General features: G+C 60.4%; 90 protein-coding genes and 1 pseudogene (1 of these 91 running past the window's edge). 61 read left to right on the forward strand and 30 right to left on the reverse strand.

Annotation, left to right across the window (positions count from 1 at the left end; translation table 11 throughout):
• Positions 1–1,350: replication initiation protein (locus tag ACSQ8V_RS18495; RefSeq protein ID WP_213764327.1), on the forward strand; the 1,350-nt coding region annotated here is incomplete at its 5' end.
• 106 nt (positions 1,351–1,456) lie between these two features.
• On the opposite strand, the gene ACSQ8V_RS18500 is transcribed toward ACSQ8V_RS18495, so the two are convergent.
• Both ACSQ8V_RS18500 and parA read right to left on the reverse strand, forming a co-directional pair.
• On the reverse strand, positions 1,457–2,521 hold the full coding sequence (locus ACSQ8V_RS18500) for a ParB/RepB/Spo0J family partition protein (RefSeq protein ID WP_436206688.1): 1,065 nt from the start codon (positions 2,519–2,521) through the stop codon (positions 1,457–1,459).
• 24 nt (positions 2,522–2,545) lie between these two features.
• A complete protein-coding gene (gene parA, locus ACSQ8V_RS18505) occupies positions 2,546–3,208 on the reverse strand; it encodes a ParA family partition ATPase (protein WP_062085299.1) in 663 nt (220 codons plus the stop codon).
• A 1,531-nt stretch (positions 3,209–4,739) separates the two neighbouring features.
• Here parA and ACSQ8V_RS18510 point away from each other — a divergent pair.
• From ACSQ8V_RS18510 to ACSQ8V_RS18550, 9 genes are all read left to right on the forward strand, one after another.
• Positions 4,740–6,125: a GntT/GntP/DsdX family permease gene (locus ACSQ8V_RS18510; RefSeq protein WP_436206689.1), complete on the forward strand. Its 1,386-nt coding sequence runs from the start codon at positions 4,740–4,742 to the stop codon at positions 6,123–6,125.
• A gap of 67 nt (positions 6,126–6,192) precedes the next feature.
• Positions 6,193–6,480, forward strand: a complete 288-nt coding sequence (locus ACSQ8V_RS18515; RefSeq protein WP_436206690.1) for a DUF1272 domain-containing protein — start codon at positions 6,193–6,195, stop codon at positions 6,478–6,480.
• Between the two features lie 188 nt (positions 6,481–6,668).
• Positions 6,669–7,208 (forward strand): formaldehyde-activating enzyme, encoded by a 540-nt coding sequence (fae, locus tag ACSQ8V_RS18520; RefSeq protein ID WP_436183233.1) that lies wholly within the window; start codon positions 6,669–6,671, stop codon positions 7,206–7,208.
• A 78-nt stretch (positions 7,209–7,286) separates the two neighbouring features.
• Positions 7,287–8,324, forward strand: a complete 1,038-nt coding sequence (locus ACSQ8V_RS18525; protein ID WP_436183234.1) for an aldo/keto reductase — start codon at positions 7,287–7,289, stop codon at positions 8,322–8,324.
• Positions 8,321–9,766 (forward strand): NAD-dependent succinate-semialdehyde dehydrogenase, encoded by a 1,446-nt coding sequence (locus ACSQ8V_RS18530; RefSeq protein ID WP_436206691.1) that lies wholly within the window; start codon positions 8,321–8,323, stop codon positions 9,764–9,766. The genes ACSQ8V_RS18525 and ACSQ8V_RS18530 overlap by 4 nt, the downstream gene beginning before the upstream one ends.
• Positions 9,767–9,860: 94 nt before the next feature.
• A complete protein-coding gene (locus ACSQ8V_RS18535; RefSeq protein WP_213764334.1) occupies positions 9,861–11,270 on the forward strand; it encodes an MFS transporter in 1,410 nt (469 codons plus the stop codon).
• A gap of 358 nt (positions 11,271–11,628) precedes the next feature.
• Complete coding sequence (locus ACSQ8V_RS18540; protein WP_436183237.1) at positions 11,629–12,189, forward strand: fimbrial protein; 561 nt, start codon at positions 11,629–11,631, stop codon at positions 12,187–12,189.
• An 86-nt stretch (positions 12,190–12,275) separates the two neighbouring features.
• The gene (locus tag ACSQ8V_RS18545; RefSeq protein ID WP_436206692.1) at positions 12,276–13,019 is read left to right on the forward strand and encodes a fimbrial biogenesis chaperone; all 744 of its coding nucleotides are present in this window, start codon (positions 12,276–12,278) and stop codon (positions 13,017–13,019) included.
• 180 nt (positions 13,020–13,199) lie between these two features.
• A complete protein-coding gene (locus ACSQ8V_RS18550) occupies positions 13,200–15,881 on the forward strand; it encodes a fimbria/pilus outer membrane usher protein (protein WP_436206693.1) in 2,682 nt (893 codons plus the stop codon).
• Between the two features lie 229 nt (positions 15,882–16,110).
• Here the strand turns inward: ACSQ8V_RS18550 and ACSQ8V_RS18555 are convergent, their stop codons facing one another.
• Complete coding sequence (locus ACSQ8V_RS18555) at positions 16,111–16,980, reverse strand: LysR family transcriptional regulator (protein ID WP_436183240.1); 870 nt, start codon at positions 16,978–16,980, stop codon at positions 16,111–16,113.
• A gap of 297 nt (positions 16,981–17,277) precedes the next feature.
• Here ACSQ8V_RS18555 and ACSQ8V_RS18560 point away from each other — a divergent pair, with 297 nt between their 5' ends.
• Positions 17,278–19,662: a GNAT family N-acetyltransferase gene (locus tag ACSQ8V_RS18560; protein WP_436206694.1), complete on the forward strand. Its 2,385-nt coding sequence runs from the start codon at positions 17,278–17,280 to the stop codon at positions 19,660–19,662.
• 105 nt (positions 19,663–19,767) lie between these two features.
• On the opposite strand, the gene ACSQ8V_RS18565 is transcribed toward ACSQ8V_RS18560, so the two are convergent.
• A complete protein-coding gene (locus ACSQ8V_RS18565) occupies positions 19,768–20,313 on the reverse strand; it encodes a hypothetical protein (RefSeq protein ID WP_213764340.1) in 546 nt (181 codons plus the stop codon).
• Positions 20,314–20,509: 196 nt separating this feature from the next.
• Positions 20,510–21,331, reverse strand: a complete 822-nt coding sequence (locus tag ACSQ8V_RS18570) for an IclR family transcriptional regulator (RefSeq protein WP_436183243.1) — start codon at positions 21,329–21,331, stop codon at positions 20,510–20,512.
• Between the two features lie 203 nt (positions 21,332–21,534).
• Between ACSQ8V_RS18570 and ACSQ8V_RS18575 the strand changes: the two genes are divergently transcribed.
• From ACSQ8V_RS18575 to ACSQ8V_RS18595, 5 genes are all read left to right on the forward strand, one after another.
• Positions 21,535–21,873 carry a UxaA family hydrolase gene (locus tag ACSQ8V_RS18575; protein ID WP_436206695.1) on the forward strand — a complete coding sequence of 113 codons (339 nt, stop codon included), beginning with the start codon at positions 21,535–21,537 and terminating at the stop codon, positions 21,871–21,873.
• A 4-nt stretch (positions 21,874–21,877) separates the two neighbouring features.
• Positions 21,878–23,167 (forward strand): UxaA family hydrolase, encoded by a 1,290-nt coding sequence (locus tag ACSQ8V_RS18580; RefSeq protein WP_436206696.1) that lies wholly within the window; start codon positions 21,878–21,880, stop codon positions 23,165–23,167.
• Positions 23,168–23,216: 49 nt separating this feature from the next.
• Positions 23,217–24,317, forward strand: coding sequence for an aldo/keto reductase (locus ACSQ8V_RS18585; protein WP_436206697.1), 1,101 nt, complete (start codon positions 23,217–23,219; stop codon positions 24,315–24,317).
• On the forward strand, positions 24,314–25,156 hold the full coding sequence (locus tag ACSQ8V_RS18590) for an amidohydrolase family protein (protein WP_436206698.1): 843 nt from the start codon (positions 24,314–24,316) through the stop codon (positions 25,154–25,156). Before ACSQ8V_RS18585 ends, ACSQ8V_RS18590 begins: the two co-directional genes overlap by 4 nt.
• A gap of 441 nt (positions 25,157–25,597) precedes the next feature.
• Positions 25,598–26,446: an ureidoglycolate lyase gene (locus ACSQ8V_RS18595; RefSeq protein WP_436206699.1), complete on the forward strand. Its 849-nt coding sequence runs from the start codon at positions 25,598–25,600 to the stop codon at positions 26,444–26,446.
• Positions 26,447–26,800: 354 nt separating this feature from the next.
• Here the strand turns inward: ACSQ8V_RS18595 and ACSQ8V_RS18600 are convergent, their stop codons facing one another.
• Complete coding sequence (locus ACSQ8V_RS18600) at positions 26,801–27,244, reverse strand: PaaI family thioesterase (protein WP_158937053.1); 444 nt, start codon at positions 27,242–27,244, stop codon at positions 26,801–26,803.
• 295 nt (positions 27,245–27,539) lie between these two features.
• Positions 27,540–28,673 carry an AGE family epimerase/isomerase gene (locus ACSQ8V_RS18605; protein ID WP_436206700.1) on the reverse strand — a complete coding sequence of 378 codons (1,134 nt, stop codon included), beginning with the start codon at positions 28,671–28,673 and terminating at the stop codon, positions 27,540–27,542.
• 213 nt (positions 28,674–28,886) lie between these two features.
• Here ACSQ8V_RS18605 and ACSQ8V_RS18610 point away from each other — a divergent pair, with 213 nt between their 5' ends.
• The 4 genes and pseudogenes from ACSQ8V_RS18610 (at position 28,887) to ACSQ8V_RS18625 (ending at position 33,118) form a co-directional block, all read left to right on the forward strand.
• Positions 28,887–29,570: an MgtC/SapB family protein gene (locus ACSQ8V_RS18610; protein ID WP_436206701.1), complete on the forward strand. Its 684-nt coding sequence runs from the start codon at positions 28,887–28,889 to the stop codon at positions 29,568–29,570.
• A gap of 163 nt (positions 29,571–29,733) precedes the next feature.
• Positions 29,734–31,074: a hypothetical protein gene (locus ACSQ8V_RS18615; RefSeq protein ID WP_436206702.1), complete on the forward strand. Its 1,341-nt coding sequence runs from the start codon at positions 29,734–29,736 to the stop codon at positions 31,072–31,074.
• An 81-nt stretch (positions 31,075–31,155) separates the two neighbouring features.
• Positions 31,156–31,707 (forward strand): annotated as a pseudogene (locus tag ACSQ8V_RS18620) (aldehyde dehydrogenase family protein); the annotation flags it as partial.
• 55 nt (positions 31,708–31,762) lie between these two features.
• A complete protein-coding gene (locus ACSQ8V_RS18625) occupies positions 31,763–33,118 on the forward strand; it encodes a DUF3100 domain-containing protein (RefSeq protein WP_213764351.1) in 1,356 nt (451 codons plus the stop codon).
• Positions 33,119–33,238: 120 nt separating this feature from the next.
• On the opposite strand, the gene ACSQ8V_RS18630 is transcribed toward ACSQ8V_RS18625, so the two are convergent.
• On the reverse strand, positions 33,239–35,368 hold the full coding sequence (locus tag ACSQ8V_RS18630; protein WP_436206703.1) for an FUSC family protein: 2,130 nt from the start codon (positions 35,366–35,368) through the stop codon (positions 33,239–33,241).
• A gap of 356 nt (positions 35,369–35,724) precedes the next feature.
• Here ACSQ8V_RS18630 and ACSQ8V_RS18635 point away from each other — a divergent pair, with 356 nt between their 5' ends.
• The 4 genes from ACSQ8V_RS18635 (at position 35,725) to ACSQ8V_RS18650 (ending at position 38,552) form a co-directional block, all read left to right on the forward strand.
• A complete protein-coding gene (locus tag ACSQ8V_RS18635) occupies positions 35,725–35,877 on the forward strand; it encodes a hypothetical protein (protein WP_165101877.1) in 153 nt (50 codons plus the stop codon).
• A 561-nt stretch (positions 35,878–36,438) separates the two neighbouring features.
• Entirely contained in the window at positions 36,439–36,732 is a 294-nt protein-coding gene (locus tag ACSQ8V_RS18640; protein WP_213764353.1) for a hypothetical protein, read from the forward strand.
• 264 nt (positions 36,733–36,996) lie between these two features.
• Positions 36,997–37,935, forward strand: a complete 939-nt coding sequence (locus tag ACSQ8V_RS18645; RefSeq protein ID WP_436206704.1) for a 3-hydroxyacyl-CoA dehydrogenase family protein — start codon at positions 36,997–36,999, stop codon at positions 37,933–37,935.
• Positions 37,932–38,552, forward strand: coding sequence for a flavin reductase family protein (locus ACSQ8V_RS18650; protein ID WP_436206705.1), 621 nt, complete (start codon positions 37,932–37,934; stop codon positions 38,550–38,552). The genes ACSQ8V_RS18645 and ACSQ8V_RS18650 overlap by 4 nt, the downstream gene beginning before the upstream one ends.
• Positions 38,553–38,636: 84 nt before the next feature.
• Here the strand turns inward: ACSQ8V_RS18650 and ACSQ8V_RS18655 are convergent, their stop codons facing one another.
• Both ACSQ8V_RS18655 and ACSQ8V_RS18660 read right to left on the reverse strand, forming a co-directional pair.
• Entirely contained in the window at positions 38,637–40,622 is a 1,986-nt protein-coding gene (locus ACSQ8V_RS18655; RefSeq protein ID WP_436206706.1) for a methyl-accepting chemotaxis protein, read from the reverse strand.
• Positions 40,623–40,661: 39 nt separating this feature from the next.
• Complete coding sequence (locus tag ACSQ8V_RS18660; protein ID WP_436206707.1) at positions 40,662–40,982, reverse strand: hypothetical protein; 321 nt, start codon at positions 40,980–40,982, stop codon at positions 40,662–40,664.
• A gap of 93 nt (positions 40,983–41,075) precedes the next feature.
• Between ACSQ8V_RS18660 and ACSQ8V_RS18665 the strand changes: the two genes are divergently transcribed.
• The 4 genes from ACSQ8V_RS18665 to ACSQ8V_RS18680 all read left to right on the forward strand — a co-directional run bounded on the left by ACSQ8V_RS18665 (position 41,076) and on the right by ACSQ8V_RS18680 (position 45,275).
• Positions 41,076–42,254 carry a quaternary amine ABC transporter ATP-binding protein gene (locus ACSQ8V_RS18665; protein WP_436206708.1) on the forward strand — a complete coding sequence of 393 codons (1,179 nt, stop codon included), beginning with the start codon at positions 41,076–41,078 and terminating at the stop codon, positions 42,252–42,254.
• Positions 42,247–43,149 (forward strand): choline ABC transporter permease subunit, encoded by a 903-nt coding sequence (choW, locus tag ACSQ8V_RS18670; protein ID WP_213764358.1) that lies wholly within the window; start codon positions 42,247–42,249, stop codon positions 43,147–43,149. The genes ACSQ8V_RS18665 and choW overlap by 8 nt, the downstream gene beginning before the upstream one ends.
• Before the next feature lie 90 nt (positions 43,150–43,239).
• On the forward strand, positions 43,240–44,244 hold the full coding sequence (locus tag ACSQ8V_RS18675) for a GlxA family transcriptional regulator (protein WP_213764359.1): 1,005 nt from the start codon (positions 43,240–43,242) through the stop codon (positions 44,242–44,244).
• A gap of 77 nt (positions 44,245–44,321) precedes the next feature.
• Positions 44,322–45,275: a choline ABC transporter substrate-binding protein gene (locus tag ACSQ8V_RS18680; RefSeq protein ID WP_436206709.1), complete on the forward strand. Its 954-nt coding sequence runs from the start codon at positions 44,322–44,324 to the stop codon at positions 45,273–45,275.
• A gap of 1,121 nt (positions 45,276–46,396) precedes the next feature.
• On the opposite strand, the gene ACSQ8V_RS18685 is transcribed toward ACSQ8V_RS18680, so the two are convergent.
• The gene (locus ACSQ8V_RS18685; RefSeq protein WP_436183259.1) at positions 46,397–47,503 is read right to left on the reverse strand and encodes a GlxA family transcriptional regulator; all 1,107 of its coding nucleotides are present in this window, start codon (positions 47,501–47,503) and stop codon (positions 46,397–46,399) included.
• A gap of 289 nt (positions 47,504–47,792) precedes the next feature.
• Positions 47,793–47,927: a hypothetical protein gene (locus tag ACSQ8V_RS18690; RefSeq protein WP_436183260.1), complete on the reverse strand. Its 135-nt coding sequence runs from the start codon at positions 47,925–47,927 to the stop codon at positions 47,793–47,795.
• Between the two features lie 837 nt (positions 47,928–48,764).
• On the opposite strand from ACSQ8V_RS18690, the gene ACSQ8V_RS18695 reads away from it, so the two are divergent.
• Genes ACSQ8V_RS18695 through ACSQ8V_RS18725 form a run of 7 tightly spaced genes read left to right on the forward strand, consistent with a single transcriptional unit; the run spans position 48,765 to position 56,140 of the window.
• Positions 48,765–50,159 (forward strand): L-serine ammonia-lyase, encoded by a 1,395-nt coding sequence (locus ACSQ8V_RS18695; protein ID WP_436183261.1) that lies wholly within the window; start codon positions 48,765–48,767, stop codon positions 50,157–50,159.
• Between the two features lie 40 nt (positions 50,160–50,199).
• Entirely contained in the window at positions 50,200–51,444 is a 1,245-nt protein-coding gene (locus ACSQ8V_RS18700; RefSeq protein WP_436206710.1) for a sarcosine oxidase subunit beta family protein, read from the forward strand.
• 19 nt (positions 51,445–51,463) lie between these two features.
• Positions 51,464–51,766 (forward strand): sarcosine oxidase subunit delta, encoded by a 303-nt coding sequence (locus ACSQ8V_RS18705; protein WP_436183262.1) that lies wholly within the window; start codon positions 51,464–51,466, stop codon positions 51,764–51,766.
• The gene (locus ACSQ8V_RS18710) at positions 51,763–54,765 is read left to right on the forward strand and encodes a sarcosine oxidase subunit alpha family protein (protein ID WP_436206711.1); all 3,003 of its coding nucleotides are present in this window, start codon (positions 51,763–51,765) and stop codon (positions 54,763–54,765) included. The genes ACSQ8V_RS18705 and ACSQ8V_RS18710 overlap by 4 nt, the downstream gene beginning before the upstream one ends.
• Entirely contained in the window at positions 54,755–55,405 is a 651-nt protein-coding gene (locus tag ACSQ8V_RS18715; RefSeq protein ID WP_436206712.1) for a sarcosine oxidase subunit gamma, read from the forward strand. The genes ACSQ8V_RS18710 and ACSQ8V_RS18715 overlap by 11 nt, the downstream gene beginning before the upstream one ends.
• Complete coding sequence (locus ACSQ8V_RS18720) at positions 55,402–55,869, forward strand: dihydroneopterin aldolase (RefSeq protein ID WP_436206713.1); 468 nt, start codon at positions 55,402–55,404, stop codon at positions 55,867–55,869. Before ACSQ8V_RS18715 ends, ACSQ8V_RS18720 begins: the two co-directional genes overlap by 4 nt.
• Before the next feature lie 7 nt (positions 55,870–55,876).
• Entirely contained in the window at positions 55,877–56,140 is a 264-nt protein-coding gene (locus ACSQ8V_RS18725) for a hypothetical protein (RefSeq protein WP_436206714.1), read from the forward strand.
• A 79-nt stretch (positions 56,141–56,219) separates the two neighbouring features.
• On the opposite strand, the gene betA is transcribed toward ACSQ8V_RS18725, so the two are convergent.
• From betA to betI, 3 genes are read right to left on the reverse strand one after another with little or no spacing between them, the layout of a single operon-like run.
• The gene (betA, locus tag ACSQ8V_RS18730; protein ID WP_436206715.1) at positions 56,220–57,908 is read right to left on the reverse strand and encodes a choline dehydrogenase; all 1,689 of its coding nucleotides are present in this window, start codon (positions 57,906–57,908) and stop codon (positions 56,220–56,222) included.
• Positions 57,909–57,919: 11 nt separating this feature from the next.
• Positions 57,920–59,389 (reverse strand): betaine-aldehyde dehydrogenase, encoded by a 1,470-nt coding sequence (gene betB, locus ACSQ8V_RS18735; RefSeq protein ID WP_436206716.1) that lies wholly within the window; start codon positions 59,387–59,389, stop codon positions 57,920–57,922.
• 11 nt (positions 59,390–59,400) lie between these two features.
• Positions 59,401–60,000, reverse strand: a complete 600-nt coding sequence (gene betI / locus ACSQ8V_RS18740) for a transcriptional regulator BetI (protein ID WP_436206717.1) — start codon at positions 59,998–60,000, stop codon at positions 59,401–59,403.
• A gap of 212 nt (positions 60,001–60,212) precedes the next feature.
• Between betI and fdhA the strand changes: the two genes are divergently transcribed.
• A complete protein-coding gene (gene fdhA, locus ACSQ8V_RS18745) occupies positions 60,213–61,412 on the forward strand; it encodes a formaldehyde dehydrogenase, glutathione-independent (RefSeq protein WP_436183269.1) in 1,200 nt (399 codons plus the stop codon).
• Between the two features lie 1,046 nt (positions 61,413–62,458).
• Here the strand turns inward: fdhA and ACSQ8V_RS18750 are convergent.
• Positions 62,459–63,469 (reverse strand): GlxA family transcriptional regulator, encoded by a 1,011-nt coding sequence (locus ACSQ8V_RS18750; protein ID WP_213769131.1) that lies wholly within the window; start codon positions 63,467–63,469, stop codon positions 62,459–62,461.
• Positions 63,470–63,910: 441 nt separating this feature from the next.
• Here ACSQ8V_RS18750 and ACSQ8V_RS18755 point away from each other — a divergent pair, with 441 nt between their 5' ends.
• From ACSQ8V_RS18755 to ACSQ8V_RS18800, 10 genes are all read left to right on the forward strand, one after another.
• A complete protein-coding gene (locus tag ACSQ8V_RS18755) occupies positions 63,911–65,200 on the forward strand; it encodes a serine hydroxymethyltransferase (RefSeq protein WP_436206718.1) in 1,290 nt (429 codons plus the stop codon).
• Between the two features lie 27 nt (positions 65,201–65,227).
• Positions 65,228–66,199, forward strand: a complete 972-nt coding sequence (locus ACSQ8V_RS18760) for a dipeptidase (protein ID WP_213769129.1) — start codon at positions 65,228–65,230, stop codon at positions 66,197–66,199.
• Positions 66,200–66,231: 32 nt separating this feature from the next.
• Positions 66,232–66,768: a DUF5943 domain-containing protein gene (locus ACSQ8V_RS18765; RefSeq protein ID WP_436206719.1), complete on the forward strand. Its 537-nt coding sequence runs from the start codon at positions 66,232–66,234 to the stop codon at positions 66,766–66,768.
• Positions 66,769–66,806: 38 nt separating this feature from the next.
• Entirely contained in the window at positions 66,807–68,870 is a 2,064-nt protein-coding gene (locus ACSQ8V_RS18770; protein WP_436206720.1) for an FAD-dependent oxidoreductase, read from the forward strand.
• Between the two features lie 2 nt (positions 68,871–68,872).
• On the forward strand, positions 68,873–70,792 hold the full coding sequence (locus ACSQ8V_RS18775) for a (Fe-S)-binding protein (RefSeq protein WP_436206721.1): 1,920 nt from the start codon (positions 68,873–68,875) through the stop codon (positions 70,790–70,792).
• 3 nt (positions 70,793–70,795) lie between these two features.
• Entirely contained in the window at positions 70,796–71,983 is a 1,188-nt protein-coding gene (locus ACSQ8V_RS18780; protein WP_436206722.1) for an electron transfer flavoprotein subunit alpha/FixB family protein, read from the forward strand.
• A gap of 55 nt (positions 71,984–72,038) precedes the next feature.
• Entirely contained in the window at positions 72,039–72,830 is a 792-nt protein-coding gene (locus ACSQ8V_RS18785) for an electron transfer flavoprotein subunit beta/FixA family protein (protein WP_436207958.1), read from the forward strand.
• Positions 72,831–72,893: 63 nt separating this feature from the next.
• Positions 72,894–74,192 carry an aromatic ring-hydroxylating oxygenase subunit alpha gene (locus tag ACSQ8V_RS18790; RefSeq protein ID WP_436206723.1) on the forward strand — a complete coding sequence of 433 codons (1,299 nt, stop codon included), beginning with the start codon at positions 72,894–72,896 and terminating at the stop codon, positions 74,190–74,192.
• A gap of 59 nt (positions 74,193–74,251) precedes the next feature.
• Positions 74,252–75,463, forward strand: coding sequence for an FAD-binding oxidoreductase (locus ACSQ8V_RS18795; RefSeq protein ID WP_436206724.1), 1,212 nt, complete (start codon positions 74,252–74,254; stop codon positions 75,461–75,463).
• Between the two features lie 142 nt (positions 75,464–75,605).
• On the forward strand, positions 75,606–76,466 hold the full coding sequence (locus ACSQ8V_RS18800; RefSeq protein ID WP_213769121.1) for a glycine betaine ABC transporter substrate-binding protein: 861 nt from the start codon (positions 75,606–75,608) through the stop codon (positions 76,464–76,466).
• An 82-nt stretch (positions 76,467–76,548) separates the two neighbouring features.
• Here ACSQ8V_RS18800 and purU read toward each other — a convergent pair whose 3' ends face one another.
• Together purU and ACSQ8V_RS18810 are read right to left on the reverse strand one after the other, a co-directional pair.
• Positions 76,549–77,445 (reverse strand): formyltetrahydrofolate deformylase, encoded by an 897-nt coding sequence (gene purU, locus ACSQ8V_RS18805; protein WP_436206725.1) that lies wholly within the window; start codon positions 77,443–77,445, stop codon positions 76,549–76,551.
• Positions 77,446–77,574: 129 nt separating this feature from the next.
• The gene (locus ACSQ8V_RS18810; protein WP_213769119.1) at positions 77,575–78,495 is read right to left on the reverse strand and encodes a choline sulfate utilization transcriptional regulator; all 921 of its coding nucleotides are present in this window, start codon (positions 78,493–78,495) and stop codon (positions 77,575–77,577) included.
• Between the two features lie 155 nt (positions 78,496–78,650).
• Between ACSQ8V_RS18810 and betC the strand changes: the two genes are divergently transcribed.
• The 3 genes from betC to ACSQ8V_RS18825 all read left to right on the forward strand — a co-directional run bounded on the left by betC (position 78,651) and on the right by ACSQ8V_RS18825 (position 82,604).
• Positions 78,651–80,189, forward strand: coding sequence for a choline-sulfatase (gene betC / locus ACSQ8V_RS18815; protein ID WP_436206726.1), 1,539 nt, complete (start codon positions 78,651–78,653; stop codon positions 80,187–80,189).
• 52 nt (positions 80,190–80,241) lie between these two features.
• Positions 80,242–81,192 carry a choline ABC transporter substrate-binding protein gene (locus ACSQ8V_RS18820; RefSeq protein WP_213769117.1) on the forward strand — a complete coding sequence of 317 codons (951 nt, stop codon included), beginning with the start codon at positions 80,242–80,244 and terminating at the stop codon, positions 81,190–81,192.
• Between the two features lie 263 nt (positions 81,193–81,455).
• Entirely contained in the window at positions 81,456–82,604 is a 1,149-nt protein-coding gene (locus ACSQ8V_RS18825; RefSeq protein WP_436183279.1) for a porin, read from the forward strand.
• Positions 82,605–82,620: 16 nt separating this feature from the next.
• Here the strand turns inward: ACSQ8V_RS18825 and ACSQ8V_RS18830 are convergent, their stop codons facing one another.
• Positions 82,621–83,604, reverse strand: a complete 984-nt coding sequence (locus ACSQ8V_RS18830) for a GlxA family transcriptional regulator (protein ID WP_436206727.1) — start codon at positions 83,602–83,604, stop codon at positions 82,621–82,623.
• Positions 83,605–84,865: 1,261 nt separating this feature from the next.
• Between ACSQ8V_RS18830 and ACSQ8V_RS18835 the strand changes: the two genes are divergently transcribed.
• The 4 genes from ACSQ8V_RS18835 (at position 84,866) to ACSQ8V_RS18850 (ending at position 88,381) form a co-directional block, all read left to right on the forward strand.
• Positions 84,866–85,822: a choline ABC transporter substrate-binding protein gene (locus tag ACSQ8V_RS18835; RefSeq protein ID WP_213769263.1), complete on the forward strand. Its 957-nt coding sequence runs from the start codon at positions 84,866–84,868 to the stop codon at positions 85,820–85,822.
• A 14-nt stretch (positions 85,823–85,836) separates the two neighbouring features.
• Positions 85,837–86,766 carry a 3-keto-5-aminohexanoate cleavage protein gene (locus ACSQ8V_RS18840; protein ID WP_436206728.1) on the forward strand — a complete coding sequence of 310 codons (930 nt, stop codon included), beginning with the start codon at positions 85,837–85,839 and terminating at the stop codon, positions 86,764–86,766.
• A 132-nt stretch (positions 86,767–86,898) separates the two neighbouring features.
• Positions 86,899–87,846 carry an L-carnitine dehydrogenase gene (locus ACSQ8V_RS18845; RefSeq protein ID WP_436206729.1) on the forward strand — a complete coding sequence of 316 codons (948 nt, stop codon included), beginning with the start codon at positions 86,899–86,901 and terminating at the stop codon, positions 87,844–87,846.
• A gap of 13 nt (positions 87,847–87,859) precedes the next feature.
• Complete coding sequence (locus ACSQ8V_RS18850; RefSeq protein WP_436206730.1) at positions 87,860–88,381, forward strand: thioesterase family protein; 522 nt, start codon at positions 87,860–87,862, stop codon at positions 88,379–88,381.
• Here ACSQ8V_RS18850 and ACSQ8V_RS18855 read toward each other — a convergent pair.
• A complete protein-coding gene (locus ACSQ8V_RS18855) occupies positions 88,297–90,624 on the reverse strand; it encodes a heavy metal translocating P-type ATPase (protein WP_436206731.1) in 2,328 nt (775 codons plus the stop codon). The two genes, ACSQ8V_RS18850 and ACSQ8V_RS18855, sit on opposite strands and share 85 nt — an antisense overlap.
• Before the next feature lie 78 nt (positions 90,625–90,702).
• On the reverse strand, positions 90,703–91,356 hold the full coding sequence (locus tag ACSQ8V_RS18860; RefSeq protein ID WP_436206732.1) for an FMN-binding negative transcriptional regulator: 654 nt from the start codon (positions 91,354–91,356) through the stop codon (positions 90,703–90,705).
• A gap of 272 nt (positions 91,357–91,628) precedes the next feature.
• On the opposite strand from ACSQ8V_RS18860, the gene ACSQ8V_RS18865 reads away from it, so the two are divergent.
• The 4 genes from ACSQ8V_RS18865 to ACSQ8V_RS18880 all read left to right on the forward strand — a co-directional run bounded on the left by ACSQ8V_RS18865 (position 91,629) and on the right by ACSQ8V_RS18880 (position 101,277).
• Complete coding sequence (locus ACSQ8V_RS18865; RefSeq protein WP_436206733.1) at positions 91,629–93,128, forward strand: DUF1254 domain-containing protein; 1,500 nt, start codon at positions 91,629–91,631, stop codon at positions 93,126–93,128.
• A 1,147-nt stretch (positions 93,129–94,275) separates the two neighbouring features.
• Positions 94,276–98,010 carry a DUF748 domain-containing protein gene (locus ACSQ8V_RS18870; protein WP_436206734.1) on the forward strand — a complete coding sequence of 1,245 codons (3,735 nt, stop codon included), beginning with the start codon at positions 94,276–94,278 and terminating at the stop codon, positions 98,008–98,010.
• A 370-nt stretch (positions 98,011–98,380) separates the two neighbouring features.
• Positions 98,381–99,457, forward strand: coding sequence for a DedA family protein/thiosulfate sulfurtransferase GlpE (locus tag ACSQ8V_RS18875; RefSeq protein ID WP_436184897.1), 1,077 nt, complete (start codon positions 98,381–98,383; stop codon positions 99,455–99,457).
• Between the two features lie 101 nt (positions 99,458–99,558).
• Complete coding sequence (locus ACSQ8V_RS18880; protein ID WP_436207959.1) at positions 99,559–101,277, forward strand: FAD-dependent oxidoreductase; 1,719 nt, start codon at positions 99,559–99,561, stop codon at positions 101,275–101,277.
• Here ACSQ8V_RS18880 and ACSQ8V_RS18885 read toward each other — a convergent pair.
• Together ACSQ8V_RS18885 and ACSQ8V_RS18890 are read right to left on the reverse strand one after the other, a co-directional pair.
• A complete protein-coding gene (locus tag ACSQ8V_RS18885) occupies positions 101,255–102,712 on the reverse strand; it encodes a heavy metal sensor histidine kinase (protein WP_436206735.1) in 1,458 nt (485 codons plus the stop codon). The two genes, ACSQ8V_RS18880 and ACSQ8V_RS18885, sit on opposite strands and share 23 nt — an antisense overlap.
• Complete coding sequence (locus ACSQ8V_RS18890) at positions 102,709–103,389, reverse strand: heavy metal response regulator transcription factor (protein ID WP_436183288.1); 681 nt, start codon at positions 103,387–103,389, stop codon at positions 102,709–102,711. The genes ACSQ8V_RS18885 and ACSQ8V_RS18890 overlap by 4 nt, the downstream gene beginning before the upstream one ends.
• A 257-nt stretch (positions 103,390–103,646) precedes the next feature.
• Between ACSQ8V_RS18890 and ACSQ8V_RS18895 the strand changes: the two genes are divergently transcribed.
• From ACSQ8V_RS18895 to ACSQ8V_RS18905, 3 genes are read left to right on the forward strand one after another with little or no spacing between them, the layout of a single operon-like run.
• Positions 103,647–104,264 carry a cytochrome b/b6 domain-containing protein gene (locus ACSQ8V_RS18895; protein ID WP_436206736.1) on the forward strand — a complete coding sequence of 206 codons (618 nt, stop codon included), beginning with the start codon at positions 103,647–103,649 and terminating at the stop codon, positions 104,262–104,264.
• A gap of 3 nt (positions 104,265–104,267) precedes the next feature.
• Complete coding sequence (locus ACSQ8V_RS18900) at positions 104,268–105,056, forward strand: molybdopterin-dependent oxidoreductase (RefSeq protein ID WP_436206737.1); 789 nt, start codon at positions 104,268–104,270, stop codon at positions 105,054–105,056.
• 35 nt (positions 105,057–105,091) lie between these two features.
• Complete coding sequence (locus ACSQ8V_RS18905; protein WP_436183291.1) at positions 105,092–105,724, forward strand: hypothetical protein; 633 nt, start codon at positions 105,092–105,094, stop codon at positions 105,722–105,724.
• Between the two features lie 16 nt (positions 105,725–105,740).
• Here ACSQ8V_RS18905 and ACSQ8V_RS18910 read toward each other — a convergent pair whose 3' ends face one another.
• The 4 genes from ACSQ8V_RS18910 to ACSQ8V_RS18925 form a co-directional block, all read right to left on the reverse strand.
• Positions 105,741–107,981 carry a xanthine dehydrogenase family protein molybdopterin-binding subunit gene (locus tag ACSQ8V_RS18910; RefSeq protein WP_436206738.1) on the reverse strand — a complete coding sequence of 747 codons (2,241 nt, stop codon included), beginning with the start codon at positions 107,979–107,981 and terminating at the stop codon, positions 105,741–105,743.
• 27 nt (positions 107,982–108,008) lie between these two features.
• Positions 108,009–109,019 carry an FAD binding domain-containing protein gene (locus ACSQ8V_RS18915; RefSeq protein ID WP_436206739.1) on the reverse strand — a complete coding sequence of 337 codons (1,011 nt, stop codon included), beginning with the start codon at positions 109,017–109,019 and terminating at the stop codon, positions 108,009–108,011.
• 13 nt (positions 109,020–109,032) lie between these two features.
• Positions 109,033–109,701, reverse strand: a complete 669-nt coding sequence (locus ACSQ8V_RS18920; protein WP_436206740.1) for a 2Fe-2S iron-sulfur cluster-binding protein — start codon at positions 109,699–109,701, stop codon at positions 109,033–109,035.
• 183 nt (positions 109,702–109,884) lie between these two features.
• Positions 109,885–110,931, reverse strand: coding sequence for an FUSC family protein (locus ACSQ8V_RS18925; RefSeq protein WP_436206741.1), 1,047 nt, complete (start codon positions 110,929–110,931; stop codon positions 109,885–109,887).
• A 298-nt stretch (positions 110,932–111,229) separates the two neighbouring features.
• Between ACSQ8V_RS18925 and ACSQ8V_RS18930 the strand changes: the two genes are divergently transcribed.
• Positions 111,230–112,678: an NAD-dependent succinate-semialdehyde dehydrogenase gene (locus tag ACSQ8V_RS18930; RefSeq protein ID WP_436206742.1), complete on the forward strand. Its 1,449-nt coding sequence runs from the start codon at positions 111,230–111,232 to the stop codon at positions 112,676–112,678.
• 39 nt (positions 112,679–112,717) lie between these two features.
• Here ACSQ8V_RS18930 and ACSQ8V_RS18935 read toward each other — a convergent pair whose 3' ends face one another.
• The 3 genes from ACSQ8V_RS18935 to acnA all read right to left on the reverse strand — a co-directional run.
• Positions 112,718–113,134: a type II toxin-antitoxin system VapC family toxin gene (locus ACSQ8V_RS18935; RefSeq protein WP_436206743.1), complete on the reverse strand. Its 417-nt coding sequence runs from the start codon at positions 113,132–113,134 to the stop codon at positions 112,718–112,720.
• Positions 113,121–113,357, reverse strand: coding sequence for a FitA-like ribbon-helix-helix domain-containing protein (locus ACSQ8V_RS18940; RefSeq protein WP_165102037.1), 237 nt, complete (start codon positions 113,355–113,357; stop codon positions 113,121–113,123). Before ACSQ8V_RS18940 ends, ACSQ8V_RS18935 begins: the two co-directional genes overlap by 14 nt.
• A 176-nt stretch (positions 113,358–113,533) precedes the next feature.
• Positions 113,534–115,343, reverse strand: the 3' portion of a protein-coding gene (gene acnA / locus ACSQ8V_RS18945) for an aconitate hydratase AcnA (RefSeq protein WP_436206744.1). The gene runs 908 nt beyond the window's last position; 1,810 of the gene's 2,718 nt are visible here — the last part of the coding sequence; the start codon falls outside the window, past its right edge; its stop codon occupies positions 113,534–113,536.

Genomic DNA, 115,343 nt, shown 5'->3' on the forward strand with positions numbered 1-115,343 from the left:
ATGGCAACCAAACGCGCGAAGAAGACCGACATAGTGAGTCCGAGTTCGGCGGAGCTGCGAAAAGCCGTCGAAGCCATCGCTATCCAGCCAAAAAGCGGCAAGATCACGCTTTTGACTCGCAAGTTATTCAATGTGCTGCTGGCGGTCGCTCAGCAGGCGGACGAATCCGGGGACACTTATCGCGCGCTTTTATCGGACATTGTCGCGAATGCGGCGTTCGATTCCAACGATACCGCGCTGGTGAAAGAGCATTTGCGCCGCATGGTGTCGGTGCAGGTTGAGTGGAGTACAGGCACGTCGAGTCTGAAGCCTGGGCGTAAGTGGGGCATATCGACGTTGATCGCAGACGCCGAAATTCTCGAAGACCCCGCCACGCGGCGGGTGTGGGTCGAGTTTTCCTTCGCCCCAAAGATCAAGAAAAAGCTGCTTGACCCGGTGCAATACGCGCGCTTGAGTCTGCAGTTTCAAAGTCAGCTCCGCAGCAGCGCGGGCCTTGCGCTGTACGAAATCTGCGTCCGCTATCTGACGAATCCGAGCCATCTCACTATGCGCGAGACTTGGGAATGGTGGCGGCCGATCCTCTCAGGAACGCCCGACACCGAAGCGGGCGACGAAGCCAAGCGCGAGTACAAATATTTCAAGCGCGACTATCTTCGGCCCGCGATCGCGGAAGTCAATGCCGTTACCAACATCTTTGTCGAGTTGATCGAGCACAGGGAAGGCCGGCGGGTAGCTGAAATTCAGTTTCGCGTGACCGAGCGCAAGCAGCCTATGCTTGCACTCGATGAACATCCGAATGTGTTCGACAGTACGTTGGTCGATCGCATGGTGAAAATCGGGATTCCGCTGAAAGATGCGCAAACACTTTACGCGGACAGTGAGGAAAACCGAATTCGTTCAGCGTTGCAAATGACTGAGCAGAGAATGCGAAGCACGTCGCTGCCCCCGGTGCGAAGTGCGGCGGCGCTTTTCAAGGACGCTTTGAAGAAGGGATATGCACCCCAGGTCGAAGCATTGCCGGCAGTAGCGGCTCCAGCGAAAACCAACGGAGCGCCAGCGGACGACCTGAAGGCGCGTTTGCTGAGCGAATATTCCGTGTTTCGCCGGAAGGAAGCACGCTCGTTATACGAGGAACAAGGTGAGTCTGAACGGGAGCTGGCCCGTCAGACCTTTGAGGAAGATGTGTTGCCGGAGCTCGGCACACACATGCGTGACGATTGGCGGAAGCGGGGTCTCGATTCAAAAATGGGCGAAACCTCGTTTTTCGACTGGCTTGCGCGTAAGACTTGGGGGGAGCCGACCGACGGCGATCTGCTGGCATTCACGTTGAATCAGGGTCGTGCCGCCTAAGAACCCCGTTAGAGGTGTTGGTACTAAGGGGGCCGGTAGCTGAAGTCGCGCTTGTGCCCCCTTGGTGCCCCTATTCGCTTTCTCGTGCGCCGTTATCCAGGTTGCTTCATCGTTTTACCGTATCCGCTTGCAGCATCTTCTCTATCTGTTGAAGAATTTCGTCGCGTTTGTCTTTCGACAAACCACGTAAGCGCAACTCGAGCCTGTCGTCTCCATACGTCTTGAGATCACCCACGGCAAGCCCGTCCAGCTTGATTTCCAACCGCTGCGCATAGCGTTGACGCCCTGCGGGTTTGGGCGTTTCTTGTGCGCTTGCACGGCCTTTCACAATGTCAGCGACTTGTCGGGTGCTCAGATCATCCGATGCAATTTTGTTGATCAACCGCAGCGTGGCATCTGCGCCGCGCGCCGTATGAAAGCGTGAGACCTGATAAGCCATATTCGAACCAAATCGATCCGGCCGGGCGACCATCTCATGCATCACGTTCTCGGGTAGCTTCGCGATAGCTAAAGCGACGGCGATCGTCGATTCGTCGAGGCCCAGGTGGTCGGCGAGTTCTCGCTGGCTCTGGAAGTGCTTTTCATCGAGGAAACGCTTCCAGACGATGGCGTTATCGAAGACGGTTTGCGAGTCCCGTTGTACGTTTAGGTCATAACCCAGCTTGTAGCTTTCGATGCCAATAGGAAGGTCGATGACAATCGCCTTCACGGTTTCTTTATTGGCTTCCTTCAGCGCCCGTACTCGGCGGCCACCGTCGCTAACAAAGAAAGTGCCCGGGTTTTCGTGATCGGGAATCACGTGAATGGCTTGCTGCTGGCCTTGCTTCGCCAGATTGACGGCCAATTCCGCGATGGACGCCTTCAGATAAAAATGCCTGGGGTTGAACGGGCTCGGCTTGATGGCCTTTAGCGGCAACTCAATGACCTGGCCGCGTACGTACCTGTTTTTCCGGCGCCACACCTGGAAGTTTTCCGACTCCTGCGCCGCTGGGTCGTCGTGGAATTCATCTTCGGTGTAAGCGCTGGAGCGGCCGGTGACCTGCTTGTCATTCCCCGCCTCTTGATTGACGATTTCGTCGATAGCATTGATGCGATCAAGGGCCGTGCGCTTTTCGCTGCTGGTCGTATCCGGCCGGGCTTTGAAGCCTTTTGCGAACTGGGTAGGTTTCATTCGGGATCCTTTATGCGCATAAAGTCAGGGAAGCATGGCGAGAACTTCGTCAGCGCACGCACGTATTTCAATGGCGGCCAGTCGCGCGCCGCGGTCGCTCATCTGAAGTACGGTCTGGCCTAGCGCCATCGCCTGCTTGTAGCACTCGCGGGTCGGAATCTGGGTCTTCAGCAGAGGGAACCCCAATTCTTCCAGCGCACGCTTCAGCTCGCGCGTCAGCATACGTTTCTCCTCGGTTTTGTTGAGGAGAAACACTGCGCGCAGATCTTCATTCATGACCTGTGCTTGCTGAATGAGTTTGACGAGGCCCACGCTGGACCAATAGTCAGCAGGTGACGACGATGTCGGGACAATGGCAACCGTCGCAGCGAGAAGGACGACGCCCGATACTTTTTCCGTAATTGAGGGCGGGCAATCAACGACGATGATGTCGTAGTCGTTGACGAATTTCTTGATCTCTCGATGAATCTGGGCCCCTGCTTCGGACAGGTTCACGATAGGAAACGGGATGCCGCTGGCCTCGTCGGCCGCAGCACTGGCCCAGTGGACCAGGGTATTTTGCCCGTCCGCATCGACGACGAGCACCCGCTTTCCTTTCTCGTGAAACGCCGCGCCTAGATGCATTGCTATCGTGCTTTTTCCTACTCCGCCCTTCTGCTGCGTGATCGCAATGATTTCAGCTGCCACGTTTTGCTCCCAAATTTAGCTTTTCGAATTTTACATTGAAAACTCAATTTTTCTAGCGATAACTCATCGGGTTGGCCGTTTGGCCGATTTTCTGTGGGGTTTATGCGCATAAAGTCCCCGCGCTGGAGTTGCTTGGCTATGCGCCGATGCTGTTGTCCAGCATTGAAATCTATGGACCCGTCCTGCGAAGCGGTTGAGGGGCTTTTGATATTTGGCCCGTGCGCTAATGAAGTTGATGCGATTCCAGCGCACCGCCGATCACCGTGCCGAGAATCGTCGATCCGACTGTTGCCGATTCAAGCCACGCGTTGGCCGGGATGAGCTTTTCGGGCGGCAACGACAACAATTCCGGCCATGTTTCGAGTCGGATTGAGTCGGAAACCTTGGATTTGGCTGCTGGGCCTCGGTCCGTTCTTTGGATGTTTCGGCAATCCCACCAGCCTCTTCGAGCCATTTGGGTGAGAGTGCGGGCTCGCTACAGAAGGCCGATTGGACTCGATCGATGGCCTCTCACACGGCGACGTTAGTACATGGTCCGTCGGCCCCGCTCAGTGATGATCGACGTTCGCTTGTGCCGGAACCGTTGCGGCCGTGATGAGTACCTCGCCTGGCAGAAAGCGACCGCGAGTCGGCGTGGAGCCATGAAATTCGTCAAGGAGGCGGAGCTTTTATGCGCATAAAGTCCACGTGCGGCTAATTCTGAGGTAGCTGTCCAAGGGACGGAAGGCGCCCGGCTCGGAAGTCGGGACAAAACTTGATCAGTCAGCCCCGATTCGCATCCGATCCGCGCAGATGCCCTATTGGCGGTTGTGGGAATGGAACATCGGCGGAGTGCAAATTGGAGGCTTTGGGGGCATCCCGATTCCGAACGCCCGGGTCAAATTCGAAATGTCTGGAGTGATCCACAGGCCGGAACGTTATCTACAGGCGCTTGTTCGCCGCTACTTCCGACCCCGCCGCCACGGAAATTCGCTATACCCGCACCTCCACTTGTTAAAAGCGTATCTCCCCGTGCAGGCGACCGCAGTCATAATGCTCGCCACAATCGCCGGTTTAGATTGAAATTATAATAGTTAGAATTATTAGACGCGATAAACGCCATATGCGACAGCTACCGCGCTAATTTGGAAAGGTCATTTCGATGAAGCTATTAATCGACCACGGACTTCAAGACGCAAAGAACGGAGGAACGAATCGAACAAAGAGTAAGGAGTAAGGCGCACCCCTTAACCCATTCAACGAGCTGAAGTTGTAAAGCGCGCACTCGCGTCCGTCCCGTATTCGCTAAAAACGTTAAAGAACGAGAGAACGAGACCAAATCGACTACCTCCAATCAAACGCCATCCTCACCCCCTAAAAATCACCTCCAAACCCCTACGACCCGAAAGACCCCCAAGTATTTTGTAAGCATTCACTCGTAAAATCCGGCGACCGTACGAAGCCTGCGACCTGATTTATCAATACCGGCCGTCGCGGACAACCGGGCAACGGACAAACCAGTCACCCTCTCCACTTAGCCAAGGGCATTTCAGTGCATCTGACCTCGACTCTCGCCGCGTGGTCCGCCCACGACACGCGTCTTCTCATCGCATGCGCGCTCGGTCTGGCGTCAATCATCGTTCTTATCAGCGCGCTGAAACTTGCGCCGTTTCTCTCAATTCTCGTCGGCACTTTTGTCGCGGGTTTCACGGCGAACTTGCCGCTGGAAGCCGTCGCGAGCGCGTTCAGCAAAGGGGCGGGCGGAATCCTGGGGGATGTCGGCATCATCATCGCGCTCGGCGCCATGCTCGGTGCGCTAATGGCGGAATCGGGCGCGGCGGACCGGCTGGTCTCCACCATCCTCGATCACTCCACGCCGCGCACGTTGCCGTGGCTGATGGCGCTGGTGGCCATCATCATCGGCTTGCCGCTGTTCTTCGAGGTGGGTCTCGTCATGATGGTGCCGATCATCTTCGTGATGGCGCGCCGCTCGAAGCAACCTATCCTGCGTATCGCGATCCCCGCGCTGGCCGGCATGACAACGCTGCACGCGCTGCTGCCGCCACACCCGGGCCCGCTGATTGCGGTCAGCGCGCTGCACGCGGACCTTGGCATCACGATGGGGCTGGGTTTCATCATCGCCATTCCCGCCGTGATTCTCGCCGGGCCGGTCTATGGCATATGGCTGTCGCGCCGCATGCACGTGGAGGAGCCGGAGGAAATGGGCAAGCTGTTTTCATCGAAAGTCGATGCAAACGGAGCGCTCGACGCGCCGAGCTTCGGCATCTCGTTGCTGACCATTCTTCTGCCTGTCGTCCTGATGCTTGGCCGAACGGTGGCGAAACTGGCAATTCAGCCCGAAACCTTTCTCTTCGATGCCCTCAATTTTCTCGGTGAGCCGCTTATCGCCCTGGGGCTCACCGTTCTTTTCGCGATCGTCGCGCTGGGCTGGTCACGCGGCATGCCGCGCGACCGGGTGGGCGGCATCCTGCGCAAAAGCCTGCCGCCGATCTGCGCTTTGCTGCTGACCATCGGCGCGGGGGGCGGTCTCAAGCAGACGCTGGTTGTCGCCGGCATCAGCACGACGATCGGCAAGATCGCCATCGGCTCGCACATGCCGCTGATCCTGCTGGCCTGGCTGATTGCGGTGGCTTTGCGGCAGGCGACCGGCTCGGCGACCGTCGCGACCACGACCACTGCGGGGATCATCGCCCCGGTCGTGGCGGGCTTGAGCGCGACCCACAACTCGCTGCTGGCGTTGGCGATCGGCGCGGGTTCGGTGTTTTTCTGCCACGTCAACGACGCCGGTTTCTGGATGATCCGCGAGTATTTCGGCTTGCAGCTGAAGCAGACCGTCTACGTCTGGTCGGTGTTGCAAACCATCGTCTCGGTAGTCGGCCTCGCGTTGACGCTTGTCATGTGGGGCGTGCTGACGTAAATCGTGGGCAGATTGGCAAGGCAAGCGGGCACTCCGACCCTAAACTGCAAAAAAGGAGATATCGATCATGCTTGCCTTGCGTCCCTCTTGTGAATGCTGTGGAAAAGCGCTGCCGCCGGACGCGCGCGACGCGATGATCTGCAGCTTCGAATGCACATTCTGCGAAGCCTGCGTGTTGTCCCGGCTCAGCAACGTGTGCCCTAATTGCGGCGGCGGCTTCCAGCTCCGCCCGATTCGGCCGAAAGCCATGCTCGAGCACCGGCCGGCCTCAACCGACGTGCACCCGTCCGGCGTGAATGAACAAGCGCATCGCGCATTCTTCGATCGCTACAGCGCGATCCCGCCCGCCGAATGATAAACGCAAGCAGGCCTGAAGGCCGTCAGCCGATGACGTCGCCTTCGTCCTGATCGTCGTGTTCCCGAGTCAGGGCATTCCCTGATCTGAGCGGCGCTCATACCCATCCGCACGAATCGTCGATTCCTCCTTATCGGCGTGCGCTCGCACAATCTGTTCATCGATCCACTCCATGAACGGAAGCCACCATGCCAACACCCCAAACCGGCCGCACTCTCCATATTGGCGAGGGCTTTGAAGGCCCGGGCGTCAATCTCGCTCACATCAACGTGCTCGTCGGGCCGCGCAACGGTCCCGCGGGCCAAGCGTTCGCCACCGCACTTGCTACGCCTTCGGCCGGCCACGCGCCGTTTGTCGTCATTGCGCAACCTGGGGTGCCGACCAAACCGCTCACGCTGTATGTCAACAAGGCCCCCATTGCCGGTGAATTTCACGGCAACGCAACCTGGGGGGCGTCGCAGGCAGGCATTGCGAAGGCCGTCGCTGAATCGCTCGAAGACGGCACATTGCCGCCTGAAGCGGAAAACGATTGGGTGGTGGTAACGGCGAACTGGGTGAACCCGTCTACCGACGATCTCGACGCCGTTTTTCGCAACAACTACCGTGCGACGAAAAACGCTCTCAAGGCCGCCATGCTCGGCTTGCCGTCGAAGGAAGACGTGTTCGCGGCCGCGCGTGAAGTATCGAATCCCTTCTACACACCCCGCTTGCCGCAGGCAGCCCTCTAATGCAGGCCGCCCTCTGAAAATCAGCGTGCCGGTGCCGTGCGTCGGCAACCGTCGCCACGCCTCATGGAGACTCAAAGAATGGAATACGTCCGTCTTGGCCAGTCAGGCCTGAAAGTATCGCGCCTGTGTCTCGGCACCATGAATATGGGCACCCCGCAATGGAAGCCGTGGATTTTCGACGAACAAAAGAGTGAACCAATCGTCCGCCACGCGCTGGAGGCCGGGGTGAACTTCATCGACCTGGCGGATTTCTATTCGGCCGGCGTCGGAGAAGAAGTCGTCGGCCGCATTCTCGGACGTCTTGCGCGGCGCGAGGAAATCGTGGTGACGACCAAGGTCGGCTATGACATGGGTTTGTATCAGAACGCCGGTGGTCATTCGCGCAAACACGTGCTCGACGGTATCGACGCATCGTTGCGGAGGCTGGGCATGGACTATGTCGACATCTACATGCTGCATTACTTCGATACCGCCACGCCCGTGGAGGAAACCATGGGCGCGCTGAACGACATCGTCCGTTCGGGCAAGGCGCGTTATATCGGGGTATCGACCATGTACACGTGGCAACTGGCGAAGATTGTCCAGATCTGCGAGCGGCATGGCTGGCACAAGCCTATCAACATGCAGTTGCAGTTGAATCTTGCATACCGCGAGGAAGAGCGAGAAATGATGCCGTATTGCGCCGACCAGGGATTGGGCGTGTCCGTCTTCAGCCCGCTGGCGCGCGGTCTCCTGACGTGCGACTCCGCGTCCACGCGCAACCAGACCGACTTCTTCACGTCGCAAATGTACGGCGACGCGGCGTCACGGGAGATTGCGGCGTCGGTGGCGCGCGTGGCGAAACGGCGTGGCGTGAGCGCGGCGCAAATCGCGCAGGCGTGGGTGCTCCAGCGCGATGGCGTCGCCAGCATGCTGGTCGGTGCGGATTCACCTGCCCAGTTCGATAGCGCGCTCAGTGCGCTCGGCACCCACCTGGACGCGGACGAACTGTACGAACTCGAGCGCAACTACACGCCGTGCGATGTCATCAATGACTACACGGCCGGGCGTCGTACCGCACGCGAATCTCGCGCGCCACAAGGTGAATTCGTTCAACCGATGAAGGACGCCGCATGAATCTGCTTCGCAAAGAGCATTACATCGATGGCGCCTGGCACAAAAGCGCCGAGACTTACGCCGTCCGCAATCCAGCTACGGGAGAAGTGATCGCACATATCGCGAAGGCCAGCGTAGCGCAAACGCACCAAGCCATCCGCGCTGCGGAGATTGCGTTTCCCGTTTGGCGCTCACTCACCGCGAAAGAGCGTGGGACGCGCATCAGGCGCTGGGGCGAACTGATGCTGGAGCATCGCGATGCGCTCGCCGAACTGCTGACGCGTGAGCAAGGCAAGCCGCTCGCGGAAGCAAAAGGCGAAGTGGCCTACGCCGCAAGCTTCCTCGAATGGTTTGCCGAAGAAGCGAAACGCAGCTACGGAGATGTGATCCCGAGTTCGAAACCCGGCTCGAAGATTATCGTGACGCGTGAGCCGGTCGGCGTGGTCGCAGCCATCACGCCCTGGAACTTCCCGCTTGCCATGATCACGCGCAAAGCAGGCCCCGCGTTGGCGGCTGGTTGCACGATGGTGCTGAAGCCGTCCGAGGAAACGCCGTTGAGCGCGTTGGCACTCGCTGTGCTCGCGGCGCAAGCCGGCATCCCGGCGGGCGTGTTCAACGTCGTATCCGGAGACGCTGTTGCGATTGGCGCGACGTTGACCGCATCGCCCGCAGTGCGCAAGTTGTCATTCACCGGATCGACGCGTGTAGGCAAGCTACTCGCCGCGCAATCCGCCGACACGTTAAAGAAGCTCTCTCTGGAACTCGGGGGTAACGCGCCGTTCATTGTGTTCGACGACGCCGATCTCGACGCTGCAGTACAAGGCGCGATGGCATCGAAGTTTCGCAACACGGGCCAGACCTGCGTATGCGTGAACCGTTTTTTCGTGCAGGCGAGCGTGTACGCCGCATTCACTCAACGGCTGACCGAGGCAGTACGCAAGCTTCGGGTAGGGGACGCGCTCGAGCAGGAAGTCGATCAGGGGCCGCTCATCAACGAGGCCGCATTCAGGAAGGTCGGCGATCACGTCCAGGACGCGTTGAGCAAGGGCGCGACAGTACTGACCGGCGGACGCCCACATGCGCTGGGTGGGACGTTCTACGAACCGACGGTGCTCGCTCACGCGAACCGCACCATGTTGATCGCTCAGGAAGAAACGTTTGGACCGGTGGCGGCTTGTTTCCGCTTCGAGACGGAGGCGGAAGCGATCACGCTTGCCAACGACACTCCGTTCGGACTTGCCGCGTATTTCTACACGCGCGACCTGGGCCGCGCGTGGCGGGTGGCCGACGCACTCGAGACGGGCATGGTGGGTATCAACGAAGGAATCATATCGACCGAGGTGGCGCCGTTTGGAGGCGTCAAGCAGTCAGGCCTTGGCCGTGAAGGATCAAAGTATGGCCTCGATGAATACATGGAAATGAAGTACATGATGATCAGCGGCCTGATGGGCATTGACCGCTGAACGCCGAAAGGTGCCGGCTATGCGCCAGGCGGTGTCGCTGCCCGCGCATAGCCGGCATCAGCGCAATTGAAGAACATATAGGTAAGGAGACGCAGTGAGTCATCAGGACACGTCAAGCAGTGCATTCCCGATCAGTCCGCCGCCTCATGCGGGCACAACGCCTGTCCGTACGCAAGCGCCGCAGACGCCGAAACCGGTGTTACTCGACGACATTCCGTTAAACCGGTTTCACATGAAAATTGCGGGCCTGACATTTGGTGCGCACTTCACCGAGGGTTATGCGCTCGGCACGGTGGGATACGCGCTGGCATCGATGAACCGGCAGATGCCACTCGATTCATTCTGGATGGGAGCAATTGGCAGTTCCGCTTTGATCGGGATTTTCCTTGGCAGCCTGGTATTTGGCCGGCTGTCGGATCGACTCGGTCGCCAGCGCATTTTTCTCAGTAGTTTTGTCATCATCACAGTAGCGGCGTTCCTGCAATTCTTCGCTACCTCACCTATGGAGCTCTTCGCGTTGCGGGTGTTGATCGGCTTTGGAATGGGGGGTGACTTCACGGTCGGTCATGCCATTCTCGCTGAGTTTTCGCCACGCAAGCATCGTGGTGCATTACTCGGCTCGTTCAGTGTGGTGTGGACAATCGGTTATGTCGTGGCGAATGTGCTCGGCATGTCCTATGGAGACGCATCACCGGACGCGTGGCGCTGGCTTCTTGCCTCCGCGAGTCTTCCTGCGTTCATCGTGCTGCTGTTGCGTATCGGTACGCCGGAGTCGCCGCGTTGGCTGCTTGGCCAGGGACGGGCGAAGGAGGCGCACGACATCGTGCGCAAGCATTTCGGTCCCGACGTGATACTCGACGCAGAGGATGCAATTGCCGGCATCCATACGAAACAAGGCTACGGGCGGCTGTTTCAGCCAGACCTGATCCGCCGGACGCTGTTTAATTGCGGTTTCTTCGTCTGTCTGGTCATTCCGTACTTCGCCATCTACACGTTCCTGCCGGGTATTCTGAAGGTGATCGGGCTGAGCAACGGTTTCGGTGCGGACCTGTTGCTCAATGCCGTGCTCGTGATCGGCGCGGTGCTGGGAATCTGGCTGACGATCAAATTGCCACGTCGACACTTCCTGATCGGATCGTTTGCCGTGACCTGCGCAATGCTCGTGGCCATGAGTTTGCTGCCGTCGTCCGCCACGCTCGCCATGATTGTTGCGTTCGCTGTCTTCACCCTGACCATGTCGGCGTTCAGCAATCTCGTTGGCGTCTTCCCGCCGGAATGCTTTCCGACGGAAGTACGCGCGTCGGGTGTCGGGCTGGCTATTGCATGCAGTCGGCTTGGTTCAGCGATCGGCACGTTCCTGTTGCCGGTGGGTATCGCGGAAATCGGGTTTCACTACACGATGATGGTCCTGGCCGGCGTGCTGTTGATCGGCATGATCGTATCCATTGCATGGGCACCCGAGACACGCAACCTTACCTTGCGTGCCGCGAGCAGTTCGTCATAACGAGCCACGCCACCGGCTAAGCACAGCCTCCCGAAAAGTCTCACCTCAAAAAGGCGTCCGCATTGCGGACGCCTTTTTGCTTTCAGAAACGCGCATCGCCTCCCTCACACACTCTCCATTTCGTTTTTAGGAATTCTCAGTTTTGTCCTAATTCTTTCGGAGAGTTCCGAGGGTCATCTGAGGTGCCCGGTCTTAATATTCATTCACTCGCAGACGAACCGGTTCATCGCCTCCCACACGAATCCAGACGATGAAAAAACAGGTGGCTCGCACTGCGCGCTCAGCATCGTGGGACGAAGTAGTCCTAAGCGCTGTAAGTGTCTACAAACCCACATTCATTTCTCTATTGGAAACGTTCATGAAATCCTTCATCTCTACCCTCGCTGCTGCTGCAACCTTGGCCACCCTGGCGCTCGCTTCAACCGGTGCAAGCGCTGCTGACGGCACGATCACTTTCACGGGCGCCGTGACCGATACGACTTGCTCGATCGATGCAAAAGCGGCTGGCGCCGCTGACAAGAACGTCACGTTGCCGACGGTGACGGACAGCACGCTGGGTGCCCCAGGCGCAACGGCCGGTACGACAGGCGCGACCGATCTGACCTTTGCGCTGAGCGGCTGCTCGACCGAAACGAAGGCAGTCGCCCGTTTCGAGAATGGCCCGACGATCGACCAGAGCACCGGTTATCTGACGAACCAGGCACCGGCCGGTGCGCAGAACGTTCAGGTTCGTTTGCTCAACGCATCGCGTCTGCCCATCAACGTGGTCACAGGCGCAAACAACGACCTGGCAGGCAACGGTGTCGCAATCGTGTCGGGTGCCGCGAACCTGCAGTACTTCGCTGAGTACTACGCCACCGGCAAGGCCACAGCCGGCCCGGTCAACACCTCGGTCCAGTACACGGTCGACTACCAGTAAGCCGTATCAGCAGGCATCTGCGGGGTGCAGATGCCTGTTTTTTTACCGAAATTTCGAGATACGTTTTTCACGGAGAAACATCAATCATGAAGTCCATTAGTCGAATTGCATGTGGTTTGGGTCTGGTCGCAGCCCTCTTGGCCGGCAGTGCGGGCGCGAGCGTGACCGTGAGCGGCACGCGGGTGGTGTATCCCCTTGAAAATCGTGAGGTGACGGTCAAGCTGACCAACAATCGCGCTGAACCGTCGCTGGTGCAGGTATGGATGGACAAGGGCAATGCGGACGCCAAGCCGAGTGAAGCGAGCGCGCCGTTCGTGCTGACACCGCCGATCTTTCGCATGGATGCCAACAAATCGCAGACGCTGCGCATGATGTACACGGGTGATGCGCTGCCGCAGGACCGCGAGTCGGTATTCTGGCTGAACGTGCTCGACGTGCCGCCCAAGACCGCGAAGAGCACCGAGTCCAACACGCTGCAGTTTGCGTTTCGCACCCGCATCAAGGTGTTTGCGCGTCCGAAGGGCTTGCCCGGCACGGCCGACGAAGCGGCCGGAAAGGTGACCTGGAAGCTTGTACCGTCAGCCGACAACAAGGGCTACGACGTGAAGGCGACGAACCCGACGGCGTACTACGTGTCGTTCAGCAAGATCGACGTGGTGGGTGCAGGCCAGACCTATACGAACGACATTGGCGGCATGGTCGAGCCGCGCGGCACCGCGCAGTTCCCGATCAAGAACCTGAAGACGGTTCCTGCCAACGCGCACGTCAAGTACCAGGGTATCAGCGATTTCGGCGGCGCCCTGCCGTTCGAAGCACCTATTGCCCCGTAAGGCCCCGCAAGACTCGCCGTAAGGCTTCGCCCCGCACCGGGGCGAATTGAAGGTGTCGCGGGCCATATCGAGCCGACGCCTTCCCCCAACACTCAACACGCGTTTTACCGAACGGACTGTCCCGAACAGCCCGGTGGGTCAAGTCGCGTCTGAATTGACCTAACCATCGCAGGCTGAATCATGAAACTCGCTGCTCAAACCGCATTCAATGCTCAGTACCCGGTCGCATTCCGGCTGCGCCTGAAGCCGCTTGCCGCGATCGCTTTCTCGATGATGGCGTGCGGTGCGATTTCTCAAGCCGTGGCGGAGGCCGCGACAACGCCGCAAACCCAGACCGGCGCCATCGATGAAGTCAGTTTCGACAACATGTATCTGCGCGGGGACGCGGGCACGGCCATCGACACCAGCCGTTTCACGCGCGGCAACGCGGTGACCCCGGGAACGTATTCGGTCGACCTGATCGTGAATGGCGCGCGTTTGGCGCGTGAAGACATCCGCTTTGTTTCAACCGACGGCAAGCTGGGCTCAACGCCTTGTTTCAACCGCGCGTTGTTGCAGCGCGCGGGCGTGGATCTGGCGAAGGCCGATGCGGCCGCGGGACGTGGCGCGGCAACGACTGCGGCAACAACTACTGCCAACGCCGACACCTGCGCTGAGATTGGCGCCATCGTACCGGGCGCAACGGTCGATTTCGATTTCACGCAGCAGACGCTCGAACTGAGCGTGCCGCAAGCGTTCATGAAGAACTCGGCACGCGGTTATGTGCCGCCCGAACAATGGGACCAGGGCGTCAACGGTGGTTTCATCAGCTACAACGCGAACACGTATCACACGGCGAGCTCGGGCGTCGGTTCGAGCCAGAGCTATCTTGGCCTGAGCGCCGGCCTGAACATTGGCGCGTGGCATATCCGCCACCAATCGTCGATATCGACCGGAACCGGTCAAAAGACGCAATTCGACAACATCGCGACCTACGCGCAGCGCGACGTGACGAAGCTCGGGTCACAACTGACCGTGGGCGATACGAGCACGACCGGCGAGATCTTCGACAGCGTATCGTTTCGCGGCGTGCAACTGGCCACCGACGACCGCATGCTGCCTGAATCGATGCGCGGTTACGCGCCGGTCGTACGTGGTACCGCGGAAACGAACGCCCGCGTGACGATCCGTCAGAACGGCCAGGTGCTGGAGGAAACGAACGTCGCGCCGGGCCCGTTTGAAATCAACGATCTCTACTCGACCGGCTACGGCGGCGATCTGGTGGTGACCGTGACGGAAGCCGATGGCCGCAGCAAGGAATTCACGGTGCCGTTTGCGTCGGTGGCGCAATTGCTGCGCCCCGGCGTCACGCGTTTCAGCGCGACCGCCGGCCAGTTGCGCAACGATTCGCTCGATACGAAACCCGTCTTCGCCCAGTTCACGATTCAGCGCGGCCTGACCAACACGGTCACCGTTTACGGCGGCGCGGTCGCGTCGAGCGGGTACGGTGCAGTGAACGTGGGCGGTGCGTTGAACACGGGTATCGGCGCATTCTCGATGGACGTGACGGGCGCCTTCACCAGCATCCCGAACGCGCAGTCGATGCACGGCACGAGCTTGCGCGTGGGTTACAGCAAGTTCATCGCGGCAACAGATACGAACGTGTCGGTCGCGGCGTACCGCTTCTCGACGGCGGGTTACATGAACCTGAACGATGCCGCGTCGGTGCGGGATATTGCAGATCACGGTGGCGATATCAACTCGGTTTATCGGCAGCGTAACCGCATGCAGGTGTCGATCAATCAAAAGCTGGGCGACCACGGCACGATGTTCGTGACGGGTTCGTCGCAGAACTACTGGAACCACGGTGGTAACGACACGCTGTTCCAGGCCGGCTACACCAACGCGTTCAAGTACGGAACGTACAGCCTGACGGCTGGACGCACGCGGTCGATGGACGGCCAGATGTCGAACGAATTCATGCTGAGCACCACTATTCCGCTGGGCCACAAGGCGCATGCGCCGATGCTGACCACGACCGCCTCGCATACCTCCGACGGCGCGACGAACATGCAGGCGAACGTGAGTGGTTCGCTGGGTGAAACGAACCAGTTCTCGTACAACGGATATGGTACGTATAACGCGGGCGGCAGTTCGGCCAACAACGGCAACGCGGGTTTGAGCGCGACGTATCGGGCGCCTTATGCGACGTTGAATGCATCGGCGAGCGCGGGTGGCGGCACGCGTCAGGTGTCGGCCGGCGTGCAGGGTTCGGTGGTGGCGCATCCGGGCGGGGTGACTTTATCGCAGACGGTGGGCGACACGATCGGGATTGTAGAGGCGCCTGCTGCAGCCGGTGCGATGGTGACGAGTTCGCCGGGAACGAAGGTGGATTCACGCGGTTATGCGGTGGTTCCGTACTTGTCGCCTTACACCATGAACGAAGTGGATATTGATCCGAAGGGCACGTCCACCGATGTCGAATTTAAATCGACGTCAGCGCAAGTGGCGCCGCGTGCAGGCTCTATAGTGATGATGAAGTACGAGACGGTGAGTGGTCGGGCTGCATTGATTCAGGCGCCGAAACTGGGTGGTGGGACGTTACCATTTGGAGCGAGTGTGGAAGACGAACAAGGCAAGAGCGTGGGTGTGGTCGGTCAGGACAGCAGAATATTTGCACGGGGTCTTGAGGATCAGGGAGCGCTGACGGTGAAGTGGGGAAATGGCCCGGTCGAACAATGCCGGATTGCTTATACGCTGCCGAAGAAAGATGCGAAGGCGTATAACCCCGGGTATTTGTCGCTGCAGTCGCATTGCGTGTTGGGAAGTGAAATGGTGGCGGGGGCGACCAACGCTGCGATGCCGGCGACTGTTGCACGGTAAAGCTTGGTCCGGCTGACGTTTGAACAACTGAGCGAAATATAATGACTGGAATCATTCCCCGAGGCTGCTGAATGCGTATGGCTATCCTGCTTATCTGCATGAGGCAGTGCCCGCAGTGGATCGGCGAATGCAAAAGCAAGCTTCGCCATTTCATACCGTCAGGCATCCAGTTGGGCGATGTTTCCGGTTAAGGTCCTTATGTACTTCTATCTTAAGTTGAGACTGCCGTTCAAACGGGCTGGGCAGTTTCGTGGCACAACCAATCGGCGAAGCCGGTCACGGTGCTGGCGTCGCGGTGCGCTTCCGGTACGTCCAGCCAGTATCCGAATGGTCCGCTGATCTCGACGTCCGACATCCTCACCAAAGCACCCTCGGTCAACTCATCAGCAATCATGTTCAGATCCACAACGGCCAAGCCTACCCCGCGTCGCGCCGCATGGATTGCCTGCTGCAGATTCGAAAATTCAATACCGTTCTCGGCATAACGCGGTGGCAGTCCCGCTTTCGCCAGCCAGTCCGGCCAGAGGTTCAGACGCACATCCTCATGAAGCACGTGAAGCGCGGGCAATCGATCCAGCAATATCTCGACCGGTGTCCCGCTGAACGACGCCGATCCCACTAGCGCGTGCCGCTCTACGATCAGCAGTTCCGACCACCCATGCGCCGCAGCGTCGCGCCCGAAGCGCACGCTGCAATGACACTCGTCGCTTTCCTGTGTACGAATAGACAGATCGACGTCCGGCAACTGGTCCGCCAGTGCCGCTAGCCGCGACGAAAACCACTGCGTGGCAAACGTGGGCGGCAATGACACAATCAAACGCTTGCGCTCGACGCTTCCCGTCAGGTGACGCGTTCCGCGCTCGATCACGTCAAATGCCTCTGTCACCGACGGCATCAGCAACACGCCTGCCTGCGTCAAGCGGATCCCTTTATGGTCGCGCTCGAAAAGCTTCACGCCCAGTGACTCTTCCAGTAGCCTGATCTGACGGCTTACGGCTCCTTGTGTGACACACAACGCTCGCGCCGCGCGATTGAAACTCAAATGACGCGCCGTTTCTTCGAAGAAACGCAACGCAATCAACGATGGAAGATGTCGCATAGTGATTCCTGACCGCCCAACCTTCTCGGTTTTCTTTGTGGCCGAGTAGACGTACGTACCTCCACGTGCCTCCTCTGCGAACCAGAATCGCTCCTGTCCCGCGTTTGATTAAATTACCTTGGTTCCCGGTACGAAACAATAGTCCGTTCGGTTGACGCCGAAACAAAATGAATTCTCATATCGGGCATCAGGAAATGTAAGAACGGTTGTTGGAAAAGGCGGGACATAGGCCGTCCGGCCAGTAGTTGGGGACTCGCGAATCGCCTATGCTGGATACATCCCATTTACGGAGGCCGCATGACCGTACGTAATCTCGACGCACTGTTTAACCCGAAGTCGATTGCCGTGATCGGGGCGTCACTGCGTGCGGGCAGTATTGGCGAAATGGTGTGGTCGCGGCTGAGCGCCGCCAACTTCGCGGGCCCGGTCTGGCCGGTGAATCCGAAGCATCGTCAGTTGAACGGGGCCGCGGTGTTTGCGCATATCGACGACTTGCCGGAGATACCGACCGTGGCGGTGCTGTGCACGCCACCACCCACATGGCCCGAGATCGTCAGCCAACTGGGAGAGCGTGGCACGCGGGCGGTGGTCATAATCGGGCAGGCGGGGGAGCCGAAGGGCCGCGACTGGACACACCGTACGCTGGCGGCTGCGCGGCCATTTTTGCTGCGTGTGGTCGGTCCGGCGAGTGTCGGCGTGATGACCCCAGCTGTGGGCGCTGTGCTGGGGGCGCCGTCATGCGCCATTGCGGCGGGCGGGGTAGCGTGGGTATCGGCGTCGAACGCGTTGACCAACGGTGTGATGGGCTGGGCGAACGCACGTGGCCTGGGTTTTTCGCGGGTGGTCGCGCTGGGCGACGAGGCTGACGTCGACGTGGGCGATATCCTCGACTTCCTCGCAAGCGACTCACGGACGCGCGCGATCCTGATGGCCATCGAATCGGTGCGAATGGCGCGCAAATTCATGTCAGCGGCGCGGGCGGCGGCGCGCAACAAACCCGTGCTGGTTTTGCGCACAGGTCACGACGATCCTTTCGACGCGCTTTACAGCGCCGCTTTCCGGCGCGCCGGCCTGGTAAGGGTGGACTCGCTCGACGATCTGCTCGATGAAATAGAGACCCTCGGCGTGGGCCGCGTGGCCGCAAGCGACCGGGCGACCGTCATCACCAGCGATCGTGGCGTGGCCGCGGTCGCCGCCGACGCGTTCGCCGCGGCCGGCGATGCGCTCGCGCTCTGGCCCGAGGCCGCGCGCGTGTCAGTCGCCGCCGTGCTGCCGCATGCGCGTCTGGAGAACCCACTGCAACTCGGAGACACTGCAACCGCCGCAGACTTCGGTGCGGCGCTCGAAGCGCTGGCGCCGCATCGCGAGACCGGGACGGCGTTCGTGGTCCATGCGCCAACACACACCGCGCCTGTTGCGGAAGTCGCGCGCGTGTTGATCGAGCAGCAAAGCCACGCGTATCGCGGTTTGCTGACCTGCTTTTTCGGCTGCGTCGACCAGGCCACGCGCGACGCGTTGCATGCCCACGGCATTCCCGTCCATACCACGCCTCAACGCCTTGCGCGGGGTTTCGCGCGGCTCGTAGATTATCGGCAGGGTCGCGAGTTGTTGATGCAGACGCCCGACGGGCCGCGCCCTCAGACGCTAGTTGCGCTGGACAGCGCGCAGGCTCAGGTCATGGCCGCATTGACTGCGGGCGTCGCGGAACTGGACGGCGAGCGGGCGTCGCGGGTGCTGGCGCAGTTTGGCCTGGTGGTGAAGGCGGGATCAGCGGGGCCAGGGAGCGAAGACACTATCGAAATCGATGTCCGCTTGCTGAACCATCGCGTGTTTGGACCGGTGTTCGAATTCAAGGCTGTTGGCGCACTCGGGCTACCGGACGCGTTGCACGAATTCGCCTTTCCGCCGCTCAACCCGGTGCTGGCGCGTGACCTCGTGATGCATTCACCCAGAGCGCGCGAACTCCCGGCGGAGAACTTGCTGAGGGCGTTGACGGGGCTGTCGCAGGCTGTTTGCGAGATCGAGCAGATTGTCGCGTTGCGGTTGACGGTGCGCGTGACCCGCCAGGCGGTCGTGGTCTACGAACCGCATCTGACGCTGGCTGCGCATCGCACGCCGCTCGCCATTCAGCCGTATCCGCGGCAACTGGAGGAGGCTCTCGACTGGAACGGCTTGCGTATCACCGTGCGGCCTATTCGTCCCGACGACGAAGCCGCCCATAGTGCTTTCGTCGCCGCGATGACACCGGACGATCTGCGTCTGCGGTTTTTCAGCTCCGTGCGCAGTTTCGATCACTCGCAACTCGCTCGGATGACGCAGATCGACTATGACCGAGAGATGGCGTTTATCGCCGTCACGGGTGAACACGACAGTATCGAGACGCTGGGGGTGGTGCGCGCCGTTGCCGATCCGGACAACGAGACGGCTGAGTTCGCGGTCGCGGTGCGCTCGGACCAGAAGGGCAAGCGGCTGGGAACGTTGCTGTTGACTCGGATCATCGCGTATTGCCGGGCACGCGGGACACGCTGGCTGGTCGGCGAGGCGTTGCGCGAGAACACCGGCATGATCGGACTCGCGCGCCGTTTAGGATTCGAGATAACGGCCACGGAGGATCCGGGCGTAACCGGTTTCAGGATGCGGCTCGCCGAAGCAGACGCAAAAGCCGACGCGCTGCCGTCATGAAGGCTATGAAGATCGTGCAGGTGAAGATCGCCGGCATCCGGCCGCCGTAGTGAGCGACCAGAATGCGTGCTGCAGCATGCTTGCCCGCGACCGTTGCTCTTCGAATCAGGCAGGCAGCTTTGCGAGCGCTTCGTCGACCTGTGCGCGCGATACAGCCAGCTCGTCCAGCCACGCATCGGCATAAGTGCTACCGGTTTCACGCTCCAGACGCGCGATCGTCGCCGCGCAACGCGTAGCGTCCTTAGGCGTAGCAATAAACGCTTTCACCGACGCGCCCGACGTGAACGCTTCGAACAGCGGAACGCGAATGTCGTCAGGCAGGGCGCGAGTGGTCCATTGATACGGCTTGCCATTGAACGACAACTGCGGCGGCATCACGCGTTCTTTCTTCGCTGCGGGAATCAGGCCGAAATTGCGGGCTGCATCGGCGATCTGGTCGGCCGTAAAGAGTTCGTCCGCGCTGATGTCGAACTGCTTGATAAACGTTTCGATCGACTGCATTGCGGCCGCGCGGTCGTCGCGCTTTTGCTGCGCGCGAGCGACAATATCGCGCAGCTCGTCCGCTTCCTCGCTCGTGATCGTGAAGCTGGACTGTTTTTGCTGAAGTTCGGAGAAGCGCTGAAATTCGGGATCGGAGAGGAGTTTCGCCATTGCCTTGCGTAGAAAAAGACGCGAAACGTCGCGTGAAGCGACGATCCGCTTTTTGAGAGGGTCGCCATTCTAACGCGTCGCGCGGATCTGGAAGTTGGCGAATCCGCCAACCGGATCGTCCCAACGAAGCGAGCCGACTCTTCCCAACGAATTTGCCCGCCGAAGTTGCTCACCATCTGCCACTCATCTGCCACTCCTAAGCCGCGCTCGAATCCCGCGAATCGCTGAACTCAGCACCCGGTTCGCGAAACATGGATAGCGCCGCCGCCGCTTCACCCAGCAGCGCACTGACCTCGTTTATGGACGGCGCCACGTATTCGTCGATACGCCTGAGATACGGGCACGTCAGCGTCGCGATCGCTTGGCCGGACGGCCCGAGCAGCGGAAAACTCACGTCCATCACACCGAAGGTCTGCTGACTCTCCTTATGGAGAAAACCGTCCGCGCGAATCTGTGTGCAGGCATTGTCCAGCGCGAGCGGATCGAGCGCGGACTCACCTTTTACACGCGTGTGCTCGGCCAGCATGTGCGCGCGTTGTTCCGCGCTTTGGAACGCAAGGATCACGCGACCCGAACCGGTATCGATCAACCCGACCCGCGCGCCGAGCCGCACCGAAATTCCCCATGTTCCCGGCCCGTCGACTTGCGCGATCACAAGCAGATTCCCCCGGTCATAGGCGGCGAGATGACACGACTGCTCCGCGCGATCGGCAAAACGCTGCATGACAGGCAGGGCTTCCGCGATCAGACGGTTCATCGGCGGATGCCGGTGCGCGAGCGCATACAGTTTCAGGCTCAGGGAATAGCGGTCGCCCGCGGGCGACCGCACCACGTACTGGCGCGCGACCAGCCGCTCGAGCATCCGGTACATCTCGCTTGCGTTGCGCCCGAGCGATTTCGTGATCTCGGCACGCGTGAATCCATCCTTTTGCTCGGCGAGCAGTTCAAGGATATCGAGACCTTTATCCAGCGCGGGCGCCCGGTAGCGCTCGGCGTCGGTGGGATCGTCTGCCTGCATGATGGCCTTCAGTTAGGTCGCTCAAAAACAAGATGCTAAGGGAAAACACGGGCCGCTCGGGGGCGCACTTAGCTTGACTTCGACTTGTCCGCATATGAATAATACGTTCACTGATGAATGATTATACTGATGCAAACCTGCGGCAATGCTCATACGACCATCTGAATGTCGCCCGAATTTCGTCCGTTCTCAAGGAAGTTTCTGTGCAGCAAACTCCTCACAAGCCCACTGACGCCCGGCTCATTCTTCAAAGCCCGCAGGACAATTGCCTGATTGCCGGCGCGCGTCTGCAAGCGGGGGAACATGTGGAGATCGAGGGGAAGTCCGTCACGCTGGCGAAGACCATCGACCTTGGGCACAAAGTCGCACGCCGCGCGTTGCGGACCGACGAAAAAGTGCTTCGATATGGCGCGATCATTGGCCATGTGACATCTGACGTTCAGCCCGGAGAACATCTGCACACGCACAATCTCGAGAGCGACTATCTCCCGACCTATACCCACGACGCCGGCCATGCGTTCGTGGATCACCGGGACCGCTAAGCCGATGACAGCCACCACCACTGCGCCGCTTCAAGGATTCCTGCGCGCCGATGGGCGCAAGGGCATCCGCAATGTAATCGCGGTTGCGTATCTCGTCGAATGTGCGCATCACGTGGCGAGGGAAATCGTCACGCAATTTCGTCCGGCGTTCGACGCCTTCGACGACCCCGCTGCCGATCGCGAACCGCCCGTGCACCTGATTGGTTTTCCGGGCTGCTACCCGAATGGCTATGCCGAAAAGATGATGGAGCGGCTGACCACGCACCCGAATGTGGGCGCGGTCCTGTTCGTCTCGCTCGGCTGCGAGAGCATGAACAAGCACTATCTGGTCGACGCCGTGCGCGCGAGCGGCCGCCCGGCCGAGGTTCTGACGATCCAGGAAAAAGGCGGGACGCGCAGCACGATCCAGAATGGCATCGACTGGATTCGCGACGTGCGCGCGACGCTCGCGCAGCAGCCGAAAGTGCCGATGGCGCTCGACGAATTGATCGTCGGAACAATTTGCGGCGGCTCGGACGGCACCAGCGGCATTACGGCGAATCCCGCTGTGGGGCGAGCCTTCGATGCGCTGATTGACGCCGGTGCCGCGTGTATTTTCGAGGAAACCGGCGAACTGGTCGGCTGCGAGTTCCATATGGAAAGCCGGGCCGCGCGGCCGGAACTGGGCCGTGAAATTGTCGCGTGCGTGGACAAGGCCGCGCGCTATTACTCCATCATGGGACACGGTTCGTTCGCGGTCGGCAACGCGGATGGCGGCCTGACCACGCAGGAGGAAAAGTCACTCGGCGCGTATGCGAAAAGCGGTGCATCGCCCATTGTGGGGATCGTCAAGCCCGGTGACATTCCGCCTGTCGGCGGTTTGTACCTGCTCGATGTCGTTCCCGATGGCGAACCGCGTTTCGGCTTTCCGAACATCAGCGACAACGCGGAAATCGGCGAACTGATTGCTTGCGGAGCGCACGTGATCCTGTTCACGACCGGACGCGGATCGGTGGTCGGTTCCGCCATCTCGCCCGTTATCAAGGTGTGCGCGAATCCGGCGACCTACCGGAATCTTTCCGGGGACATGGACGTGGATGCGGGCCGGATTCTGGAAGGTCGTGCCACGCTGGACGAAGTTGGCCGCGAAGTATTCGATGCCACCGTGAGGGTGGCGGCGGGCGCCGCGTCCAAGTCGGAATCGCTGGGTCATCAGGAGTTCATCCTGACCTACAAGAGCTTTGATCCAGTTGGCCCGGCGTGTCTGCCGGCGAGCGCGACGCCGCGGCATGCGGTATCGATTACGTCGATTTGAGCCTGATTCACAGGTCGAACTCATCAGCCCAACTCACAAGTCCAACGCAATGAACCCAATCACCGGAAATCCCGTTGTGAAAAAGCGCAAGGTGGGTAAAACCTCGCTGGAAGTCACGGCGTTGTCGCTGGGCAGTGCACCGCTGGGCGGCCTGTATCACGAACTTTCCGAGGCAGACGCGCAAGCGACCGTGGACGCCGCGTGGCAAAGCGGTATCCGTTACTTCGATACCGCTCCGCACTACGGCCACACGAAAGCCGAACACCGGATAGGCGATGCGTTGCGCCAATACCCGCGCGAAGACTACGTGTTGTCGACCAAGGTTGGCCGGCGCTTTGTTCCGCGCACCACGCCTTACGACGGCAGCGAAGGCTGGTCGGACCCGCTGCCATTCCAGGCGGTCTACGACTACACCTACGACGGCATTCTTCGATCGTTCGAAGACAGCCAGCAACGTATGGGTATTGTCGATATCGACATTGTGCTGATCCACGATATCGGCCGCGTCACGCACGGCGAAAACAACGCGCGCTACTGGCGGCAACTAACGGACGAAGGCGGTTTCCGGGCGCTCGATGAGCTTCGCAAAACCCGGGGCGTAAAAGCGGTTGGGCTCGGTGTGAACGAAGGCGCCGCTATCCAGGAGGCGATGGCGGAATTCAACATCGATTGTGCGTTGCTGGCGGGACGTTACACCTTGTTGGAGCAGGCAGTGCTCGATGACTTGCTGCCGGAATGCGAGAAGCGCGGCGTCAGCATCCTGTTGGGCGGTGCGTTCAATTCGGGCATTCTCGCCCGGGGATTGACGTCCGATACGGCGCCAAAAGCCGACAACCAAAAGTTCAACTATGGCGATGCGCCGCAGGCGATTATCGAACGTGTCGATGCGCTGGAACGGATCTGCCGTGCGCATGGCGTTGCCTTGGCGAGCGCGGCCCTGCAGTTTCCTTATGCGCATAAAGTTGTGGCCACGGTCTTGATGGGCGCACGAAATCCAGCGGAAGTGCGTTTGAATGCGGCTTCGTTCGCTGATCCGCTGCCGGACGCTTTGTGGGACGCGTTGCGAGCAGCCGGTTTATTGCATCGTGACGCGCCCGTGCCACGCAACGATCAAGCAAGCGCCGGTCACACCAACGCAGGAAGACCATGAGCACTGAACGGATCGACGCGCATCAGCACTTCTGGGACCCATCGCGTGGTGACTATGGCTGGTTGACGCCCGAGTTGCAGAGCTTGTACCGCGTCTTCGGTCCCGCTGACCTGAAGCCTCTTCGTGAAGCAGCCCGGATTGCGCGCACAGTGGTTGTCCAGGCTGCGCCGACTATGGATGAAACGCGCTATCTACTCGATCTCGCCCGCGACGACGAGTCTATCGCCGGCATTGTCGGCTGGGTTCCGCTTGATGCAGCGGATAGCTCGGAGTTGATCGACGAACTGGCGCGTGAACCCAAACTCAAGGGTGTGCGCCCGATGCTGCAAGATCTGCCCGACGACCGCTGGATCGAAAATCCTGCACTGACTCCGGCAATCCACGCGCTGATCAAAAACGATCTCGCCTTCGATGCATTGATATTTTCGCGTCATGTACCTTCGTTGAAGGTGTTCGCCGCGCGCTTTCCTGAGCTGCGAATCGTCGTCGATCATGGTGCGAAGCCGCAAATCAAGGATGGTCACGCCGCCTGGCAAAGCTGGGCGGACGGCATAGCCGAATTGGCCGCACTGCCGCAACGGCTGGTTTGCAAACTCTCGGGTCTGGCGACGGAAGCCGCGCCCGGTTGGTCAGTGGCCAAGCTCAAGCCTTATGTCGATCATCTTCTTGAGCATTTTGGACCCGAGCGGCTGATGTGGGGCAGCGACTGGCCGGTGCTGAACCTGAACGGCAACTATGCACAGTGGTTTGACGCAGCGCGGCAATTGACGGCGCACCTCGATGCGTCCGCACAGCAGGCAATCTTTGGGGACACTGCGCGCGAATTTTACCGGCTGTAGAAGTCGAGATAAACGCATGAAGAATGAGCGCGGTATACCCGGAATTGCTCAACTGCAATTGCAACGAAAGCAGAGAATGGTAAAAAGATTGGCGAGATTGGCAATCCAACTGTGTGGCATGCGGTGGTGCCCTGTAATGCTGGCGAGGGCGGCCCTATAGCGCTGAAGAGGCGTGAAAAACTGCATCCCGAGGCATGAGCCGGCGAAATGCAAAGGCGGGATCAGAAGGAAAACGCGATGCTATCGTTGTACCTGCGTTGTAACCTGCGTCGTAACCCGCCTCCGATGAATCATCGTTCACGACCGGCCCGAATCATTTAACCGAAGTTTTGACCGAAAGCGATCGAAAGCAAACTCGAGCGATCTGACCTTTAAAAACGATCGCTTAAACTGAACATCTCGAAACCGAATCAAAACCTGAAAACTGAAGGATCACTCACGATGAAACTGCTGCGCTATGGGCCGAAGGGTCAGGAAAAACCGGGTTTGCTGGATCAGAATGGCAAGATTCGCGATTTGTCCAAGGTAGTCGACGATATCGCCGGCGCGGCGCTATCGGATGCCGCGTTGGCCAAGTTGCGCGCGCTCGATCCGGCCTCGCTGCCTGAAGTGCCGGGCGAACCGCGCATTGGCCCGTGCGTGGGAGCCGTGGGCAAATTTGTCTGTATCGGACTGAATTACGCCGATCACGCGGCCGAATCGAACCTGCCCGTACCGACGGAACCGGTGATTTTCGGTAAGTGGACGAGCGCGATTTGCGGTCCGAACGACGACGTTGAAATTCCGCGCAACTCGAAGAAAACGGATTGGGAAGTCGAGCTCGGCGTAGTGATCGGCAAGGAAGCCAAGTACGTCAGCGAGGCGGACGCACTGGATTACGTCGCCGGATATTGCGTGATCAACGACGTCTCCGAACGTGAATGGCAGCTTGAACACGGCACGCAATGGGACAAGGGCAAGGGTTTCGATACCTTCGGTCCGATCGGTCCGTGGCTGGTCACGAAAGACGAAATCGCCGATCCGCAGCAACTCGATATGTGGCTCGAAGTGGACGGACATCGTTATCAGAACGGCAGTACGAAGACGATGGTGTTCGGCGTGGCCGCGCTGGTGTCGTATTTGTCGAAGGTGATGAGCCTGCAACCGGGCGATGTCATTTCCACCGGCACGCCGCCGGGCGTGGGCATGGGCGTGAAGCCGTCAGCGGTCTACCTGAAGGCTGGGCAGACGATGCGGCTCGGGATTCAGGGCCTGGGCGAGCAGCAGCAACGCACGGTCGACGCGAAGTAAGCCCTTCGAAGCAAATCGTTTATTGCGGCGCAACCAGGCAAGCCGGCGAGCAAATTAACGCCGACCAGGCAAGCTAAAAAAAGGTCGTTCCAACGTCAGTTGGAACGACCTTTTTTACGGCAACCATCAAAGCGATGGTTCATCGGTTCCGGCCGAAGGGATGGTCCATAGTCGTCATTCGAGCCGCCGACGCATCAACGTGGCGGCTTCGCTCCAAAAGCGCGAATGTTTTCGCCGCAGTAACCTTTAGGCGCATAAAGCCGGGTCCCAACACTGCCGCCGTAAAACCACCGCATCGGCGAAGGCATGAAAAGTCCGGTCAACCAATTCACCCGGCCCACGCACTCAGCTCATTCACTCGTTAAACGCCGGCTCAAGTTCAGCAGCCATTTCGCTGATCCGATGAATGGTTCCCTGCGCGACCGCCACGAGTCTTTCGGCGCCGCCGTCGGTGACATACACGTCACATTGGCAGGTCGCCTGGGTCATGCCGGCATAGACCACGCGCGCACGCGCCATCAACGTGCCGGAAACCGCCGGCCGCAAATAATTGATCTTGTATTCGCCCGTGACCACTTTCGGTCCCAGGCGCAATGCACCGGCGAAGGTCAACGCGTTATCGACGAGATAACTCACTACGCCGCCGTGCACGAAACCGTGTTGTTGCCGGAGTTCGTCGCGGATGGTCAGACACAGCGTGAGACTCGAGGAGTCGACCTGCATGAGCTTCGTACCCAGCAAGGCGCTAAACGGCTGCGCATTCAATGCGCCCCGTGCGATATCGACAATTTCGGCCATTCGGACACTCCTACACTTGGTTTCGGTCCAGTCAGCGTGAGTCCCACAATCCGCATCGGGGCAGGAGCCTTCGTCGCGGTCCTGCACAAGACTGTAGGTAGCGTAGGGTCACTCCGCAAGGACGATCTCAAAATCGCGGACAAATTACCGGGTTTGCACGGCTTTTCTCAATGATTTGAAACGAAAGCGCGCAAAGCGTTCGGCATCGCGCTGATTTTTCCAGCCGCAATGAAAACGCCTCGCGGTGTTGGCGAGGCGTTTGATGCGAGAGCGCTGAACGTCCGGCGTTGGGGTGTCAGGGCAACGCGGCGTAGGCGGTGGCAAGGTGATAAGGCGTTGTCGACGGTAATTCCGGGCGCATGACCACGCCTTCTGCCGACTGGCTCTCGATCCACCCTTGCGGTCGAATAAAACGTCCAGCAAAACGCGCGATCTGCGCCGGCAGTTGTGCGCGCACGGACTCGTCCGCATGCGTTGCGAGGGCCCGCAGATATTCGGTCTGAGCCCAGATGCGCTGCGTAGAATCGATCACGCCGCCCTGTTCGTTCAGCGATGCCGCTACGCCGCCAGTCACCGGATCAACGCCGAACTGCTGCGCGAAATCGAATCCCCGGACTAGCGCCCGGTTCAGGCCCGCTGCATCGAAAGCCGGGTGCCCGCTGGCTTTGGCGAGAAACAGCCACTCGAACTGGTGCCCGGGTTCCAGCCAGTTATTGGCGCTGCCGATCGTCAATTCAGCGATGCAGCCCGTTTCGTGATGTACGAAAGCCTGTGCGAACGCGGCTGCGAGCTTTTCCAGCCGGCGATCGAAGATGGGATCGGCAGTCGTTTCACGGGCGGCGAGCCACGCTTCGGTCAGATGCATCAGCGGGTTTTGCAGCGGCGGCCCGAGCACGGTGGAAAAATCTTCCGTCATCGCCGAACTGAACAAGCCGCCAACGCCACCGCCACCGCCGCTAATTTCCATCCGCCGTTCAATCAACACCGACGTTTCTTCAAGCACCGCCAGCGCTTCCTCCGCGGCCGCCGCGCCAGCCCGTTTTGCATACTCCGCGCACGCAAAAATCACGAACGCATGCGTGTACAGGTCCTTGTGGCGCTCATGCGGCGCGCCGTTTGCGTCGACGCTATAGAACCAACCGCCGTTTTTCGTGTCCTGAAAATAGGTCCGAAGCGAAGCGAACAGCGTGTCGGCATGATCGATATCGCCTGCTTGCGAGAACACGAATAGCTGGCGAGCGCAGGCCATGGCGCGATATCGCTGCGGCGGCAAGGGCGTGCGGCCATCCTCGGCCACGGCCTCAAACGCCAGCCGCAAGACTGCGTTGAAGCCGGGTCCACGCCAGATTGGCAGCACAACACGTTTATAGTGCGCACGAAGGGTGGTGGTGGTCGGGGGCGTTGCGGCGGTCGGATGTGGGTCGTGCATACGGCTTTATCGATGTTGGTTGCGCGTGGCGGCGTGCGTGGAACGTGTCCGGTGCGCCACTCGATGCGGGGCACCAAGGATAAATCAAAACGCCAGCGTTTCGGCACAACGATGGTTTATCCGCACCGCACCGCGCCGCGCTGGCCGACGGCTCTTACGCGCGCCCCGCGCCATCATCCCATCACACAACATCTATAAGGAGCAAATCCACTCATGTTAAGCAATGTAGAACTCATTTCCCGCCTGATTCTGGCCGCGGCGCTCGGCAGCGTGATCGGTTTCGAGCGCGAGCGGCTGTCATGGGCCGCCGGGCTGCGCACGCACATGCTGGTGTGCGTCGGCTCGACGCTGATCATGATGGTGTCGGCATTCGGTTTCTTCGATGTCCTCGGCCGCGACCACGTCGTGCTCGACCCGTCGCGGATCGCGGCGCAGGTCGTGTCGGGAATCGGCTTTCTCGGCGCGGGCTCGATCCTGTTGCGCGGCGAGATCGTTCGCGGCCTCACCACAGCGGCGAGCCTCTGGTCCGTGGCGGCGATCGGGCTTGCGGTCGGCGGCGGCATGTATACGGCATCCATCGCCGCGACAGTGATCATCCTGATCATCCTCGCCGGCATCAAGCCGCTGGAGCGGCGTTTCATTTCCGTGAAGCAGCGCCGCCAGTTGACCTTGCTCGTCGATCGGGGGACGCTGAATTTTCACGCGCTGCACGAGACGCTGGGGGTGGGCAGCGTGCGCGTGAAGCAGTTCGTCGTGCAGCAAAGCGATGATTCCCCAGAGCTCGATGAAGTGCAGATCTCGCTTTCGCGGGTATCGTCGAATGAATACGAGGCGATCTGCGCGCGGCTGCGCGCGCTGGATACCGTGCGGGAATTCAAGGAAGAGGGCTCGGCTTGAGGCTGCGCGCGTCCGTAGCCCGGGCGTGCAGGCGTGCGACAATGCGGCCTCGAAAACCCATGCAGCCGCTTTTTCTGTTGCAAGGCGCCAAGCCGGACCGCTTCATCGGGCGTGTTTTTAGCCGCCCGCGGTCGCGTCCGGCCGCGCTGTCAATCATCGACTTATGCCAGATTCCGCCGTAAATCCCGCTCTCCAAGTTGCTGATTCCGCTGATGCCGCCGGTTCGCGTCGTACCGATGGTGCTTCTGCGTCCCCTTCCAGGCCTGCGTTTGCTGGCCGTCCGGCTGAATCGGATGCCGATGCCAAGCTCGCCCGCGCCGCGCGCTCGGCGCAGCGTCTTGCGTTGCTCAGCCGGGCGCCCTACGGCGCGCCCACGCTCGATCTGTTCGCCGAAGACGCTGAGCGCGCCACGCTCCAGGCGTTGAATACCGATATCCGTCAATCGTCGTTGCCAGGCTTCGAGTTACCCGAGGTTTTCATGGCGGCAGTACCGGGCGAGGACGGATCGTCGGGGGCTGTGCGAGCGTGGCGCAACGGGGCGTTATCGGTCGAGGGGGCGGCTGTGTCGAGCGCCGCTGTGTCGAGCGATGATGCGGCGGCGCAAACGGACAGCCAGACAGCCGACGCGGCAACGCTGGAGTTAGTGTTCGACGATGTTCCCGCGCCTCATGACGTGGTTGCCGGGCCGGTCCAGCCCGAACCGTCAGGCGATGCCGCGCAGGGGGTTCCGGTCCTGGCGGCGTTGGGTGAGGGGAACGCGCAGGGTTCGAACAAACGCGCGTCCGCGGCACGCGCCAGAGGCGCTGCCCGGAATGTGTCGACGACCGGACCGTCGCCAGCCGCTGCCGTGTCAGAAGTCGGGACGGTGAAAGGTAAAAGCGGACCGAGCGATGCCGTCACGCAAGTTCTGAACCGTTCGCCGGACGCATCGAATGTATCGAAGGCTGCCACAAAGCCGGCCACGTCCCCGTCCCCTCGCGACGTCGCACGAGCCGCGGCAACTCCTCATCGCGAGCCGCCGCAATCCTTGGCGGCGGCATTAATCGACGATGATCGCCGGACGCGCACGAGCGCCTCAAGCGCCCCTCAAGCATCTTCCCGTGAAGCGTCGGAACTCGATACCGCTCGCGCGACCGCGTACGCGGACACTATCGACGCGTTGTATGCCGTGATCGCGGACCAGCGCGGCGCGGCGGCCGCGTTGTCGCGACGCGTTAAAACGGTCTTGATGATCGTCATCTGCGTGTTGCTCGTGACTGTCGCGACGGGCGTGGCGCAGAGCATCGCGCTGCTTCGCCTGACCCGTGAAAACACAGCGCAGCAACAGCGCATCGAGCAATTGATGCTGACTCAGCAGGCCACGCTGGCGTCTTTCTTCGATACCGATTCAGCGACCATCGAGGTTCCGAACTGGGGCGATGCGAGCGCATCCGTTGCCAACAAGAATCCGGACTCCGCGCCGCATAGCCGTGCCGCGAAGCGGGCTCAAAGCAAATCGCGTTGATATCGAAACGAGCGTGGGCATTGCTGCCGCGCTCAAGCAAGGCGCATGAAAAGGGGCCTTTTCGGCGCGCTCAACTCCAATCAAAAGATCAAGGTCGGCGCGCCGCTTGATGACGCGACTGAAGCCGGTCCGATCAACAATCGCACGCAGTGTAATCACATCATGAAGATGATCGTGAGCGGCGTTCAGGCAGGGGCGACGCGTGCGGCGGGGTCGGCTGAACGCGCACCGGACGATTACTTTGTTTCGCCCACTGTGTCGTCGAACGTGACAAACGTCACGAACGAGATGGACGTCGCGCGTACTGAAATCTTCGGTCCGGTTGTCGCTGCAATTCCCTTCGTTACCGGGCAAGAAGCCCTTAACATCGCGAATGACACCGGGTTCGGTTTGGCCGGTGCAGTGTGGACGAACGACGTGGGCCGTCCTCATCGGGTGGCGGGGCAGGTCAACGCGGGAACGTTCTGGGTCAATGGCTACATGACCATTAACGTGGCGTCCCCGTCCGGCGGTGATGGCTTGATCGGACACGGACGTTCGAGTGGGATTGAAGCGTTGTACGAGTACACGCAGACCAAGAGCGTCTGGCTGGAAACCGCTAGAGAGCCGGCCACGACGTTCGGCAATTTGTAGAGCAACGTGTCCTCCCGCCGCCGATGAAACGCGAGAGGGCAATTCGGAGATAACAATGGAAAGTACGTTGGCCGCGCAGCAACGGGGAAGTGGTGGGCTAAGGAGTGCAAAGCTGTTTCTTTACGCGGCGATCATCCTCGTCATTGCTGAGTTTATCGGCTCGTTTACGTTCAAGGTTGGGCCGGGGAAAGTCGTCCTGCTGCCGATGATCTGGGCGCTGCTGTTGGGCGCCGCGCTGGGATTGGCAAGTGAACGGTGGAGCGGCGCAGCGCGGCTCGACGTGAAGACCCAGTTCCTGGCCGCAGCCATCCTGCAGCCTGCGCTGTTGCTCTTCGTCGCGAAGCTGGGCCTGCTGGTCGGCGGTGCGTTGCCGAAGCTTGCCGCCGCGGGCTGGGCGCTGGCGTTTCAGGAGCTGGGACATTTTGTCGGCACGATTCTGCTGGGACTTCCGCTTGCATTGCTGCTCGGTATCAAGCGGGAAGCGATCGGGGCGACGTTTTCCGTCGGCCGTGAGCCGAGCCTTGCGATCATCGGCGAGAAGTACGGCATGGACTCTCCGGAAGGGCGTGGCGTGCTGGCTGAGTATTTAACGGGCACCGTGTTTGGGGCGGTTTTTATCGCCATCCTGGCGGGTTTCGTAGCAAGCCTAAATATTTTTCATCCGCTGGCGCTCGCGATGGGTTCAGGTGTGGGCTCAGGCAGCATGATGGCTGCTGCTTCCGGTGCCATCGCTGCGCAGCAAACGCCCGAAATGGCGAAGACGGTGCTGACATTCGCTGCGGCCAGCAACCTCATAACAACGACGATCGGCACGTATTTCACGCTGTTCATTTCGCTGCCGATGGCCGTGTGGGGATATCGCCTGCTGGAGCCATTGATCGGCCGGACGAGCCGGGCATCGGATGCATCGGAGGCGATTGAAAAGTCCCGTCCGAAGCCAGGCGGCGGCGAAACCGAGGTTGAAACGGCTGCGCCGCAACTGGGCTATCGGGGCAAGCTGCTCGCCTGGGGCGTCACCGCTGTGTTCGCGCTGGGCTGTGACTGGATCACCCACGGCACCACGCCGCTCATGGGGCTTCCGGGCATGCTGATCATGGTACTGGCGACAATGGTGGGCGACGCCATTTATACGGTGACCGGGCGCAAGATTCCGGCGGTCTGCTGGGTTTCGATCGTTGCCATGTTCATGACGTCGCCATTGTGTCCCTGGGCATCGCAGATATCGACGTATAGCGCGCAGAACGATTTCCTGGGCATAACAACCCCCATGCTGACGTTCGCGGGATTGTCCATCGCTAAAGATATTCCGGCGTTTCGCAGGCTCGGCTGGCGGATCGTGCTGGTGTCGTTTGTGGCGAATGCCGGGACGTTTCTTGGCGCTACGCTTGTGGCTCAGATTTTCCACGTGTAGGACTGCGGTGTTTCGATAGCATTTTGTGCCGGCGCTTCGGCGCGCCTTGCCCGCAGACAACCTGACTGTTTCATTTGCCCCGGGATGCTCCGCAGAAGCACCCCGGGTACGAACGCCCCTTCATACTTCACCGCGTTTCAGACCGTCGGCGTGTTCCATCAACAACCGGCGCAACAGCACGACCTGATTGACGGCATCCGCTTCAAGCAGCGAGAGACCGTGTTTGGGAAAGACTTCCTGAGCATCGATACCCGTGCTGTTCGCGTCACTCCCGATCCGCGCTTCGATGCCCTTGCCGACACGCTCAACCCATGCTGCAAGGTCCCGGTTCGGCGCGGTTCCGGCCCGGCCAAAACGAGCCCGGGTCGCAGTGCCCGCCACACGCCGCAACAAGGCGAGGGCGGTCGAGCCGGTCCGGTCGTCGTGACTCGTATCGAGCTTTTCCAGCCTCAGTCGAGCCAGCACCTCTTCCGCGTTATTGCTCGCCAATCCCGCTGCGCGCCGTAGCCGTTCCAGCTCGATCTCGCTGTCTTCGCCACGTCCCAGCGATGCGCCGAGATAGCCAAGGTTCGCGGACACTGCTTTCGCCAACTGGTCGCTGAAGCGGCTGGGCTCACGGCTTGGCCATAGGAGGAATGTGGCGAGCAACGCAATCACGCAACCGAACACGTTGTTCTCCAATCGCGTGACGGCGTAGACGAGCTCGGCACCGCCCGGCGCCGCAAAGTCGGCGACCAGCACAAAGGCCGGGGTGATGAACAGCACGAACAAGCTGTAGCTGACGGGACGCAAGGCCATCGTCGCGCACACCAGCGGGAACACCACCAGCGAGATCGCGATCGGTGAATGAACGACCAGGCCGATCGCGGCCGCCAGCAATCCGCCGACAATGCTCCCTGCCGCACGCTCGATGCTGCGCGGCCAGCTAGTCGCAATGGACGGTTGCAGGATCAGGAGCGTTGCCATCGTTGCCCAATAACCGAAGGGCAGATGGAGCAGCCTGACGGTCAGGAAGGCTGCCGTTGCGGCCACGCCGACGCGAGCGGCGTGGCGCGCGCCTATTGATTGCGTCGATGCGTTCGCCTTCAACGTTTCCACGCCACGTTTCAAAGTCGTGAGCGTGGCCGACCACACGCTTGCGCGCCGCTGAGCCGGGGATTCGAGCTCGCTGAAGTCGACATCGAAGCGCAGTGACACGGTCTCGCCCAACGCAACTTCAAGCTGGCGGGCGAGCGCCTGCAACCGGTCGCGCAGCGCGGTGGGCGGCTCCCAGGGTTTATCGGCAATGGCCCGTGCGAGCCGCGCGAGGACTTCGGCGAATGCGTCGAGCACACGCACCGCGCGCGGCAGATTGGGCAAGCGATGATGGCCGCGCTCGCAGGCATCGGTGACGGCAATGAGGTACGCGAAGATCCGTTCGCTGTCGGCGAGCGCGAGCAGCAGCATGTTGTACGTGTCCTGCCGGTCTGCCTTCGATGACGGCACGCGTGCGAGCGCCTTGCGCGCCAATTCGATGCTGCTACGCGCCTTGCCCCGAAAACGTGAAGCGTGCGAAGCCCAATCCCCGAAGCCCGCGCTTTCCCGTTTGAGCAGCCGTGCGCCGTCACTTGCGATGTCCGCGAGGCTCGCATAAGCCGATCGCATGGCCGCGCGGCTCGCGCTGAACGGGTGAATCCGCCACACGGTGAAGCTGAGCGCCGTTGCGAAGAGGCAGCCTGCGAAGTAGAGCGCGAGGAAGCGCAACTCGCCGCGTGATCCATGGATGGGCCGGTCCACCATGACTACGCAGGCAGTCGCGGCAAGGATGGAGACCTGGGCGGCCGCCGCGCTCCACACGCGCCCCAGCGCGCCGAGAAATGAAAAGACCAGAACGGCGCCGGCCGCGGCCACGATACCCACGCCGGACGCGTACGCGGTCAGTCCGCCACAAACGGTCGACAGCACCGCGAAGCCGGTCATGGAAGCGAATCGCATGCGGTTCGAGCCGGCGGCATCGGCGAGACAGGTCCAGAACGCGCCGATGGCAGCCCACGAGAACTCGGGCATGTGCAACAGGTTGCCAAGGAGCAGCATGGCGGTCGACGCGAATGCGGCCCTCAGCCCTTCGGACAAATCGGCCTGGCTCAACGCGAACGAAACCATCCAGACGGGCCGGTGGCGCGCAATGGAATCAAGCATTCGGGAGAACGCTTTCGTGCGGCGGCTTGCCGCTTGTCGTGACTGCCGGTGAAAGTTGCGAAGGCGGAGCATAGCCTGGATTATCAAGGGGTGGATGCCGGTAATCGGGTGGCGAGCGCTGTACGCGCACTAATTTTCGGACCAGAAAAATTAAATCTCAAAAAAATGACGTGAATCCAGCCAGAAATACGAAATGTCCGATGTTTTTGGGGAGCGTCATTTCTCGCCTGCGTTGCCGTTCCCGGCACGTCCGGGAAATCCAGTCATTACTACCGATTTCCTACGCGCCTATGGCCTTCAACTGTGGCAGAAACGCACTGATGTAGAAAAACTACAGGAGAAATGCTGCATTGCACTAGGAATCAGCTAGTGGAAACCCTATAATGGCTTCTAAGGGATAACCCTTGACCACCTACCAGGAGTTTGACATGAGCTACCTCTTCGCATTGCTGCAAAAATTCGCATCGTTGTTCGAATCGCCGCATCTTCCGATGGATTCGGACTACTCGTACCAAGCGCGCCAACAAGAAGCAGAGCGCATTCGCAAGTCACGCGGCACGATCATGGGTATTCGTCTGTGAGCTGCAAGGAAGGCAGTGCGGATTGCAGGAAAAACTGAGCGGTTGTCGATTTATGCTTGACAAGGTTTTTTCGTAGTGCGATTCGCCTGCTTTCATTGTTGTGGATTATGTAGTTTTTCTAGCTTTATAGTTTCACCGATCGCCACATTCTGTCCCTACGGGCTCCATGGCTGTCGTGTCGCTTCGCTGCGACATTCCTCTCCGGCGCCGCTCGGCGCATGCTTCCCAGATCATTCCCAGCTTTACCCTCCGGCGCTCGGCTCGGCCAATCCACGGGTTCATATTTTCGTTGCTTACACGCCGCAGGCCGAAATAGTGCCAGGCTGGCCTGTCATTTCGATGAAAAAGCTAGTGAAATCATGGGTTTAGAATATTTCAAGACGAGTCGAACACGCCAGGCTCTTTGATACGAACACTTACAAGCGCTCACGTCGTGCAACCTTACGCCCGGCTAAAGTGGTTTCAACGACGCGGCACCTGACGGCACATCCGCCAACGGCTTTTCGTTCCGGCTGGCCGCGCGTCCTTAAACGAAATCAAGCTGAAAAAGGGAAAATAGTCATGAACACCTCACGCTCAATCCTTGCTGCGCTGCTGACCGGCGGCGCGCTCCTGACCGCTACGACCGCGTTCGCGCAGGTCGATAACGGGATGATCCACGGACCCGTGCCCGCGCAAGGTTATGCGCAGCCACGCATGGTGCAGGCCGCCGTGGTGATCAACCTCGGCTGGCATGGCGACCGCTATTGGGACGGCCACCGCTACTGGCAGCGCGACGAATGGATGCGCCACCACCCGCACGATCACGGTCCGGCGGGGTATCACCACGACGACCACGGCCACGATCACGGCTAATCGAGCCGATAACAGAACCCGTCGCTAACGCCGGCTTCCCGTAAGGGAAGCCGGCTTTTTTTCGCCTTTCGTCCCGTGTCTGGAGGGCTAGGCCGGCCGATCAGCTTCAAGTCATAGGCCATCTGCAGTCCCGCGCGATTCCAGACGCTGCGCTATTCTTGTTGGCGCGGCCTTGAGAGCCGCATCGGACAGCCTGGACGCATCCCTTTGGGGCTGAACCGGCTGTCGAATCGAAGCTCGGAATTTAAGCATTGCGGGGAAAATTTGAATCAAATCACTATCGGCGTGGTGGGCAGCGGCTTGATGGGCGTCGGCATTGCGACGCAAGCGGCGCTGCACGGCTATCCGACTATCGTTCATGACATAGACGCCGCGCGGCTTGCGTCGGTGCACGCAAAGGCAGAAGCAATCCTCGACGAATTGATCGACGCTGGCGTCTTCAATGCGGACGATAAACCGGACGTACTTGCGTGTATTGAAACTACAGATCAACTGGAAAGGGTGGCTACGGCGGGTTTCATTGTGGAAGCCATTCCGGAAGTGCTCGAACTGAAGAACCGCATCTACAGGGCGCTCGAACCGCTACTGCGCGACGACGCTATTTTCGCCAGCAACACGAGCGGCTTTCCGCCCGATCTGCTCGCGCAAGTGCTACACAACAAGTCGCGTTTTGTGATCGCGCATTTCTGGAATCCGCCGCACACCATTCCGCTGGTAGAAGTCGTGCCGGGCACCGATACCGATCCGGACATCACGCGCCGCACGGCTGAACTGATGACGGCTATCGGCATGGAACCGGTTGTGCTGACGAAGGCTATTCCAGGTTTTGTCGGTAACCGGTTGCAGTTTGCGGTGCTGCGCGAAGCGCTCGCCATTGTGCGTTCGGGCGCAGCGACGCCAGAGGTGGTCGACACCGTGATGAGGGCGTCACTCGGACGGCGTTATGGCATGGTCGGACCGCTGCAAAGCGCGGATCTCGGCGGGCTGGACACGTTGCTGGATATTGGCACGCACCTGATGCCGGAGCTGGCAAAGGACGAAGACGTGTTGCAACTGATGCGCGACCACGTGCAGGACGGGCGGGTCGGCGTGCGCAGCGGACAAGGGTTTTATGAATGGGACGACGCGCACCATGCGCGCGTGAAAGAAGGGCGCAAGCGCCTGATTCACCACACTGCAAAGAACACCGGAAAGCACCTATGAGCGATAACAACGCGGTTCATTTCTACAATCCCGACGAGGGTCACCAGCTACGTCACGATCCATTCAAGGCGATCGTCGCGCCGCGAGTGATCGGCTGGATTTCGAGCTGCGATCCGCGCGGCCATGTGAACCTCGCGCCCTATAGTTTTTTCGGCGCGTTCGCGACGTTCCCGTACATCATCGGATTCTCGAGCGAGGGGTTCAAGGACAGCATTTCGAATATCGAAGCGACCGGCGAATTCGTTTGGAATCTGGCGAGCAAACCGCTTGCCGAGAAGATGAACCAGACCTCGGCAACCGTGCCCCACGAAATCGACGAATTCGAGCTGGCGGGACTCACGAAAGCACCGGGCGTGAACGTGGCCGTGCCGCACGTGGCGGAGTCGCCGGCTGCGCTCGAATGCAAGTTGTTGCAGATCGTGCGGCTGAAATCCCTGGACGGCACGCCGATGAACAACTGGCTCGCCCTCGGGCAAGTGGTTGGCGTGCATATCCGGCGCGAGTTCCTGAAGGACGGCCTCTTCGATACCGCCGCCGCGCAGCCCATCATGCGTGCGGGTTATCGCGGGGACTACGCGGGTATCGGCGAAATGTTCGAGATGATCCGGCCGGGCTAGTGATGCGCCGAGGCGCGGCGTTACGAGGCGCGGCGTTAATTCGGCGCGGCGGTGTTCGAATCATCCGCCGCGCCCCGCTCGCCATTACAGCCTGAACACGCTCACGGCGCGGCTCAACTGTTCGGCTTGCTCAAGCAAGCCGGCTGTCGATTGTTCCGCCTCGCCGACCAGCGCCGCATTCTGTTGAGTCGCTTCGCCGATCTGCGCTACGGCAAGATTCACTTGCTCGATACCGCTCGATTGTTCGCGCGATGCCACGCTGATCTCGCCAATGATTGCGTTCACCCGCGCGACGCGCTCCACGATCCCGTTCATCGTGCCGCGGGCTTCTTCGGCGATCCGGTAACCATCGGCGACCCGGCCGACCGAGTCGGCGATCAGCGCCTCGATCTCCTTGACCGCTGCGGCGCTGCGCTGAGCCAGTCCGCGCACCTCCGACGCCACCACGGCAAAGCCCCTGCCGTGCTCGCCGGCTCGCGCGGCTTCGACGGCCGCGTTCAACGCCAGGATGTTGGTCTGGAACGCGATACCTTCGATCACCGACGTGATGTCTGAAATCTTGCGCGCGGACGCATCGATTTCCCCCATCGTCGCGACGACGCGGCCGACCGCTTCTCCACCGGCGCGCGCTGCATCGGATGCCGATGCCACCAGTTGATCCGCCTGCGCCGTGTTGGCGGCGTTCTGTTGCACGGTGGACGTGATCTGCTCCATGCTCGCCGCTGTTTCTTCGAGACTGCTGGCTTGCGTCGCGATGCGCTGCGCGATGTCGCTGCTGCCCGCCGCCATCCGTCCCGTGCCGTCCGACATATCCGACGACGCGCTGCGCACCTGCGTCACGATGCGCGCAAGACCGGTCGCAATCCCGTCGATGGCAATCATCAGCCGGCCGATATCGTCCTCGCGCGTGGTCGCGAGCCGCACGCTCAGGTCGCCTGCCGCGATGCGTTCGGAGGCCCGTGTGAGTTCCGCGAGCGGCCGCCCCACCAGCCGGGCTACCGCGAACAGCAGCACGGCCACGAACGCGGCGATCACCACTAGCCCGATCAGCAGGAAACGGTTGCGCGTGGCGTGCACGCCCGCGAGCAACTCGTCGCGATACGCAATCCCGCCAATCAGCCATTGCCATTCCGGAACCGTGCGAAACACGATTTCCTTCGCCCCGCCGTGCACCTTGGGATCGGCGGCGTCCGCGATCTCGGGGGCATCGAAGGAAAGACGGCCTTCTTTCGCGTCGAGCATCTGCTTGAACGGTGCGATGCGTTCATCGGCGAGCGGGGCAGTGCTACCCGCCACGCTCGTAGGACCGCCCACGCCCGGATGCACGAGCAGCTTGCCGCGATTCGGCCCATTCGATGCATCGACGACGAAGAAGTAGCCGTTCTGGCCGATCGTCAGGTCGCGAATGTTCTGCTGCAGCGTTGCGATTTCCGGTGTGACGTCCACGCCGACAAACAATGCGCCGATCACGCGGCCCGAGGAATCGGTGACGGGTTTGTACTCGGTGATGTACTGCTTGCCGAAGAGCGTCGCCATGCCGATAAAACGTTTCCCGCCCAGCATGGGCGCGTACGCCGGGCCTTTCCGGTCGAGCAGCGTACCGATCGCGCGTGCGCCGTCCTGCTTTTTCAACGACGTCGTCACGCGCACGAAGTCGTCGCCGGTGCGCGCGAACACCGTCGCGATTGCGCCGCTGCGTTCGAGGAACTGATCGGGAATCGAGAAATCCAGGTTCATCGGCTTGTCGCCGGCCTTGAATGTGGGTGTTGCGACGCCGCCGATATCCACCTTCTGCGTTTCATCGAGCGTGAAATCCGGGGGCAGGAAGCTTGAGAACAGCGTCATGTAGCGCTCGACTTCGGCGCTGACGGCTTTGTCGTAGAGGCGGATCATTGTGTCGATCGCGCGGTCGTCGTCGTTTATGCGTTCGAGCGCTTGTGCATCGATTTGCTGACCGGCCAGATGCGTGACCGCAATGGTAAACCCGGCTACGACCGTGGCCGCGAGGGTGCAGGCGAGGATGGCGAACTTCGCGCCGACACTGGCCCGGCGGATGTTGAATAGAGACATGGATGAACTGATCAAGCGAGATGTAGGGAAGATGAATGGTTAACGGCGCCGGCTCGGGGTTCTTGATCGCTCCGCTTCCGCCGCGTCCTGTTCACAAGCGCTGCAAAGCAGCCAAAACCCGACATCGTCCACGCGGCCACGTTCCTGGAATATGATGGCCCGACGGTAAAAACGCCTCCAACCCGGACGACACACCGGCGAAATTCCAAAAAAACTTAACGAAACGACCGTCCACTTGCTCTGGCGCGACATGAAAAAAAGCGCCAAAATCGGCTCGGCACTGCTCGCAAACCCTTGCCCCATAAGCCTCCGGCTTTCCATCTGCCAAAAAAAGAAAAACAAGGTGTCGTATTTCCACATGTGACTGTCGGAAATAGTCGGCAACCCGCACTTTTTTCTGGCAACTATGTATGCAGAGCGCGGACGCACGTCCGCCAACCAGGAGAGCGTTCGATGAATTCCCACAAGGTCGTGGTCGAAAACCTGTGCAAGGTGTTCGGCACGAGCCCGAAGCAGGCGATCGACATGCTTGCCGGCGGCGCAACGAAGGAAGAAGTTTTCGCCCGCACCGGACAGATTGTCGGCGTCCATAACGTGTCCTTCGAAGTGAAGGAAGGCGAGATTTTCGTGCTGATGGGCTTGTCGGGTTCAGGCAAATCGACACTGATCCGCCTCATCAACCGGCTGGTCGAACCGACTGCCGGCAAGGTGCTGATCGATGGCCGCGACGTGGCTTCGGTCCCGCGTTCCGAACTGACGTCGCTGCGCCGCAAAGACATGAGCATGGTGTTCCAGTCATTCGCGCTCATGCCGCAACGCACGGTGCTCTCGAATGCGGCGTTCGGGCTTGAAGTGGCGGGCATCGGGCGCAAGGAACGCGAGAAACGCGCGATGGCCGTACTCGAGCAAGTCGGTCTGGCGCCGTTCGCGCAGAAGCTGCCGGCGCAGTTGTCGGGCGGGATGCAGCAGCGCGTGGGGCTCGCGCGGGCGCTGGCCGTGAACCCGTCGCTGATGATCATGGACGAGGCGTTCTCCGCACTCGATCCGCTCAAACGCAAGGAAATGCAGAACGTGCTGCTCGATCTGCAACGCGAACAGCAGCGCACGATCATGTTCGTGTCGCACGATCTGGAGGAAGCGCTGCGCATTGGTACGCGCATCGCGATCATGGAAGGCGGCAAGGTCGTGCAGATCGGCACGCCGCAGGAAATCATCTCGAACCCCGCCGATGACTACGTGCGGGCGTTCTTCGAAGGAATCGACACCAGCCGTTACCTGACCGCCGGCGACCTGATGCAGACGGACGTGGTGCCGTTGATGAAGCACGGTTCGCAGATCGATGCATCGAGCGTTTCGCAGGCGCTCAACGGCAGCGCCGACTACGCGTTCGTGATGGACCACGAGCGCAAGATCCGCGGTTTCGTGTGCCGCGATGCGATCGGCCAGGCGTCGCCGGAAATCAATCTTATCGAATGCATCCAGCGCACCACGCCGCTTGATATTGTCGTCAGCCGGGTGGTCGCCAGCCACGCGCCGCTGCCGGTGGTCGAGGCGGACGGATCGTATTGTGGTTCGGTCAACAAGACGAATGTTCTCAAGGCCCTGACTCGGCATCGAGGTTCCCATGTCTGAAATTATCCCGCTCGGCACCTGGGTCGATCACGGTGTCAAATACCTGCTCGACCACGATGCAAATACCTTCGACGCGATCGGTAAAGTCATCGAGAGCTTTGCGGCGCTGGTCGAACACGGCCTGCAGGCCATTCCGATGTGGCTGATGATGGCGATTTTTGTTGGCATCGGCTTGTGGCGCGTCGGCTGGCGGTTTGCGCTATTCACGCTGCTGTCGTTGCTGCTGATCTATGCGACGGGCTTCTGGGACGAGATGGTGATCACGCTCGGCCTCACGCTGTCCGCCACGCTGATCAGTTTGCTGCTTGGCATTCCGCTTGGGATCTGGACGGCGAAGAGCAAGACCATCGAGACGATCGTGCGTCCGGTGCTCGACCTGATGCAGACCATGCCCGCGTTCGTGTACCTGATTCCGGCGGCCATGCTGTTCGGTCTTGGCCGCGTGCCGGGGATCTTGTCCACGGTTATCTTCGCGATGCCGCCCGCCGTGCGTCTGACGTCGCTCGGTATCAAGCATGTCAACCGCGAGATCGTGGAGGCGGGTCAGGCATTCGGCTGCACGCCGTGGCAACTGCTTTACAAGGTGCAGTTCCCGAACGCGCTGCCGTCCATCATGACCGGCGTCAACCAGACCATCATGATGGCGCTGTCCATGGTGATCATCGCTTCGATGGTCGGTGCAGGCGGTCTCGGCAACGACGTGCTGGCGAGTATTCAGCGGCTGGACATTGGGCTTGGGTTTGAGAGCGGCTTGTCGGTGGTGCTGCTCGCGATCATTCTTGACCGCATCACGGAAAGTTTTGGCCGGTCGCCGGGTATGGCGCGGGCGCCGTTGTTGTCGGGCATTCGCAGCGTGATGCGCGTGCGCCGTGCGCCGGCTACGCAGCGAGGTTGAGCAGCGAGGTTGAGCAGCAGAATCAAGCATCAGATGAGCGATTAGATCAGGCAGCGAAGTAGAGGCCAGGGCCCCAAGGATAAAAACCCGATGAAACGCGACGCGATGGTGCCGAACCGGATTCATCCTGCTGAGAATTCACCGTTATCGAAGCTGGCGCACTTCGGGTTCCTGACGTTGCCTAATTTTTCGATGATCGCGTTCACCAGCGCGATCGAAGTGTTACGCATGGCGAACTATGTTGGCCGGGCGGAGCACTACACGTGGTCGGTGATCACGCCGGACGGTGAACCGGCGCGTGCGAGCAACGGCATTACCGTGAAGCCGACTAAAACGCTGGCTGAAGCGGGCATGCCGGATGTGTTGATCGTGTGCGCGGGCTGGCATGTGCGCGATTACGTGGATGACAAGGTGATCGCGTTGCTGCAGCACGTCGCGGCGCAAGGCGTGCCGCTTGGCGGCGTGTGCACGGGTCCGTATGCGTTGCTCGCGGCGAACTTGCTGGATGGGTATCGATGCACGGTGCATTGGGAGGACATGTCGCCATTGCACAAGCGTTTCCCCGATGTGCGATTCGCCGATGAACTCTTTGTGATCGATCGTGATCGCGTGACCTGCACGGGCGGGACCGCGCCGCTTGACCTCATGCTGAACCTGGTTGGCCAGCGTCTTGGTCAGGCGCACGCGGCGCAGGTGTCCGAGCAGTTCATTGTGGAGCGGATTCGCGGCACGACGGATTACCAGCATATTCCCGTCGATGCCCGCGTCGGGTTTTCACGTGCCGAGTTGATTGAAGTGGTGCGGCTGATGGAGGCGAACATTGAAGAGCCTTTGTCGCTTGAGGAGCTTGCGCGGCTGGTGAAGCTTTCGCAGCGTCATTTGCAGCGCATGTTCAAGATGTTCCTGAGTGTTTCGCCGACGCATTATTACCTCACGTTGCGATTGCGGCGAGCGCGCGAGTTGTTACGTAATACCGATGCATCGATCTCGCGTGTGACGGCCGTGTGCGGCTTTCATTCGCCGTGTCATTTCAGCAAGGCGTACCGCGCGCAGTTTGGCCACGCGCCGAGTATTGAGCGCAGGCAGTCGGCTTGATGATCCATTTTTAGACGTGGTGCGCTCATTGGGGCGCGGCATCGTCGTGTCTGGTGGTTTCCAAAATAGGGAGAAACATGAAACTTCACGGAATCGCGTCGTCGTGCGCGCTGGCTGTCTTGCTGAATATCACGATGTCCGGTGGCGCGTTTGCGTCTGATCCGGCCACGTGCCAGAACGTCCGTTTCGCCGATGTAGGCTGGACCGATATTGCCGCGACTACGGGTCTGGCGACCACCGTGCTGCAGGGCCTTGGATATAAACCGACGAAGACCATCGCGTCGGTGCCTATTACTTTTGCCGGTATCAAGAACAAGCAGATCGACGTATTCCTGGGTTACTGGTCGCCGACGATGGACCCCATTGTCGAGCCGTTCCAGAAAGCCGGGCAGGTGAAGGTCTTGGCGGCGCCTAACCTGACGGGCGCGAAATACACGTTGGCGGTGCCGGACTATGCGTATAACGGCGGCCTGAAGTCATTCGCCGATATTGCCAAGAACTACGACAAGCTTGACGGCAAGATCTACGGTATTGAGCCGGGTAATGACGGCAATGCGTTGATCAAGAAGATGATCGATTCGAATCAGTATGGGCTTGGCAAGTTCAAGATGGTGGAGTCGAGCGAGGCGGGCATGCTGGTGGAAGTGGGTCGTGCGATTCGCGAGAAGAAGTGGATTGTGTTCCTGGGTTGGGAACCGCATCCGATGAACGTGACGATGAAGATTGATTATCTGAGTGGTGGGGATGACGTGTTCGGGCCGAACTATGGTGAGGCCAAGGTGTTGACGGTGACGCCGCCGGATTATGCTGCGCGATGCCCGAATGTGGCGAAGCTGGTTGATAATTTGCGGTTCTCGACGGACATTGAGAATCATGTGATGACGCCGATCATGAACAAGACTGATCCGAATGTCGCGGCCAAGCAGTGGCTGAAGGCGAATCCGGCGGTGCTGGATAAGTGGCTGGCGGGGGTGAAGACGTTTGACGGCAAGGACGGGCTGCCGGTGGTGAGGGCTTACGTAGCGCAGTGAGGGTTGCTCGCGCCGGTGGACCGAGGGGGTTTGCTGGTGCGAGTGGTCGGGGGGTGGGCGGGTTTGGTGGTTCGGGGGGTAGCGGTTGGGGTCAGTGCCGGGGTGGTCGGTTCTGGGGTTAGTGGTCGGGGTCAATGCCGGGTTGGTGCTTTCGGCCGTGGTGGTCTGCGAGAGTCGGATATTCTCTTTATCACTATTAGCCACTGTGCGTGGCGGCACGTCATTTCTTTGTCCAAAGCGACAAAGAAACGAAGCAAAGAAAGCGCTTTTAAACCACGCTACCCTAAGTGTCCACAGCGTGCAGTTTCTATTCATAGGTGCCCCAAAAGCACGGTGCTCGCCAGAGCGGAGGATGTGTGAACCCCTCCTTCTCGCGAATCCTGACACGAACACGCTTCGCCCCGTACGCTCTCGGGCAAGCACATTTGCTAAGGAATCCGCACGGCCATACGGGTATTTACGGCTCCGGTTTTGACGGGTTAGCTACCTGGTCTGTGTGACCGTATTCATTGGCCACAGCTTGATGCGTGTTTGTGTTTACTGCTTCAGTTTTTGTGAATTGGCTGCGCGTTCTGTACAGCTATTTTCGTCGGTTACGGCCTTACGCATTCTGCAGCATCGTTTCTTGGCGGGTTGGCTACATGGTTCGTTATGCATACAAATTTGGAGGGTGGTTCACGCGGATAGCGCGGGGTGGTCCTTGGGCAGGTTCAATCACTGGTGGCGAAGCGTGTGGGTATCCGTGTTCGGAGAAGGAGGGGTTCACACATCCGTCGCTCTGGCGAGCACCGTGCTTTTGGGGCACCTATGAATGAAAACTGCACGCTGTGGACACTTAGGGTAGAGCGGTTAAAGCGTTTTCTTTGCTTCGTTTCTTTGTCGCTTTGGACAAAGAAATGACGTGCCGCCACGCACAGTGGCTAACAGTGATAAAGAGAAAATCCGACTCAGGCAGACCGCTAACACCGAAAGCACCAACCCGGCATCAACCCCGACCGCTAACCCCAGAACCGACCACCCCGGCATAGCCCCCGACCACTAACCCCCGAGAACCGACCACCCCGACCTCCAACCCCCAAACCATGCCCCCCCGCCCAACCCCCGAACAGTGCGAACGCCCCCTAAATAGCCCGCGCCCGCCCCGGAAAAGTCTCATCAAAATCCGCGGCAAGGTCGAGCGTCGCAACGCTCGCTGCATCGTCCGCCGCTGCCGTGCCACGCTGCTCCCGATACATCATCGGCGCAAGCCCGAACTGCTTCCTGAACTCCCGCCCCAAATGCGACGCATCAGAAAAACCGCAACTCGACGCAATGTCCGCCACCGTCTTGTCCGAACTCGTCAGCAACCACGCAGCCGTGCGCAACCGAACCTGCTTCGCATAAGCCTGCGGTGCCTTGCCGGTCTCCGCCTTGAACAAACGCTCCAACTGCCGCGTCGATAAATCCAGCTTGTGCGCAAGCTCATCGAGCGTCAACGAACGCCCCACATGCTGCTCCATCAGCAAGATCGCGCGCTTCACTTTCGGATGCGTGGCAGGCGCAAGCCCCGGCGGATGCGGCTGCGGCGCATTGCCCTTCTGCATGTCGTCCACCAGCAAAATGCGCAACGCTTTTTGTATCGTGGCAGCCTCGAAATGGCGCAGCAAAATGGCCGCGGCAACATCAATCGACGCCCGTCCGCCCGAACACGTAATGCGCCGGTGATCCATCACGAACAAACGGTCCGCAACCAGCATCTCTTCATTCACACCCGGAAAACGCTCGACGAAATCCCAGTAGTGAAACCAGCTCACACAGATCCGATAACCCTCCAGCACGCCGGCCCGCATCAGGGAAAACACACCCGTGCAAATGCCGACAAGCGTGGCGTCCGTGGTCGCGGCGCGACGGATGAATTGCAGCGTGGCATCGCTCGCGCCCGCGCCGGAATGCAGCAGGCCACCCACGACCACCACATAGTCGAAAGACTCAGCCTTCTCGAAGGTTTCCCAAGGCGTGATCTGGATGCCGCAACTCGCCCGCACCGGCGCAAGCGTTTCCCCAATCACACTCCATGAGCACCGAACCGGCTTGCTGAAATCGCCTTCATCAGCCGACAGGCGCAATAAATCGACGAAGCCGGAAAATGCCGTCAACGTGAAATTCGGCAGCAACACAATGCCAAAACGGATGCGCTGTTTGGACGCCGTGTCGGGCGATTGAGGGGGAAGAAGGTCAGCGGGATTCATGCGCTTGCCATTGATGTGCAGCCGTCATTCGGGCCATAGGTGACGGGCGACATGGCGGCCCGGTAATCAATCAGCATATCACCGTCATTAACTGGTTTGAAATGCCGGAATTCACGCGGGCATCGAGGCGCTCGGGATTTTTGATACCCCTTCCACATAATCCGGAAAGGAAAACGACTTGCCCCCTTGGTCAGGGCAAGCCGTTTCCGATAGCCGGCTGCGTACCCGGCTATTTCCGAAAGCATTAAAGCGGGTTTAGTACGAGCTGGATACTGGCTTGGCGACCTGATTAATGAGCAGCGTGCTTGACGTGCTTGGCCTTCGTGTACTTGTGGTGATGATGCGGCTTTGCATACGACACAGCCGGTGCAGCAACCGCCGCAACAATAAGGACCGCGAGGACTTTCTTCAGAATATTGTTCATGGGGCGAACCTGATGGGCGAGAGTTTGATGACGGTTGATTCAAGCGCATTCAAAAATGCCGGCACAGTGTATCGCAGCGATTCTTCAACCCGGAAAGGGTAAATAAGACCTGCGTTGCAAGTGTTGTATAACCGCCGACACGTAAATCTTGCGCCGATTTTCCGCCTCCGCTCCTGCCCGATTTGTTGCATTACCCCACGTACCAAGATCGAAACAGCGCCATGCTGCGCTTAGCTGCCTGAACCGCTAGCTGTCACCGGGGCTCCCGGTCCGCTCGGCGTTGCGGTACCCATGCCGGTTTGCGTTCCTGTTGATGAAGTCTTGGCGTGCTTCATCTTCTTCTGGTGCGACATGCCAGGATTTGCCGTCGTTCCCGCCGACTGGTTAGTGGTCTGAGCGTTGTCACCAGCCTGTAAGCCTGTGCTTGAACTCGGCGGATTGGTTTGGGCGAAAGCCGTGCTGGAGATGCAAAGTACGGCGCCGATCGCGCATGTCCTTGAGAGTGCCATTGAGAATTGCTTCATGCCTGGTTTCCTTTCTGTAAGACGGGCGAGGAGACGTCCATAGGTTGTCGACAGCGGGCAAGCGGACGCTCACTAGCTTGCTCGACAGCCTGTTCAGCATGCGACGTGCCACCACTATGGCGCCGGGCTACGCGGGCCGCCACCTGCCGGTTTCCGCCGCCGATCATCGCTAAAGCGCCTCGCCATCCACCCGCGTTGCGTTACTGACGCCGCCATCCCACGTGCATGCCGTTTTTGTTCTATCAGCGGAAATTGGCGTGCGGTGCAATGGCTACCTAGCGAAATCCCATGCAGTCCACCAACAAGGCACCTCATGAACGTCAGCGTTTTCGATCTGTTCAAGATCGGCATCGGTCCGTCAAGTTCGCATACGGTCGGCCCGATGATCGCAGCGTGCCGCTTCGCCTCGCATGTCGAGGACGCGAACCTGCTCGCGTTCGTGCGCCGCGTGCGGGTGGATTTGTTCGGCTCGCTGGGCGCGACCGGCAAGGGCCACGGTACCGATAAAGCCGTGCTGCTTGGACTCGAAGGCAATCTCCCCGACTCGATCGATCCGGATGCGATCGAACCGCGTCTGCGGGAGATCCGCGAGTGCAAGAGCTTGAACCTGCTCGGCAAGCACACGGTTAAATTCGACGAACGTGAGCACATCGGCTTCTTTCGCAAGTTGATGCCGGGCGCGCCTGGATCGAGCGTCGTGCATCCGAACGGGATGCGCTTCCAGGCCTTCGATGAAAACGGCCAGCTCGTCGTCGAAAAAGAGTACTACTCGGTCGGCGGCGGTTTCGTGATCAACAGCGAGGGCACGCGCGTGAACGGCGTGCAAACCGGTGGCGAGGTGCCCCACCCATTCCGCACCGGCGACGACCTGATGCGCGTGTGCCGTGAGACGGGGTTGTCGATTGCTGAAATTACGCTGCGCAACGAATGCGCATCGCGCTCAGAGCGTGAAGTGCGTGACGGCCTGCTCGCGATCTGGCGCGTGATGGCGGCGTGCGTGGAGCGCGGCTGCAAGGTGCGAGGCGAATTGCCCGGCCCGATGCACGTGAAACGCCGCGCTGCCGACCTTTCCGCGCAGTTGCGCAAGCATTCGGAGGAGTCGTTGCGCGATCCGCTCTCCATGCTCGACTGGGTCAACCTCTACGCGATGGCCGTGAACGAGGAGAACGCGGCGGGTGGCCGCGTGGTGACGGCACCCACGAACGGCGCGGCCGGCGTGATCCCTGCCGTGCTGCATTACTACGTGAAGTTCATGCACAACTCGACCGACGAGGGCATCGTCACGTTCTTGCTGACGGCGGCGGCTATCGGGATCATCTACAAGGAAACGGCGTCTATCTCCGGCGCCGAAGTGGGCTGCCAGGGTGAAGTCGGCGTGGCGTGTTCGATGGCCGCAGCAGCGCTTGCCGCCGTCATGGGCGGTACGCCGACGCAAGTAGAAAACGCGGCCGAAATCGGTATGGAACACAACCTCGGCATGACCTGCGACCCCGTTGGCGGGCTCGTGCAGATACCCTGCATTGAACGCAACGCGATGGGCGCGATCAAGGCGCTCAACGCGGCGCGCATGGCTATGAAGGGTGACGGTACGCACTATGTGTCGCTCGACAACGTGATCAAGACAATGCGCGAAACCGGCGCGGACATGAAGACGAAATACAAGGAGACGTCGCGCGGCGGGTTGGCCGTGAACGTCATCGAGTGCTGATTTGAAGGTTTTGCAAGACTAACAAGTTTAAGGAAACACCATGAGCCGCTATTCGATATTCAGCCTGTTGCGCAACGGCATGTCGTATCACGAGAACTGGGAACGCCAGTGGAAAAGCCCGGAGCCCAAGCAGGAATACGACGTGGTGATCGTCGGCGGCGGCGGGCATGGTCTCGCGACGGCCTACTATCTTGCCAAGGAACATGGCGTGCGCAACGTCGCCGTGCTCGAGAAGGGCTGGATCGGCGGCGGTAATACGGCGCGCAACACAACCATCGTGCGTTCGAACTATCTGTGGGACGAGTCGGCGGCGCTGTACGAAAAAGCGATGCAGTTGTGGGAAGGGCTCTCGCAAGATTTGAACTACAACGTGATGTTCAGCCAACGCGGCGTGATGAACCTCGCGCATACGCTGCAAGACGTTCGGGATACTGAACGTCGCGTGAACGCGAACCGCTTGAATGGCGTCGATGCCGAATTCCTCACGCCTGAACAGATCAAGCAGATCGAGCCGACCATCAACCTGAATAGCCGCTATCCGGTGCTCGGTGCGTCCATCCAGCGGCGCGGCGGCGTGGCTCGTCATGATGCGGTTGCATGGGGGTTTGCACGCGGCGCGGATCAGGCAGGCGTGGATATCGTGCAGAACTGCCAGGTCACGGGGATTCGCCGCAACGGCAGTCAGGTGATCGGCGTGGATACCACGAAGGGTTTTATCAAAGCCAAGAAGGTGGCGGTCGTCGCAGCAGGCAACACCTCCACACTCGCCGATATGGCCGGCATCCGCCTTCCCCTGGAAAGCCATCCGTTGCAAGCGCTTGTGTCTGAACCCATTAAGCCCGTGGTCAACACGGTGGTGATGTCGAACGCGGTGCACGCGTATATCAGCCAGTCCGATAAGGGCGATCTGGTGATCGGGGCGGGTGTCGACCAGTACACGGGCTTTGGTCAGCGTGGCAGTTTTCACATTATCGAAGGGACGTTGGAGGCGATCGTCGAGATGTTCCCGGTGTTCTCGCGTGTACGCGTGAATCGGCAGTGGGGCGGGATTGTGGACGTGTCGCCGGATGCGTGCCCGATCATCAGCAAGACCGATGTGAAGGGTCTGTACTTCAACTGCGGCTGGGGTACGGGTGGCTTCAAGGCGACGCCGGGTTCGGGCTGGGCATACGCCCACACCATCGCGCACGACGAGCCTCACGCGTTGAACGCGCCGTTCTCCATCGACCGTTTCTACACGGGTCACCTGATCGACGAGCACGGCGCTGCGGCTGTCGCCCACTAACTGGCTTGAGGAAATAGACATGTTGCTGATTGAATGTCCCTGGTGCGGTCCACGCGCTGAAAGCGAATTCTCGTGCGGCGGCGAAGCCGATATCGCCCGCCCGCTCGATACCGAAAAACTCACCGATAAGGAATGGGGCGACTACCTGTTCATGCGCAAGAATCCGCGTGGCGTGCATCGTGAGCAATGGATGCACACGCAAGGTTGCCGGCGCTGGTTCATGGCGCAGCGCGACACCGTGAGCTACGCATTTCAGGGTTATGACACGTTCGCCCGGCCGCTCGCCGTGATGGAATCGAAAGAAGAAGGACAACCGAAATGAGCCAGAAAGACCGACTCGCCACGGGCGGGCGCATCAACCGCGCCATCGCGCTCACGTTTACCTTCAACGGCAAGACATACCAGGGCCATCAGGGCGATACGCTCGCCTCCGCGCTGCTTGCGAACGGCGTGCATTTCGTTGCGCGCAGCTGGAAATATCACCGGCCGCGCGGCATTGTGACGGCCGACGTGGCAGAACCGAATGCCGTGGTTCAGCTTGAAACCGGCGCTTATACGGTGCCCAATGCGCGTGCCACCGAGATCGAGTTGTATCAGGGGCTGGTCGCCACCAGCGTGAATGCCAAGCCGAGCATCGAGAACGATCGCATGGCGGTGAACCAGAAGATCGCCCGGTTTATTCCGGCGGGCTTCTACTACAAGACCTTCATGTGGCCGCGCAAGTTCTGGCCGAAATACGAAGAAGTGATCCGCGACGCAGCGGGTCTCGGCAAAGCGCCCGAACACGTGGACGCGGATCGCTACGACAAATGTTTCGCGCATTGCGACGTGCTCGTGGTCGGCGCGGGGCCTTCAGGTCTTGCTGCGGCGCATGCAGTGGGTTTGTCGGGTGCACGCGTGATTCTCGTCGATGACCAACCGGAACTCGGCGGCTCGCTGCTGTCGTATCGCTCGGAAATCGATGGCGCGCCGGGTCTGAAGTGGGCGCAAAAAATTGAAGCTGAACTGCGCAAGATGCCGGATGTGAAGATCCTGTGCCGCAGCACGGCGTTCGGTTATCAGGATCACAACCTCGTCACGATCACGCAGCGCTTGACCGAGCATTTGCCGGTATCGATGCGTAAAGGCACGCGGGAACTGCTGTGGAAAGTGCGCGCCAAGCGGGTCATTCTCGCCACGGGCGCGCAGGAACGGCCGATTGTATTTGGCAACAACGATCTTCCGGGGGTGATGCTGGCGTCGGCGGTGTCGTCGTACTTGCATCGCTATGCCGTGCTGCCGGGACGCAATGCGGTGGTCTTCACGAACAACGACAGCGGCTATCAATGCGCGCTCGATCTGAAGGCGGCAGGCGCGCAGGTGACGGTAGTAGACCCGCGTCTCGCCGACGACAAGGGCGCGTTGCAGGGCCAAGCCAAACGCTATGGCGTGAAGGTGCTGAACGGATCGGCCGTCACGGTGGCGCATGGCAAACTGCGCGTGGCGTCGGTCGAAGTCAACGCCTATTCGAACGGCACGGTCGGCGTGAAGCAAGCCGACTTGTCTTGCGACCTGCTCGCTGTGTCCGGCGGCTGGAGCCCGATCCTGCACCTGTTCGCGCAGTCCGGCGGCAAGGCGCACTGGCATGACGAAAAACTCTGCTTCGTACCCGGCAAAGCGATGCAGGCCGAGAGCAGCGTAGGCGCGTGTGCCGGTGAATTCACGCTCGCCCGTGCGATCCGTTTCGCGGTCGATGCCGGCGTGGACGCCGCGCGTGCCGCAGGTTTGATCGTTACCCGCCCGACACCCGTGCAAGTGGCCGAGGTCAGCGAGGCGCCGCTCATGCCGTTGTGGTTGGTCGGTGGCCGTGAGCTGGCAACACGGGGTCCTAAGCAATTTATCGATTACCAAAACGACGTATCCGCTGCCGATATCTTCCTCGCCGCGCGTGAAGGGTTCGAGTCCGTTGAGCACGTGAAGCGTTACACGGCGATGGGCTTCGGCACGGATCAGGGCAAGCTCGGCAACATCAACGGCATGGCGATCCTGGCTCAGGCGCTGAACAAGACCATCCCCGAAACCGGCACCACGACCTTCCGTCCGAACTACACGCCGGTTACGTTCGGCACGTTCGCCGGCCGCGAGCTGGGCGAGTTCCTCGATCCCGTCCGCAAGACCGCTGTGCACGAATGGCACGTGGAAAATGGCGCGGCGTTCGAGGACGTCGGCAACTGGAAGCGGCCTTGGTACTACCCGAGGAACGGTGAAGACATGCATGCGGCGGTTGCGCGCGAGTCGCTGGCGACGCGCACCAGCGTTGGTATTCTGGATGCATCGACGCTTGGCAAGATCGACATTCAAGGTCCCGATGCCGCGAAGCTGCTCAACTGGGTCTACACGAACCCGTGGAGCAAGCTGGAAGTGGGCAAGTGCCGATACGGCCTGATGCTCGACGAAAACGGCATGATCTTCGACGACGGCGTGACCGTACGCCTCGCTGACCAGCACTACATGATGACGACCACGACCGGTGGCGCCGCACGCGTGCTGACGTGGCTCGAACGCTGGCTGCAAACCGAGTGGCCCGACATGCGGGTGCGCCTGGCGTCGGTGACGGATCACTGGGCGACGTTCGCTGTCGTCGGCCCGAACAGCCGGAAGGTGTTGCAGAAGGTCTCCCGCGATATCGACTTTGCGAACGCCGCGTTTCCGTTCATGAGCTATCGCGAAGGGACCGTGGCGGGCGCTGCGTCGCGCGTGATGCGAATCAGCTTCTCCGGCGAACTTGCTTACGAAGTCAACGTGCCGGCGAACGTCGGGCGCGCGGTGTGGGAAGCGCTCATGGCCGCCGGCGCCGAGTTCGACATCACGCCATATGGCACGGAAACCATGCATGTGTTGCGCGCCGAGAAGGGTTACATCATCGTCGGACAGGATACCGATGGTTCGATGACCCCGTACGACCTCGGGATGGGCGGACTGGTCGCGAAGTCGAAGGACTTTCTCGGCAAGCGTTCGCTGACGCGCTCGGATACCGCGAAGGCCGGGCGCAAGCAACTTGTCGGCTTGCTTGCTGAGGATGCGTCATTCGTGATTCCGGAAGGCTCGCAGATCGTGCCGGGTCCGTTCACCGGCGACACCGCGCCCATGCTCGGTCACGTCACATCCAGCTATTTCAGCCCTATTTTAAAGCGCTCGATTGCGATGGCCGTCATCAAGGGCGGTCTCGACAAGATCGGCGAATCAGTAATGATCCCGCTCGCCAACGGTAAGCAGATGCCGGCAAAAATCACCAGCTCGGTGTTCTACGACAGCGAAGGAGCACGTCAACATGTGGAATGAAAACAGAAGCAACCAGACGATCGTGGATCGTGCAATCGGGCAGGGCGTGTGGCAGGAATCGCCGCTGGTAGGCGTGGATGGCCTGCTGAAAAAACATCAGGCGAGTGCATCGAAGGCGTTTCGCCTGGTCGAGCGGCCGTTCCTGGAACTGGTCAATGTGCGGGGTGACCTGCGTGATGCCGCGTTTGTTGCGGCAGTTGAGAGCGTGATTGGTTGCAAGCCGCCCGAGAAGCCGAATACGACGGCGACGGGCAACGGCTACGACCTGATCTGGCTCGGTCCCGACGAGTGGCTCGTACGCTCGGCCGCCGCGCATTCCGCGACGCAGGCTGCGCCGATGGAAGCCAGATTGCGCGAGGCGTTCAAGGGCTTGTTCGCAGCCGCCGTTGATATCGGCAGCGGTTACACCGTGCTCGACATCAGCGGCACGCGTACGCGTGATGTACTCGCACGCGGTTGTCCGCTCGATCTGCATCCGCGTTTGTTCGGTGTCGGCCAGTGTGCGCAGAGCCACTACTTCAAGGCCTCCGTGACAGTGCTGCCGACCGGTGACGACAGCTTCGACCTCGTGATCCGCCGCAGCTTCGCGGACTACTTCGTGAAGATGATGCTCGATGCGGCCGAGCCGCTGATGTGGTGAAACCGTACGAACCATTCGAAACATTAAGCGCAGGCGGACGCGGCTGGCGCATTGTTGTCGATGAGCTCGTGGTGCCTACGCGCATTGGTTTGCATGCTCAGGAGTATCTGGCGCCGCAACCCGTTGCTATCGATGCGAGCCTGCATTATCGAGGCGTACCGGCCGAGGAGAACGCGCACGAGCTGATCGATTACGAGGCCTGGTGTGCGGATGTGTCGGGTTATCTGGAGAGCAAGCCGCATACGCGCTTGCTCGAAACCCTGGCGGTGGAGATCGCGGCGCTCTCGTTCACCCGGTGGCCCGCGCTCGATGCGCTGACGCTGCTGCTGTATAAGCCGAAGATTCGCGAAGGCACGCGGCGCGTGGGCGTTGAGATCGACTGGCATCGTGCGGATTTCGACGCATGGCGTGCGTCGGTTGGGTTGCATACGGCGCAAACGGCGCATACGACGGTCACGCGCTGAAACGGCCATGACGTCGACGCGTGTTCAAACCGCCGGACTTTCGCAGCTTGCGTGCGAGCAGCATGATCCTGATGCGGCACTCGCACTGCTCGATCGCAGCCTGGCGCTTGGGCATCGGCGAATTGCGTTGATCCGCTATCTGCATGCACAGTATCTTGGTGCGCCGCTCGAGCCGCGCCATCATGAGTATGTTCACAAGGTGGCGGAGCGCTTGAGCACCGAGACGATTGCGCGCATAGCGATGGCTGCGCGTGCGCGGCTTGAGATGTGACCCGGTTTCCACGGCGGTAGTTGACTAGAACTAAAAGGGCATCGCGGCTGCCAAGCCGAGATGCCCAAAAAATGACGATTTACACCGCCGCGACGGTTTCCCCCTTACGCGCCTTTGCACCATGCGCGACGAAATACGGCGTATCAACACGCGCTAGCGGCTCATGCCCCCGGATCTTGTCGGCGATCTTTTCGGCCAGCATGATTGTTGGCGCATTCAAGTTGCCGGTCACGATCAGCGGCATGATCGACGCATCGACCACGCGCAGCGATTCGAGCCCGTGTACGCGGCCTTCGTTATCGACCACGGCCAACTCGTCGTAACCCATCTTGCACGAACACGACGGATGGTAAGCCGTCTCCGCACGTTGCCTCACGAACGCGTCGAGTTGATCGTCCGTGGTGAGATCAGCGCCCGGATGCAACTCCCGTCCACGATATTTCGCGAGCGCCGGCTGGTGCATGATCTCGCGCGTAATGCGGATCGCGTCGCGGAATTCACGCCAGTCAAGCGGGTCCGACATGTAGTTGAACAAGATGCTCGGGTGCGCGTTCGGATCGCGAGACTTCAGCTTGATGCGGCCGCGGCTGGGCGATCGCATGGAACCCACATGCGCCTGGAAGCCATGCATCTTGATCGGGTTCGAGCCGTTGTAGTTGATTGCGACGGGCAGGAAGTGATATTGAATGTTGGGCCACAGGTCGTCGTCGCGCGTACGTATAAAGCCGCCCGCTTCGAACTGATTGCTCGCACCAATGCCCGTACCATTCAACATCCATTCAACCCCGATCTGCGGCTGGTTCCACCACTGAAGCGCAGGATAAAGCGACACGGGTTCAAGGCATTCGTACTGCATGTACATCTCCAGATGATCCTGGAGATTCTCACCGACGCCGGGCAGGTCATGCACTAAAGGCACGTCAAGTTCCCGCAGCCACGTCGATCGGCCGACACCCGAACGCTGCAGTAATTGCGGCGATGCAATCGCGCCGCTGCACACCAGCACTTCGCGACGTACATGCGCGGTGACACGTTCGCCACCGTGTAAATAGGCCACGCCAATCGCTTTTTTCCCGGCGAACAAGACGCGATCCGTGACGGCATGCGTCGCGATCGTGAGATTCGGCCGGCCTTTCGCGCGGTCGAGATATCCGCGCGCGGTGCTTGAGCGGCGACCCTTAGGCGTCACGGTCCGGTCCATCGGGCCGAAACCTTCCTGGCTGTATCCGTTGAGGTCATCGGTTCGGGGATAACCGGCCTGCACACCGGCTTCGACCATCGCGGCAAACAACGGATTGTTGCCGGGCTTCGAGGTCGTTACGTGCACCGGGCCGTCACCGCCGTGATACGGGTTCGGTCCGGCATCGCGCGTTTCGGCCTTGCGAAAATACGGCAGGCAATCAGAATAGGTCCAGTTTTCAAGGCCTTTTCTCTCGGCCCAGCCGTCGTAGTCGAGCGCATTGCCGCGGATGTAGCACATGCCGTTGATCAGCGACGACCCGCCCAGTCCTTTACCGCGGCCGCATTCCATGCGCCGATTGTTCATGTACGGTTCGGGATCGGTTTCGTAGGCCCAGTTATAGCGCCTTCCTTGCAACGGAAACGCCAGCGCGGCCGGCATTTGCGTGCGGAAGTCGAAGCGGTAGTCCGGACCGCCTGCTTCAAGCAGCAGCACGGTCACGTCGGGGTCTTCGGTGAGACGCGAGGCGAGCACGTTGCCCGCCGAACCCGCGCCCACGACGATGTAGTCGAACTCGTTCGCGCTCATCGCGTCGCTCCTTAGAATACGGGTTGGTAGGGACCGAGTTCGACTTGCACGGACTTGATGCTTGTGTAGTGCTCGAGAGTGGTGATGCCGTTTTCGCGGCCTACGCCCGACTGCTTGTATCCGCCCACGGGCATTTCAGCAGGCGATTCGCCCCACGTATTGATCCAGCAGATGCCGACTTGCAGCGCATGAATCACGCGATGCGCACGCGACAGATTCTCCGTGACCACGCCCGCGGCGAGGCCGTATTCGGTCGCGTTGGCACGCTCGATCACTTCGTTTTCCTCATCAAATGTGAGGATGCTCATGACCGGGCCAAAAATCTCTTCTCGCACAATGCGCATGTCGTCGCGGCAATCGGTGAAGATGGTCGGTTCGACGTATTGCCCTTGAGCGAACGCGTCATGCACGATCCGCGATCCACCCGCGATTAATCGCGCACCCTCTTGCTTGCCGCTTTCGATGAACCCCAGGACTTTATGTAATTGCGCGGCGCTGACGAGCGGGCCGAAGTTGGTGTTGGTGTCCGTTGGAGAGCCTACTCGAATGCGCTTGACGCGCTCCAGTAGAAGCGCTTCGAAGCGCTCGTACACCGGTCGTTGCACGAACACACGCGTGCCGTTCGTACAGACCTGGCCTGAACTGAAGAAGTTGGCGCTCATCGCAATGTCGGCGGCGCGCTCGAGATTGGCGTCATCGAAAATGACGAGCGGGGACTTGCCGCCCAGTTCCATCGTGACTTCTTTCAGCGATGAACCGCCGGCCATCGACATGACTTTCTTGCCCGTCTCCACACCACCCGTAAACGAGATCTTCGCGATGTCCGGATGCGCGGCAAGCAACGCGCCCACGCGGCCATCGCCTTGCACGACGTTGAACACACCTGCGGGAACGCCGGCTTCGGAATAGATTTCAGCGAGTTTCAACGTGCTGAGCGGCGTGATTTCGCTGGGCTTGAAGATCATCGCGTTGCCGGCGGCGAGCGCGGGGGCGGACTTCCAGCAGGCGATCTGGATCGGATAATTCCATGCACCAATGCCCGCGCATACGCCAAGCGGTTCGCGTCGTGTATAGACGAACGAACTCGCGCGCAGTGGGATCTGCTGACCTTCTATGGCCGTTGCAAGCCCGGCGTAGTACTCGATTACATCGGCGCCGGTGACAATGTCCACGGCGCGTGTTTCGGCAATCGGCTTGCCCGTATCGCGGGTTTCGAGCGCGGCGAGTTCGTCGTTGCGTTCACGCAGAATATCCACCGCGCGACGCAGGATGCGCGAGCGTTGCATTGCGGTCATGGCGGCCCATTCGCGCTGGCCTTCGCGCGCCGAGCGCACGGCGCGATCGATATCCGCTGCGCTTGCCTGTTGAACGCTCGCGAGCATTTCGCCCGTGGCGGGGTCGAGCGTGTCAAAGGTTTTGCCGCTGGTGGCATCGACGTAAACACCGCCGATGTACAAGCGCTGCAGTTCGAATACGGGCATGGCGTAGTCCTTTAAGTGAGGGTCCGGCCGCGTGTGTCGAGCACGAGGTCGATGTAATCGTTGGCCAGACGCATGGCCGCTTTCGTGTCGAACGGTTCACCTGAGAGCGCGCCGCGCAACCACAAGCCGTCGATCAATGCCGCCAGTCCACTTGCCGCGCGACGGGCGGTGGCGCGCGGCAGTGCCTTCGAAAAATCAGCGCACAAATTGGAATACAGGCGGCGCGTGTTGACGTTCTGCAGCCGCCGCAATTGCGGTTTGTGCATGCTCTCCGACCAGAACGCGAGCCACGTCTTCATCACGGGATTGCTGACTTGCGCGGCATCGAAGTTCGCCGCCACCACGGCACGCAAGCGTGCTCGCGGTTCGTCTTTCGCAACCCGGCGCCTGCGCGATGTTGCGTTCCACAGGTCGCGCAGCACATGGCGCATGGTGGCTTCGAGCAGGCTGTCCTTGTCGCCGAAATAATGACTGACGATACCCGTGGAAATGCTCGCGCGTTGCGCAACCGACGCCAGCGTCGTGCCGGCAAGACCCGCATGGTCGATGGTCAGCAGCGTGGCGTCGATCAACTGCGCCCGGCGGATTTCGCGCATTCCTAGCTTGGGCATGGGTTTTGTCTAAAGAAGCGTTAAGAAAACCAGGATTGAATCCTATGTATTTTATATTGATTGGTCAATCAATATAAAACCGCCATGTCGGATTCTGTCAAACCCGTGTCGTGTTCGATGTGCGTCGGTGGTGCGGCACAGGACTACGCTCGTTAGGCGGTGCATGGCTATGTTTTGCCGTGCAGATCGTCCACGAGACAAGGAGACAGGCAATGAGCAGTAATCGCGGCGTCGTGTATCTGGGGCAGGGCAAGGTTGAAGTGCAATCCATCGACTATCCGAAGATGGTCGATCCGAGCGGCCGGCAGATCGGTCATGGCGTGATTCTCAAGGTGGTCACCACGAATATTTGCGGGTCGGACCAGCATATGGTGCGGGGCCGCACGACGGCTCAGGTCGGCCTTGTGCTCGGGCATGAGATTACTGGCGAGGTGATCGAGGTTGGGCGCGACGTGGAGACGCTCAAGATTGGCGATCTGGTTTCGGTGCCGTTCAACGTAGCGTGCGGCCGCTGTCCGACCTGCAAGGCGCAGAATACGGGCGTGTGCCTGAACGTCAATCCGTCGCGTGCGGGCGGTGCCTATGGTTACGTGGACATGGGCGGCTGGATCGGCGGTCAGGCTGAATACGTGTTGGTCCCGTACGCCGATTTCAATCTCCTGAAGTTTCCCGACCGCGACCAGGCGATGTCGAAGATCCGCGATCTCACGTGCCTGTCCGACATCCTGCCCACGGGCTATCACGGTGCCGTGATGGCGGGTGTCAAGCCGGGTTCGACGGTGTATATCGCGGGCGCGGGTCCGGTCGGAATGGCCGCGGCGGCATCCGCTCGTTTGCTGGGCGCAGCTTGTACGATAGTCGGCGACATGAACGAAGAGCGTCTCGCGCATGCGCGCAAGGTTGGCTTTGAGACCGTGGATTTATCGAAGGATGCAACGCTTGGCGAGCAGATCGCGGCCATTCTCGGCACACCGGAAGTGGATTGCGCGGTCGATTGCGTCGGCTTCGAGGCGCATGGTCACGGCAGCAGTGGAAGCCATCAGGAAGCGCCTGCCGCGGTGCTGAATTCGCTGATGGAGATCACGCGGGTAGCGGGTGCGATCGGCATTCCGGGACTCTATGTCACCGACGATCCAGGCGCCGCCGATGCAGCCGCGAGGAAGGGTGCGCTGAGCATTCGCTTCGGGTTGGGCTGGGCTAAGTCGCATTCGTTTTTTACTGGGCAGACGCCGGTCATGAAGTACAACCAGAACCTGATGCAGGCTATTTTGTGGGATCGCTTGCCGATTGCGGATATCGTTAATGTGTCGGTGGTGACGCTTGATCAGGCGCCGGATGGGTATCGGCAATTTGATGGTGGTGCGCCGCGCAAGTTCGTGATTGACCCGCACGGGATGTTGAAAGCGGCCTAAGGGGGGCGTTCGCACTCGGGGTTGGGGTTGGCGGTTTTGGGGCGTTGGGGTTCGTGGTCGGGGTCAGTGCTGGGTTGGTCGGTTCTGGGGTTAGTGGTCGGGGTCTATGCCGGGTTGGTGCTTTCGGCGTTAGTGGTCTGCGAGAGTTGGATTTTCTCTTTATCACTGTTAGCCACTGTGCGTGGCGGCACGTCATTTCTTTGTCCAAAGCGACAAAGAAACGAAGCAAAGAAAGCGCTTTTAAACCACGCTACCCTAAGTGTCCACAGCGTGCAGTTTTTATTCATAGGTGCCCCAAAAGCACGGTGTTCGCCAGAGCGACGAATGTTTGAACCCCTCCTTCTCGCGAATCCTGACACGAACACGCTTCGCCCCGTACGCTCTCGGGCAAGCACCATTGCCAAGGAGCCAGTGCGGCCTCACGGGTACTCGTAGACCCGCGCTTGCCAATGAACACGCTTCGCCACCCGTGCTCTCGGGCACGCACGAATTGACCAGGAACCAGCACGGCCTAACGCGTATTTGCTTCTACGGTTCTTCGTGGGTTAGCCGCTTGGTTAGTGCGGTTATTTTCGTAGGCTACGGCCTTACGCATCTTCGCGGCCCCATTTCTTGGCGGGTCGGCGGCGTGGTCCGTCACGCATAAAAATTGGTGGTTGGTCGTCCGCGGATAGCGCGGGGTGCCCCTTTGGCAGGTTCAATCACTGGTGGCGAAGCGTGTGGGTATCGGTGTTCGGAGAAGGAGGGTTTCACACATCCGTGGCTCTGGCGAGCACCGTGCTTTTGGGGCACCCGTGAATAGAAACTGCACGCTGTGGACACTTAGGGTAGAGCGGTTAAAGCGCTTTCTTTGCTTCGTTTCTTTGTCGCTTTGGACAAAGAAATGACGTGCCGCCACGCACAGTGGCTAATAGTGATAAAGAGAATATCCGACTCTCGCAGACCACTAAGGCCGAAAGCAGCAACCCGGCATAGACCCCGCCCACTAACCCCAGAACCTAGCCCCTCGACCCCCAACGCCCCCCCGACCGAGTGCGAACGAAAACCTAAGCGGCGCTTTGGGCGATGACCATCGGAGCAACAACAGCGAGCGGCGGCAACTGGCGCCGCCGTTCCCGCGTAGGCGCTGTGCCGAATGAGTCTCGATAGCTCTTGCTGAAGTGGCACGCCGACTGAAAGCCGCAAGCCATCGTGATGTGCATGATCGACATATCGGTCTGCAACAGCAATTCACGCGCACGGCGCAACCGCAGGGTCAGGTAATAGTGCGTCGGCGTCATGCCAAGGTGCTCGCGAAACAGCCGCTGCAATTGCCGCTGCGACATCCCCGCCAGCCGCGCAAGTTCTTCCCGCGACAACGGCTCCTCTATGTTGTTCTCCATCAGCGAAATCACTTCGAACAGCGACTTGTTCGCCGAGCCCAACCGCGCGACCAACGGCATGCGCTGCTGCGCGCTGGTATCGCGAACGTGCTCCACAATGAACTGTTCCGCAATCTGCGTGACCTTCGCCGACCCCACGCGCGTGGCGATCAGGTTCAACATCATGTCGAGCGGCGCAACGCCGCCCGTGCAGGTCACGCGATCCCGGTCGATCACGAATAACTCTTTGAGAAAGCGCGTTTCCGGGAATTCCTCCTTCAGCGCCGACATGTTTTCCCAATGAATCGCGCATGCATAGCCCGCGAGCAGACCGGCTCGCGCGAGAGCATAGGTGCCGGTGCAGAGACTGCCGAGCACGCTGCCCAGCCGCGCAAAACGGCGCAACGCCGACAGATGCGCGGGCGTGGTCTCGCGCTGGACGTCAATGCCGCCGACCACGAACACAATGTCAGGTAGCCCGACGCACTCGACCGGTCCGGTATCCACAGAGAGGCCATTGCTTGCCGCCACGGGGCCGCCGTCCGGACTCACGATCGACCACGTGTACAGCTTCTGCCCGGTCAGATAGTTCGCCATGCGCAGCACTTCGATGGCGTTGGTGAACGCGATCATCGTGAAATTGGGCAGCGGCATGAACGCGAAATGCGCGAGCGACGCGGTTCTGTCGGGGGACATGGAGGAGGGAATCCTTCGAATCTAGGGTGTGGCTATGTCGTGGGGACACGACTATGGACATTTTGTAGATGTTTGCAACTAGCATGCCATCAGGCTAAACCCTATCGGCGTTGAAGCTTACGAAGACGTAAGTGATTTGCTACGCACCGCGACGGGGATCAGGGCCGCGATTCGCACCGCTTGAGAGCGCGAACGGTTCGCCGCAGTGCAGCATCGAATTGACGTCTAGAACGGCGCATGGGCGACTTGTGTAAAACGGACGCGCATGTCGGAAAAGGCCAAGAACACGTCTAAATTCATAAATTGGCGTGGGGGGTGAAAGTCAAGAATAGACGCATCGGAAAGCGGGTCTCAGCGTGGTTTCAAGTGCCTTTGCATACCGGCCCGCCAAGCAAACCGCCTTTCAAAAAACGACTTGTCCCCGAACCCACGGATGTTTCAATGTCAAATTCCTCGACTCGCCCCGCCGCCCCGTTCTTCGAAGAACCGCTTGCCACCCGCGACGCGCCCGTGCGCAGCGCCATCCTGAAAGAGCTGGAACGCCAGCAGTCGCAGATCGAATTGATCGCGTCGGAGAACATTGTCTCGCGCGCTGTTCTTGAAGCGCAGGGTTCGGTGCTGACGAATAAATACGCGGAAGGTTATCCGGGCAAGCGTTATTACGGCGGTTGCGAATTCGTCGATGAAATCGAAACCCTTGCGATCGATCGCGTTAAGCAACTCTTCAACGCGCAATTCGCCAACGTCCAGCCGCATTCCGGCGCGCAAGCGAATGGTGCCGTGATGCTCGCGCTGACCAAACCCGGTGACACCGTGCTCGGCATGTCGCTCGATGCAGGCGGTCACCTGACGCACGGCGCGAAGCCGGCGATGTCCGGCAAGTGGTTCAACGCGATCCAGTACGGCGTGAACCGCGAGACCATGCTGATCGATTACGAGCAGATCGAAGAGCTCGCTTTGCAGCACAAGCCGACGTTGTTGATCGCCGGCTTCTCGGCTTATCCGCGCGAACTGGACTTTGCGCGGCTGCGTGCCATTGCGGATAAGGCGGGTTCCAGGCTGATGGTCGACATGGCGCACATTGCCGGCGTGATCGCCGCAGGGCGTCATCAAAACCCGGTCGACCACGCACATGTGGTGACATCCACCACGCACAAGACGCTGCGCGGCCCGCGCGGCGGTTTTGTACTGACCAATGACGAAGACATCGCCAAGAAGATCAATTCAGCGGTGTTCCCGGGCCTCCAGGGCGGTCCGCTGATGCACGTAATAGCTGGGAAGGCCGTCGCCTTCGGCGAGGCGCTGCAGCCCGGTTTCAAGACTTACATCGATAACGTGCTGGCGAACGCAAAGGCGCTGGGCGAAGTGCTGAAGGCCGGCGGCGTCGATCTCGTGACCGGCGGTACGGATAACCACTTGTTGCTCGTCGATCTGCGTCCGAAGGGTTTGAAGGGTAACCAGGTCGAGCACGCGCTGGAACGCGCCGGGATCACTTGCAACAAGAACGGCATTCCGTTCGATCCGGAAAAGCCCACGGTCACCTCAGGGGTGCGCCTCGGCACGCCGGCCGGCACCACGCGTGGTTTTGGCGTGGCAGAGTTCCGTGACATCGGCCGCTTGATCGTGGAAGTATTTGACGCTTTGCGCGATCACCCGGACGGTCACGCTGAGACCGAACACCGCGTGCGCCGCGAAATCTTCGCGCTGTGCGAACGCTTTCCCATTTATTGATTACGCCCTCCTTTTCCGGAGCAAGAGATGAGCACACTTCACGACAGCAGCATCATCATCGACGGCCTGAATATTTCCAAGTTCGAGCCGTCGGTATTCGAGGACATGAGAAAGGGCGGCGTGACCGCGGTGAACTGCACCGTGTCGGTCTGGGAGAGCTTCCAGAAAACCGTAGATAACATTGCTGAAATGCGTCAGATGATGCGCGAGCACAGCGACATCCTCACGCTTGTGCGCACCACGGACGACATTCGCCGCGCGAAGCAGGAGAACAAGACGGGCATCATTTTTGGTTTTCAGAACGCGCATGCGTTCGAGGACAACCTGGGCTATATCGAAACGTTCAAGCAACTTGGCGTGAATGTCGTGCAGCTTTGCTACAACACGCAGAACCTCGTGGGCACCGGTTGCTATGAACGCGATGGTGGTCTCTCGGGCTTCGGTCGCGAAGTGATCCAGGAAATGAATCGCGTGGGCATCATGGTCGACCTGTCGCACGTAGGCGGCACGACGTCTTCCGAAGCTATCGCGTTCTCGAAGAAGCCGGTGTGTTATTCGCATTGCTGCCCGTCGGGCCTGAAAGAACATCCGCGCAACAAGTCCGATGAACAACTCAAGGAAATTGTCGACGCGGGCGGTTTCGTCGGCGTGACGATGTTCGCGCCGTTCCTGAAGCGCGGCCCGGATGCGACGGTGGAAGACTACCTCGAAGCAATCGAGTATGTGGTCGACCTGATCGGCGAAGACAACGTGGGCATTGGCACGGACTTCACGCAAGGCTACAGCACGGAATTCTTCGACTGGATCACACACGACAAGGGTCGTTATCGTCAGTTGACGAATTTCGGCAAGGTCGTTAATCCAGAAGGAATCCGAACGATTGGAGAATTCCCGAACCTGACCGCCGCGATGGAACGCGCCGGCTGGAGCGAGTCGCGCATCAAGAAGATCATGGGCGAAAACTGGGTACGCGTGTTCGACAGCGTCTGGAACGTCTGACCCGGCTCACCCAATACAAAGGAACCCACACGATGCAACCGCAACTGCCTATTGACGTCGATCCGGAAACCGGCGTCTGGACGACCGACTCGCTGCCCATGCTCTATGTGCCGCGCCATTTCTTCACGAACAATCACCTGGCGGTTGAAGAAGCGCTGGGCCGCGACGTGTATGCGAAAAGCCTTTATACAGCGGGCCACAAGTCGGCGTATCACTGGTGCGATAAAGAAGCCACGCAGCACGGCATCAGCGGCATGGCGGTGTTTGAACATTATCTGAAGCGCCTGTCGCAACGCGGCTGGGGTTTGTTCTCGATCGTAAAAAGTGATCCGGCTGCATCAACGGCGACCGTGCATCTGCATAACTCGTCGTTCGTGCTGGCGCAGCCGGGCAAGGAAGGCAAGCTTTGCTACATGTTCGCAGGCTGGTTCTCAGGTGCGATGGACTGGGTCAACGACACCGCGACGGAAGGCACGAAGAAAGGTCCGAAGTCGTTTTCGGTCGAGACCCAATGCGCGGCTGAAGGCCATTCGCATTGCGTATTCGAAGTGACGCCGCTGGCAGCGTGAACGCCTAGCACGTAGATATAAATCCGAGGTCGACCGCGATGCGTTACCCCAACCTTTTCAAGCCTCTCACGCTGAACAAGCTGACCTTGCGCAACCGCATTGTCAGCACCGCGCACGCTGAGGTCTACGCGGAACCGGGCGGTTTGCCCGGTGATCGGTATATCCGTTATTACGAGGAAAAGGCCAAGGGCGGCGTAGGATTGGCCGTATGCGGCGGCTCGAGCCCGGTGTCTATCGATAGTCCGCAAGGATGGTGGAAGTCGGTGAACCTTGCGACCGACAAGATTATTGATCCGCTCTCGCGTCTGGCCGAAGCCATGCACAAGCACGGCGCGAAGATCATGATCCAGGCGACTCACATGGGCCGTCGCACGGCTTATCACGGCGAGCACTGGCCGCATCTGATGTCGCCGTCCGGCGTGCGTGAACCGGTGCATCGCGGCAACGCGAAGATCATTGAAGTGGAGGAGATCAAGCGCATCATTTCCGACTTCGCGGCGGCCGCCAAGCGTGTGAAAGATGCGGGCATGGATGGCGTCGAAATCTCGGCGGCGCACCAGCATTTGATCGACCAGTTCTGGAGTCCGCGCACGAATTTTCGTACCGATGAATGGGGCGGTTCGCTCGAAAACCGTCTTCGTTTTGGTAACGAAGTGCTCAAGGCCGTGCGTGAAGCGGTAGGTCCGGATTTCTGCGTCGGCCTGCGCATGTGCGGCGACGAATTCCACGAAGACGGCCTCGATCACACGCAGTTGAAAGAGATCGCGCAGTCGATGTCAGAGTCCGGTCTGATCGACTACATCGGCGTGATTGGTTCTGGTGCTGACACGCACAACACGCTCGCGAACTGCATGCCACCTATGGCGCTGCCGCCCGAGCCGTTCGTGCATCTCGCGGCGGGCATCAAGTCGGTGGTGAAGCTGCCCGTGATGCATGCGCAAAGTATTCGCGACGCGGGGCAAGCGGAGCGCTTGCTTGAAAGCGGCATGATCGATCTGGTCGGCATGACGCGGGCTCAGATCGCCGATCCGCACATGGTCATCAAGATCCGCGATGGCCGCGAAGACGAGATCAAGCAGTGCGTGGGCGCGAATTATTGTATCGACCGGCAGTACAACGGTCTTGATGTGCTGTGCGTGCAGAACGCGGCCACATCACGCGAAGAGACCATGCCGCACGTGATCGAAAAATCGCGTGGACCGAAGCGCAAGGTCGTGGTCGTTGGTGCGGGTCCTGCGGGACTCGAAGCCGCGCGCGTGGCGAAATCGCGAGGGCATGACGTCGTATTGTTCGAGAAGAACGACTACGTGGGCGGCCAGATCATGCTGGCGGCCAAGGCGCCGCAGCGCGAACAGATGGCGGGCATCGTGCGCTGGTTCGACATGGAAACGAAGCGCCTTGGTGTGGATCGCCGTCTGGGCGTTGCCGCCGATGACAAGATGATCATGGCGGAAAAGCCGGACATCGTCGTGCTGGCGACAGGCGGTTCATCGTTCACGCAGCAAGTGCCGGCGTGGGGCGTCGAGCAAGGTCTCGCCGTGAGTTCGTGGGACATCCTTTCAGGCAAGGTCGAGCCGGGCAAGAACGTGCTGGTCTATGACGGGGTCAGCATGCAAGCAGGCGCCGGCGTAGCGGATTTCATCGCGAGCCGCGGTGGCAATGTCGAGATCGTGACGCCGGACGTGAAGGTCTCCGACGATGTGGGCGGGACGACCTTCCCGATTTTCTATCGGCGTCTGTATGCGCAAGGCGTTATCGCCACGCCGAACTACTGGCTCGACAAAGTGTATGAGGAAGACGGCAAGAAGATCGCCGTGATCCGTAACGAGTACACAGAAGAGCAGGAGGAGCGCGCGGTCGATCAGGTGGTGATCGAGAACGGCATTGTGCCGAACGACGAGCTCTACTGGAAGCTCAAGCCGGAGTCGTTGAATCGCGGCCAGATCGATGTGCACAAGCTGTTTGCATCCGAGCCGCAACCTTCCTTGAGTGAAGACCTGGGCAATGGCCGCTTCCTGCTGTTCCGCGTAGGCGACTGCATCTCCATGCACAACATTCACGGCGCGATCTACGACGCGCTGCGCCTCGTCAAGGACTTCTGATAATGAGCCCGGTGTTTGTCATTACCGCGTTGTTGTGGTTGTCGGTGGCGGGTCTGGCATTTGCACTGTTCAAGCGTGCGGCGTATTGGCGTGAGGGCCGCGCGACGGCAGCGGGTGCATACGGCTGGGGCAATTTGCTGTCGATCCCGAAGCGCTATTTCGTCGATCTGCATCATGTGGTCGTGCGAGATCCGTATATTGCGAAGACGCACGTGGCAACAGCCGGCGGCGCAATCGCAGCCATGGCGCTCGTATTCATCAACTACGGGCTGGCTATCTATTCGCCGTGGCTCGACAAGCTGATTTTCTTGGCAGCGCTCGTGATGCTGGTCGGTGCGGTGTTCGTGTGGCGTCGCCGACATGGAGCGAAGGCAGTGCCGGCGCGTTTGTCCCGTGGTCCGTGGGACAGCCTGCCGCTGCTGCTCGGTTCATTCGCGCTTGGGCTTGTGCTGTTCATCGTGTTGCCCGCTGCGGCAATGTCCGGCGCATTGGCGATCATCGTCGCGTTATTGATTGCCGCGGGTGCCTTCACGATGACCTTCGGCGCGGCTCGCGGCGGTCCGATGAAACACGCGCTCGCGGGTCTGCTGCATCTCGCGTTTCATCCCCGGCAGGAGCGTTTCACGGGGCGCAGCCACGAGCATGACGTCGTGCCGCCGACCGCGCTCAAGATGCCCGTGCTCGATGCAAAGGAATATGGCGTTGGCAAGCCGGTGGAGTTTCGCTGGAATCAATTATTGAGCTTCGATGCCTGCGTGCAATGCGGCAAGTGCGAAGCCGCATGTCCGGCGTTCGCAGCGGGTCAGCCGCTGAACCCGAAGAAGCTGATCCAGGATCTGGTGACCGGCATGGTCGGCGGTACGGACGCCGCGTATGCAGGCAGCCCGACGCCCGGCATTCCGCTCGGCAAGCATTCAGGCGCACCGTCGAAGCCGCTGATTTCCACGATGATCGAGGCGAATACGATCTGGTCCTGCACCACGTGCCGTGCGTGCGTTCAAGAGTGCCCGATGCTGATCGAGCACGTGGACGCCATTGTCGACATGCGTCGCAACCAGACGCTGGTCGAGGGCATTGTGCCGGGCAAGGGTCCGGAAACGCTGGCGAACTTGCGCGAGACGGGCAGCGCGAACGGCTTTGATATCGGCGCGCGTTACGACTGGGCCGTGGACTTGCAAGTGCAGGTCGCGCAGCCAGGACGACCGGTCGATGTGCTGCTCATCGCAGGCGAAGGTGCGTTCGACATGCGCTATCAGCGCTCTCTGCGCGCGCTGGTCAAAGTGCTGAACAAGGCCGGCGTCGACTACGCGGTGCTGGGCGGTGTGGAAACGGATACCGGCGATACGGCGCGTCGTCTGGGCGATGAAGCCACGTTCCAGCAACTGGCGACACAACTCATCGAGACCCTTTCGAAGTATTCGTTCAGGAGGATCGTTACCGCCGATCCGCACGTGATGCATAGCCTGCGCAACGAATATCGCGCACTGGGCGGCTTGTATGAGGTGCAGCATCACACGTCATTGATCGCGGAGCTGGTCGCTAGTGGCAAGCTCACGCCGGCCGCTGAAAGCGCGCTCGCTGTGGGCAAGACCGTCACGTATCACGACCCGTGTTATCTCGGCCGATACAACGGTGAGACGGAAGCGCCGCGCAAGTTGCTCAAATCGATCGGCATCAAGGTCGTCGAGATGGAACGCAATGGCATGCGTGGACGATGCTGCGGCGGTGGTGGCGGCGCGCCGCTAACCGACATCCCCGGCAAGCAGCGTATTCCCGACATCCGTATCAACGATGCCCGCTCGATCAACGCGGAGATCGTTGCGGTCGGTTGTCCGAACTGCACGGCGATGCTGGAAGGTGTGGTAGGCACTCGGCCGGAAGTGCTGGATGTGGCTGAACTCGTTGCAGCGGCGCTGGAGTAAGCAATGGATACCATCAAACGAATTGATCCGCGCCGGCCATTTTCGATCACGGCAGAAGGGCTAAAACGCATTACGCTGGGTTTTGTCGGCGTGGCGGGGGACGTTCAAGCGGGCGCCACGAGCGGGCATCGTGACCAGGCAAAGCCGCACCGTACAACAGCCACAGCGCAACGTTCGTTACTCGTGGCCGCGCACAGTGATCGTGGTTCGCTTGACGACCACGCGCGCCAAACGCTAGCGGCAGCCGCATTACTTGCAGACTCGACAACCCAAGTCGTCTTGCTTGTCCTGGGCGAATTGAAGGATGACGCGGCTGCGTTGGGCGCGGACAAGGTGATCGAGATGCCGGCATTTGATCGTCGCGCATTCGCACCCGATGCCGCACTGAATGCGCTCGCCGCATGTGTCGCGGCGTATTCGCCTGCGCATGTTTTCCTCCCCGACAATGCCACCGGTGACGGCGATCTTGGTCGCCGATACGCGGCGCAAGCGAAGGCATCGGTGGCGACACACGTGGTCGAAATCGACGCCGTGCACGTGGCGGTTTATACCCAAGCGCGCAAGGCGTTTGCCGTGCGTTCTCTCCCCGACGTGATCCTGCTCGCTCCGAATGCGGTTGATGCAAGGTTGCCGTTCATCGGCGCAGGGGAGCGGGTTGCGTCAGAGCAGTTCCTCGTTGAAGACCACCAGAAAACAAGTCCCTACAAAGACCTGGGCATCGAAGAAATAGATGCCGCGCAAGTGGCGCTGGAAGAGGCGGATTTCATCGTGTCGGCGGGTAATGGCGTGACCGATGTTCCGGCATTCGAGCGCCTTGCCAGTACGGTAGGCGCTGCAATCGGCGCAAGCCGCGTAGCCGTCGACGACGGCAAGTTCCCTCGCGACAAACAGATCGGCGCAACGGGCAAGACGGTCGATGCGAGCATCTACATTGCGTTCGGTATCTCCGGCGCGGTGCAGCACTTGCAGGGCATCAAGGATTGCCGTCACGTGATTGCAGTGAACCTGGACGCGAGCGCACCGATCGCAAAACGCGCGAACCTGACGATCATCGGCGACGCGCAGGAAACGATCACGGCGTTGACCGATGCCGCTGCGGCCGCACGTAACGCGCGTGCCAACCCGGGCTCACTCACACCGTCCGGCGGTCAAGCCTCGACTACCGCGAAGCTGGAAGGAGCGCTCGCATGAATCTCATCAAGCACGCGCGGGGAGCGTTCAATTGACTAGCGTGAGTAATGCGTCGATCACGAAGCGCGTAAGCAAGATCGCTGTGCTCGTATCAGTGGGTCGTCATCCGGTGAGCGGGACGGCGCGCTATAGCCGCAACGACGCCGCTGCTCTGACCTTGGCTAAGCGGCTCGCCATCCAACACCAGGCCACGCTCGACGTGTTGCACGCAGGCGATCCAACCAATCCCGCATTGCGCGAATATCTCGCGTTGGGCGCGGCAAAGGTGGAAGTGCTGACCGTAGCAGAAGGCGATGAAATCGCGACTGCGCTGAGCGCACGCTTGAAGGGTTACGACCTCGTGCTGACCGGCACGCGCGCCGAAGGCACGGAAGACAGCGGCATGCTGCCGTACCAACTTGCCGATGCATTAGGCTTTGCGCTGCTTGGATCGGCGGTGGATATCGATATTGAAACCGACGTTGAAGCGGCTCAAGTCACCGTCCGGCAATTCCTGCCGAAAGGGTTGCGCCGGCGCGTGCAGGCAAGCTTGCCCGCCCTGGTCGCGGTGCATCCAATGGCCAACGCCACGCCGCGATACGCGTACGCAAAACTGCGCGAAGGGACGATCGAACCGGTACCGGTGAGTGCCGCCAACGCATCGGTAAGCTTCTCCTGGACGATCAAGCCCGCGACGGCAAAACCCGTGCGGCTGGCGGCGGCCGAAAAGCGTTCGGGCCACGCGCGCATGCTCTCGGCCACGACCACGGAAAGCCGGGGCGGCAGCGTCGTAATTGAGGGGACTTCCGTCGAAAAAGCACAAGTGATCCTGGCGTATTTGCGCGAGCATCAACTCGTCGACTACTGATTCGCGACACGAAAATTCCCGCACGTTCAAGGTCGGGCGGCGCACCAAAACACGGAGTACACGATGAAAGTTTCCGCAGACGTTCGCGCAATGATCGAACGCCGCAAGAAGGGTCACACGCTGGAAGCGCCGTTCTACGCGAGCGAGGAAGTCCACGCGCTCGACATGGACGCGATCTTCCGGCGGCACTGGATCCAGGTCGCGGTCGAACCGGACGTGCCTGAAGCGGGCGACTACATGACGGTGGAACTCGGCAACGATTCCATCCTGATCGTGCGTGACGACGACATGCAAATCCGCGCGTTCCATAACGTTTGCCGGCATCGCGGTGCGCGCCTGTGCAGTTCGGAGAAGGGCTCGCTTGGCAATATCGTGTGCCCGTATCACAGCTGGACCTACAACCTGAACGGCGACCTCATGTTCGCCGAGCACATGGGCGAGCAGTTCGACAAGTGCAAGCACAGCCTCAAGAAGATCCACCTTGAAAACCTCGCGGGGCTGATTTTTGTCTGCCTCGCTGAAACGCCGCCGGCGGATTTCGCGGTATTGCGCGCGTCGATGGAACCGTACCTGCTGCCGCATGGTCTGGCCGACTGCAAGATAGCTGCCGCTATCGACATCATCGAAAAGGGTAACTGGAAGCTCACGATGGAGAACAATCGCGAGTGTTACCACTGCGTTGCGAACCATCCGGAACTGACCATCTCGCTCTACGAATATGGCTTCGGTTACCAGCGTTCCGCCGACAATGAAGAAGCGATGGCCGCCTTCGACAAGACCGTTGAAGAACGCACAAAGCAATGGGAAGCGATGAACTTGCCGTCGAAGGAAATCGACCGGCTCGCTGACCTTGTGAGCGGTTTTCGCACGCAACGTTTGCCGCTCGATCGCAGCGGCGAGTCCCAGACAATGGACGCCAAGGTGGCGTCGAAGAAATTGCTCGGCGGTTTCCAGCAAGCCGATCTCGGTGGCCTCTCGTTCTGGACGCAGCCGAATTCCTGGCATCACTTCATGAGCGATCATATTGTGAGTTTCTCGGTGATTCCGCTGTCGGCCGGCGAGACGCTCGTGCGCACTAAATGGCTCGTGCACAAGGATGCGAAGGAAGGCATTGACTACAACGTCGACAACCTGACGGCCGTCTGGCGCGCGACCAACGATCAGGACCGCGCGCTGGTGGAATTCTCGCAACTCGGCGTGACGAGCAGCGCGTATGAACCGGGCCCCTATTCGCCGTTCACGGAAGGCCTCGTGGAGAAATTCTGCGAGTGGTATATCGGCAGGCTCGACGACTACGCGAACACGCCGGATGAAGCGAGCGTGAGCACGCACGGCGAGAAAGTCGTGTCGTTCAAGCGCTGACTTATCGAATACTTAAGCGAACAAACAACGTCGCACTCAAAGCTACAGCGGAGAAACAGATGATGCGCGATCAGGCGACGTTCGAGCCTGCCCCGAACCGAGTGACCCAGCCCGAGTTCTGGGGCACGCTTCCCGCCCGTTGGGACAGCGACACCGACGAGACGCTCGTCTGCTGCCACGTTCGTCAGGAAACGCACGACGTAAAGAGTTTTTTCTTTCGTGCGCCGGTCGAACGGACCTTCGTTTTCGAGCCGGGCCAGTTCATCACGCTGGAGCTGGAGATAGACGGCGAATCGATTAATCGCTGCTATACGATCTCGTCGCCGCCTACACGTCCGCATACCATTTCCATCACGGTGAAGCGCGTGCCGGGCGGCAAGGTGTCGAACTGGCTGCACGACAATCTTCAGCCGGGCGGCAAGGTTCGGGTGCTGGGGCCAGCCGGCGAATTCACTTGCGCGCGGCATCCGGCGCGCAAGTTCCTGTTCTTATCGGCGGGATCGGGTGTCACGCCGTTGATGTCCATGAGCCGCGCGCATCACGAACTCGGCGAGGATCGCGACATCGTGTTCGTGCACAGCGCCCGCACCCCCGACGACATCATCTTCGCGCGCGAGCTCGATCTGATTGCGTCGAACCAGGCGAATTTCCGCACTGCGTTTGTATGCGAACGAGTCGGTGCACGTACAAGCTGGCACGGCGTGACGGGTTTTCTCACGTTGCCCTTGCTCAAGCTGATCGCGCCGGATTTCATGGAGCGGGAAATCTTTACCTGCGGTCCGGCGCCGTATATGAAAGCGGTGCGTGATCTGCTTGCAGAAGGCGGTTTCGACGCGACGCATTATCACGAGGAAAGTTTCTCCTTCGAGACGATCGCGGAAGTCGCCGCGCAACTGACCACGGCGCACGTGGCCGACGCGTTGCAGCCCACCGGGGCATTCAGCGAGATGCGGGAGGCAGCGGTTGGCTTTGACCTGTCGCCCATACCTGCACCCGTGCCTGTAGAGACCACGTTCAAGGTCAGTTTTGCCAAGAGCAATCGCGAGATCGAATGCGGCAGCGCGCAGCACGTGCTGGATGCCGCCAAGAAATGGGGCGTGCGTTTGCCGGCATCGTGTACGCAAGGCATGTGCGGCACCTGCAAGGTCAAGCTGCTCTCCGGCGAAGTCGAGATGAAACATAACGGCGGCATTCGCCAGCGCGAGATCGATCAGGGCATGGTTCTGTTGTGTTGCAGCAAGCCGCTGACGGATCTTGTCGTCGATAAGTAGGGTATTCATCAGGCCCGGCGACGCAGCCGGATAAAACGAGGTCGCATCCGGACAACTGGGTGTCGAAAAACAACCAGTCGGCGCATTTCTGGCCGGTGATTCTAAAGCCTCAATGGTGTGGAACGTAAAGGGGAGTACGACAATGAGACTGATCAAGAAACTGCTTGTTTTAAGCACTTTAAGTGCCGCGCTGGCTGCAACCAGCGCGGGTGTAATTGCCGCCGATGCGAAACCGACCATCAAGATCGGTTACGTGGAAGGCTGGGATGACAGCGTGGCGACGACGAACGTGGCGGCGCAGATCATCGAGAAGAAGCTGGGTTATCCCGTGCAACTCGTGCCGGTTTCCGCCGGCGTGATGTGGCAAGGTGTGGCGCGCGGTGACCTCGATATGACGCTGTGCGCCTGGTTGCCGGTCACGCACGGCGCCTACTGGGAGAACTTCAAGTCGAAGGTCGTCGATCTCGGCACCAACTTTCCTGACGCGAAGATCGGCCTGATCGTGCCGGAAGATGCGGACGTGACGAGCCTGACGGATCTTGAAGCGAAGAAGGCGGAGTTCGGCGGGCGAATTGTCGGTATCGACGCCGGGGCCGGCGTGATGCAGAAAGCGGGCGAGGCGATCAAGGCCTACAACCTCGACTACACGTTGATGCCGAGCTCGGGCAGTGCCATGACGGCGGAACTGGCGCGTTCGGAAAACGCGAAGAAGCCGATTATTGTGACAGGCTGGAAACCGCATTGGATGTTCGCGAAGTACAAGCTGAAATTCCTGGAAGATCCGAAGAAGGTGTTTGGTGAATCGGAGCACGTCGACAACATCATCAATCCGGAACTCGAAAAGAAGGCGCCTACCGTGGTCGCTTTCCTGAAGAAGTTCCAATGGAAACCGGGTGAGATCGACAGCGTGATGCTGGCGACCACGAACGGCGCCAAGCCGGCCGCCGCCGCCGATGCATGGATCAGCGCTCACGGCGATCGCGTGTCGAGCTGGACTAATTAGACATCCAGAGCTTTAGCTTCAACGAAACAACGCCGCTTTTCAGCGGCGTTGTTTCGTTTCGGAGACTTCTTTCAAAGGCTAATCACAGCACCACGGTCCGATCGCCATTGATAAACACGCGCCGTTCAATGAACGCCTTCACCGCACGCGCAAGCGTGATGCATTCCACATCGCGCCCTGTCGCGAGCAGACGCTCCGGCTTGTACGAGTGATCCACGCGCTCGACCACTTGCTCGATGATCGGACCTTCGTCGAGGTCATCGGTCACGAAATGCGCCGTTGCGCCGATCAGTTTCACACCACGCGTATGTGCCTGGTGATAAGGCTTCGCCCCTTTGAAACCGGGCAGAAACGAATGATGGATATTGATCGCGCGCGCGGCCAGTTTCCGGCTCGTCTCGCCCGACAGGATCTGCATATAGCGCGCGAGAATCATTAACTCCGCGCCGGATGACTCGAATAAATCGAGCAGGCGCGCTTCCTGTTGCGGCTTGGTATCGGCGGTGACAGCGAGGTGATGGAAGGGCAAGCCATGCTGCACGGCAAGCGGTTCCAGATCACGATGGTTCGACCCGATCCCGACAATGTCCATCTTCAGCTCGCCCATGCGCCAGCGGAACAACAGGTCCGCGAGACAGTGCTCAAGCTTCGACACCATGATGAGCACTTTCGGCCGCGCGGCTACGTTGTGAATCGCCCACGTCATGGAGAAACGCTCGGCAATAGGCGTGAATTCCTGCTGCAACGCGGCGATCTGCAGCGTTTCATCGTGATCCACGCCGTGAAAGACGCAGCGTACGAAGAAGTGCTGGCTGAGGTCATCGTCAAAGACGGTGAGTTCATCGACGTAACACTGGTGCCGATCGAGAAAACCGACCACGGCGGCGACTTGTCCCGCAGCACTGGGACAGGCCACCGTGAGCACGAGTTGATGAGAAAGGGGGTCTATGACGCTACTAGTGACATTGCTGCCGGCCATGCGGTTCTCCACTATGCGAATGGCAGCGCCGCGAACGCAGCGCGCATGCGTTGCAGTAGAACAAATTGCATGGGGCGGCGGCTAGAAGCTAAACGCCGTGACGCTGGTATCGGAGCGTCAGGCGGGTCTTCAGGCAGTCACGCCGCACTCAGCCAGCAGCCAGTCGCGAAACGCGCATACGGTCGTGGTTTGAGCGCGCGGCGCATTCAAGATATAGCCGCTCTCCGTCGTGACCGGTGTGTCGAATAACTCGATCAGTTGACCGCTCGCGACGAGTTCGTCGACCAGCGGCGCCCAACCGAGCGCCACGCCCTGGCCCATGATCGCCGCGTGCGCGACGAAGCCATAACTATTGAACGTGATGCCACGATGCGCAGGCGGCGCTGCCAGCCCGTGCGCCGCGAACCAGCCATGCCACGACAGCCAGCGCTCCGGGTTTGTGGGTTCGAGATGAAGCAAGGGAAGACTAACAAGATCCGAGGGATGGCCGGGCTTGCCATGACGCGCGAAGAACGCGGGGCTGCATACCGGCGTGACCTGCTCGGGAAACAATTTGACCGTACCGCGTCCGGCCCAGTCGGTTGCCGTCTGACCAAAACCGATCACGATATCCGCATGGTCGTGATCGGCGGCAATGACGTCTTGCGCAGTGGTGATCCTGACATCGACATCGGGCATCAGCGCCTTGAATTGCGACAGGCGCGGCATCAGCCAATACGTTGCGAAGCCGAAGTCGGTGAGGAGATTGAGCGAGCGCTGCGCAGGCGATGCATGGCGCGACCGAATGTCGTTGGTAGCAACGCGGATGGTGTCAAGGCTCTGGCGCACGGCTTCGAACAGGCGTACGCCGTCCGCGGTAAGCGTCACGCCCCGGTGCCCGCGCTCGAACAGCGCCGCGCCGAGGTTCTCCTCGAGTTGCACCACACGCTGGCTGACCGCCGGCTGCGTGGAGCCCAGTTCACGGGCTGCGGCGGTGAAGCTGGCGAGACGCGCGGCGGACTCGAACATCGACAGCGCCTGCATCGGCGGCAAACGATCCTGTCTCGACATAAGTCCCCCTTATGAGCTCATAACGTTTTGCTCTCTTCACAGCCGCGCAACGAACGGCAATAGTGATGCGCGACACGGACCGTTCGCCGTGCGGTACCGGCCATGCTGCGCCCTTTGCCGCGTCACCTTCCTGATTCTATTCGAGCCTCGCCCCGATGCTTAAACGCAAACCAAATATCCTTATTCTGATGGCTGATCAAATGACGCCGTTCGCGTTGTCCGCGTACGGCCATCACGTAACGAAGACACCGAACATGGACGCGCTTGCGGCCCGGGGCGTGGTCTTCGATTCGGCATATTGCGCGAGTCCGCTCTGCGCGCCGTCGCGTTTTTCGTTCTTGTCGGGCAAGCTGCCCTCGGCGATAGGCGCCTACGATAACGCCGCCGAATTTCCCTCGCAAACATTAACGTTCGCCCATTACCTGCGCGCGGAGGGGTACCGCACGATTCTCTCGGGGAAGATGCATTTTTGCGGCCCGGACCAATTGCACGGTTTCGAGGAGCGCCTGACGACCGATATCTATCCTGCGGATTTCGGCTGGACGCCGAACTGGGACGACTTCGAGACGCGCCCGAGCTGGTATCACAACATGAGTTCCGTGATCGATGCCGGGCCGTGCGTCCGCACGAATCAACTCGACTTTGACGATGAAGTGACTTACACCACGCGCCAGAAGTTATTCGACATGGCGCGTGAGCGGCAAGCCGGGAAAGATGAGCGGCCGTTTTGCGTGGTGGCGTCGCTTACTCACCCGCACGATCCGTACGCGATTCCGCAGAAATACTGGGACATGTACCGCGACGAAGACATTCAGATGCCTGCGTACCGAGACACGCTGGATGCCGCCGACCCGCATTCGAAGCGCCTGCGTTATGTGTGCGAGACGGACAAGACGCCACCGACCGACCAGCAGATCCGCAATGCGCGCCATGCGTACTACGGCGCGATTTCTTACGTCGATGCACAGTTCGGCGCGATCCTTGAAGCACTCGATCAGGCGGGAATGGCCGACGACACTATCGTGATCGTGACGTCCGATCATGGCGAGATGCTGGGCGAACGTGGCCTTTGGTACAAGATGACCTTCTTCGAAGGTGGCTGCCGCGTGCCGCTGATCGTGCACGCGCCGGGACAATTCGAGGCGGCGCATGTGAGCGCTTCCGTCTCGCATCTCGACTTGCTGCCGACGCTGGTGGAACTCGGCCGTGGCACGCCGCGACCGGCATGGCCTGATACGCTCGATGGCCGGAGTCTCGTGCCGCATCTGCGTGGCGAGCCGCAGGCACACGATGAAGCCATTGGCGAGTACCTGGCCGAAGGCGCGATTGCGCCGATCGTGATGCTGCGCCGCGGCGACTTCAAGTTCATCCATACGCCCTCCGATCCTGACCAGCTCTTCAACGTCACTGCGGATCCACTCGAACGCATCAACCTCGCCACGCTGCCCGAACACGCGGTGGCGATCTCCTCGTTCCGCGAGGAAATCGCCGCGCGCTGGGATCTCGACGCGCTGCGCGAAGAGGTCGTGCGAAGCCAGCGGCGCCGGCAGTTTCATTTTGAAGCGACCACGCAAGGCCGGATCGAATCATGGGACTGGCAGCCGTCGGTAGATGCCAGCCAACGTTATATGCGCAATCACATTGACCTCGACACGCTCGAAGCCATGGCGCGTTTCCCCGCCGTCAAACGCTAAAGCCCAAGCTGCTGAACCACAACCAAAACCCCACTACCCACAGGAAGCCAACATGAAAAAGCCCTTCAAGCACGCGCTATTCTGCATTGCGGCACTCTGCGCATCCATCGGCACGGTCGTCGCTGCCGAGCCCCAAAGCTGCCTGCAGGTGAAGATGGCGGACCCGGGCTGGACTGACATTGACGCCACGAACGCCATGGCCGGTGTCGTGCTGAAAGCGCTTGGTTATAAGCAGAGCGTCTCGAATCTTTCAGTGCCGATTACGTATCAGGGCTTGAAGAAAGGTCAGGTCGACGCCTTCCTGGGTAACTGGATGCCCGCACAAGGACCACTGGTCAAGCAGTTCGTCGATGAGAAGTCGATCGACGTGGTGCACCCGAACCTGACCAACGCGAAGTTCACGCTGGCCGTGCCGGACTATGTGGCGGCTGCCGGCGTGCATACGTTCGCCGACTTGCAGAAGAATGCGGACAAGTTCGACGGCAAGATCTACGGCATTGAACCGGGCGCGCCGGCGAATCAGAACATCAAGAAGATGATCGATGAAAAGGCCTTCGGACTGAATGGCTGGAAGCTGGTGGAGTCGAGTGAAACCGGCATGCTGACGCAAGTCGAACGCTCCGTGCGCGACAAGAAGTGGATCGTGTTCCTTGCCTGGGAGCCGCATCTGATGAACACGAAGTTCCATCTCACCTACCTCGATGGCGGCGATAAATACTTCGGCCCGAACTTCGGCGGTGCGACGGTCAATACGGTCGCGCGGGCCGGTTACGTGGGTGAATGCCCGAACGTGGGACGGCTTTTCAAGCAGATGACATTCAATGTTGACCTGGAGAACGGCATCATCACCGACGTCCTTCAAAACAAAACCAATGTGGATACCGCTGCCGCAGCTGCGCTCAAGCGCAACCCGGATCTCGTGAAGGGTTGGCTTGACGGCGTTACCACGGTTACGGGCGGAAATGGCTGGCAAGCAGTGCAAACAGCGCTCGGTTCCAAATAACAACGGTGGGTCGCAACTGGACAGGTTTGCGTCGCAAAAGGTCGAGCCCCAATAAATATGGCCTCTTACTTTTGCAAGGCTGGTGCATGCGCGTAAAGCTCAATGCATGCACCAGCATCCCATGCGTCAGATCACTGTAGTTCGCCAGTCTCTGCAATAAAAATTCGAGCGGGCAGCGTTGCGCGATGTCAACCCATCGCCGGAGCAGCGCGGCTCTTGCTTCGTCCAACGAAACATGCAACGGGTATCAGGGAGAATCAACGATGAAGAAGCGAAATGCCGCAAAGCTGGCGGCTCTGGCGCTGAGCGCAGGCGCCGTCTCCGCACCTGCTGTGGTTCACGCGCAAAGCAGCGTGACGCTGTACGGTATCCTCGACGCCGGCATTACCTACGTCAACAACACGGGTGGCTCGCACGTCATCAAATTCGACGACGGCGTCTCGTACGGCAACCGGATCGGTTTCAAGGGCACGGAGGATCTGGGCGGCGGAATGAAGGCGATCTTCGCACTCGAGTCCGGCTTTCACCTCGGCAGCGGCCAATATGCTTTTGGTGGCGCGGAGTTTGGCAGGCAGGCGTATGTGGGCTTGCAGAACCAGTGGGGCACGATCTCGGCGGGTAACCAGCTCGACCTGACGAACGAGTTCATGGAGGGTTACAACATCTCCTCGTTTGGCAGCGGCTACGCGATCCACCAGGGTGACTTAGACCGCATGAACGGCGACCGCTTGCCGAACTCGATCAAATACATGTCGCCCGATATCAGCGGCCTGACTTTTGGCGGCTTGTATTCGTTCGGCGACGTTGCGGGTGACTTCCACGAGAAGAGCGCATACAGCTTGGGCGCGCACTACGCGCACGGTGACTTCACGATCGGTACGGCGTACACGCGCCTGAACAATCCGAACGGGATTTACGCATTCGACCCGTACGCGATGATCGGCACGAAGACGTTCCTCGGCCAGACCGTTGCAACCGTGAGTCCGACGACAGGCGCCGTGACCGACTTGTTCAGCAGTACCGCGTTCAACGTCGACAGCCAGGCTACCTTCGGAATTGGCTCGTCGTATGCGCTCGGCAATTTGATGCTGCTGGGCAACTACACTTACACCACGATCAAGGGTTATGGACAATCGTCGCACATGCACGTGGGCGAAGGTGGCGCGTCGTATAACTTCACGCCTTCGTTGATCCTGTACGGCGGTTATCAGTTCACCGCGTTTGAAGGTCACAAGTGGAACATGGGCTCGCTCGGGTTGCATTACCTCTTGTCCAAGCGTACCGATGTCTATGTGTCGGGCGACTACCTTAAGGCATCGAGTGGTGTGAACGCGGTGATCGGCTATAGCTTTACGCCGTCGACATCGAGCACGCAAAGCGATGTTCGCATTGGTATCCGGCACTCGTTCTAAGCGCTTTCAGTTGGTTTCAGCTGGTCGCGACGGTTTCCCCAACGGGCGCCGTCGCGCGTGGCGAACTGCGGTCCTGGCGCGGACTTGAGCCGAAACGTGCGCGGTAGGTGCGTGAAAAGTGCGAGGGTGATTCGAAGCCGCATGCCACGCAGACCGTGGTAATGGACATGTCGGTTTGTTGTAGTAATTCGCGGGCGCGTGCAAGGCGCAGTCTGAGATAGAAGTGGGTGGGCGTGTCTTTCATTGCCGAGCAGAACAGGCGTTCCAGCTGACGTCGCGTCACGCCGATTTCCTCTGCCAGTGCATCTGGCGACAGCGGTTCCTCCATGTGTTGTTCCATCACGCCGATCACCTGGATCAATTTGCGATTGTGGATGCCGTAGCGCGCTGCGATCTGCATGCGCTGGTGGTCCGAGCGTTGGCGGATGCGGCCGAGCACGAATTGTTCGGAGACCTGGGCGGCGAGTTCGGCACCGTGGCGGCGTCCGATCAGGTCGAGCATGAGGTCGATGGAGGCTGTGCCGCCGGCGCACGTGATGCGTCGCGCATCGATTTCGAATAGCTCCTGGCTGACCGTGAGCGATGGATAGCGCTCCTGGAACGCCGATGCCGCTTCCCAGTGGAGCGTTACGCGTTCGTGCTGGAGGAGGCCTGCTTCGGCCAGCACGAAGCTTCCTGTATCGATACCACCTAGCGTTGCGCCTTTGCGGTCCATCCGTCGGAGCCAGTCACCCATTTCGCGTGTGTATTGGCTTAGCGGGTTGAAGCCTGCGACGACGATGACGTTGGTGGCGGAGTCGACGCTGGTCAGGGCGCTTTCGGCGTTGAGCGAGATGCCGTTGCTGGCGCAGACGGGGCCGCCGTCGAGGCTCAGGATGTGCCAGCGGTACAGGGCGCCCTGGAAGCGGTTGGCGACGCGTAGCGGCTCGATCGCCGACATGAAGCCGATGGACGAAAACTCGGGCAGCAGCAGGAAGTGGAAGTCTTCGGTGGCGGGCATTTACACGGTAGGGATGTTTTTGCAATCGGACTAGCAAGCTAACAAGCGGAAATTGCGGGCGCAATGGGGCCAAATCCTAGGTTTTTCGTTCGCACTTGAGTGTGGGGTTTGGGCGGGTGGTTAAGGTTTAGGGGTTAGTGGTCGGGGTCCATGCCGGGTTGGTCGGTTCTGGGGTTAGCGGTCGGGGGTCTATGTCGGGTTGCTGCTTTCAGCGTTAGCGGTCTGCAAGAGTCGGATTTTCTCTTTATCACTGTTAGCCACTGTGCGTGGCGGCACGTCATTTCTTTGTCCAAAGCGACAAAGAAACGAAGCAAAGAAAACGCTTTCAAACCACGCTACCCTAAGTGTCCACAGCGTGCAGTTTCTATTCATGGGTGCCCCAAAAGCACGGTGCTCGCCAGAGCCACGGATGTGTGAACCCCTCCTTCTCCGAACACGGATACCCACACGCTTCGCCACCAGTGATTGAACCTGCCCAAGGAGCACCCCGCGCTATCCGCGGACGACCATCCACCAAATATGTGCGCGCCTCGAACCACGTCGCCAACCCGCCAAGAAACGAAGCCGCGAAGATGCGGGCGGCCGTAACCGACGAAGATAGCTGTACAGAACGCGCAGCCAATTCACAAAAAACTGAAGCAGCAAACACAAACACGCATGAAGCTGTGGCCTATGAATACGGTCGCACAGACCAGGTAGCTAACCTGTCAATAAACCGCAGCCGTAAATACCTGTGAGGCCGTGCGGGTTCATTGGCAATGGTGCTTGCCCGAGAGCGTACGGGGCGAAGCGTGTTCGTGTCAGGATTCGCGAGAAGGAGGGGTTCACACATCCGTGGCTCTGGCGAGCACCGTGCTTTTGGGGCACCTATGAATGAAAACTGCACGCTGTGGACACTTAGGGTAGCGTGGTTGAAAGCGTTTTCTTTGCTTCGTTTCTTTGTCGCTTTGGACAAAGAAATGACGTGCCGCCACGCACAGTGGCTAATAGTGATAAAGAGAAAATCCGACTCTCGCAGACCATTAAGGCCGAAAGCACCAACCCGGCACTAACTCCGACCACCAACCCCAGAACCGCCCCCCCAAGTGCCAACGAAAAAACCTTGATCGAATGCGAACAAAACCATTCCGTCGCTGACAGTCAACTCCCGGTCGCAACCGGTCGCCTCCCCACCATTATGCGGCGTTACTTTTACCCACGGTCGGACATATCCGAACGCGTCTGTCCCACACAAAAAATCACCGGAACAGGAAGCCAAGCCATGACATCAATCCCGACAACGAAAAAGCTGCTCGCCTGTCTGTTTCTCGCGTTAACCTCAATCGGCGCATCCGCGCAAAGTAAGGAAGACGCAAGTTGCCACACCGTTCGATTCGTCGACATCGGCTGGACCGACATCACCTCGACCACCGCGCTCGCATCAGTCGTATTCCAGGGCCTCGGCTATGACGCGAAGATCACCCAGGCCTCAGTGCCTATCTCACTCGCCGGCCTGAAGACAAAACAAATCGACGTGTCACTAGGCTACTGGTGGCCCGTGCAGGAAAAATCCGTCCAGCCGTTCCTCGACGCCAAGCAAATCGACAAGCTCGACCCGCCAAACCTGTCGGGCGCCAAAGCAACGCTCGCCGTGCCGAGCTATGAATACGACGCAGGCCTGAAGACCTTCCAGGACATCGCAAAACACAAGGACGAACTCGACGGAAAGATCTACGGCATCGAGCCGGGCAGCAGCGCAAACGCCCAGATCCAGAAGATGATCGATACCAACCAGTACGGCCTGGGCGGTTTCAAGCTGGTGCAATCGAGTGAAGCCGGCATGCTCGTCACGGTCGACCGCGCCGTCCGCGACAAGAAGTGGGTCGTGTTCCTTGGCTGGGAACCGCATCCAATGAACATCCAGATCAAGATGAATTACCTCTCCGGCGGCGACGCCGTATTCGGCCCGAACTACGGCGAAGCACGCGTCTATACGCTGACCAACCCCGACTTCCTGACCCGCTGCCCGAACGCAGGCAAGCTGGTTTCGAATCTGCGTTTCACCACGCAACTGGAGAACCAACTGATGATTCCGGTCATGGCCAAAGTGCGTCCCGCCGATGCCGCCAAGGACTACCTGAAGAAAAATCCCCAAGTGCTTGACGCATGGCTCGCGGGCGTAAAGACGGTGGACGGCAAGGACGGACTGCCGGCAGTGAAGCAATATCTTGGCCTTTGAAAGGACGACGCAACATGAACTATGAAGTGATCGTGACCTGCGCGGTAACCGGCGCGGGAGATACCACGAGCAAACACCCGGCGATCCCGGTCACGCCCAAGCAGATCGCGGAGGCGGCCATCGAAGCCGCGCGGGCAGGAGCAACCGTTGCGCATTGCCACGTCCGCGATCCACGCACGGGCCGCGGCAGCCGCGACCCGGCGTTGTACCGCGAGGTGGTGGACCGCATCCGTTCATCGGACGTGGACGTGATCATCAACCTGACTGCGGGCATGGGCGGCGACCTGGAAATTGGCGCGGGCGAAGCGCCGATGCAGTTTGGCGCGGGTACTGACCTCGTGGGTGGCTTGACCCGGCTGGCACACGTGGAAGAGTCGTTGCCGGAAATCTGTACGCTGGACTGCGGCACGCTGAATTTCGGCGATGGCGACACCATCTACGTATCAACCCCCGCGCAACTTCGAGCCGGCGCGAAGCGGATACAAGAGCTGGGCGTGAAGCCGGAACTCGAGATCTTCGATACAGGGCATTTGTGGTTCGCGAAGCAGATGCAAAAGGAGGGTTTGCTCGATGATGCCCCTCTGTTCCAGCTATGCATGGGTATCCCCTGGGGTGCACCGGCGGACGTGGGCACGCTCAAGTCGATGGTCGACAACATGCCCGCGGGTGCGCAGTGGGCAGGGTTCGGAATCGGCCGCATGCAGATGCCGATGGTCGCCCAGGCAATGTTATTAGGTGGCCACGTGCGCGTGGGTCTTGAAGACAATCTGTATCTGGACCGTGGTGTGCATGCGAGCAATGGGACGCTGGTTCAGCGGGCGGTAGAGATTATCGAACGTCTGGGTGGTCGTGCGTTGACGCCGGCAGAGGGTCGAAAGAAGCTGAACCTGCCGGCTCGCGGCGAGCGTTTGCTTGACCGCCGCAAGATCGAGCAGTTCGCGTAAGAGCGTAGAAGATACAAGCCTGAAACCCGCCGACGCAGGCCGTGCGAAAGCGGGGAATTCAGGTTAGAAGCAGGCACAAGACACTAAAACATCGAAGCAAGTTAAAAGCCAAATTAATAAGGAATCCGGTATATGCAAGTCAAGACGTTTGCTGCGTTGGGAGTAGGGGTCATTGGAAGCGGCTGGGTATCGCGAGCGTTAGCGCATGGACTTGACGTAGTAGCGTGGGACCCGGCGCCGGGCGCCGAGCAGCAATTACGGGCGAACGTCGCGAACGCATGGCCGGCGCTCGAGCGAGTAGGGCTGGCAAAGGGGGCATCGCAGGAAAGACTGCGCTTCGTTGCGACCATCGAGGAGTGCGTCGCCGACGCCGACTTCATTCAGGAAAGCGCGCCCGAGCGTGAGGGCCTGAAACTGACGCTCCATGAGAAAGCATCCAGGGCAGCAAAGCCGGAAGCCATCATCGCGTCGTCGACATCGGGCTTGCTCCCAACGGATTTCTACGCGAGCGCCAAGGACGCTTCGCGCTGCATCGTGGGCCATCCGTTCAACCCGGTTTATTTGCTGCCGCTGGTCGAAGTCGTTGGTGGCGAAAAGACGTCGGAAGCAACGTTGCAAGCCGCATCGACATTCTATGAATCGATAGGCATGCGCCCGCTGAGAGTCCGCAAAGAAGTCCCCGGTTTCATCGCGGACCGCATGCTGGAAGCACTCTGGCGCGAGGCACTTCATCTGGTCAACGAAGGCGTGGCGACCACCGGCGAAATCGACGATGCCATTCGTTTTGGCGCAGGCATTCGCTGGTCGTTCATGGGCACGTTCCTGACCTATACGCTCGCGGGCGGCGAGGCCGGCATGCGTCATTTCATGCAGCAATTCGGCCCGGCGCTAGAATTACCGTGGACCAAACTGGTCGCACCAAAACTAACGGACGAACTCATCGACCGGGTGGTGGACGGCACCACGGATCAGCAAGGCACGCACTCCATCAAGCAACTGGAACGTTATCGCGACGACTGCATCACGAGCGTGATGACGGCCATTGCTGAAGCGAAATCCCGCCACGGCATAGCGGACTAGAGAAGGCATACGAGTGACGCACAATCGAACAATCCATCGCGACACGGTGAGGCCCGAATGGGTCGACTACAACGGCCATCTCCGTGACGCGTTCTACATGCTGATCTTCAGCCTCTCGACCGATGCGTTCATGGACCGCATCGGCCTGGACGATGCCGGCCGCACGTCGCGAGGCCGCTCGCTGTTCACGCTCGAGGCGCATATCAACTATCTGCACGAGATCAAGGAAGGTGCGGCGGTTCGCGTGGAGGCATCGGTGCTTGCATTCGATGCCAAGCGTGTCCACTTGTACATGGAGATGTTCGAAGGCGATGGAACGGAGCCCATCGCGGCGAGCGAACAGATGCTGCTTCACGTCGATACAACCAACGGCGCGAAGTCCGCAGCCTTCGATGCAGATATCGCCGGCCATATCGAAGCAATGTTTCGCGACGCGCCGAAAGAAGCGCGTTATGCCGGCCGCGTGATCGGCTTGCCGTCGGGACCGCGGGCGGCGGTGGCGGCATTGGCATCGGCTGTGACCAAGCCGGCCTGAGCACGCCACGTCCGCAACAGCAACGCGTTCGTCACTACGCTCACGCTTGAGAACGCCATGGCTGCGCCCGCGAGCATCGGATTGAGCAGTCCGAACGCGGCAAGCGGAATGCCGATCAGGTTGTACACGAACGCCCAGAACAGGTTTTGCTGGATCTTGCGATACGTGCGCCGCGCGATATCGATGGCATCGGCTACCAGTGCGGGATCGCCGCGCATCAGCGTGATGCCGGCGGCTTGCATGGCGACGTCGGTGCCGGTCGCCATCGCGATGCCGATATCGGCGGCGGCGAGCGCGGGCGCGTCGTTGATGCCGTCGCCGGCCATCGCTACCGCGCCTTGTGCCGATGCCTTCAGTTCGGCAATCACGCGGGCTTTGTCGGCGGGAAGCATGTGCGCGTGAACCGCATCGGGTGCAATGCCGAGTGACTTTGCGACGCTGGCCGCGCTGCCGGCGTTATCGCCGGTGAGCAGGACGCTTTTGATGCCCATCGCGCTCAGCCGTTCGATAGCTGCGCGTGCGCCGGGTTTCAGCGAGTCGCCGAACGCGAGCAGGGCGAGCACTCGCGGATGCAGCGTGACGCTTGAACGACCCTCTCCGCCGAGTTCCACCAGCCATGACACCGTATTCCCAAGCTGTTCCAATTCCGCCGCCCGCGTAGCCAACCGTTGCGGCGCGACCAATTGCAACTCGTCAAGCCAACGATCACTGGCTATCGCCAGATGACGTTCGCCGACCCGCGCCTCAACGCCGCGTCCCGCCACCGCTTTCGCATCGCTCGCGGCAATGGCTGGAATGCGCTCACCGTCGGCGGCAGCAACAACCGCGCGCGCCAGCGGGTGATCGCTGAGCCGCTGCACGGCCGCCGCCAGCCCCAATGCTTCTGCGCGGTCCAGGCCTTCGTCCGCCTCCAACACCGTCATGGAAGGTTTGCCGACAGTCAGCGTGCCGGTTTTATCGAAGGCCACAATCCTGATCCGATGCGCCATTTCCAGCGCCTGCGGGTCCTTGATCAGCACGCCGTGCCGTGCCGCGACGCCCGTTCCGGCCATAATAGCGGCGGGCGTCGCCAACCCAAGCGCGCACGGACACGCGATCACCAGCACCGCGACCGCGTTCAGCACGGCCGTTTCCACGCCCGCGCCCATCAACAGCCAGCCGACCACCGTCACGATCGCGATCACAAGAATTACTGGCACGAATATTGCCGATACCCGGTCCACCAGCCGCTGAATAGGCGCCTTCTCGGCCTGCGCTGATTCAACCAGCCGGATGATCCGCGCGAGCGTCGTCTCGGAGCCAGTCGCGGTCGTTTCGACAGCGATTACCCCTTCGCCGTTGATCGAACCCGCAGTCACGCGTGCGCCGGTTTCCTTCGCCACGGGCAGGCTTTCGCCGGTAATCAGCGATTCATCCACGTGCGTGCGGCCTTCGCGAATCAGGCCGTCGACCGGCAAGCGCTCACCCGGCCGCACGATCGCCACGTCGCCGTTGCGCACATCCGCCAGCGCGATGTCGCGTTCGTTCCCGGTCGCCGCATCGCGAATCCGCGCGCGTTCGGGGCGCAGCGCGTCGAGTGCGCGAATGGCGTCGGTGGTTTGCCGCTTGGCACGCGCTTCGAGCCATTTGCCGAAGCGCACGAGGGTGATCACCACCGCTGCCGCCTCGAAATAGAGGTGGGCAGACTCGCCGGCATGCGCGAACAGTTCGTACACGCTCAAGCCCCAGGCAGCCGAGGTTCCGAGCGCCACGAGCAGATCCATGTTGCCTTCGCCCGAGCGCGCTGCCTTGAAGCCGCCGACATAAAAGCGCGCGCCCAGCACGAATTGCACGATGCTGGCGAGCGCCAGCGAGACCCAGACGCCAAGATGAAGATCCAGCCCGAGCATGGGCAGCACCAGCGGCAAGGTCAGCAGCGCGGACACGATCACCGCCACGAGTTCACCGGTGTGCGCGGGCGCGGCGACAGGCGCGGCTTCCGGTTCGATAAACGTCGCTTCGTAGCCGGCCTTGGTCACGGCGGCAACGAGTTGCTCGCGCGACACGGAGGTATCGGCGTGGACGGTTGCTTTTTCGGTCGCCAGATTAACCGACACTTGTTCCACGCCCGGCACCTTCGCCAGCGCCTTTTCCACCCGCCGTACGCACGACGCGCACGTCATCCCGCCGATAGCAATTTCAGCGGTAGTTGGCACGGCGGCGGCTGCGGCAGGATCGGTGGTCGGAATAGACGGTGCAGACATGACAACGCTTCCTGGTTCAGTGTGAGCCATTAAATTCAGCTCGATGTAACCAGTATCGACATTCCAATGATTGGAAGGTCAAGGCGTATTTTCAATAGGAGGAGGCGCGTTGAACATGGCGTCGGCGAGCGCTGTCGCGGCGTCTGTTTCGCGCTGGCGCACGCCGTTGATCGCACCGATCCGGTCGGCCGCCACCTTGTTCTGGCTCAGTTTTGCCTTGCCGACGAGCCGAGTGACCTCGATTTCGATTCCGACAATGGCTTGCAGCATGGTCTGGATGAAATCCGGCGGCGCGTCGCCCATTTTCCACGGCGCTGCTTCGCCGGCTTCCATTTTCCGGGTGAGGCGCGCGACCACGCCGCGCACGAAAGTCTCGTCGTCGCGGATCGTGATCCGGCCATGCGCGTGCACGACCAGATAGTTATAAGTTGGCACCTGCCGATGTGTTTCCTGCTTGCTCGGATAAAAAGTCGGCGATATATAACCCGACGCGCCCTGGAAAATAATCAGTGTGTCAGAACCGCTTTCAATTTCCTGACAAATAGGATTTGCCCGTGCCACATGTGCGCGCAAAATGCCGTGTTCGCCCTGACTTGCGTCGAACTCGAATGGCACGTGATTCGCATCGAGACCATTTGCGCCATGTGTGACAAGGGCGGCAAGCGGATTGTCAGCCATCAGCCGATGTAAAACCTCGGGGCGTTTTTCTTCGAAGTAGGGGGGCAGGTACATCGGCGGCTCGTGGGCGAATTAGAAAGAACTGGCTAAAAAAACCGAAAAAAATCATGTTACGCGATGCAGGTGCCGGTCGAAACTTTTCTGAAACCCGGCGAAGGCGTTCAAGGGGCGTTACGCGCTCCTTGCCTATCGTCATTGGATAAGATAAAAACCGTTTTCAAGATAGATTAAGCGCCGCGACGCGGATTTGCAGAAGACCGGGAGGCGAGGACCGGTCCGCGCACTCGACGAACGAAGTGAAAGCCTTAAATAGATCCTTAAATTGAATGAAAAATAATCGACGCTGGGCAATTTCGTTGTACACGGCGCTATGGGTGGCCGCTGGTTTGAGCAGTTTGGCAGTATTGGGCGGGTGCGCGACGCAGGCGCCTGTTGTGACCAGCGGGGATGGCTGGCGCAAGGATCAGGTGGCAGACGCTTATGTGTTTGGATATCCGCTGGTGGTGTCGGATATTGCACGGGAGAAAGCCACGGGCGGCGATGCGTCGCAGCCCGGCCAGACGCCCGTGAATACGTTGCGGCATGCCACGGCGTTGCCGCCGGTCGGCGCGTCGGGGCGGCCGAGCGTGGATACGCTTGAATCAACCGCATGGCTGGATGTCTCCAGTGGACCCGTGCTGGTTTCGCTTCCCAATACACCGAATATGCCGCGCGGCCGTTATTACGACGCTCGCGCCTTCGATGCCTGGACCAACGTGATCTATTCCAGCATCCCTCGCGGGCCGGATCGGGCCGTGCCGGTGAAAAAGCTGAGTGGGAAGGCGGCGCGGGCGGCCAGACTGGCCGCGGAGCAAGCCAATGTGCTTGCGTTTGTGCCCGTGGGATATACGGGAACGCTTCCTGACGGCGTGACGCGGGTTGAAACGCCGACCCGCTACGTGTGGCTTTCTCTTCGTGTGCGCGTGAATGGCCAGCGCGACGTGCGTGAGGCGCGCAAGTTGCAGACGGCGATGAGCATTGAAGCGCCTTCCGCCGATAAAACCAGTGCCGCGACAGCCGGCAGTGCCTGGCCGAACGTGACGGCCAGCACGCCGACGGTGGTGACGGGCGCGGGTGGCGACAAAGCTGATTCGCTCGATGCCACCGCGTTTTTCACGCGTCTGGCGAAGGCGATGCAGGACAATCCACCGGCGCCGAATGATCCGCACGCCGTTAGTTTGCTGGGTGATCTTGGCGTGAAGGCGGGCGAGCCGGTGCAGTTCCGTCCTGCGGATGCGGGTTTGCTGGCGACGGGTCTAGCCGATGGCCGTACGCGGGTGGACACGGTGCCGTCGAATGCGATCAGCCGTAACGGCTGGGTTTGGTTCGGCGATGGCGCGGGCAGTTACGACACCGATTACACGTTGCGCGCGTTCCTGGCGCGGCGTCAGCCGGGTACTGGCACGAAGGACGATGAGGTGAAGCCGGTTGCGTTTTCCGACAGCGACGGCCACGCGCTGAACGGTGCGAATGAGTATGTGTTGCACTTTGCGCCGAACCAGTTGCCGCCGGTGCGGGGGTTCTGGACGTTGACGGCGTATACGAAGGATGGTGCGTTGATCGACGACAAGTCGTTGCGGCTTTCGCTGAATGATCGTGACCGGTTGAGGAAGAACCGTGATGGTTCCGTCGATATTTCCGTTTCGGCTGCGGCGCCTGCGAAGGCGCGTGCGTCGAATTGGGTGCCGGTGCCGGATGGCGATTTTCAGTTGATGTTCCGATTGTATGCGCCGAAGCCCGAAGCAACGAACGGGACGTGGGCGCCACCGGCGATTGAGCGGCAATAATTTTTGGTTTTTCACTCGCACCGGAAAAGGGGGCTGGCGCGGGTGGTCCGGGGTTGGGGTGAGGGTTGGTGTTAGCGGTCGGGGTCTATGCCGGGTTGGTGCTTTCGGCCTTAGTGGTCTGCGAGAGTCGGATTTTCTCTTTATCACTATTAGCCACTGTGCGTGGCGGCACGTCATTTCTTTGTCCAAAGCGACAAAGAAACGAAGCAAAGAAAACGCTTTAACCGCTCTACCCTAAGTGTCCACAGCGTGCAGTTTTCATTCATAGGTGCCCCAAAAGCACGGTGCTCGCCAGAGCGGAGGATGTGTGAAACCCTCCTTCTCCGAACACCGATACCCACACGCTTCGCCACCAGTGATTGAACCTGCCCAAGGAGCACCCCGCGCTATCCGCGGACGACCAACCACCAAATGTGCACGCGCCTCGAACCACGTCGCCAACCCTGCTGGAAACGAGGTCGCGAAAATGCGTGAGTCCGTAGTCGGCGAAAATAAGCGCCTGGTCCACGCAGTTAACCCGCGAAGAAATGAAGTACCAATACGGAAGTACCAATACGCGAGATGCCGTTGCTGGCGGAAACAACTGTTCAGACCACGTAACCAACGCACCAAAAAACGAAACCGAAAAGACGCGTGAGGCCGTGGTGGTTCCTTAGCAATGGTGCTTGCCCGAGAGCGTACGGGGCGAAGCGTGTTCGTGTCAGGATTCGCGAGAAGGAGGGTTTCAAACATCCTTCGCTCTGGCGAGCACCGTGCTTTTGGGGCACCCATGAATGAAAACTGCACGCTGTGGACACTTAGGGTAGCGTGGTTTGAAAGCGTTTTCTTTGCTTCGTTTCTTTGTCGCTTTGGACAAAGAAATGACGTGCCGCCACGCACAGTGGCTAATAGTGATAAAGAGAAAATCCGACTCTCGCAGACCACTAACACTGAAAGCACCACCCCGGCATTGACCCAGAACCGCTAACCCCAGAACCGACCACCCCAGCACGACCCTGACCACCAACCCCACCCTCCAAAACCCCGAGTGCGAACGAACAACCCTTGGGGTTCAATTTGCCAGCGCAGCGTCGTATACTCACTCCTCCTGTATCCCAAGGCTGCGCGTGGCTTGTGCCGGCGCGCGCAACCGCGCTACGAGGCACGCATGGCAAGCCTGAACAAGACTTCCCTGACATCCGCCGGGCGTAACCTGATCAAAGGCGCAAACTCGATTGCGCAAGCCCGACGCACCCGGCGCATCGTGATCGGGCTCCTGCTCGCTGTCATCGTAATCGGGCTGCTCGGCTTTTTCGCCGTCCCACCCCTCCTTCGACATATCGCGGAACAACAACTCTCCGCGCAACTCGATCGCCCAGCCAGCATCGAACGAATCGCGCTTAATCCCTACACGCTCAGCCTCGAAGCCGATCGCGTCCATATAGGCGAAGCGCCCGCAAACCTGAGCGCAGGCACCAAAAGCGGCGATTTTGTCGATATAGAACGCCTGATCGTGCGCCCTTCATGGTCGTCGCTATTCCGCCTCGCGCCGATCATCAACGAACTCAAGATCGATTCCCCACGCTTTCACATAGTGCGATTCGACGCGCAACGTTTCAATTTCTCCGATCTCATCGAAAAATTCTCGAAACCATCGGCTAATCCGTCCACTCAACCGGCGCGATTCTCCGTATCGAATATTCGCGTGGAAAATGGCCGCATCGATTTCGATGACCGCCTGCTTAAAACGCACCACATAATCGATCGCTGGTCGATCGGGATTCCATTCATCGCCAATCTCAAATCCACTACCGAATTGTTCGTGACGCCGTCGCTGCAGGCGCGCATCGATGGTTCGCCGTTATCCATCACCGGGCGCACAAAGCCGTTTGCCGAGTCGCGCGAGTCGGAGATCGCCCTGCAACTCGATGGCCTCGACCTGCCGCAAATGCTGTCGTACGCGCCGGTCGCGCTGCCGGTCGCGGTCAAGAGCGGACGCTTGTCGACGAACCTCGATGTGAGCTTCGCCCTCAGCGCCGACACCCCCGTGGTTCGCATCAAAGGCACGGCGGATCTCGCGGATCTGGCCGTGACGGACAAGCAGGACACGCCGTTGTTCGCCGCGCAAACGTTGCATGTGAATGCCGAAAACCTGGAACCGTTGCGCAATGTGTATCAACTGGATGAAGTGCGGTTGATGCAGCCGGACGTAAAACTCTCCCGCGATAAAACCGGCGCCTTCAACTTCCAAAAACTGAGCGCATCAACACCCGCTTCTCAGCCGGCCGCCCAGCCCGCTTCCACGCCCGCCAGCGATGCCAAACCCGCCGACACCGCGGCGCAACCGCTCGACCTCGCGATCAAGCATCTGGCGATCGATCAGGGCCATATCGTCTTCGATGACCGCCTGATGGCGCAACCCGCCACGCTCGGACTGTCGGACCTGAACGTGACGCTCGACGATTTCTCCACGCTCGGCAAACCCCCGGCGCGCTATACGCTGAAGACGGCCTTCGATCACGGCGGCGGGCTCGACGCATCAGGTAGTTTTACGCTGCCGGGCAAGAACGCCGACGCGAAACTCGCGCTGAGCGACTTGCCGCTCGCGCCGTTGCAACCCTATGTGGCGAACGCGGTGGCGGCCCGCATTACCGATGGTTCGCTCGGCGCAAATCTGCCGCTGCAAGTGGACTGGTCGAAGCCCGAACCGTCCATTCAGGTTGGCGCCGGCGATGTCACGCTCAAGTCGCTGAAGCTCGTGCCGCAGTTGAACACCGCAGCGAATGCCGCGCCGGTCACGCTGGCGTCGGCGCAAGCGAAGATCCAGAAGATCGACGTCGCGGCGCGCACGGCAGCGCTGGACAGCGTCGTGCTGAACGGCCTTTCCATCGATGCAAAACGCCTGAAGGACGGCAGTATCGATCTCGCCGCGCTCGCCGGTCCGCACGAAACGGCGCCGGAAGCCAGCGCGACGCACAAGGTTGAAAAGGCGAATGAGGCGGGGCCGGCGTGGCGTTATCAAATCGCGCAAGTGTCGCTCAACGACAGCACCGCTGACTTCACCGACGAATCCACGCCGCGCCCGGTGAAACTCCACATTGCGCCGTTGCAGTTGGGCGTCAAACAGGTCACCGACGACCTGACGAAACCGCTCGCCATCGACGGCAAGCTGACGATGAACGGCAAAGGCGCGCTGGCCGTGGCCGGCACGCTGACCGCGAAACCGCTGAGCCTCGCGCTGCACGTTGACGCCAACCAACTCGACGCATCGGCATTCGAGCCGTACTTCGGCGGCAACCTGAACGCGACGGTCTCGAGCGCGCTGCTGAGCGCAAACGGCGACGCGTCGTTCTCAGGCGCGGGGCGCGCGTTGAAGGCCGGTTACAAGGGCGATGTGTCCTTGTCGAATGTGCGGCTGATCGACCGGGCGAATTCGGACCAACTGGCCGGCTGGAAGCTGCTCGGCCTGACAAAACTGAATGCCCGCTACGACGAACGTGGCGCCGACGTCGAGGCCGCGCGGGTGACGTTCGCGAACTTCTACGGCCGCGTGCTGCTCGACGCGCAAGGCAAGCTCAATCTCAGCGATATCGTCGCACAGGACAAAGGCGCGGCCACCACGCAAGCCGCCGCTGTGACGGCGGCTTCAGCACCGGCAGCGGCTCCCGCTCCCGCAGCGCCGAAACCTGCGCCGAAAACCGCGTCGTCATCGGCGAATCTGCGCTTTGGCCAACTCGTGCTGCAAAACGGCCGCGTGACCTACACCGATAACTTCATCAAGCCGAATTTCACCGCGAACCTGGTCTCGATCACCGGCACTATCGGCGCATTCGGTACGCACTCGACCACGCCCGCGCCGGTCGATGTCGCCGCGAAACTGTCCGCGAACGGCCCGGTATCGATCAAGGGTGTCGTGAATCCGCTGATCGCGAAACCGTCGCTGGATCTGACCGCGAGCGCGCACGATGTCGAATTACCGAATATCTCGCCGTATTCGGCAAAATATGCGGGTTATCCGATCACGAAGGGCAAGCTCAACGTCGATCTTCACTACACGCTCGCCGACGAAAAGCTCACCGCGAACAACCATCTTTTCATCGATCAACTCACGTTCGGCGATCACGTCGACAACACGACCGCGACCAAACTGCCGGTGCGGCTCGCGGTATCGCTGCTGAAGAATTCGAAAGGCGAGATCGACGTCGACATCCCCGTTTCCGGCTCGCTGTCGGACCCGCAATTCTCGATCGGCGCGTTGGTGTGGACGGCAATCCTTCATCTTGTCGAGCGCGCGGTGACCGCGCCGTTCTCGTTGCTGGCGAATGCGTTCGGCGGCAAGAACCCCGAGGAACTCGGTTACGTGGAATTCGATCCGGGTTCGGCCACGCTCAGCGACGCGGCGAATGAAAAACTCGACACCATCGCGAAAGCGCTGGCGGACAAACCGTCGATCACGCTGGAGATATCGGCGCGGGTGGACCCGGCGCTGGACGAACCCGGGTTGCGCGCGGCCTATGTTGACCGGCAGGTGCGGCTGGCGAAGATGAAGGACGCGAGCGAGGACAATCCGAACATCAATCCGTCGACCATCCCCATTTCCGCCGATGAATACAGCAAATTCCTCACGAAAGCGTATAAAAGCGCGGACTTCAAGAAACCGCGCAACCTGATCGGCATGACGAAGAGCGTGCCCGACGCGGACATGAAAGCCGCGCTCGCGGAGCACGCGCCGGTGGACGAGGGCGCGCTCGGCGCGCTTGCGCAGCGGCGCGCGTCGGTGGTGAAGCAATATTTCGAAGGCAAGATCGACAGCAAGCGGATCTTCATCGTCGCCCCGCACCTCAACGCGGATGGCATCAAGGACAAGGGTGCGCCCACGCGGGTAGACTTCGGGCTGAAGTGACCACGAAGCGACAAAGCGAAAACAAGCGGCTTCTGGCACGCGTTTTAGACGGTGCGCGCAGAAGAACCGGGTCCTGGGAAAGGCCACGACCATCGGCATTCTCGCCAATCCGCGCTACACTCATTTCATGAATGCGGCGGCGCATCGCGGCGCGCATGACAGGAACGCGGAGCGGCCAAGAACAGCCGGGCGTTGCGCGGAGCGGCTCGCAGCCCGGCGTAGCTTCCAACTGCGTTCCCGGACTCATTGCGCTTCATCGCAAGGCCGTCAAACGAGCCGTATAAAGTAAGCGCTTCGCGCGAAGCGCCCACGGCGTTCAGGCTTTCCACACCCGAATCCAGCGCTGCACAACCTGCAGGAGAATCCCATGCTGTTGCATGATCTGGCTGACCGGTATGGTCCGGCAATCGTCTTTTTCAACGTCATGGGCGCGGCGCTCGGCCTGCCCGTTCCCGCCATGCCTACATTGATCGTGGTCGGTGCGTCGGTGGCCATGATGGGCTTCAACGGCCAGGCCTTGTGGCCCCATCTCGCGCTGATGCTCGGCATTGCCGTGGTCGGCGGCGTTCTGGGCGATCTCGTCTGGTTCCAGGGCGGCCGCCGCTACGGCGACCGCACGCTCAAGACCATCTGTAAGCTGTCCTTGTCGCGCGATACCTGCGTGAAAAAAACCGAGCGTTTTTTTGGCCGCTGGGGCGTGCGCGTGCTGCTTGTCGCGAAATTCATTCCGGGTTTGTCGCTGGTTTCGGTGCCGCTCGCCGGTGCAATGGGCGTGCGCACGCGCTCGTTCATCGCGCATGACGGTGTGGGCGTGGCGTTATGGGCCGCGGTAGGACTCGCGGTGGGCGTGATCTTCGCGGCCGAGCTCGACATGGTGTTCGCCATGATCGCGCGGCTCGGAAGGCAAGCGCTGCTGGTCGTGGCGGTCGCACTGGCCTGTTACGTGGCCTACCGCTACTGGCGCCGGAAGATGCTGATGAAGACGCTGGAAACGGCACGCATCACCGTCGATGAACTGTATGCGCTGATGGAGAACCAGCCGCTGCCCGCTATCTTCGATATCCGTTCCGCCGAGAAACGCGTGCTTGATCCCTTCGTGATTCCAGGCTCCGTTTTCGCCGATGAACGCGAACTGCAGAAGATCGTGGAAAGTTACCAGCCGGATCAGAAGATCATCATTTACTGCTCGTGTCCGAACGAGGTATCGGCGGCGTGGATGGCCAAGGCACTCCGCACTGCCGGTTTCAAGGACGTCGTGCCGCTGACCGGCGGACTCGACGCCTGGCGTCTCGCCGGTCTCGACCTCAAGCCGCTCACCGACTTCGGCGGCGCGCGCGAGGACCTGGGCGAGATGGCCGCCATGTGCCCGTGGCCTGCGAAAGCGCCGTCCGCCGACAAAGGCGCGTTGCATGACGCCGTCTACCTGCATGGAGATCGCCACGCATGAGTACTACGCCCGAAGGGATCAACGAAGCGCCTGACCACGGCCACGGTCACGCGGAATGGCGTGACGGTGAGCAGCCTGTGTCGGAAGATCTCAACGCGATCATGAACGACACGATCAGCATGGCGCCGACGGAAGCCGCGGCCGACGCCCCGTTCTCGCCGCTCCAAAGCCGCAAGCACCAGATGTACCCGTATCTCACGGTCGAGGAAATCGACCGCATGCGGCGCTTCGGCAACGTGCAGTACTGGCGCGCGGGCGAACTCATGTTCGAAGTCGGCGTGCCCGGCCCGGGCATGTTCGTGCTGTTGAACGGCCGGGTGCGGATTACGCGGCGCGACGGACTGGGCCACGTGCATCTGGTGACCGAGGCGGAGCCCGGGCAATACCTGGCGGAAGTCGCCCAGTTGTCAGGCAAGCCCGCGTTGGTCGATGGTCACGCGATAGAAGACGTCGAAGCCATCCTGATCGTGCCCGAGCGGCTGCGCGCGCTGCTGGTGGCGGAAGCGGAACTCGGCGAACGGATCATGCGCTCGCTGATCCTGCGTCGCGTCGGGTTGATCGAAAAGGGCAGCGGGCCGATTCTCGTAGGCCAGTCGGACGATGGACGGCTGGTATCGCTGCAAGGCTTTTTGAGCCGCAACGGTTATCCGCATACCGTGATCGACGCGTGCACCGATCCCGAGGCCATTGCGTTGCTCGAACGGATCTCGACATCGAAGGCGGATTTCCCGCTTGTCATTTGTCCCGACGGCACGGTGATGCGCGCGCCCGACGAAAACCAGCTCGCGTCGCAACTCGGCTGGCTGCCGGAGTTCGATCCGGCGCATATCTACGATGTCGCGGTCGTCGGCGCCGGGCCGGCCGGATTGGCGACGGCCGTGTATGCGGCGTCCGAGGGGTTGTCGGTGGCGGTATTCGATTGCCGCGCGCCCGGCGGCCAGGCCGGCGCAAGTTCACGGATCGAAAACTATCTCGGCTTTCCGACCGGCATTTCCGGTCAGGCATTGGCCGGGCGCGCGTTCGTGCAGGCGCAGAAGTTCGGTGCGCACATCGCCATTCCGACCGAGATCAAGTCGCTTCACTGCGACTGCATGCCGATCCAGATCGAGCTGATGAACGGGCAGCGCGTGAGCTCGCATACGATCGTGATCGCGACGGGCGCGGCTTATCGGCGGCCGGATATTGTCGGGCTCGAAAAGTTCGAAGGGCATGGCACGTATTACTGGGCATCGCCGGTCGAAGGGAAGCTCTGCAAGGGCTCGGAAGTCGTGCTGGTGGGCGGTGGCAATTCGGCCGGACAAGCGGTGGTGTATCTCGCCTCGCACGCGGCGCGGGTGCATCTGCTGATCCGCGGACCGGGGCTGGAACTCAGCATGTCGAAGTACCTGATCGACCGGATCGCGGCATTGCCGAACGTGACGGTGCATACACGCACGCAGATCGAGTCGCTGGAAGGCGATGGCCGGACGCTCGCCGCCGTGCATTGCAAGACGCCTGACGGTCCGCTCACGCTCGACGCGCGGCATCTGTTCCTCTTCACCGGCGCCAACCCGAACACGGCGTGGCTGCGCGGCTGCAATGTCAACACCGACGGCAAGGGTTTCGTGCTGACAGGACCTGCTGCCCATGCCGGCCACGCGGACGGCTCGACCTCGCTGGAAACCAGCGTGCCGGGCGTGTTTGCCATTGGCGATGTGCGCTCGGCGTCGACCAAACGAGTGGCGGCGGCGGTGGGCGAGGGCGCGGCGGTCGTATCGCAGATTCACGGCCTGCTGGCCGAACGTCAGGAACTGGCGCTCAAGGCTGGCGCGGTGGCGTAGGTGCGGCTAAATGTGCCGGGGCTGGATGCGGCGGGGCGGCGAACCGGAGCGTGAATTCGATCCAGCCGTCCGCCGAACAACTCACCGACGCCGAGCCGCCGTGCAGCCGCATGATCGCCTGCACAATGGAAAGCCCCAAGCCGCTCGATTCCGTGAACTCGCTGCGGGCTGTATCGCCGCGATAAAAACGGTCGAACAGGCGCGCGAGATCGTCGGGCGCGACGGGCATGCCCTGATTGCCGATCACGATAATCGCCCCGTGCTGCGTGTCCTCTCTGCCGGTCAGCCGGATCGTGGTGCCGGCTTCGGCATAGCGCACCGCGTTGACTACCACGTTGCTGATCGCGCGGCGGGACATGATCGCGTTGGCGCGCATCTCGCCTTCGGCATGCACTTCGAAGCTGAGATCGCGTTCGTCGGCGAGTCCTTCGAAGTACGTCGCAATGGTTTCCAGTTGCTCGCAAATATTCAGCGGCGTGCGCTCTATGTCCTGCCGCTCGTGATCCGCCTGTGCGAGAAACAGGATGTTCTGCGCAATGCGTCCAAGCCGCTCCAGCTCCTCCAGATTCGACTCCAGCACGCTCTTGTATTCGCTCTCGTTGCGCGTATGCGCGAGCGTAACCTGCGTCTGTCCGATCAGTACGCCGATAGGCGTGCGTACCTCATGCGCCAGATCCGCGGAGAACTGCAGCAGCCGTTCATAACCGGTCGCCAGGCGGTCGAGCATGGCGTTGAACGACATCGCGAGGCTTTGCAGTTCGGTCGGCGTGTTTTCTATATCGAGTCGCGCGGACAAGGTGTCGGGCGTGATTCCGGCGACCCTGTCGGCCATTTTTCGCAGTGGCGCAAGACCACGGCTTGATACCCACCAGGCGAGCAGCGCGGTGATCAGCACCGCGCTGACCACGTTGATCCAGACCCGCACGAGATATGTCGAGAGAACCCGCGCTTCCTGGGTCATCACGTGCGCCGCGATGATCTCGATGACTTCGCCGCTGTCGCCGACCTGGGCTTGCGCTGCAACCCAGCGCATGCGCACACCGTCCCGGCGCGTTCCTTCATAGAGCGCGTCGAGATTAACGGCGCGTTGCACGGGCACCGGGACGAGCGGCGGCAACGGCATGTTTTCCGGGTTCACGCTGATGAACGGCGCGAGGCCGGGGCGCTGGAAAATAATCACGTCCTGACTGTCGCCGAGCATGGTTTCGAACAGCTTGGGCCGCGCTTCGATTTCCTTGATGGTGTAGAGATCGTGCAGCAGCGAGCGAAAGTGTTCGACCCGACCGATCAACTGGTAATCGGCGCGCGTGGACAGCGTAGCGCTGGTCGCATGATACAGCGACCCTCCGACCATGCTGACCACCACGCACACGATCAGCGCGAACAGGCAGGTGATCCGGACGACCAGCGAACGCGAACGCCATAGCGGACTCAATGCGAATCCCCGGATGCACCGAACGAATAACCGATGCTGCGCACCGTGTGGATCAGCTTGATATCGAAGGGTTGATCGAGCTTCGCGCGCAGGCGTTTGATGGCGACATCGACTACGTTGGTATCGCTGTCGAAATTCATGTCCCACACTTCCGATGCAATCAAGGTCCGCGACAACGCTTCGCCCTGCCGCTTGCAGAAGAGGTGGAGCAACGCGAATTCCTTGTTCGTCAACGCGATGTCCATGCCTTGGCGCGTCACGCGTCGGCGCAGGACATCGACGTGAAGATCCGCGACCTGGAATACATCCGACTCACGTACTACGCCGCGCCGCAGCAACGTACGGATGCGCAGCACGAGTTCGGTGAACGAGAAGGGTTTGACAAGGTAATCGTCCGCGCCCAGTTCGAGGCCGTGAATACGGTCCCGGACATGATCGCGCGCGGTCAGGAAGATGACTGGCAGGTCGCGCTTCGCGCGCAACGCCTGCATGATCTGCCATCCGTCCAGGCCGGGCAGCATCACATCCAGCACGATCAGCTCGTACGGATGGGCCAGCGCCTGATGCAAGCCATCAGCGCCATTGCGGATCAGGTCGACCTGATACCCGGACTCGGTGAGTCCCTTCTTCAGATAGTCGCCGGTCTTGCGGTCGTCTTCTATAACCAGGATGGTCATGCTGCGGGCGCTTCGCTTTGCGTGAGGGTTTGCGTGAGAAACAAGGCCCATTCTATCCACCTGCCACGACGCGCGGAAAAGATGACAAAAAAGTCATTAACGCGTCATGCGCAGATCAGCGTGCGGTCGCTAAGATGCAATCCAGACGAGGCCGCGCGCGTAGCACCGTGCAACGCGGCCATGTGTCCATCAAGACCCCTGAATCCTCGAGCTACAGCATCTCGCTCCCTGTTCGATCCATCCACCACGAGACGAGCTTGAACCCATCTTCGACTCAACTTCCGGCTCATGCCATCACCCAGCCCGGCTGGGTTCGCATTACGCACTGGATCAATGCGCTGGCGGTCGTGGTGATGGTGACGAGCGGCTGGCAGGTCTATAACGCCTCGCCGATTTTTCGTTCGTTCGTTTTCCCGCCGAGCATCACGTTGGGCGGATGGCTGGGCGGCGCGCTGCTGTGGCATTTCGCGGCCATGTGGGTGCTGGTCGCGAACTTCCTGGTGTACGTGGGGATGAACATCATCTCCGGACGATTCCGCCGCAAGCTGTTTCCGCTCAGCATCAAAAGCCTGTTTGGCGATCTGCGCGCCGCGCTGACCGGCAAGCTCAAACATGACGATCTCACGCACTACAACGCCGTGCAGAAGGCTGCGTATCTGGCGGTGATCGTGGACATTGTGGTCGTCATTTTGTCGGGCCTGGCGGTCTGGAAGTCGGTGCAATTCCCGTGGCTGCGCGATCTCATGGGCGGTTACGACAACGCCCGCGTGGTCCACTTCTTCGCGATGAGTTTCCTGGTGGCATTTTTCGTGTTGCACGTGGTGATGGTCGCGCTCGTTCCACGCTCGTTGTTGCTGATGATCCGGGGCCGCTGAACCATGCTGAACAGAAAGAGCGAACTGATTGCCGCGAACGCGAAGCTCGATGTCGACAACATCCTCAAAGACGCGCGCAACGAATTGAAGGCGCCGGCACGGCGTCTTTTCGGCAAGCGAATTCTGTCGCTTGGCGGTCTCATGCTGCTGTCGGGGTGCAATATTTCCGACGATAAATCCGTCAACACCGTGCTGCGGACCATGTCGCGTTTCAACGACGAAGCGCAAGCTTTCCTCTTCGATCCGAACAAGCTCGCGCCGACCTATCCCGAGTCGATGATCACGCGGCCGTTCCCGTTCAACGCGTTCTATGACATCGACGATGTACCGCTCGTCGATGCAGCTACGTACAAGCTGCCGGTCGGTGGACTGGTGAAGGGCAAGAACGTCTGGACGCTTGAAGAACTGCGTGCGTTGCCGCAGGAAAGCCAGGTGACGCGGCACATCTGCATTGAAGGATGGAGTGCGATCGGCAAGTGGGGCGGTGTGCGTTTCTCCGACTTCCTCAAGCGTTCCGGCGCCGACACCACGGCCAAATACGTCGCGTTCCATTGCGCGGATAACTATTCAACCAGCATCGACATGCCCACGGCGCTGCACGCCCAGACGCTCCTGACGCTGACGTACGACGGGCAGGTCTTGCCGCCGAAATACGGCTTCCCGATGAAGCTGCGCATGCCGACGAAGCTTGGCTACAAGAACCCGAAGCACATCGTCTCGATTACCGTGACGAACGAATATCCCGGTGGTTACTGGGAGAACCAGGGTTACAACTGGTTCGGTGGTGCCTGAATTTTCTCGCGTCAAATACTAAAACTGGAGCCTCCATGTCAATTTCCTCATCCACATCATTGCGTTTGAAACTCGGTGTATCGGTTGCCGCGCTCGCGTTTGCCAGCGTTGCGTTTGCTCAGGCGCCGGCGGCTAAACCAGCGCGTATTCGTGGCGATATCGTCTCATTGTCCGGCGATACGCTGACTGTGCATCGTCGCAGCGGCGACACCGTGACCATCGACATGAAGCAGGACACGCCGGTCACGGCCGTGAAGAACATCAAGCTCTCCGACATCAAGACCGGCTCGTTTATCGGCACGGCCGCAACCACCGGTACCGACGGCAAGATGACGGCGACCGAAGTGCTGGTGTTCCCGGAAGCGGCACGCGGATCGGGTGAAGGCCACTATGCGTGGGACCTTTCGCCGAACAGCACGATGACGAATGCAAACGTCGATCAAATCGTGACGGGCACGAGCGGACGTGATCTGAAGCTCTCGTACAAGGGCGGCAGCAACACGGTGACGGTACCGGACGGCGTGCCGGTGGTGACGTTCGCGCCAGCCGCGCGCACGGACCTGGTCGCCGGCAAGAAGGTGTTTATCGTGGCGTCGCCGGTGAGCGGTACCGAGTTTGCAGCTTCGCGCGTAGTGGTTGAGAAGGATGGCGTCGCGCCGCCGATGTAATGAGGCGCTAAGGCGTTTATGCGGATCCGGGCGCTGCTAACAGGTCCTCAATCCGCACAGGGAGATTACGCACGCGTATGCCCGTCGCGTGATACACGGCATTCGTAATGGCAGGCGCAATGCCTGCCATGCCGATCTCTCCGATCCCGCGCGCGCCGAGCGGATTCAGCGCGAAATCCGGATAGTCCAGGAACGTCACGTCCATCTTTGGCGAGTCGGCATGCGTCGTCATCACGTAGTCGGCGAGGTTACGGTTCAGCGGCGCGCCGGAACGCGAGTCGTAGTGCGTCTCCTCGAAAAGCGCCATGCCGACGCCCATCACGATCGCCCCTTCGATCTGGTTCAGACCCGTGCGCGCGTTAATGATCTTGCCGCCATCGATCACGCTCACGACCCGGCTCACGCGTAACCGTGCAGTTTCCGGCTGCCACGTGACCTCGATAAAGTGCGCGCAATATGAGTGAATCGACACTTTGTCCGCATCGGCATCTGACTGGCTCGAACCGGAACGACCTCTGCCTATCAGGATGCTGACCTGCGCAGGCGCCAGGATTCGTTCGAACGGCACGCCCGCTCCGGGCGAGGTCCCTTTGCGATAGACCATGCCTTGTTCGAAACCCAGCGCGTCCACCGGCTGCCCTTTGAACGGCGAGTTGTCCGCCTCGGCAGCAGTCGCGAGAAGCTGCTGGACGACCGCCTGGGTGGCCTGCGTCACGGCGGGAACCAGCGACGCGGTCACCATCGAGCCACCGGACAACGGTCCTGGCGGCAAACGGGTATCGCCGATCACCACGGAAATCTTGTTGAGCGCGATACCCGTCAGATTGGCGACCATCTGGGCCAAAACGGTGTAGGTGCCCGTGCCGATGTCCTGCGTCGCCGTCGACACGCGAGCGGTCCCATCGCCATGCAGTTCGACGATCGCCTCCGCAGGCAATCGCCTCGCCGCCCACGACCCCGCTGCCATGCCCCATCCGAGCACCAGGCCGTCACGGCGCATTGAACCGACTGCCGCGGTGCGGTTCGACCAGCCGAACTTATCGGCGCCGAGCGTCAGGCACTCCTTAAGATGCCGCGACGAGAACGGCACATTCCGGCTCTCGTCCATCGTGGGCTCGTTGATCAGCCGCAAGTGGAGCGGATCGACGTTGAGCTTGATGGCGAGTTCGTCGACGGCCGACTCGATTGCGAACAGGCCCGGAACCGCGCCGGGGCCGCGCATTGACGTGCTGGGCGCGATGTCCCGGCGTGCAAAGGCGGCAGTCACGCGCAGGTTAGGCGAGCTGTACAGATAGCCCGTTGTCTCGCCGCAGTTCTCTTTACGTGTTTCCCGGCGAGCCGTCTGATAGATATAGTCTTGCTGGAACGAGGTGAAATGCCCATCGGGAGTGGTCGACAAACGCATGCGCTGCTGTGTGCTGGTACGGTGGCCTACGTTGTGAAACATCATCTCGCGGGTTACCACCAGCTTGACCGGGCGCTGCAGATTGCGCGCCGCAGCGCCTGCGAGCAATGAGTGCGACCACGGAAACAGTTTGCCGCCGAACCCGGAGCCAAGGTATTTCATGATGACGCGCACCTGATCTTCCGACACGCCGAGCATCAGCGCCATGACTTGCCGCTGGTTCACAATCGACTGCGATGTTTCGTAGAACGTATAATTTGTGCCGTCGAATGCGACAACGGTCGCGTGCAGTTCGATCGGGTTATGCGTTTCGATCGGCGTGGTGTAGGTCTGATCGAGCTTGAGCGCATTGGGCGCATTGGCGAAAGCGGTGTCAACGTCGCCTCGTTGTGTATCGACCGAAGGCGTGTTTTCCGCCGACATCTCCGTGCGCACATCGGGTGGGTTCGTCGAATAGCTTACCTTCACCGCACCGGACGCCGCGGTTGCCTGCTCGAAGGTATCGGCCACCACCACGGCAATGTACTGGCCGTAGTAGTAGATGTTGTCATCCTCGAACGGCGGGCGTTTCTCATCGATTCTCGCATCAGAGGCGAAGCCGATACGATAGAACTTGCCGATATTCTCGCGTGTGAAGACCGCTTTCACGCCGGGCATTTTCGCGGCCGCAGCGGTGTCGAGCCGCGTCACGCGTCCCTTGCCGATCGTCGCGCAAACGGGCACCGCGTAGAGCATCCCGGGCAAGGTGAAATCCGACGTGTACGTCGCGAGGCCGCTTACCTTGAGCGGGCCATCAATTCTTTGGAAGTCACCGCCAATAAATGGCTGCGCTTTCTTCGTAGCTAATTGCATTGTCTTCTCCGCGACGCGAACATCGAGTCAGGCAGTCTGGGTGGCAAGCGTGAGTGCGTGCTGAATGCAGCGCTTCGCCAACTCGACCTTGAAGCCGTTCTGGCTTTGCGGGCGGGCTGACTGAAGTGCGGCTTCGGCTGCCGCACGAAACGCAGGGGCATCGGGCGCGCGTCCGAGAAGCGCCGCTTCCGCCTCGTGCGAACGCCACGGCTTAACGCCCACGCCGCCCAGCGCGATCCTGACGTGGTCGATCCTGCCCGACGATACAGTCAGGACAACTGCAGCCGATGCCAACGCGAACTCATACGATGCACGGTCACGCAGTTTCAGATAGACGCTGCGACTACCGGGCATTGGCGCGGGCAGCGTCACGTGGATGATCAGCTCGCCGGCATTGAGCGATGTTTCGCGTTCAGGCGTAGTGCCGGGCAACAGGAAAAAGTCGTCAATGGCGATGCTTCGCCTGGCCTCCGGACTCTCGGTGTGGACGGTCGCCTCGAGCGCCGTCATCGCGACATTCATGTCCGACGGATTGGTTGCGATGCAGTGGTCGCTCGTCCCCAGGATGGCGAGATTGCGGTTGAAGCCCTCGATTGCGGAGCAGCCGCTGCCCGGTTCGCGCTTGTTGCAGGGTGTATTCGTATCGCGGAAGTAGATGCAGCGCGTCCGTTGCAGCAGGTTGCCGCCGGTCGTCGCCATGTTGCGCAACTGCGCCGAGGCGCCCGAAAGCAGCGCTTGGGACAACACGGGATAATGCGTCTTGATCAGCGGATGATTCGCGAGATCGGCATTGCGAACCATCGCGCCTATCGTGACGCCGCCGTCGAGTGTTTCGACCTTATCGAGCGGCAGGCGGTGGATGTCAATGACTTGCGTTGGGCGCTCTACGTCGAGCTTCATCAAGTCGAGCAGTGTCGTGCCTCCGGCCAGGAAGCGTGTCGATGGCGTGCCTGGAGGGTTGACTGCGCTGGTCTGCGCCATTGCCATGTTCAGCGCCTGTTCGACATCGGCCGCGCGCTTGAGCTGAAAGTGTTCCATTCGTTCGCTCCGTTTAGGCTTTCTGGCGAACTTGCTGGATCGCGGAGACGATGTTCGAATAGGCGCCGCAGCGGCAGATATTGCCGCTCATTGCCTCTTTGATGTCCTCGTCGCTGTGACCGTAGGGTTCTTTAAGCAAGGCGACGGCGGACATGATCTGCCCTGACGTACAGTAGCCGCATTGAAAGCCGTCATGTTCGACAAAGGCTGCTTGCATCGGATGCAGGTTGCCTGGCCGTCCAATGCCTTCGATAGTTGTGATCGCTTCGCCTTCGTGAGTGACCGCAAGGCTCAGGCACGAATTCACGCGCCTGCCGTCCACATGGACCGTGCACGCGCCGCATTGGCCGTGGTCGCAACCCTTCTTGGTGCCGGTCAGGCGGAGATGTTCGCGCACGCAATCGAGCAGCGTGGTTCGCGGATCGATATCCAGTTCATGGAGCGTGCCATTGACGTTCAATCGCACATGAACGCTGTCATTGTCCGTTGGCACGACGCCGCTTGGCGCAGCGTTCTGGCTTGCATCGTCGGAATCCGCGAGCGCAAGAGAATGAAGTTGGCCGGTGCCCATTGCGACACCCGCGGCACCGACGCGTGTCAAAAAAGAGCGGCGCGTCACGCGTTCGAAGAGCGTGGCCGGCTCATCGTCAGTAGTGTCCGGCTGTTGAGGCTTGTCGTTCATGAGTCAAACTCCCGTTGAAGCACGGATAGAAGAGGACCGAGATCGTCTTGGCGTTCGATACACATCATAGGCAACCACGGTGGCGTAAAGATGGCCGCGAGATGGCGGCCAGATGGCGCAGCGTCTTCGAGCGGCGTGTGTGCGTTGCCTGACGACCGCCTATGGGCGGCGGCCGCTCTTTTTCTACTCGCGTTTATCCAGCACCTCGACTGTCGCGATCAGATCCCCAAAATCCTGCACCAGCAGGTTCAGCACGAAGGGCAGGACAGTGTTCTTTTCCATCGATTCACATGCGTTGTTCGATGCCGTTCTAAGCCTCTCGAACGACGCACGCGCAAGCCGGACGTTATCGTCCTGATGGCTTTGATCGGCATCGAGCGCGGCAGCTAATGTTTTCGACAATTCGGCGAATGCATCGGCGGTCACTTTCAGCGCGTCGCGGTTGATTGCGCTCAGTCGGCCCGCAAGTTGTGGATCGCCGGTGAAAGCCTGACCCAGAAACAGCGCGTCGCGATGCAACCGGGTCAGCATGGGCGCGACCTTGTCGATCACGTTCCCGCGCGTGCGCTTCACCGGCACGATGATGTGCTCGCGGCCGGCTTCGGTGATGGCGTCATCGAGTGCCTGCTCCGCAGCCGCAGATTGCCGATGCAGGCGCTCGGCTTCGTTCGCGTCATCGGGCTTGCGCAGAGTCAGCGTGATCAGTTCGCCCAACGCGAGGACGATGTCACTCGCGCGATCGTGGGCTGCATTGATCGCGCGGTTCGGCATCAGGAACGCGACGAGAAGCGCCGCGCCCGCGCCGATCAGGATTTCAAGCACACGGTCGATCGGCCGTTCGTACGGCGAGCCCAGACCGCTTGCCGGAATCAGCACAACGACGACGAGCGTGACGCAGGCGAGCCGGAGGGTTGGACGCCAGGCAGCTAGCGCTGCGAGCGGCAAGAGCGCGATGGCGAACACGATAAGCGGCTGGGCGCCCCGCAGGATGGCGAACAAACCGACCACGCCGACCACTCCACCGATCACCGCCCCAATGATCTGGTCGCGGCCGGTGTTCAACGCCTGGTTGAGGCTGGGCTGCGTGACGACAACCAGGGTGGTGATAACCGCCCAGTAAAGCTCGGGGAGCGTCGCGAGTTTTGCGACGTAGTAGCTGAGCAGGCAACTGATGAGCGTACGGGCGAAGCGCTGGAGTTCCGGCGCGGACGTGAGTTTTTTCGTGAGCACTAGGGGTTTATTGGGTGAATTCCGTTGGGTTTGTCTGGCTCGGGCCTGGGCGGTGCGTTTGCGAACGGCGGCGGAGCGGAATCCCTGATCGTTGCCGCCAGTCGTAGTGGTCAGTTTAAGGGCAAAGCCGCTCGCAGCGGCCCGTGGCGACGCCCCCATTCACCGCCGCGAGCAAAACCCGCCTGATCGCGTTACCATAAATGGTTAATTCGCCGGGTTTCGGATGTTGAGAATGTTGGAATGTTGAACAGACCCCGGCGGCAGTTTCCCCGATAACCACGACCATCAGGAGCCAAGCATGAGCGACAGCACTTTATCGCGTCATTATCCGAACACGCAGTTGTACATCGACGGTGCATGGCGCGCGGGCAGCCGCGACACCGCCGTCGTCAATCCGGCGACGGAAGCGGAAATCGGCCGTCTCTCGCTGGCCGGCGAACAGCATCTCGCCGACGCCGCCGAGGCCGCCGGACGCGGTTTTGCGGCCTGGCGCAAGATATCGGCATTCGAGCGCAGCAAGCTGATGCGCCGTGCCGCGCAAAACCTGCGCGACCGCGCCGAGGAAGTGGCCGCGATCATGACCATGGAGCAGGGCAAGCCGCTGGTCGAATCGCGCATTGAAGTGCTGGGCGCAGCGGACACCATCGACTGGTTCGCTGAAGAAGCACGCCGGACCTACGGCCGCGTGATCCCGGCGCGTGCCGGCAATGTGCGCCAGATCGTGACGCGGGAGCCGGTCGGCCCGGTTGCCGCCTTCACGCCGTGGAATTTCCCGATCAATCAGGCTGTGCGCAAGGTGTCGGCAGCGCTCGCGGCAGGGTGCTCGGTGGTCCTGAAAGGACCGGAAGAAACGCCGGCAAGCTGCGCGGCGCTGGTTCAGGCTTACATCGATGCAGGGTTGCCCGCTGGCGTGCTGAACCTCGTGTTCGGCGTTCCCGCTGACGTTTCGAAGTTCCTGATCGCGCATCCGCTGATCCGCAAGATCTCGTTCACGGGATCGACGGCAGTCGGCAAATTGCTGGCCGCGATGGCCGGCGAGCACATGAAACGCGCCACGATGGAACTCGGCGGCCACGCGCCCGCGCTGGTTTTCGCCGATGCCGACATTCCGCGCGCCGCGAAACTCCTGGCCGGCGCCAAGTTCCGCAATGCCGGTCAGGTGTGCATTTCGCCGACGCGGTTTATCGTCGAAGAATCCGCTTATGAGGAGTTCACGGAGCATTTCGTCGCGACGGCGAAGAAACTCAAGGTCGGCAACGGCCTGGAAGAAGGCGTGCAAATGGGCGCGCTTGCCAACGGCCGCCGCCTTCAGGCGATGGAACGTCTGGTCGCCGATGCTGTTGAGCAAGGCGCCAAGGTGCTGACGGGCGGCGAGCGAATTGGCCGTGAAGGCTATTTCTTCGCGCCGACGGTGCTCGCGAATGTGCCGATGTCGGCTCGCATCATGACGGAAGAACCGTTCGGCCCGATCGCACCGATTTCGACTTTCAAGTCTTACGACGAAGCTATCGCGGAGGCGAACCGCTTGCCGTATGGTCTGGCTGCGTATGCGTACACGCGCTCGAGCGCGACGTCGGCGGCGGTGGGTGAGGACATCGAAAGCGGTATGGTGTCGATCAACCACCACGGACTGGGAATTCCCGAGACGCCGTTCGGCGGCGTGAAGGATTCGGGTTATGGCTCGGAAGGCGGCAGCGAAGCGATGGAAGCGTATTTGGTGACGAAGTTTGTGAGTGAGGCGCGGTAACTCAGGTTATGGCGCGGCGAAGCCGCGCCATTCAGTGGGTTACTCAAACGGGTTAAGTAGTTTGACGCCCGTTTTCTCGAAGTCTTTGATGTTCCGCGTCACGACCGTAAGATCATGCATCAGAGCGGTGGCGGCGATTAGTTTATCTATTGCGTTTTCAGAGTTCGGGACCCGCAAGCGGCCCCAGAGTTGAGCGACGTCGTCATCGATCGGGATGACGTCCATCGCATAATCGTCCAATATTGTCCCTATCCACGCTTCGAGCATCGCAGCCTGCGGAGCGTCACCTCGATGCCTTACCGCTTCAGTTCCACGCCGTAGTTCGCCCATTGTGATGGCTGACAAGTGCAGCGGGGACTCGTCTTTGATCCTCTGTTTAATAAACTTCCGCACGCCTTTGTTGCCGTTGGTGCCTTTTCGAATTTCGCTAATAACGTTGGTATCAATCAAATACACGTGGCGCCCCACCCGTATCTTGAATCCGCTCGAAATCTGCGTCTTCTCCGACGTTGGGCATACTGGCTAACACTTCTGCCAGACTGCGTTTTTTGGGGCGGCTAAGCGCCTGAGCAAGAATTTCCCGATGCTCGGCTTCGGCGCTTCGGCCATGCGCAGCCGCGCGTTCGCGCAGGCTTTGGACCAGCGCTTCATCTATCCCGCGAACCAATAAATTTGCCATTGCAATGCCTCCCATTGAATGTTATCAATGATAGCACTCAAAGCGATAAATGCAATCATTGCTATCAGGTATTCTGCGCAAAATCCAGCCGAAAAAAAACCCGGCCGAAGCCGGGTTCAACGTTCCCGCGCCCTGATCTCAAAAGGGCGCGGTCACCTGCAACAAATACCAAATACTTACGCTGCCAGCAGCGAGCGCAGCACGAACGGCAGGATCCCGCCGTGCTTGTAATAATCCACTTCAATCGGCGTATCGATACGCAGCAGCACCGTCACGCGCTGCGCGCTGCCATCCTTGCGATGGATCACGAGCGTCACTTCCTGTTGCGGCTTGATATCGGACGTAAGCCCTTCCAGATCGAACGTTTCTTCGCCCGTGATATTGAGCGACTGCACGCTGTCCGACCCCTTGAACTGCAGCGGCAACACGCCCATACCAACCAGGTTCGAACGGTGAATCCGCTCGAAACTACGCGCCACGACCAGCTTCACGCCGAGCAATTGCGTACCCTTCGCGGCCCAGTCGCGCGATGAACCCGTGCCGTACTCTTCGCCGGCAAACACGATAGTCGGCGTGCCTTCGTCGATGTACTTCATGGCTGCGTCATAGATCGACATTTCTTCGCCGCTCGGCTGGAATATCGTCACGCCGCCTTCCACGCGCGAACCGTCTTCCTTCAGCGGGATCATCAGGTTCTTGATCCGCACGTTGGCGAAGGTGCCGCGCATCATGACGTCGTGGTTGCCGCGACGCGAGCCGTAGCTGTTGAAATCGGCCTTCTGCACGCCGTTCGCCTTCAGCCACACGCCTGCGGGTGAGCTTTCCTTGATCGAACCAGCCGGGCTGATGTGATCGGTCGTGACCGAGTCACCAAAAATGCCCAACGGACGCGCGCCCTTTACTTCAGGAATGCTGTCGGCCGGCGTCATCGAGAAGTCCTTGCCGAAGAACGGCGGCTCGGCGATGTACGTCGACTTCGGCCAGTCATAAACCTGACCCGCTTCGCCTTCGATCTTGCTCCACAAGTCGCCGGTCTTCGTGAGTTCGGCGTAGTTCTTGCGGAACGCATCGGCGTCGAGTGCGTACTTGAGCAGTGCGTTGACTTCTTCGCTCGTCGGCCAGATGTCGCCGAGGAAAATGTCCTTGCCGTTCTTGCCCTTGCCGACCGGTTCCGTCATCAAGTCGACCGTCATGTTCCCGGCGATGGCGTAAGCCACGACCAGCGGCGGCGATGCCAGGAAGTTCGCACGGATGTTCGGGTGAATACGCGCTTCGAAGTTACGGTTACCGGACAGCACGGCAGCAGCGACGATATCGTTCTTCGTGATCGCGTCGTTCAGTTCCGGCGTCAGGTCGCCTGCGTTACCAATACACGTCGTGCAGCCGTAAGCGGCCAGCGTGAAGCCAAGCTGGTCGAGGTACGTCAGCAGGTTGGTCTTCGTCAGGTACTCGGTGACGATCCGCGATCCCGGCGCCAGCGACGTCTTGATGTGCGGAGCGACCGTCAAACCAGCTTCCACGGCCTTCTTCGCGAGCAAGCCAGCGGCAAGCAGCACGCTCGGGTTCGACGTGTTCGTGCACGACGTAATAGCGGCGATCAGGATGTCGCCATTCTTCACATCGACCTTGTTCGTGGTCGTGTATTGCTTGCCGAGATCGGCGGCTTTCTTGCCGAAACCGTTGTCGCTGACAGCCTTCGAGAACAGTTCGGTGAAGTTCGATTTCACGTTACCGATTTCGATACGGTCCTGCGGACGCTTCGGACCTGCCAGCGACGGCGCCACCGTGCCGAGGTCGAGCGTGACGGTCTTCGTGTAGTCGATGTCGCCGGCCTTCGGCACGCCGAACAGGTTTTGCGCCTTGAAATAAGCCTCGAATGCTTCGATTTCGGCTTCGGTACGACCCGTGCCCTTGAAGTAGTCGATGGTCTTTTCATCGACGGGGAAGAAGCCCATGGTTGCGCCGTATTCCGGGGCCATGTTGCCG

It is taken from the genome of Caballeronia sp. LjRoot31, assembly GCF_964253885.1.
Lineage (GTDB): Bacteria > Pseudomonadota > Gammaproteobacteria > Burkholderiales > Burkholderiaceae > Caballeronia.

What these genes read in the sequence shown, in the direction of transcription:
- ACSQ8V_RS18500 (WP_436206688.1), bottom strand. Translation starts at nt 2,521, where the DNA reads ATGAAACCTACCCAGTTCGCAAAAGGCTTCAAAGCCCGGCCGGATACG.
- ACSQ8V_RS18515 (WP_436206690.1), top strand. Translation starts at nt 6,193, where the DNA reads ATGCTTGCCTTGCGTCCCTCTTGTGAATGCTGTGGAAAAGCGCTGCCG.
- fae (WP_436183233.1), top strand. Translation starts at nt 6,669, where the DNA reads ATGCCAACACCCCAAACCGGCCGCACTCTCCATATTGGCGAGGGCTTT.
- ACSQ8V_RS18525 (WP_436183234.1), top strand. Translation starts at nt 7,287, where the DNA reads ATGGAATACGTCCGTCTTGGCCAGTCAGGCCTGAAAGTATCGCGCCTG.
- ACSQ8V_RS18530 (WP_436206691.1), top strand. Translation starts at nt 8,321, where the DNA reads ATGAATCTGCTTCGCAAAGAGCATTACATCGATGGCGCCTGGCACAAA.
- ACSQ8V_RS18540 (WP_436183237.1), top strand. Translation starts at nt 11,629, where the DNA reads ATGAAATCCTTCATCTCTACCCTCGCTGCTGCTGCAACCTTGGCCACC.
- ACSQ8V_RS18545 (WP_436206692.1), top strand. Translation starts at nt 12,276, where the DNA reads ATGAAGTCCATTAGTCGAATTGCATGTGGTTTGGGTCTGGTCGCAGCC.
- ACSQ8V_RS18550 (WP_436206693.1), top strand. Translation starts at nt 13,200, where the DNA reads ATGAAACTCGCTGCTCAAACCGCATTCAATGCTCAGTACCCGGTCGCA.
- ACSQ8V_RS18555 (WP_436183240.1), bottom strand. Translation starts at nt 16,980, where the DNA reads ATGCGACATCTTCCATCGTTGATTGCGTTGCGTTTCTTCGAAGAAACG.
- ACSQ8V_RS18560 (WP_436206694.1), top strand. Translation starts at nt 17,278, where the DNA reads ATGACCGTACGTAATCTCGACGCACTGTTTAACCCGAAGTCGATTGCC.
- ACSQ8V_RS18565 (WP_213764340.1), bottom strand. Translation starts at nt 20,313, where the DNA reads ATGGCGAAACTCCTCTCCGATCCCGAATTTCAGCGCTTCTCCGAACTT.
- ACSQ8V_RS18570 (WP_436183243.1), bottom strand. Translation starts at nt 21,331, where the DNA reads ATGCAGGCAGACGATCCCACCGACGCCGAGCGCTACCGGGCGCCCGCG.
- ACSQ8V_RS18580 (WP_436206696.1), top strand. Translation starts at nt 21,878, where the DNA reads ATGACAGCCACCACCACTGCGCCGCTTCAAGGATTCCTGCGCGCCGAT.
- ACSQ8V_RS18585 (WP_436206697.1), top strand. Translation starts at nt 23,217, where the DNA reads ATGAACCCAATCACCGGAAATCCCGTTGTGAAAAAGCGCAAGGTGGGT.
- ACSQ8V_RS18590 (WP_436206698.1), top strand. Translation starts at nt 24,314, where the DNA reads ATGAGCACTGAACGGATCGACGCGCATCAGCACTTCTGGGACCCATCG.
- ACSQ8V_RS18595 (WP_436206699.1), top strand. Translation starts at nt 25,598, where the DNA reads ATGAAACTGCTGCGCTATGGGCCGAAGGGTCAGGAAAAACCGGGTTTG.
- ACSQ8V_RS18600 (WP_158937053.1), bottom strand. Translation starts at nt 27,244, where the DNA reads ATGGCCGAAATTGTCGATATCGCACGGGGCGCATTGAATGCGCAGCCG.
- ACSQ8V_RS18605 (WP_436206700.1), bottom strand. Translation starts at nt 28,673, where the DNA reads ATGCACGACCCACATCCGACCGCCGCAACGCCCCCGACCACCACCACC.
- ACSQ8V_RS18610 (WP_436206701.1), top strand. Translation starts at nt 28,887, where the DNA reads ATGTTAAGCAATGTAGAACTCATTTCCCGCCTGATTCTGGCCGCGGCG.
- ACSQ8V_RS18615 (WP_436206702.1), top strand. Translation starts at nt 29,734, where the DNA reads ATGCCAGATTCCGCCGTAAATCCCGCTCTCCAAGTTGCTGATTCCGCT.
- ACSQ8V_RS18625 (WP_213764351.1), top strand. Translation starts at nt 31,763, where the DNA reads ATGGAAAGTACGTTGGCCGCGCAGCAACGGGGAAGTGGTGGGCTAAGG.
- ACSQ8V_RS18630 (WP_436206703.1), bottom strand. Translation starts at nt 35,368, where the DNA reads ATGCTCCGCCTTCGCAACTTTCACCGGCAGTCACGACAAGCGGCAAGC.
- ACSQ8V_RS18635 (WP_165101877.1), top strand. Translation starts at nt 35,725, where the DNA reads ATGAGCTACCTCTTCGCATTGCTGCAAAAATTCGCATCGTTGTTCGAA.
- ACSQ8V_RS18640 (WP_213764353.1), top strand. Translation starts at nt 36,439, where the DNA reads ATGAACACCTCACGCTCAATCCTTGCTGCGCTGCTGACCGGCGGCGCG.
- ACSQ8V_RS18650 (WP_436206705.1), top strand. Translation starts at nt 37,932, where the DNA reads ATGAGCGATAACAACGCGGTTCATTTCTACAATCCCGACGAGGGTCAC.
- ACSQ8V_RS18655 (WP_436206706.1), bottom strand. Translation starts at nt 40,622, where the DNA reads ATGTCTCTATTCAACATCCGCCGGGCCAGTGTCGGCGCGAAGTTCGCC.
- ACSQ8V_RS18660 (WP_436206707.1), bottom strand. Translation starts at nt 40,982, where the DNA reads ATGTGGAAATACGACACCTTGTTTTTCTTTTTTTGGCAGATGGAAAGC.
- ACSQ8V_RS18665 (WP_436206708.1), top strand. Translation starts at nt 41,076, where the DNA reads ATGAATTCCCACAAGGTCGTGGTCGAAAACCTGTGCAAGGTGTTCGGC.
- choW (WP_213764358.1), top strand. Translation starts at nt 42,247, where the DNA reads ATGTCTGAAATTATCCCGCTCGGCACCTGGGTCGATCACGGTGTCAAA.
- ACSQ8V_RS18675 (WP_213764359.1), top strand. Translation starts at nt 43,240, where the DNA reads ATGAAACGCGACGCGATGGTGCCGAACCGGATTCATCCTGCTGAGAAT.
- ACSQ8V_RS18680 (WP_436206709.1), top strand. Translation starts at nt 44,322, where the DNA reads ATGAAACTTCACGGAATCGCGTCGTCGTGCGCGCTGGCTGTCTTGCTG.
- ACSQ8V_RS18685 (WP_436183259.1), bottom strand. Translation starts at nt 47,503, where the DNA reads ATGAATCCCGCTGACCTTCTTCCCCCTCAATCGCCCGACACGGCGTCC.
- ACSQ8V_RS18690 (WP_436183260.1), bottom strand. Translation starts at nt 47,927, where the DNA reads ATGAACAATATTCTGAAGAAAGTCCTCGCGGTCCTTATTGTTGCGGCG.
- ACSQ8V_RS18695 (WP_436183261.1), top strand. Translation starts at nt 48,765, where the DNA reads ATGAACGTCAGCGTTTTCGATCTGTTCAAGATCGGCATCGGTCCGTCA.
- ACSQ8V_RS18700 (WP_436206710.1), top strand. Translation starts at nt 50,200, where the DNA reads ATGAGCCGCTATTCGATATTCAGCCTGTTGCGCAACGGCATGTCGTAT.
- ACSQ8V_RS18705 (WP_436183262.1), top strand. Translation starts at nt 51,464, where the DNA reads ATGTTGCTGATTGAATGTCCCTGGTGCGGTCCACGCGCTGAAAGCGAA.
- ACSQ8V_RS18710 (WP_436206711.1), top strand. Translation starts at nt 51,763, where the DNA reads ATGAGCCAGAAAGACCGACTCGCCACGGGCGGGCGCATCAACCGCGCC.
- ACSQ8V_RS18715 (WP_436206712.1), top strand. Translation starts at nt 54,755, where the DNA reads ATGTGGAATGAAAACAGAAGCAACCAGACGATCGTGGATCGTGCAATC.
- ACSQ8V_RS18725 (WP_436206714.1), top strand. Translation starts at nt 55,877, where the DNA reads ATGACGTCGACGCGTGTTCAAACCGCCGGACTTTCGCAGCTTGCGTGC.
- betA (WP_436206715.1), bottom strand. Translation starts at nt 57,908, where the DNA reads ATGAGCGCGAACGAGTTCGACTACATCGTCGTGGGCGCGGGTTCGGCG.
- betB (WP_436206716.1), bottom strand. Translation starts at nt 59,389, where the DNA reads ATGCCCGTATTCGAACTGCAGCGCTTGTACATCGGCGGTGTTTACGTC.
- betI (WP_436206717.1), bottom strand. Translation starts at nt 60,000, where the DNA reads ATGCCCAAGCTAGGAATGCGCGAAATCCGCCGGGCGCAGTTGATCGAC.
- fdhA (WP_436183269.1), top strand. Translation starts at nt 60,213, where the DNA reads ATGAGCAGTAATCGCGGCGTCGTGTATCTGGGGCAGGGCAAGGTTGAA.
- ACSQ8V_RS18750 (WP_213769131.1), bottom strand. Translation starts at nt 63,469, where the DNA reads ATGTCCCCCGACAGAACCGCGTCGCTCGCGCATTTCGCGTTCATGCCG.
- ACSQ8V_RS18755 (WP_436206718.1), top strand. Translation starts at nt 63,911, where the DNA reads ATGTCAAATTCCTCGACTCGCCCCGCCGCCCCGTTCTTCGAAGAACCG.
- ACSQ8V_RS18760 (WP_213769129.1), top strand. Translation starts at nt 65,228, where the DNA reads ATGAGCACACTTCACGACAGCAGCATCATCATCGACGGCCTGAATATT.
- ACSQ8V_RS18765 (WP_436206719.1), top strand. Translation starts at nt 66,232, where the DNA reads ATGCAACCGCAACTGCCTATTGACGTCGATCCGGAAACCGGCGTCTGG.
- ACSQ8V_RS18770 (WP_436206720.1), top strand. Translation starts at nt 66,807, where the DNA reads ATGCGTTACCCCAACCTTTTCAAGCCTCTCACGCTGAACAAGCTGACC.
- ACSQ8V_RS18775 (WP_436206721.1), top strand. Translation starts at nt 68,873, where the DNA reads ATGAGCCCGGTGTTTGTCATTACCGCGTTGTTGTGGTTGTCGGTGGCG.
- ACSQ8V_RS18780 (WP_436206722.1), top strand. Translation starts at nt 70,796, where the DNA reads ATGGATACCATCAAACGAATTGATCCGCGCCGGCCATTTTCGATCACG.
- ACSQ8V_RS18790 (WP_436206723.1), top strand. Translation starts at nt 72,894, where the DNA reads ATGAAAGTTTCCGCAGACGTTCGCGCAATGATCGAACGCCGCAAGAAG.
- ACSQ8V_RS18795 (WP_436206724.1), top strand. Translation starts at nt 74,252, where the DNA reads ATGATGCGCGATCAGGCGACGTTCGAGCCTGCCCCGAACCGAGTGACC.
- ACSQ8V_RS18800 (WP_213769121.1), top strand. Translation starts at nt 75,606, where the DNA reads ATGAGACTGATCAAGAAACTGCTTGTTTTAAGCACTTTAAGTGCCGCG.
- purU (WP_436206725.1), bottom strand. Translation starts at nt 77,445, where the DNA reads ATGGCCGGCAGCAATGTCACTAGTAGCGTCATAGACCCCCTTTCTCAT.
- ACSQ8V_RS18810 (WP_213769119.1), bottom strand. Translation starts at nt 78,495, where the DNA reads ATGTCGAGACAGGATCGTTTGCCGCCGATGCAGGCGCTGTCGATGTTC.
- betC (WP_436206726.1), top strand. Translation starts at nt 78,651, where the DNA reads ATGCTTAAACGCAAACCAAATATCCTTATTCTGATGGCTGATCAAATG.
- ACSQ8V_RS18820 (WP_213769117.1), top strand. Translation starts at nt 80,242, where the DNA reads ATGAAAAAGCCCTTCAAGCACGCGCTATTCTGCATTGCGGCACTCTGC.
- ACSQ8V_RS18825 (WP_436183279.1), top strand. Translation starts at nt 81,456, where the DNA reads ATGAAGAAGCGAAATGCCGCAAAGCTGGCGGCTCTGGCGCTGAGCGCA.
- ACSQ8V_RS18830 (WP_436206727.1), bottom strand. Translation starts at nt 83,604, where the DNA reads ATGCCCGCCACCGAAGACTTCCACTTCCTGCTGCTGCCCGAGTTTTCG.
- ACSQ8V_RS18835 (WP_213769263.1), top strand. Translation starts at nt 84,866, where the DNA reads ATGACATCAATCCCGACAACGAAAAAGCTGCTCGCCTGTCTGTTTCTC.
- ACSQ8V_RS18840 (WP_436206728.1), top strand. Translation starts at nt 85,837, where the DNA reads ATGAACTATGAAGTGATCGTGACCTGCGCGGTAACCGGCGCGGGAGAT.
- ACSQ8V_RS18845 (WP_436206729.1), top strand. Translation starts at nt 86,899, where the DNA reads ATGCAAGTCAAGACGTTTGCTGCGTTGGGAGTAGGGGTCATTGGAAGC.
- ACSQ8V_RS18855 (WP_436206731.1), bottom strand. Translation starts at nt 90,624, where the DNA reads ATGTCTGCACCGTCTATTCCGACCACCGATCCTGCCGCAGCCGCCGCC.
- ACSQ8V_RS18860 (WP_436206732.1), bottom strand. Translation starts at nt 91,356, where the DNA reads ATGTACCTGCCCCCCTACTTCGAAGAAAAACGCCCCGAGGTTTTACAT.
- ACSQ8V_RS18865 (WP_436206733.1), top strand. Translation starts at nt 91,629, where the DNA reads ATGAAAAATAATCGACGCTGGGCAATTTCGTTGTACACGGCGCTATGG.
- ACSQ8V_RS18870 (WP_436206734.1), top strand. Translation starts at nt 94,276, where the DNA reads ATGGCAAGCCTGAACAAGACTTCCCTGACATCCGCCGGGCGTAACCTG.
- ACSQ8V_RS18880 (WP_436207959.1), top strand. Translation starts at nt 99,559, where the DNA reads ATGAACGACACGATCAGCATGGCGCCGACGGAAGCCGCGGCCGACGCC.
- ACSQ8V_RS18890 (WP_436183288.1), bottom strand. Translation starts at nt 103,389, where the DNA reads ATGACCATCCTGGTTATAGAAGACGACCGCAAGACCGGCGACTATCTG.
- ACSQ8V_RS18900 (WP_436206737.1), top strand. Translation starts at nt 104,268, where the DNA reads ATGCTGAACAGAAAGAGCGAACTGATTGCCGCGAACGCGAAGCTCGAT.
- ACSQ8V_RS18905 (WP_436183291.1), top strand. Translation starts at nt 105,092, where the DNA reads ATGTCAATTTCCTCATCCACATCATTGCGTTTGAAACTCGGTGTATCG.
- ACSQ8V_RS18910 (WP_436206738.1), bottom strand. Translation starts at nt 107,981, where the DNA reads ATGCAATTAGCTACGAAGAAAGCGCAGCCATTTATTGGCGGTGACTTC.
- ACSQ8V_RS18915 (WP_436206739.1), bottom strand. Translation starts at nt 109,019, where the DNA reads ATGGAACACTTTCAGCTCAAGCGCGCGGCCGATGTCGAACAGGCGCTG.
- ACSQ8V_RS18920 (WP_436206740.1), bottom strand. Translation starts at nt 109,701, where the DNA reads ATGAACGACAAGCCTCAACAGCCGGACACTACTGACGATGAGCCGGCC.
- ACSQ8V_RS18930 (WP_436206742.1), top strand. Translation starts at nt 111,230, where the DNA reads ATGAGCGACAGCACTTTATCGCGTCATTATCCGAACACGCAGTTGTAC.
- ACSQ8V_RS18940 (WP_165102037.1), bottom strand. Translation starts at nt 113,357, where the DNA reads ATGGCAAATTTATTGGTTCGCGGGATAGATGAAGCGCTGGTCCAAAGC.